The following is a 115,343-nucleotide window of genomic DNA, read 5'->3' as shown; positions in this document are numbered from 1 at the left end:
AAAAGCAATATTTGAAAGAAAAGCAGCTGAAAAAATAAGGATTGAATTACGAATTAATTCAGATGACAAGCAAAAGAAAATAGTCCAAAAAATTGGAGAAGAATTATTTAATAGTCGTAATATAGTTGATGAGTCTAATGATGATATTACAAGAAACAAATTTAATGAGAAATCTAGAATACTTATTTCTGAGTTGAATACTTATGAAAGTGACAATGCAAGTAATTATCCGCAGTCAGAAATAATTACTGATGTTATTAGAGGGCTAGAATCTGTAATGAATCTTCGAGATACACATTTGTTTTTTGAAATGCTTGAAGATAAAGAAGATGATTTTCTTGACTGGGCAGAAGATTTAGTCGATATAAAGAACTTTCATACAAGTAATCAAAAGATAATATGGGATAAAACAAAAAATTATATTAATCGTATAGAAAGAAGCACTATTAAAGAATCAACTCAAGAAATTGATTTGTTAATTGATAAGATGAAAGAAATTTTAAAACAATCTGTCCCATATCGTGATATTCCTAATCTGAGTATACTAAATGCTGAGTTTGAGCAATCCTATATGGAGTTTATTGAGTCAAAATCAACAAAAGCAACTGAAAAAATTCAAATTATTTATGAGGAAATTATTCAGGATCTAAAAAATCGAGAATTTGAAGAAGTGTTTTCACTAGATGTCGCTGATAGTTTTAATCATTTAATTGATGATTTGAGTAGATATCAAAGTCTAGATGAAATAGAGCTAGCACCAGTCCAAGCAAAAGCGTTAAAAAATAGTTTTATTGAAAAATTTACAGATGAAGAGAATAAGCGTCGTCAACAAGCAGCTGAATATGTAGCGGAAGAATACACTTCTATTGATGAATCAAAGGTGACTGATAAAACAAGTGTAGAAGTAAGTAAACCTGTTATAAAAAAAATAGAATTAATACAAATTAATAAACTTATTAAATCTTCAACAAGAATTAGGACAGAATCTGATATCGAAGTATTTATTAATGACTTAAAAACAGAGCTGTTAACTAAATTAAATGATGACAACGAATTAGACATTCGGTTATAAATAGTGGGAGTGTAAACATGGATAAAAAAGCCATTAAAAATTTTGCCATAGAATCTCGACAATTATTACGTTTGGGAGTTATTAATAAATTAGCTAAGTTAGGTATTACAGACGAAAAAATAGAAGAAATAAATACTATTGATAAGCATCTAATAGAGATACCTTCGAACGGTGAAAGATTTGAAGGAAAAGATGTTATGAATAGAACAAAGTTAGTTAATGAGCTGAATTCTCGAGTTAAACAAACAGATCCAAATCAAACCAAAAGTTTCAAAATAGCTTTTGAAACTTTAGTAGAGGAAGTAGCGTATACTTGGTTTAACCGATTAATTGCAATTAGATTTATGGAAGTTAATAATTATCTACCTGAGCGTCAACGTGTTCTTTCAAGTGAGACTATTGGGAAAAAAGAACCAGATATTATTACGAATATTTTAAGAACGACATTATATCAGGAAATGGATGAGACGACTCAAAATAAAGTTATCAATTTATTATCTGATAGTAGAGCTGACGCTGTAGATGAACTCTATCAACTTGTTTTTATCAGGCAATGTAATAGTTTAAATAGAGAACTTCCTGATCTTTTCGAAACAATTGATGACTATTCAGAACTTTTAATTTCGATTTCATACATTGATGATAATGGCGTGATTGCAAGTCTATTAACTATACCAGAATCAGATTTTGATGTGACAAAAGAAGGACAAGTAGAAATTATTGGATGGATGTATCAGTATTATAATACTGAACCAAAAGATAAAGTGTTTGCACGAGGAAATCGAAAAATTCGCGCTGATGAAATTCCAGCAGCTACACAATTATTCACCCCAGATTGGATCGTTCGTTATATGGTTGAGAATTCGTTAGGGCGTTATTACATCGATCAAAAATTAGCAAATCCAAATGAGACCAGAACTGAAAAAGAGATTGCCGAGAGCTTTGATTGGAAGTATTATTTAGAATCAGCAGAGCAGCCAGAAGAAGTAAAACTACAAATAATAAACGAGAGACAAGAAAAAAATGTTTTCGATCTACAAGAGCTAAAACTTTTAGACAATGCAATGGGGTCAGGGCATATACTTGTTTACGCATTTGATGTATTTTTACAACTTTATGTAGCAGAGGGCTTTAGAGAAAGAGATGCTGCTGAATTGATTATGAAACATAATTTATTCGGTTTAGAAATTGACAAAAGAGCTTATCAACTTGCGTACTTTGCAATCATGATGAAAGGAAGACAATATAGTCGTAGGATTTTGAGTAAAGGAATTAAACTGAACGTACACTATTTTATTGATCTTGATGAAATTCCAGAAGAATATTTTTCAAGATTAGAGCAAGTTTCACTGTTGTCTGAAAAAGAGTTTTTAATTTGGAAGGATGAATTGAAATGCTTGTTAAATTCATTTAAGAATGCCACAGAAATTGGGTCTGTTCTTAACTTAAAAAATACTAATTTAGAGGACATAATAAATATTAAGGAATCTATCCTATTATTAGATAATTTTACAAGCATGGACATTCTTTATACGATTCCTGAAATCCATGAGAAAGTTATTAAAATACTAAATATTATGATTATTTTACTAACAAAGTATTCTACTGTAATTACTAACCCTCCTTACTTAAATAAAATGAGTTTGTCTTTAGATAAATATGTAAAATCCAATTATCCTTCTGTAAAAACAGATCTATTCTCTGTCTTTATAAAAATGAATAGTCAGATGCTCATTCAGGATGGTTACGCCGGTTTTATGACACCTTTTGTCTGGATGTTTATCAAATCCTATGAAGAGTTACGTAAATTTTTAATTAATAATAAAACTATTTCTAGTTTAATTCAGATGGAATATTCAGCCTTTGAAGAAGCAACAGTACCTGTTTGTTGTTTTACTATCAAAAATACTAAGAAAGAACCTATTGGAAACTACTTAAAACTATCAGATTTTCGAGGGGGAATGCATGTACAAAAAAATAAAGTATTGGAAGCTATCATAGATCCTTCAAAGTATTATTTTTATCAAACAAATCAAAAGAATTTTGAGAAGATACCAGGAAATCCTATTTCGTTTTGGGTAAGCGAAAATCTTATAAATACTTTTTCAGTAGCAAAACGAATGGATGAGATAGTATCTCCTAAACAAGGTTTGGCAACTGCGAACAATGACCGATTTCTTCGTCAATGGTGGGAAGTTGATATTAATAAGATAAAATTTGATGCTGCTTCTATTAAAGAATCGGTTGAATCTGGGAAAAAATGGTTTCCATACAATAAGGGGGGGGCATTTAGGCGTTGGTATGGAAATTATGATTACGTTGTTAACTGGGAAAATGATGGGCAAGAAATCAGAAATTTTGTTGACAGTAAGGGAAAACAGAGATCGAGGCCTCAAAATACTGATTTTTACTTTAAAGAAGCGATTACTTGGTCAGATATAACAAGTTCTAAATTTTCCCTCAGGTATCGTGAGGCTGGAAGTATACACGATGTTAAAGGCATGGAGGCTTTTGAATTTCCAAATGAGCATCTTTTCTATATTTTGGGTGTACTTAATACTGGTGTTGGAAACTATATTTTTAAACTATTGAATCCGACGATTAGTCTTCAAATAGGAAACTTTCAATCATTCCCTATTTTAATAAATGAAAAAGAAAAAACAGAACAGCTTTCTATTGAAAATTTAGAAACTTCAAAAATAGACTGGAACGCGTTAGAAACAGCATGGGGATTTAAAAAAAACTCTTTAATCTAATATACAAGACAAGAAATTAATAACGAATTTCTTGTGCTATATAATTTTTGATGTGGATGAAGAAATTCATTCACATCTATTTTTTTACAAAAAAATAGAAACATACGAACTTTCTCATTAAAATTAAAGTGACCAAACCAAATTTTAGAAAGAAAGATTCGTATGTCTCATAACCATTGTATTCGACTATCGCTAGATTTAAAAGATAAAAATATTTATTTCGACTCTATTTTTTGTGAGGAACAACTTATAAAAGGTGTGAGATCGAAGGTTTATAAAGGTAGCCTTACTTACAATCCTTCGGCTTGCCCTTGCTGTGGCATTAAAAATGACCGATTTTCTATTGTGAAAAACGGATTTATTTCTTCTCGAATAAAGTGGCTAAGTGTAGCTCATTACCCAACTTATCTTTTATTAAAGAAACAAAGATTTCTTTGTCGTCACTGTGACTCCTTTTTTCTAGCTGAAACTTCTGAAATTGAGAACCATTATTTTATCGCTAGAAGAGTGAAGCAATCAATTCTTGTTGAGCTAGGTGATGCCATCTCGTTTAAGGATTTAGCTAAAAGACATTTTGTTTCACCAACAACTATTAATAGAATTTTACTAACAGGTGGAAAAGAGTTATCTAATCGATTTTTACAATTACCTCAAAACCTTTGTTTTGATGAATTTACCTCTGTTAAAAATAATAGCGGAAAGTACAGTTTTGTTTACTCTGATTCTTCTACACATAAAATCATCGATATTCTCATTGATAATAAGAAACTAACACTAGAAAAACACTTTCTAAAGTACTCTCTAAAGGTTCGGTGCCAAGTAAAAACAATCGTCGTTGATATGAATGCTGCCTATTTTAAATTAGCCAAAAGACTATTCCCTAATGCTACAGTAATTATTGATCGTTTTCACTTAGTTCAACTTATCAGTCGTTCTTTAAACATAACTAGAATCAAGACAATGAATCGCTATCGAACATCCCATTTAACTGACATGAAAAATTATCGAAAATTAAAAAAATATTGGAAGCTCTTTTTAAAAGATTCTAATGAATTGAACTATAAAGACTATCGTTATCAACGTTTATTTAAGAGTATTTTACCTGAAACAGATGTAATGGATTATTTACTTAGCTTGAACAAAGAGTTATCAGAAACTTATAAACTTTACCAAGAGTTATTATACTGTAGTAAAAACAATGATTTTGAAACTTTTTCTGATCTTCTATTATTAACCAATGAAGATATCTCAGACTCTATGAAAGTCTCTATTCGAACGTTGAAAAAGCACTTACCAAGGATTGAAAACACCTTTAAATACACTTATTCTAACGGTTCATTAGAAGGTTCCATAAATAAAATAAAACTAATTAAACGAATAGCCTACGGCTACAGAAATTTTCAAAATTATAAATATAGAATTTTACTTATCTTTAAAGACAAACAAAAAAACAACGAAAACCAATCAGTTTTCGTTGCCTAAACTCACTAAATTTTACTCATCCACATCATTTTATACGAAAGCTTCACTAATACTATATATCAAACCATAGCTAAAAAAAGCAAAAAAATACCTTCCTCTCTTTTATAGAACAAAAAAAAAAATTTTCAAAGAGCATTATCATCTATTCATGATAAACTTCGTTTCTTGATATCATATAATAAATGATTCTGGTAATAAGGTGAGCAACTGCTATGGTAGCTCTTTTTCCTCCTCGATTCTGACTAATTCTTTGATAATAATTTTTAAATCTAAGATGATTAGATCTACAAGCTGAATAAGCACACTGGCATAAAATCTTCTTCGCATAAGAGTTTCCTTTAGAAATTCTTGTGGATCGTCTTTTTCCTGCACTTTCATTATTCCCAGGACATAACCCTACCCATGATGCTAATTTTTCTGCAGAAGAAAATTGATTCATATTAATACCAAACTCAGAAATGATTACAGCGGCTGAATCTTCACTAATACCTGGAATAGTTACTAAGTTATCGACATATTCTTGGTACGGCTCTAAACACTCTGCTATTTTAATTTCTAATTCTTTGATTTTATCATTGTACATATCAATGACATCTAAAACTTGTTTTAATAAGAACCTGTGATGACTTCTGAAAAAACCAGTCAATCCCTCAAGTAATTCTGGTACTTTAAATTTTAAAGAAGTGTAAACAGCCTTTTCAACTTTTTCTTCAGTAATCTCTTCCTCATTGATTAATAGATTCAATAAATTCCTTCCGGACATCCCAAAGATATCAGTCATATACGAAGTTATTTTGATTCCTGCAGTTTGTAAAATTTTATGAGCTCTATTTTTCTCTCGATTTCTAGATTCAATCCACATTTTTCTTAATCGAGTCAACTCGCGTAAATCCTGTATTGGTTCCTCTGGAACAAAACTTTTTGGAATCAAATCAATACGTAACAATTTTGCAATCCAACTAGCATCTTTTTTATCTGTTTTTTGTCCTGGTATATTTTTTATTTTGTATGGATTAGCTAATACCAAATCAAAACTCCCTTGAAGAATGTGCCAGATTGGTTTCCAATAAATTCCAGTGCTTTCCATAGCAACAATCTCACAATTAAATTCTGTAAGCCATTCATGTAAGCCAAGTAAACCTTTTGTAGTAGTATCAAATTTTTTCAAATGTTTTTTTGGTCTTGTAGAAGTAAGAGGTCCATCTAGAACACAAGCAACTACATTGTTTTGATGAACATCTAAACCAGCACAACACTCATAAATAATTTCCATAAAAAAACAGACTCCTTTCCAAAAACAAATTAGGAAAGGAGTACTTTATTTTATAAATAATCAAATTTTTATACACATGCTCATTGGCAATATTTCAAGGTTCTCGAAAAATAAAGTAAGCCAGTTTGACGTTCGACATAACTTTCTTTTCCAAAATAGTGGCGGCTTTTTTCCTTTCCACTACTATTATACCTTAAATCACTTTCGTACTTCAGGGTGAATGAGTTTACGAATTCATGGAAGTTTGACGTAGAGCCATTTCTTGTCTTTATCTCTTTTTATACTAAAGGATGATTAGTAAATGCCCATGAAGACTCAAAACAGTTCCAATCATTTTTAGATAATTCTATGAGCATATCTACTATTTCATAGACATTTTTTTCATTTCTAATGATTACAGGCATGTTCTTCATATCGTCAACTTGAAAATTCAAAGTTGGGTTGATAACATCAGCAAGATACAACATAACTTTTGAATTTGATAAACCTAAAATTTGAAATAGATGTTCATTAATAAACATCATTGGTCCAGCATCTCCAAATAAATTTCCTTCAGGACTTTTTCTAAATGAGATATCTCCAGAAGTAATACGCCCCCAAGTAATTCCAGGTTTGAAATAAAAATTGGTATTTCGTAAGCGATAGTTTGTATTAGAATGTTTTATTTCTTCTCCTTTATTCTTTAGGTTAATAATAGGAATATTATTACCAAACCATTTTCTTTTTCCTCCACCAGAATTAAGAGGAAACCATTTCCAATTCTCCATCTCCTTAATAGATCTACAACAAAAATTTATTTTTTTTTCATTTACTTCGTACCAACTAAGAATATAACGAGAATTAACCATAATACCAGATTTGATTATGCCGTATTCACTCATTTTTTTTTCGATAACGAAATTATTTATAGTGTTTTCGCTTACCCAATACGAAATTGGTTGTCCTGGAATTTTTTTATACTTTTCTTGACTAATTTCATTAAAGCGGTTTCCAGGAATAGGAATTATTTCTGGTGTAACACCATTTAAAACATTGTCAGTTTTAATTTGATGATAACTTCCCTTGAATCCATTTAATTGATTATTTCTAAAAATAGTAACAACAGTACCAAAAGCTATTCCCATTACCATATTTTCCATATGCATCATATTAGAAATAGTATAATTTTGAAGTATGTTTTTACGCATAGACTCATAACTAGATAAGAACATCCATGATTGCATTGTTACCATAGTGTTATATCCATCGGTTTTCACTGAGAGATTCCAACGTTCAATAAACATTGCGAATAAGTCATTCTTTGAATTTGGATAATTTTTTTTTGAAAACTTAGAGAGAGTCTGATTGAATCCAGAACTTCCCATATAAGGTGGATTAGTTATTGAAATATCGTATGTCTGTTGTAATATTTCACCAACATAAATCATTTCTCTGATACCTTGCTCTAACATAGAAATAGTATCAGCTTTTAATATTTCTTTTAAGTTATCGAAATCAATTCCATCAAATTTTATTAACGAACCTAATTCGTTTCCATTTTTAAATCCATTTATTAGTTTTAATAAATCTTCTTTTCCTTTGGAATCATCATGAAATGTCATATTGACTAATTGTAACTCAGTTTCACCAATCCCAAAATTATCTGGTACTGTATAAATATTTGGTTTAATACCTTTATTCAATAATCGTCTAGAATGTTGACGCCCTTTCATCATTAAGGCGAAATATGATAATTGAAAAGCACGTTTATCAATGTCTAAACCAAATAGATTATGTTGTAGAATTAGTTCCGCAGCGTCTCTTTCCCTATAACCTTCAGCTGAATACAGTTGAATCAACACATCAAAGGCATAAACTAGAATATGACCACTTCCCATTGATGGATCAATTAGCTTTAGCTCTTGTAGATCGAAATCATTCTGAAAGAACGTTTGTCATTATTTTCATGATTAGTTTTGTTTCACGTTCTTCCATTTCTTTAATAATATGAAGATAAACTGATTGTGTGGTAGTAATATCTTTATGACCTAATCTCTTACTTACACTTAGTATATTGACTCCTTTATATAATAGAATAGAAGCGTGAGTATGACGTAATCCATGAAAGGAAATCAAAGGAATTCCTAGTTCTTTACAAATTTTCTCTAGATGCCGATTGATGGTTGCACTAACTGGTAAATTCCCATTATCGTCAATACATATTCTTTGATTACTTTGTTTTAATTTTCTATAGCGAATAATCTCTTTGATAACTTTAATTGTTCGGTTGTCAATGTCAATTCTTCGAATTGAGCTATCATTTTTTGTAGGTTTAAAACCAGAGTGATATTTATAATCCCAAGATTTATTAATAGTAATTATTTTATTTTTTACATCCACATCTTCAAGTGTTAAGCCTAGTACTTCAGCAAATCTTAAACCTGTCATAGCAGATAAATAAACAATAAAATTTTGCGAATCTATTGAGTTTTTTTCAGTATATTGTATTAAAGATTTCCATTCTATATAGGAATGAAACTTAGCTTTTTGATTAGTTTTTTCTTTTCCAGTAATAATTACTTTTCTAGTAAAATCATAATCTATCAAGCCTTCTTCAACTGCATCTAGTATTGCGGCTCGAATCTGTTTATGAAATGTTGCAGTTGTGCGTTTTGCATGAGTTTTTGCAAAATTGTTAATTGCTCTTTGATAAGAAAGCCTGGTAAGTTTAGTGAGGTTAGCATTACCAAAATAGGTGACTGTATGCTGAAGTGTATTTTGATACTTAATATAAGTAACATGAGAAACAGCAGGCTTTTTATAGGTTTCTATCCATTGTTGAAAATAATTAGTTAATGATAAATCATTCGTCATAATATCTTCCTTTCGATCTAATGTAAAATAAAATACTATTTATTATATATGAATTATGGCTATTAATCAGAAAACAAGTATAATGAAAGATGATGAAAAATAGGAGGGATTGTGTTTTGGCAATACTTATAAAAGATAAATTTGAAGCCTGGGAGAAAGAGGCGCAAGAAAGATTTGATCAGTTAAAAGCAAATGAAGAAGAGTTGAATAAAATATTTATAGATTTGTATGGTTTAAATGATGAGCTTGATTATCATGTAGAAGATAAAGACGTCTCTGTTTCAAGAGCGGATCGAGAAAGAGATATTAAATCACTTATTAGCTATGCAGTTGGTTGTATGTTTGGTCGTTATTCATTAGATGAGGAGGGGCTCGTTTTTGCTGGAGGAGATTTTGATTTCTCTCGTTATTCAAAATTTATTCCTGATGCTGATAATATTATATTGATAACCGACGATGAATTTTTTCAAGATGATGAGAGTGATATTGTTATTAAATTTCAAAAATTTATAGAAGTAGTCTACGGAAAAGAAACTCTTGAAGAAAATTTAGATTATATTGCTGATACTTTGAAAGGCACTGGAACTAGTCGTGAAATAATACGTAAATATTTTGTTTCAAAATTTTTTACAGATCATCTTAAAACATATAAAAAAAGACCGATTTATTGGCAATTTGATTCTGGAAAAATTAATGGTGTAAAAGGTTTAATGTATTTACATCGTTATGATGAAAATTTACTTCCTCGTTTACGTACGGATTACCTATCAAAACTTAGCCAAGCATATAATTCTAGAATTGAATTACGTGAAACTCAGAAGTTATCTTCTTCTAGTGCAGGCGAATCAACTCGTTATGAAAAAGAGATAGTAAAAATAAAGAAACAATTAAAAGAACTTCGCGAGTTTGATGAGAAAATTAGCCATCTTGCACTGAAAAAAATTACTCTTGATTTAGATGATGGTGTAATTGTTAACTATGATAAATTACAACGTGATCCAGATACAAATGAAAAATACAACATCTTAACTAAAGGGGTTAAAGAGCCTTAAAGGAGAATAGTATGTCAGATTTAAATCTCAATCAGATAGAAAATAAATTGAATGAACTATTTTTAACTTATGGTGAGCGTAAGTTAATTTTTTGGTTTGATCCTAAAGGCGAGTTTGAAGATGATATTAACAATGAGTTAATCAAATTAGAAAATGCTCAAATCAAAAAAATAGGTTTTAACACACAGTTTATAACAAAGCGTTTCTTCGAAATAGAAGATACGACTAATAATTATTTAGTTTATGCGCCATTTGAAAGAATAGATGATGACGATGAGAACAACCATTTGTTAAGTATTGTTAAATATTCTGAGCTTTTCAATGCGGATAGGATCTCTTTGATTATGGAACAGTTGGATATTATACCAGAACTACATGAAATAATGACTGATTACAGTAAATTTTTTGGGGCTAAGTCACGGATTTCTTCTTTTGAAAAAATGACAACTACAAGTGTAAAAACAAAAGAAGTACTTGAATTGACAATAATGTCTGTATTAACAAAAGCTAATACTAATCAATTTTATAGTATTCTTCAATCGATATTGATTGAATTTTCAAAAGGTAGCAATATTTTATTTTCACAATTAAATGCTTATGAATTAGAGGAAGTCTTTTGGAAGTATGTCTATAAATATTATGGTTATAAATCAGAAGATCCAACTATTCAAAAATTAGTTATTTCTTTTTTCTTAAATACATATTTTGGACAATTGGGAATTCAAGAACTACCGAATAGTTTTAAAGAATATGAAGTTTTGGATCAAACAACTGCTATTGTTTCATTCATGGATGGGGTAATGAATGATACTCGTTACAAAGAACACTTTAATCAATTGAGCCATCAAATATATCAAGTGATTAATGGAGATAAATTACTAGATAAAGCTTCCGTAGAAGAATTAATTGAGGCAGATATATTTGAAAGTATCCATTTAAAAATACTATCCTATTATAGTAATCAGCTTATAAGTGGTGACACGACACCGATGGTTAGTAGTATGCCACTTGTTGATGTTGTAACTCGAAAAATGCGCTCTAACTTTGGAGATAAATATATAAGACAATATAATGCTTTAATTAATGCACAAAAATTATTGATGTTTACCTATTCAACTCACATGGACAAATTTAATCTGATTCTTAAAGACTATGAAGAAAACTCATATAAGGTAGATCAATATTACCGTAAATTTATATGGAATTTAGATCATTTTGAAATGGATGATGCTTTTTTTGAGTTGTATCAAATTGTAGAAAAAAAATATAAAGAATTTTTAGATGAAAGTAGTCATTTGTGGAATGATTATATAATGTTTGACAATCAGGAAACGTTGTTAGATTTTTATAATAATTACGCATGTCATAAAATGAAAACAGTTGTTATTATTTCAGATGCATTCCGTTATGAAGCAGCAAAAGAAATTCAAAAAGAAATTCAAAATGAAAAAAAATATTCTACAAAAATGGAAAGTATACTAACAGTATTACCCTCTGTTACAGAATTTGGAAAATCCGCTTCACTTTTAGGTAAAGGAGAAACTTTCGAATATGTAAATGGTGTGGATGTTGAAGTAAATAGTATGAAAACAAAAGGAACAGTTGCACGAGATAAAATTCTTAAGGCTAAAAACCCTAATTCTTTAGCTATTAGTTATGAGGATGTAGTTGAAAAGGACAATGCCAAAGAACTTCGTGAGTTATTCAATGGCCAAGATATGATTTATTTGTATCATGATCAAATTGATAAAACTGGTGATCATGGACAGGAAAGGCAAGTTTTTGAAGCGGTTGATAAAACAATCAAAGAATTAAAAACATTATTACCAAGAATTTCCAATGGAGCAAATATTTATCGTTTTATTATTACAAGTGATCATGGTTTTATATATACTCGCTCAAAAATAGAAGAATATGACAAAATTGATAACCCATCTATTAGTATTAGTGACAGAGTGGAAAGACGTTTTATTATTAGTGAAAATCAATATAAAAATATAGGGATATCAAGTATGAAACTAAGCGATGCATTACGTAATGATGATAAACGAATAATTCATTTTCCATCTACATCAGCTATATTTAAAAAATCTGGTGGGGGACAAAACTATGTCCATGGAGGTTCTTCTCCTCAAGAGATGATTGTGCCGGTATTAGAAATTATGGTTGGACGAGGTTCATCAGTAAAAGAACCTGCACAAGTTCAATTGATGAGTAACAATAAAAAAATTATAGGTCTCTCTAAATCGTTAGAATTTTATCAATTAGAAGCAGTTAATGATTCAGTAATAAAAGAAAATTACTCATTACATTTTGAAGATAAAAAAGGACGCTTAATTTCTAATGTTCACTCATATTATGCTGACTCTAAATCTACATCTGCTTCAGAAAGATTTACAAATTTTACTTTTGATTTTATAAATCGTAATTATGATACGAATGAAAAGGTATTTTTAATTTTAAAAAATGCAAATACTCAGATTGAGATAGAGAGGATTGAGTTTTTAATTGATAATCCATTCGCAGGTGATCATAATTTTGATATCTAGGAGGGAAGTTAATGGATCAGATTATTTTGGATAAATTGGTGACAAACTTTCCTGGGAAAATTGTCCGAAAAGATCTAACTAAAAAAATTAAAGAAGGTGCTAATGTACCTGTTTATGTATTAGAATATTTATTAGGAATGTATGCATCATCATTAGACGAAGAGTTAGTTGAAAAAGGTGTTGAAAATGTAAAAAATATTCTTGCACGTAATTATGTAAGACCAGATGAAGCAGAAAAGATAAAAGCTAAAATTAGAGAAAACGGAGGATACACTGTTATTGATAAGATAAGTGTGTCATTAAATGAGAGAAAGGATCGATATGAAGCTGATTTTTCTAATTTAGGGTTATCTGGTGTTCGAATAAGTGATGAGTATACTAAAAAATATGATCGTTTATTAGGTGGTGGTATTTGGTGTATTGTTCAGATGGAATATTGGTTTGACGAAAACGATCAAACTAACTCCCCTTTTATTGCTAAAAAAATAGATCCTATACAGATGCCGGGTCTTGATATTGAAGAAGTTAAACGTGGTAGGAAATCATTTACGGAAAAAGAGTGGATTGATGTTATTTTACGTTCTGTTGGGATGGAACCTACTCAATTTGATGAAAGAGTAAAATGGTTGCACTTAGCAAGGTTAGTACCCCTTATTGAAAATAATTTTAATTTTTGTGAACTTGGTCCTAGGGGAACTGGAAAGTCTCATGTATATAAAGAAATTTCACCGAATTCTATTTTAGTTTCAGGAGGACAAACGACTGTGGCGAATCTTTTCTACAATATGGCAAGTCGATCTATGGGACTTGTAGGAATGTGGGATACTGTTGCCTTTGATGAGGTTGCTGGAATTAATGTGAAAGACGGTGACCTTGTTCAAATAATGAAAGACTATATGGCATCAGGTTCTTTTGCAAGAGGTAAAGAGGAAAAAATTGCGTCTGCCTCAATGGTTTTTGTTGGTAATATAAATCAAACTGTAGATGTTATTTTAAAAACTTCCAATTTATTTGAGCCATTTCCTGAAAAAATGGGGACTGATTCTGCATTTTTAGATAGAATGCACTGTTACCTTCCTGGATGGGAGATTCCTAAATATAGACCAGATTTCTTTACAGATGATTATGGTTTTATAACTGATTACTATTCAGAAGTTATGCGTGAACTAAGAAAAGTAACTTATAGTGATGCTATTGATAAGTACTTTAAATTAGGATCCCAGTTAAATCAACGTGACACTATCGCTGTAAAAAAAACGGTCTCTGGATTGATAAAAATCGTTTACCCTCATGGGGAGTTTAACAAACAAGATGTTGAAAAAATATTAAGATTTTCGCTTGAAATGCGTAGAAGAGTTAAAGAGCAACTGAAAAAAATCGGTGGGATGGAATTTTTTGATGTAAATCTATCTTATATAGATTTAGAAGAAAATAGAGAAGAATATATTTCTGTACCTGAACAGGGAAGTGGTACTTTGATACCAGAGGGGGTTGAAAAACCAGGACATATTTATGGTGTTACTACTGGGAGTAGTGGTCGAATAGGTACTTTTAAATTTGAAACACAAATGGTTAGTGGCGGTGGTAAATTTAAGGCTACTGGTTTAGGTAGTGATTCAAAAGCCAAAGAAAAAGCTGATTCAGCGTATAAGTACTTAAATGCTAACGCTAAATCAATCAGTTCTTCAATTGGAACAACAACAAATGATTTCGTTTTTAATACTCAGGACTTGAATGGAGTAGGCAATCCTGAAGATTTATCACTTTCAGTTTTGATTGCATTGTGTTCTATTTCTCTTAAAAAACCTGTTTTATCAAGTATTGTCATACTAGGAGATATAACAATTGGTGGAACAATTATACGTGTAACTAATTTAGCTGATTTAATGCAAGTAGCTAGAGATTCTGGAGCAAAAAAAGTATTAGTACCAATGGCTAATGCAGCAGATCTAGCAACTGTACCACCAGAATTAATGTCTACTTTCAATATAATATTTTATCAAACGCCTGAAGATGCTGTATTTAAAGCTCTTGGTGTAGAATAGTTGTTAATAATTACTTGGTATTTTATCAGTTAATCATAAGTTACGATATTAAAATATGTAAAAAATTCTAAATCAGTAACCTAAGGAGTGTGTAAATGAGAAGATGATTAATAAAAAGAAAAAAATACTGAAAGAGCTATGGATTGGTTATAGTTATGGATGTGGATTTGATTGTCATGATGTAGAGTCAGAAAAATTATTTGCTCATTCAGTTGAGGAATTGGTTGCAGATATTGAATCTTATCAAAAAGTTGCTCAAGAAATGATGAAATCCTTATCTAGTTATGAAGAAGATTCTGACGAGTGCAGTTTTTTCTTACATTATGTGGATGAAAAAGGTGATGAAATATCTTATGGAGACATGTTGGTATTAGCTAATGGTGAAATAATAGATAAAAGTCATAAAAAATATGATCTAATTTTTGCTAATTAATATAGTTTTTGAGTGGAAAGAAGTAATAGTACTAAAGTGCCTAAAATTAATTGAGTATATAGAAAAAACCAGTACAAAGCCATCTACCGGCTCTGTACTGGTTTTCTTTTATTTTATATTTTTCTTTGTTAACACCATCATGACTATTCCTAATCCAATAAAGTACATTGGCATCATATAAAGTGTTCCGTTATGTAAGGTACTCATGCCTAATGTTATTAAGCTAACTAGTAGATAATACCCTAAACTAAAAATAGCACCTGCTGAACCAATAACATCTTGAAAATCAACTAAGGCTAAGCTTAGACAGTTAGGTAAGGCAGTTCCTGTTCCTAATAAGGTAACAAAAATACTGATTAATATGGCAGCAAATTGAATCCATTTTGGTAAGAATGTTGTGTAGCTACTTACAAGTAAAAGAAGAGAACCTACTAACATAATTCGTAAACCTAATGTTATAATCCATTCTGCTTGATGAGTACCTAATAATTTTTTAGAGAGTAAGGCTCCTAAAATTGAGGCTCCTGCAATAACGATTCCTAAAAAACCGTAAATAGAAGGAGATAAGCCAAATTTTTCTATAAAAATAAAAGGTGCTTCAGCATAGTAACTGAACAAAATACCATTAATAGTTCCAATTAAAAAGCCGTAAGTTAATACTTTTGGGTTTTTAAGGAAGCGAATAACGATTGGCCATAGAGCCACTTTTTTTCTTTCAGATACATCAAAGGTTTCTGGTAAAGAAGTCACAGTATAAGCAAAAATAGCTAAAGCCATTAACACTAAAGTTAAAAAGACAATTCTAAAACCAAAATAATTACCAACAAAACCACCGATTAGTGGGCCAACAGCTGGCGTAAATGCTAAAGCTGCTGAAATTTGAGCAAATAATTCATGACGCTTATTGCCTGTGAACGCTTCTCGTAAAATAGTTTGTGTCGTAACTGAACCAGTACTCGCACCAAATGCTTGAATGAACCGAGCGGCTAATAAAAATTCAATTGATTGAGATGTGTAACAAAGTAAACTTCCAATTCCGTACAAAACAATCCCATATATCATAGCAGGTCTTCTGCCGACTATATCTGATAACCAGCCCCAAAAGAATACACCAAAAGCAAAGGCTAAGAAGTAAATACTTAATGTTAACTGAGCAGAGCTCATGGATACTTGATAGCTACTAGCAATTTCTGGTAGAGAGGGTGTAAAGATAGTCTCACTTATTTGTGGGAATCCCACAAGACAAATTAATAATAATAAAGATGGTTGTTTTTTTACCGATGTTTTTTCCAATTTAATTCCTCCGTTATTGTTAAACTATAGGGAAAAAACATCTTTTGAAGGGAAATGGAGGGACCATGGTCTTGATTTGTTCTAATGTCGACATGGTAATCACCCTTTCTTATTTATTCATGTTAAAGATTAACAAAAATAGTTGAAGGTGTAAAGTAAAAATACTTTATATTAAATTAGTATTAAAAGCGTGATTTTTTAAGAAAAAATGTTTATAATGGAGGCACTGAAAATTTACGACCTTCAAATCGTATTAGATTTCAGAATCTAAGAAAATGATGGTGATTAAATGAACGATAACAGTAAAACTCGTGTTGTTGTTGGAATGAGTGGTGGCGTTGACTCTTCTGTAACGGCACTTTTACTAAAAGAGCAAGGGTATGACGTAGTAGGTGTCTTCATGAAAAACTGGGATGACACTGATGATAACGGCGTGTGTACTGCAACTGAAGATTATAAGGATGTAGCAAAAGTAGCTAACCAAATCGGTGTTCCTTATTATTCAGTGAACTTTGAAAAAGAATATTGGGACCGTGTATTTGAGTACTTTTTAGCAGAGTACCGTTTAGGAAGAACACCTAATCCTGATGTGATGTGTAATAAAGAAATTAAATTTAAAGCCTTTTTAGACTATGCTATGCAACTTGGAGCAGATTATGTCGCAACAGGTCATTACGCTCAAGTAAAACGTGATGAAGATGGAACAGTGCATATGTTAAGAGGCGTTGATAATAATAAAGATCAAACTTACTTTTTAAGTCAACTATCTCAAGAACAATTATCTAAAACGATGTTTCCTTTAGGCCATATGGAAAAAAGTGAGGTTCGTGAAATAGCTAAAAAAGCAAAACTTGCGACGGCTCAAAAGAAAGATTCTACAGGTGTTTGTTTTATTGGAGAGAAAAACTTTAAAGAATTCTTAGGAAAATACTTACCAGCACAACCTGGTAAAATGGTCACTTTAGATGGTCAAATTAAAGGAGATCATGCTGGTTTAATGTACTATACCATTGGTCAAAGACAAGGTCTTGGTATTGGTGGTGGACAAGGTGATAATAGTGAACCTTGGTTTGTTGTTGGAAAAGAACTTGAAACGAATACATTGCTTGTAGGTCAAGGATTCCACCATGAGCATTTATATGCGACAAGCCTAGAAGCAAGTGAAGTTCATTTTACAGTAGATACACCTATGCCAAAAGAATTTAAATGTACAGCCAAATTCCGGTATCGTCAACAAGATACAGGAGTTACTGTTATTTTAAATGACGATCAAACGACAGCTACAGTTATTTTTGATGAACCTGTTAGAGCGATTACACCAGGACAAGCAGTTGTTTTCTATGATGGAGACGAGTGTTTAGGCGGTGGGTTAATAGATAAAGCTATTAGCGAAGAAAAAGTGAGACAGTATATTTAATATTTTTAGTTTTCAGTTGACAGTTATTTAAAAATGATTTATAGTACTTGGTGTATTAACTAATTAAATAGATTTGTTAGGTGAGGCTCCTATACAAACACAGGCTACTGCCCAAAAACGTCGAGAGACACCAATGGGTATAACAGGAATTATCGACTTAAGGTTTTTCTTAACGTAGCTAAAGCTTTTGCTTTTACGTTGTATAGTGCTAAAACTCAACGATTGGATCTTTATATACGATGTCTTATTTAGTGATGACTTCAAACCTCTCGTCGAGTTTTTTGCGAGAGGTTTTTTATGTTGGTAAATCTATTTAACAAATAAAAAGGAGTGATGACAATGGTAAAACTGTAACACTAAAACTAACTTATTTCGGTAGTGTGGAGTATTGGATGGGAATTCATCTAAGAAATAACTTACTGAAAAAAACTTCGGGCAAGGAATTGATTCAAGAATTGCCTTTAGAAGAAAAAGACAATTGGCATATCGTTGTTTTAAACGATGAGCAAGTAGTTGGAACTTTGATGTTGTCAAAGAAAAGTAAGAAAACAGCTCAAATTGAGCAAGTGGCAATTTGCGAGAGTATGCAAGGACTTGGAGTAGGTAAACAATTAATTGATTTTGCAGAAGCTGTTGCAAGTGATTTAGGATTTAAGCAAACATATCTAACAGGTAGAGAATCTGCGTGGGCTTTTTATGAAAAACTAGGTTACACAACGAATCATAAGATTTCTAAAATAGGTCGAGTTAGAATTAAAGAATATACAAAAAAATTAGTAGCTCACGAAATGGTAAAGGAGATGGAAACAAATGGATGACAGTAGTCAGAGTCGACAGGGTTTATGTGAAGATAGCTGTTCAGTAGAAGAAGATCATTATTGTCTATTTGTTTCTAGACGCTAAGTATCAGCTCCTTTAAACAGTCTTCTTCCGTGGACCCAACAAAGTTAGGAGGAAACATTATGTCAGAAATAGTAGTTTTTCTATTATTTATTGGGATTGGTTGTTCTCTATGGGTAGTATTTTATGGGAAGAAGGTAAAGAAAAATGACACAAAACAAAGAAAAATTAGTTCAAAAAAATAAGATTAATTATGAAGAAATATCAAAAATGCCAGTAGATGGTTTATTAAAAAGTTTTAACAGTTCTCAAAAAGGTTTAACAAATCAAGAAGCAAGTGAATCAAGAGAAAAATACGGTGAAAATGTTATTTCTCATGGTAAAAAGACACCTCTAATTATTGAAGTGTTAAAAGCATACTTCACTCCATTTACAATTGTTTTAATCACATTAGCTATTATTTCATTTTTCACTGATTATGTGATTGTTCCAGTTGAAGATAGAGATTTAACAGGTGTTTTAATTATTACAGCGATGGTTTTATTGAGTGGAACAATGACGTTAATTCAATCAGTTCGCTCCAATAATGCGGCTGAAAAATTAGGGAACTTAGTAAAAGTTACAGCAACTATTCTTAGAAAAGGTAAAGAAGTTGAATTACCAATTGAAGAATTAGTATGTGGTGATATTGTTAAGTTAGCTGCAGGAGATATGATTCCTGCTGATATGCGATTGACACAAACAAAAGATTTATTTATTTCGCAAGCAGCAATGACTGGTGAAAGTTATCCGGTTGAAAAAACAGCTCATTTTCAAATGACTGAAGAATCAAGTGAAACAGATTTAGAAAACATCGCTTACATGGGAAGTAATGTTGTCAGTGGTAGTGCTCAAGGTGTAGTTGTTGCAGTTGGGAACAAAACCTTATTTGGTCAAATAGCAAAAGATGTTTCTGAAACAAAAAACTTAACAAGCTTTGATATTGGTATCAGTAAGACATCTTGGTTATTAATTCGTTTCATGTTAGTAATGGCTCCAGCCGTATTCTTAATCAATGGCTTAACTAAAGGTGATTGGTTAGAAGCTTTCCTATTTGGTTTATCAGTAGCAGTTGGTTTAACGCCTGAAATGTTACCGATGATTGTAACAACAAACCTTGTAAAAGGTGCATCAACAATGGCTAAAAAAGGAACAATCATTAAAAATCTAAACTCAATTCAAAATTTTGGTGCCATTGATATTCTGTGTACAGATAAAACAGGGACATTAACACAAGATAAAATTATTTTAGAGTACCATTTAGATTTAGATGGTAAGGAAGATGCACGTGTTTTAAGACATGCTTTCTTTAATAGCTACTATCAAACTGGTTTAAGAAACTTAATGGATAAAGCGATTATTGAATCAGCAGAAGAAGAATTAGATATTGACGTGTCGCATTATGATAAAGTGGATGAAATTCCTTTTGATTTCCAACGTCGTCGTATGAGTGTGGTAATTGAAGATAAAAGTGGTAAAACACAAATGATTACTAAAGGTGCCGTTGAAGAGATGCTTGAAATTTCAAGCTATGTAGATTATAAAGGTGAAATTTTAGAATTAACAGAAGAATTAAAACAAACGATTTTAAAAACAGTCGATGATTTGAATGAAGATGGTTTACGTGTTATTGCGGTGTCACAAAAAACAAATCCAAGTGTTGTTGGTGAGTTTTCAATAAAAGATGAGAGTGAAATGGTCTTAATTGGTTATCTAGCTTTCCTTGATCCACCAAAAGAAACAACAAAAGATGCTTTAGAAGCACTGAAAAAACATGGTGTTGGTGTTAAAGTTTTAACAGGGGACAATGCTTTAGTAACTAAATCAGTTTGTAAACAAGTTGGTTTAGAAGCAGAAGTACTTATTTCTGGAAGCGACATTAATAAAATGGATGATGATGAGTTAACACATGTAGCGCAAAATCATAATATTTTTGTTAAATTATCTCCTGCTCAAAAAACAAGATTAGTCTCAGTATTACGTAAAGCAGGTCACACTGTAGGATTTATGGGAGACGGAATTAATGATGCTCCTGCGATGAAAGAAGCAGATGTTGGTATCTCAGTAGATACAGCAGTAGATATTGCAAAAGAGTCAGCTGATGTTATTTTACTTGAAAAAGATTTAATGATTTTAGAACGTGGTATTCTTTCAGGACGTACGATTTTTGGAAATATTATGAAGTACGTTAAGATGACTGCAAGTTCTAACTTTGGGAATATGTTCTCAGTAGTAGTCGCAAGTATTTTCTTACCATTCTTACCAATGTTGCCTTTACAATTACTATTCTTAAACTTAATTTATGATATTTCATGTATGTCTATACCATGGGATAATATGGATAAAGAGTATTTAGAAGAGCCTAAAAAATGGGATTCAACAAGTATTGGTTCATTTATGAGATGGTTAGGACCAACAAGTTCAATTTTCGATATCACAACATATGCGTTAATGTACTTTGTTATTTGTCCAGCTGTTGCAGGTGGTTCTTACCATTCATTAAATGCTGAGCAACAAGTATTATTTGTAGCTGTTTTCCATGCAGGTTGGTTCGTTGAGTCATTATGGTCTCAAACATTAGTAATTCATACATTAAGAACACCGAAAATGCCGTTCTTACAAAGTAATGCGTCATTTATTTTAACTACTGTAACGACTTTAGGTATTGCAATTGGAACAATCTTACCATTCACCGCTTTTGGTGAAAGATTAGATTTAGCTCCACTTCCATCAGAATACTGGGGTTGGTTAGCAGTAACAATCGTAGCTTACTTAGTATTAGTTATGTTTGTTAAGAAAATCTATGTGAAACGCTTTGGTGAGTTACTATAATATATTTAGATAAGCAAAGGATGACTTTTTGAGTCATCCTTTTTGTGTCTATTGTAAGCAACTGATTAATAACAAGAAAACTCCTGATAGAATACGTTTCTTCACCTTGTTTTTAGTGTTCTTTTTTAGAAGATAATTATGAGATATGTTATAATATGAGAACGCATAAGGAGGCATAATATATGTATCAAGTAATAACGATGTATGGAGAAAATGAACCTTGGTGGTTTTTTGAAGACTGGCAAGAAGATATAATAGAAGAAAAAAGTTTTGAAAAATTTCATGCAGCTAAAGATTATTATGATGAATTAGTCAAAAAATATGTAGATTATTATGAAAAAGAACGTGAGAAAGAGCCTTTTATGGCAGCCTTTTGGAATGAAGAGGAATTAGTTTACTGTGAAGATTGTGACGAAGAGTTACAAGCATATAAGGGACTTATGATTTTAAAAAACTATGAAAAAATAGACTTAGATAATGGAGAATGTAAACGAGATGAAACAACTGATTATAGCGGAAAAGCCAAGTGTTGCGCGCGACATAGCTAAAGTACTTGGTGCTACTCAAAAGAGTAAAAATTATATTGAAGGAAAAAATGTTATTGTTACGTGGGCGTTAGGTCACTTGTTAGGATTAAAAATGCCTGAAGATTATAACAAAGAATGGGCTACATGGGATATGAAAACATTACCGATGATTCCAAAACATAGTGGTATTAAGCCGCTACCTAAAACAAGACCACAACTTAAAGCAATTAGTCATTTAGCTAATCGAGCTGATGTCTCAGAAGCAGTCATTGCCACAGATGCTGGACGAGAAGGTGAGTTAGTAGCTCGCTGGATTCTACAATATGTTAAATTTAAGAAACCGGTGAAGCGCCTTTGGATTTCATCTCAAACAGATAAAGCCATTAAAGATGGCTTTAAAAATCTAAAACCAAGTAAAATGTACGATGATTTGTATTATTCAGCGATTGCACGTGCTGAATCAGATTGGTTAGTTGGATTAAATGTGACGAGAGCTTTAACCGTTAAATACAAAGATAGTTTATCAGCAGGTCGAGTTCAAACGCCGACTTTAGCAATGGTAAGACGACAAGAAGAGAAGATTGAAACCTTTAAGCCTGAAACTTATTTTACGTTAGATCTGAAGCATCAAGATTTAATTGGTCGCCTGCAACTAAAAAATCCAAGACAGTATAAAGAACGAAATGATTTAGAAGAATTAGTTAAATCATTTAATTCAGCTACTGTTAAAGTGGTCGATATAAAAGACAAAACTAAGAAAGAATCGGCTCCTCTACCATATGATTTAACTGAGATGCAAAGAGAAGCAAACGCTCGTTATCAATACTCAGCTAAAAAAACATTAGGGATTATTCAACGCCTTTATGAAACTCATAAAATCGTCACTTATCCACGTACCGATTCTAAATACTTAACAAGTGATATGAAGCAAACGATGAAAGAACGCTTGCAAGCTGTAACAATAATGGATAGCGAACGTGTGAAGTCGATTATGAGAAATGGAGGAACAGTTCTTCAAAAGAGTGTCTTCCAAGATAATAAGGTAACGGATCATCATGGATTAATCCCAACAGAACAAGCACCTCGTTTAGAAAAATTAGATAACGAAGAACTGAAAATCTACCGATTAATTGTAGAGCGCTTTTTAGGTTTGTTCGAAGAGCCCTTTGTTTCAATCCAACAAACCATTACTGCAGAAGTAAAAGGTAATAGCTTTTTATTCAAACAACAAAAAGTAGAAAATTATGGTTGGAAAAAAGAAAAAGAAGTGGTAAAAAAAGCTGTTTCATTTTCAGTTGGACAAATTTTTCCGAATAATTTTATGATTAATAAAGAGTTAACGACTCCACCTAGTCCTCTCAATGAAGGAACACTACTTGGACAAATGGAAAAACACAATTTAGGAACACCGGCTACACGAGCTGAAATTATTGAGAAATTAATTAGTTCAGAATTAATGGAACGCTCAAATGGTAAATTATCTGTTTCGCCTAAAGGTAAGCAGTTATTAACTTTAGTTAATCCGTCACTTGTCACACCAGAATTAACTCAAAAGTGGGAGATTTCTCTTGAAAAAATTGCACAAGGTCATTTGAATTATCAAACCTTTATTAAAGAAATCGAAGAAGAGACAACTAAATTAGTTAAAGAGATTAAAATGAGTGAAGATAATTATGTAGATCATTCATTAACGACTAAAGATTGTCCTGATTGTGGTAGTAAGTTACGTGAAAAAAATACACGAGATGGTAAAATCTATGTATGTAGTAGCGAAAGTTGTTCTTATCGCCGTCGTAAAGACCCTAAAGTATCTAATAAACGCTGCTCTCAGTGTAAAAAGAAAATGGAAATTCTTGAAAATAAAAACGGTGCTTACTTTAAATGTAAGAACTGTAATATCACTGAGAAATTAGACGGTAAAGGTAAAAAGAATAAAAAAATGACGAAACATGAGACTGCTAAATTAATGAAGAAAGTCAATCAACAAGAAGAAGAAGAAAGTCCTTTAGCATTGGCATTAAAAGCTGCAATGAAAAATAAGTAAAGTAGAAAAAGACTAGGTTTTAGACTTAGTCTTTTTTCTTAGAAGCATGATATAATGTAGCAATAGGAGGTTGTTTTGTGGAAGACATTAAAAATATCATAGAAAAACAACGTCAGTTTTATGCAACTGGAAAAACGAAAGCTTTAGATTACCGTATAGAACAGTTAAAATTATTAAAAAAACAAGTTAGACGATATGAAGAAGAATTAATAGATGGATTATCTCAAGATTTAGGGAAACATCGAACAGAAAGTTTTATGACTGAAATCGGATTAGTTTACCGCCATTTAGATGAAATGATAAAAAAATTACCTAGATGGGGTGGGAAACAACGAGTTAAAACACCACTTTTTTTATGGCCTGCTAGAAGTTATACCATTCAGGCACCTTACGGAAATGTGTTGATACTGTCTCCTTTTAATTATCCCGTATTGTTAACTTTGGACCCGTTGATTGGTGCTATAGCAGGTGGGAATACTGCCATCGTAGGTATGTCTGAACACACACCTGCCACTAATTATGTGTTGAAAGTATTAATAGAAGAAGCTTTCTCAAAAGAGTATTTGTATTTTGTGACAAGTAGTAAAGAAACGAACACAGAACTACTAGATAATACTTTTAATAAAATATTTTTCACAGGAAGTACACGTGTCGGGAAAATTGTATTAAAAAAAGCAGCTGAACATTTAACGCCAGTTACACTAGAATTAGGTGGTAAAAGTCCAGTTATCGTTAGTAAATACGCTGATTTAGAAGTAGCAGTTGAAAGAATTATTTGGGGTAAATTTGTTAACGCTGGGCAAACTTGTGTAGCACCTGATTATTGTCTAATTGACGAGAGTGTAAAAGATGAGTTTATGCAATTACTGAAAAAAAGATTACTTACTTTCTATACAGATACTCCAGAAGATTCTAGAGATTATGGTCGCATCATTAATGAAAGTAGCATGTCTCGTTTAATCAAACAACTAAAATATGACCAACTATTTATTTACCAAGGTGGTCATTATAACTACGCAGAAAAATACATAGAACCAACAATCTTACTAGCTGAGTTGTCAGATGACTTGTTAAGTATGAAAGAGGAGATTTTCGGGCCTATCTTACCGATTTTAAGCTATCAAGAGCTAGAAGAAGCAATTCTCTTTATTGAACAAAAAGGAAAACCTTTAGCATTTTATCCTTTTTCAAGTAATAAAGAAGAGTTGGATATGCTACTAGACAGACTAGATTATGGAGGCGCGACTGTTAATGATACGCTACTGCATTTATCCAATGAGAACTTACCATTTGGTGGCGTAGGAGAATCAGGAATGGGAAGCTACCATGGAAAGAAAAGTCTAGAAAGTTTTACTTATACAAAATCAATCTTAAAACGTTCGACTATTTTTAGATTTCCAATTATGTTTCCACCATTTACGAAGGAAAAAGATAATACAATTCGATCTTTTTTCAACTAGATTCACAAAACACAACCTTATAGGTTATAATATTGAGTGATAAAAGTAAGGAGTTTGTGTATGGCAAAGAAAAAAACAGGGAAAGCAAAAGCTCCCACTAAAAAACAACAACTACAAAAGGAAAAAACAACCTATTTTCTAATTGGATTAGGTTTTATTACATTTGGCATTATAGGCGGTCTAAAATTAGGATTCTTAGGAATGTTGATGGCCAATGTATTTCGCTTTTTAGTTGGTAATACTTATGCGGCAATGGCAGTTTTACTAATCGTTTATGGCATACTATTATTATTTATGGGAAAAGATCCTAAATTCAAACGTAAAACGATTTGGATTGGTGGCTTAATTTTTTATTTTAGTTTGCTATTATTTATTGAAATTGGCCTATTTAAACAAATCAATCGGGATACAGCAATCATGTCAATGACATGGCAAAAAATCTATTCAGATATAAAAATTAACCAGATCACTCAATCAGTGGGTGGGGGTATGATAGGTGCGTCTCTTTATACAGTCACTTATTTCCTAGTTTCTAAATTTGGTTCTTACGTTATTTCCTTTATTGGGATGACTACAGGAGTATTATTATTCTTAAATATTGGCTTAACAGAAGTTATTGAGAAAGTGAGAACTTTTGGTGGTAACGCAGCTGAATCGATGGATGAAAAAAAGCAAAAAATGTCGGAACGCCAAGAGGAAAAAAAAAAACTGAAATTACAGAAAGAGAAGAAGAAAGTTTCTGAAAATACAGTTAGAGAGATGTCTCCAGGTGAAAAATTAGCTAAGGAAAGTCAAGATGTTGAGGTTACAGATGAGGAAGAACAATTAACCTTAGAGATAGATAGTTATCAAGATAACTATCAAAAACAAGCAAGTAAACCTAAGAAAAAAGAGAAAGTACAAACAGAAGAAAATCTTTCTGAAAAAGAACAGTTACTTGATTTTGATATTCCTGAAGAAATTGAAAATGTGGATTATATCTTACCAGATATTGATTTATTAAATGAAATACCTTTAACAGATCAAAGTAAAGAGTATAAACTTGTCGAAAAAAATGTCCAAGTTTTGGAAAGGACATTTGATAGTTTTGGGGTTGATGCCAAAGTTGTTAGAGCAAGTCTCGGACCATCTGTTACTAAATTTGAAATTCAACCAGCAGTTGGGGTGAAGGTTAGTAAAATTGTTGGTTTAACAGATGATTTAGCCTTGGCTTTAGCAGCCAAAGATATTCGTATGGAAGCTCCTATTCCAGGGAAATCATTAATTGGGATAGAAGTGCCTAACCAAACAACTAGTATGGTTTCATTTAGAGATGTCATTGAGTCACAGCATAGTAATCCTGATAACTTACTTGAAGTTCCTTTAGGCCGAAGTATTTCAGGTGATGTGATGTCTGCTGATTTAACTAAAATGCCCCATTTACTTATTGCTGGATCGACTGGTAGTGGGAAGTCAGTGTGTATTAACGGGATTATTTCATGTCTTTTAATGAAAGCTAAACCAAATCAAGTTAAACTAATGATGATTGATCCGAAAATGGTAGAATTAAATGTTTATAACGGTATCCCTCATCTGTTAACACCTGTTGTAACGAATCCGCGTAAAGCGGCCCAAGCCCTTCAAAAAGTAGTAGAAGAGATGGAGCGACGTTATGAGTTATTTGCAGGTTTTGGTGTGAGAAATATGAATGGTTACAATGATATGGTAAAGCGTCATAACCAAGAAACTGGCGAAAATAAATCGTTGTTACCTTATATAGTAGTAATTGTCGATGAGTTAGCCGATTTAATGATGGTCGCAAGTAACGAGGTTGAAGATGCCATTATCCGTTTGGCACAAATGGCTCGTGCTGCTGGAATCCATATGATTTTAGCAACACAAAGACCAAGTGTTGATGTTATTACAGGGATTATTAAAGCTAACGTTCCTTCTAGGATTGCTTTTGCGGTATCTAGTGGGATTGATTCAAGAACTATTATTGATGGAAATGGTGCTGAAAAGCTTCTTGGACGAGGAGATATGCTATTTGTTCCAATGGGTGAAAATAAACCTATCCGTATTCAAGGAGCGTTTATTTCTGATCAAGAAGTTGAAAATATTGTTGAGTTCGTAACGAGTCAACAAGAAGCAGACTATCAAGAACATATGATGCCTGATGAAGTTGAAACTTCAAATGGTGGCAGCAGTTCGTCAGTAGATGAGTATTTTGAAGAGGCAAAAGCCTTGATTGTTGAAATGCAAACAGCTAGTATTTCTCTTCTTCAACGCCGTTTTAGAATAGGGTATAACCGTGCAGCACGTTTAATCGATGAATTAGAAGAACATGGTGTTGTAGGACCTTCAGAAGGAAGTAAGCCACGTAAAGTATTACTAACTTATATTCCAGATGAAACTGATACAATTGAAGAGTAGCAAAAAAGAAGCAACCTTTCTAAAAAGGCTGCTTCTTTTTTTAATGTACATCTATCGATCCTTGAATAAAGGTAGTTTCATTATAGTTAACGCTTTGTCTTAGTTGATTTGCTAAGTCAGCTGAAATTTTACCTTGTTCTAGAAGTGATTGAATAACATTTCGTTCTTCATCAAGAGTTTTTAAGAAAAATTCTTGATAAGCTGTTTGGTATTCATCTTTTTGACGAATTTGATAATTTTTGATTCGGTCAATCTTGCTTTTATATTCTAACATGATTTGATGAATGATTGAATTTTTTAAAGCAAAATGCTCTTCTGTAGGGCTTAACTCACTTTGAGCTTCTTTCAGAGTAATAATTGCCTGTTGTGAACAGCCATTTTCAAGTAAGATAACGTCTTGTTGACTAACTTCTGGGTGGTAGTTTTGACGTAATAAGGTTTGAATAAATAATTTTTTGGCTTTTCTCTGAGCTTTATACAGTGATTGTCTCATCACTATGGTTACATTCGTATTATGTGCACGTTTTTTATATTTCAACATACGTAAATAATTTCGAATGAATTTTTTAGAGAACTCATTTTCATTAATGATGTCCATAGCAGCAATTAATTCAGATTGAACTGCCATACTGCGATAATTCATCTCTAATTCGTGATAGAGTTCGTTAGATGTGACAGAGTCATCTAAATATAAACTTTTAAGTTGTTGATCTAACTCATTTAATAAATCAGTTACAACTGTTCTATTTTCTTCTGTTAAATCATTTTGCAGAGAGCGAATTGCTTTTTTAGTCATTAGTTTTTTCGCTTCAATTTCTGATAAATCTGAATCTTCTTCAAGTTCATCCATGTCCATGAAGGCTTCGTCACCTGTTAAAATTAAACGCGTCTTTTTCTTAGTTAAGAAAGGTAGGGTGATGACAGCGACAATTAAACTCATCAAGATAACACCACTTGCTAAGAAGATAACTAAATAGCGTTCTTTAAAGATTTCACCGTTTGGTAAAAAGAAGGGGATGGATAGCACCATAGCCATTGTAATAGCACCACGAACACCAGTTAATCCGGTTAAAAGAGCAGTGTAGAATTTTGGCTTAGCGTTAATCATATTCCTAGATTTTGCATAACTCATCCACATGTAGCCATATGACCAAAAAGTTCTGATTAGGAGTAATATCAACCAAATAACAATGACATAGAAAATTAAAGTAAAGTTATTAATTGAAGGATCAATAATCGCTGATCTCATAGCCATTGGAAGAGAAGCTCCCAAGACTACAAATACAATCCCGTTAAGTTGGTAGATAATAATGTCCCATACTTTGTTGGTAACAAGTTTTATTTCAGAGTATTGACCTCGGTATAAAGGCTCTTGTTGAATGGCGACAACTCCTGCAACTACTACAGCAATAACACCTGACGCATGAACAAGCTCTGCTGCGATAAAGATAATAAAAGGAGTTAAAATTTGTGAAGAAGTATGTAAGATAACATCTTGAATCCCTTGTCTTAGTAGGGCAACTTCCAAGAAGTACATGAATTTAGAAAGAACATAACCAATAATGGCACCTACGATTGCCATGTAAATAAAATCAGTAGTTGCTTCTTTGATAGAAAAAGCTCCTGTTAAAAATGCCGCTAAAGCATATTTAAAAGCGATTAATCCACTAGCATCATTGATTAGACTCTCTCCACTAATTAAGCTTAAAATACGTTTTGGTAGCTTAACTTGTTCAGCAATCCCTTGAACAGCCACAGGATCTGTAGGGGATAGTACTGCTGCTAAAGCAAATGATAAAGGAAGAGAAATCTCAGCTACGAAAAAGTTAATGAGAAAGCCTCCTAATATAGTTGTTAAAAAAACCAACCAAATAGCATTAGCAAAAATTGGAGCTCTCATTTCCCACAGTTCTTTTTTGGGGAAATGTTTAGCATCACTATAAAGTAAAGGGGCTACAAAGAGTAACATAAACCAATCCGTTTCAAGTTCAATGGTTAAATTTAGTAACACAGCTGCAGCAACACCGATTGCAATTTCAATTAACGCAGTTGGAATAGATACTAAATAGTGGCTAATAATGTTAGAAATAATAACAAGTAAAACTAATAATATTGTTGTTTCTAATACTGCCATAAAACACCTCCATAAGTTATTTCTATATTAGTATAACAAAAAAGAGGGGTTTTTATTCATTTTTTTGTACATTTATTACGACAAAATTTCAAATCTTACAAATTTGTTCGTTCCTTGTTAGTTGATTAGATGTTGTTTTTTTCAATTTTTGGTTAAACTTAGGTCAAGATAATTTAATTGGAAAGAAGGAGTAATCATGTTAGAAATTAAAAATGTAACAAAAACATATGGTGATACAGTGAAGTATCAAGCGTTAAAAGGAATTGACCTAAGTGTACAAGAAGGTGAATTTGTAGGAGTTATGGGGCCTTCGGGAAGTGGTAAATCAACACTATTAAACTTAATTGGAACAATTGACAAACCAACTTCAGGAAGCATTGTATTAGATGGATCTGAACCAGCTAAATTAAACCAAGAGCAATTAGCGAAATTCAGAAGAAATCAATTAGGATTTGTTTTCCAAAACTTTAACTTAATGCCAACTTTAACTGTGGAAGAAAATATTGTTTTACCCTTAACTTTAGATGGTGAAAAAGTAAGTGTGATGAAAAAAGCTTTATATGAAGTAGCTCAAACTTTAGGCATTGAAAGTTTATTAAAGAAACGTATTGCAACTATTTCAGGTGGACAAGCGCAACGTGTGGCAATTGCCAGAGCGATGATTCATCAACCGAAATTAGTATTAGCAGATGAGCCAACAGGAAATTTAGATACTAAATCTTCAAAAGATGTAATGGGATTATTATCTCGTTTGAATCAAGAAGAAAAATCAACTATTTTAATGGTAACTCATGATCCGTTTGCAGCAAGTTACTGTGAAAAAATTATTTTTATTAAAGATGGTGAGTTAGTATCACAAATTAAAAATAATGGGAGTCATTCAGAGTTTTATGATCAAATCTTATTCAGTTTAAGAGAGTTAGAAGGTGCTGTTGATGAGATTTAAGGAGTTTGTTTTTAAAAATACGATTCGTAATAAGAATCTCTATATGGCGTACTTTTTTAGTACATTAACGACTGTTATGACTTTTTTCACATTTGCTGTGTTTGTTTTTCACCCATCTTTAAATGGTGATTTACATATGGCTGTTAAAACTGGGATGACAGTCTCAGCTGCTATTATTTACTTGTTTTCATTCTTTTATGTGTTGTATTCAATGGATATTTTCTTACAGTCACGGAAAAAAGAATTTGGTTTGTTATTGATTCAAGGTATGTCGCCAAAACAATTAAGAAAAATGGTTTTCCAAGAAAATACGATTATCGGTTTTTTAGCAACAGTAGTGGGAAGCATCGTTGGAATTTTCTTTTCTCAGTTAATTCTTTGGTTAAGTAAAGTGACTATGCATGTTGACTTAGGTTTTTATTTCCCAACAAAAGCTATTGCTGTTACGTTTGTGTCGTTTATTTTATTATTTGTGTTAATCTCATTCTTTATTCAATTTAAAATACCTAAAATGGATGTACAAGAATTATTGAAAAGTGAAGATTTAGGAAAAGGAGCAGTAGATGCCTCAATTTTCAAATCAATCGCAGGTGTTTTATTAATTGCAGTAGGATATGGTGTTGCCTTAACAGTTGAGGGCATGGGTGTTGTTATGGCCATGATTCCTGTTATTATTATGGTTATTTTAGGAACTAAGTTATTGTTTAATCAAGTGAGTGTGTTTATTGTTAATTTACTAAAACGCAATGAAAATCGTTTTTGGAAAAAAACAAATATGTTAGTTTTTTCAGATTTAGCCTTTAGAATGAAAGACAATGCTCGTTCATTTTTCTTAGTAGCTGTTATTACAACAGTGGCTTTCTCAGCTATTGGAACTTTAACAGGATTTAAAGAGATGTCACTAAAAGGAGTCAATTCTGATCCATATGATTTTTCTTACCAAGTTAACGAAGAGGATGAAACAAAAGGACAAAATGAAATAGCTGCTCTTAAAGAGTCATTTAATAAACATGAGATTCAAGCAGATGAATACGTATTGAATGCTATTACCTTATCTGGGGTTGATGGTAGAAGTGATATGAATGTTAAGATTTTGTCAGTTGAAGATTACAATAAAGTCGCTAAAAAAATTGGTGAGGATGAATTATCAGTTGATTCATCTAAAGCAATATCTGTAAAAGATAAAAATGTACCAGACTTTACTCAAGGAATGGGTGGAGAAAAAGCGGTAAACTTATCAATTAATAATCAAGAATTACCTATAGAAGAATTGGAAGTGGACCGAGTTGCTTATCCATCATTTGGAAACTTATATGTTGTTTCTAATGACCAATTCGAGCAATTAAAAGGGGACAATCAAGTATCACCTTTCTATGCTTGGTTAGTAACAGAAGGTTCTTATGAGAAACAATTAGCTGTTGGAAAAGATTTTGAAGAAAATAATGGTATTCAGTTTAAAGTCTTTATGAAACAAATGATAACAGATGCTTATGCGCCTATTCTTTTCATTGGTTTCTTTATCGGTATTATTTTCTTTATCTCAGCAGGAAGTTTCTTATATTTCAGATTATATAGTGATATGAACGTAGACGTTGAGAAATTTAAAATGGTCCATAAACTAGGATTTAGTAAAAAAGAAATGAAAAAAGTGGTATATCAACAAGTAGGGATTCTTTTCTTTACACCAATTATTGTTTCTTGTATTCACGGTGCAGTTGCTTTAACAGCCATGTATGCTTTATTTGGACAAGGATTACAAATGACTGCTCTTTATGTATTAGGAGCCTTTATCGTGATTCAAATAATTTATTACTTAGTAGCTAGAGTCTTTTATTTCAAAAAATTATATCGTTCTGTTTTAAATTAATAACCCTTTAAACTCTTAAAGATAGTTTTCTTATCTTTAAGAGTTTTTTGTTATAATAAGCAATATAGAAGGAGTGGATAGAATGATTAAAGAGCGGATGAAGTTACTTCAAGAGTTTGGTGAAACTCTACCTCACGCCAAAGTTTATTACCGAGAAGATTGGGACTGTATCTATTTTGATTTACTTGGTAAGCAGTTTGGATTAATGTCAAAAGAAGCAACGGAAGAAAGTTTTATAACATTAAAAGGAAATCCTGAAACTAATGAAGTATTAAGAGAAACTTATGATGATATTATTCCAGGCTATTATGCTAATAAAAAGCATTGGAACTCCATTTATTTAAAAAATTTAGAGATATCAAATGAAGAAATATATCAAATGATAAAAACTTCCTATGACTTAGTCTGGAAAAACTTACCAGCAAAAATAAGAAAAGAACACCAATAAAAAAGCTAGAAAGTTTAACTTTCTAGCTTTTCATGATAGTATCTATTGCGTTAATTGTGGCATATCGGAAGCCTTCTTTTTCAAGAGCGGTAATGCCTTTAATAGTCGTGCCACCAGGAGAAGTAACACCATCTTTTAGTTCACCAGGATGCTTGCCTGTTTGTAATAAAAGATTAGCTGAACTACTAACCATTTTAGCAGCAACTTGATAAGCCATATCTCGGTCCATACCGTTTAGAACAGCTCCATCAGCTAAACTTTCCATAAAGACATCAACAAATGCAGGTCCGCAACCAGCTAATGTACCAAAAATAGCAATTTTATCTTCTGTAATTTCAACTAAATCGCCTAAAATCTCAAAAGCAGCCACCATAACGTGACGATGCGTTTCATCTAGTTGATTAGGATAAACAATTCCTGTGATGCCTTCATTGATTTGCGACGGTGTGTTAGGGATTGCTTGAGCGATTGGATAAGTCTCACCTGTGATAGTTTGCATTTCCTTAACTGAAACACCAGCTGAAACTGATACGATCGGTATAATTAAATCGCCTAGTTCCTGATGTAAGTCTTTTAAAATAGGCATAATAAGTGGTGTTCCTACTGCTAAAAAGATAATATCAACTGACTTAAAATCAGCCACATTATTTGTTAAAGTAAAATGAAGCTCTTGTTGAAGTTCTTGAGCTGTTCCACGTCGACCACCTTGTACTAAAATATCAGGTGGCGCAATTTCTCCAGATCGAATCCACCCTTTAATCATAGCACTACCCATGTGTCCAGCACCAAAGATACCAATTTTCATATTCATTCCTCCTAAATCATCTTTCTATTTTATTATAAAAGAATATTGCTAAAATAACAGGAGAAAGTTTTTTAGATTCAAATATCTAATTATTATCCCGTTTAATAGAGAGTTTTACGGTTTATATGGATAAAAGAAATAGTCTTGGGTATAATTAATGAAATTACATTTTTTGGAGGAATTAAATGAAATTAGTCATTGAAAATCTAGAAAAAGATTTTAAAGGAAAAAAAGTAATAAAAAATGCCTCTTTTGAGTTTCAAAAGGGAAAAATATATGGGTTATTAGGACGAAATGGAGCAGGGAAAACGACTCTATTTAATTGTATTTCAAAGGACATTCCCTTTGAGAACGGAAGTATCAAATTATGTGAAGATAACCAATTAACAGATTACAAAGAAACTGATATTGGATTAGTTCACGCTACACCTAATGTACCTGATTTTATGACAGGTTATGAATTTATTAAATTCTTTATTGATATGAATCAACACCAAATGAAAAATGTTAGAACACCTGACGCTTATCTTTCAAAAGTTGGTATAAAAAAAGAAGACCGTCATCGTTTGATGAAAGAATACTCTCATGGTATGCGTAATAAGGTTCAAATGATTGCGACGATGATGATTCAGCCACCTATTTTATTACTAGATGAGCCATTAACATCATTTGACGTGGTGGCAGCTCACGAAGTAAAAGAATTAATTTTATCGATGAAATCTGAATCAGTTGTCATTTTTTCAACACATATTTTACAACTTGCTCAAGATTTATGTGATGAAATTGTCTTACTACATAATGGTGAGTTAAGAGGGATTTCTACTAGAAGTATTCATGATCCTGATTTTGAAAATGAAATTGTTAGATTGTTATCTGAAGAAGATGGAGTAACACCAAATGAATGAATTTAAAGAGCTCTTTTATTTAGATTGGCGATTTAGAAAATTTAAAGCAAGTACGTTTGCTAATGGCTTGTTTTATTTTTTGGGACGTCTTCCTTTAATAGGGAACAGTGTCCCAACAACCATGCTTTACCGTGAATATGGTGTAAAAAAAGGAATCGCATTTATTAAACTTATTTTTAGTTTATTGCTACAAATTTTTTTACACAATTTACCATTTGTGATTAGTATGCTAATTGCTAAAGGAGTCAATAGCTTTGTTAGTCATGAAGTGAGTATCTTTTTAGTTTGGTTAATTGTTTTTAATGGGATATTTTTAATGATCGGCAAAACTTTTCCAGGGTTGAACAAACAAGAAATTCAGTTTATAACAAGCTTTAGAGTATCTAAAGAAAAATACATTAAGAGAACCTCACTGTTATCCATTTTACAAGAATTAGTGTTTATCATTCCAGGTTTATTGGTGATTGGTTTTAAAGAAAATAATGTCATTTTATATTTGCTAATTGGTTTATTTTCTAGTTTATCCCTATCACTTATCTGGTCAGTTGCTGAATTACATCTAACTCTAATGAATTACCGTTTAATAAAAAAAATAGCCTTAAATCTAGTAGTGGGTGTTGGGCTGCTTGGTTCTAGTTATGTATTGATTAAAACGAATGAACTTCACTTGTTAGAAAAAATAATGATTAATTGGATGACAGCGTTTATTTGGTTAATGATGTGGTTGCCTTTCCTTTATTTATTCGTTCACTTCAAACAGTATGACGCGTATGCTAGACAGATGTTTAAGTCTTCAGAAGTGATGATTAATTACGGTGGAGCAAATAAAAAAGAGCAACAACAAAAACAATATCTTGGTGAAGGTACTAAGATGAAATTAGAAAAATCAGATGATGACTCTAAGATTCAAGGTTTGAATGGAAGTCATTACTTAAATGCTCTTTTATTTAGTCGATTTAAAACAACCTTAAGAAAGCAATTACTGATTCGAGTAGGAATTATCAGTTTAGTTATGGTAGCAATTATTGTCACTTCTATTTTCGTGCCAATCAAAGTAAGCGCTGACCGTTTAGAGATGATTCTTTACAACTTAATTCCTATGATGTTTTTTATCCTTTATTTATTATCATTTGGAAAAAAAGTGGTTCAAACTGTTTTTGTTAATTGTGATTCGTCAATGTTATCCTATCCTTTCTACAGAGAACCAAAGGCCATTATTAAAGGATTCTTTTATCGTTTCTTGAAGATTTTTTATTACAATGGGTTGATTAGTTTGACTGTCTATTTTTGGGTTCATGTCTTTAATCAAGTGAACAATCGAGCTCTAGGGATAGAATTCTTGTTATTATTATTATTCGTGATGACAAGTTTATCGATTTTATTTTCGTTCCATGAGTTGTTTGTTTATTATATCTTGCAACCATTTACCAGTGATTTTCAAGTCAAAAATCCAGTTTATAAAATTGTAGACGGAGTATTTTATATGTTGGCATATATGAGTTTGCAAATTAAATCAGGTGGTATGCAGTATGGTATTATCATTTCTACAGTCTCTTTAGTTTATTTTGTAGTTGGAATCATGGTGATTTTCAAAGTGGCTCCAAAAACATTTAAATTGAAAAATTAGATGAAAGACTTGCTAAACTTAAAAAAAAGTGTTTAAATAACTGTACACAATAATATTTAGATTGTTGACAAAGACACCGATTATTGAAAACTGTTTTAAAGGGAAGAAAGCCTTGACTGAAAGCTTTCTAAATAAGCTCAGTAGTTGACCACTTTGGAAAGTTTCGTTGAAACGAAGCCGGTCGTACCGTTAAAACGCTAGAGATGATAGTTTATTTAACTATCAAAAAATTAGGTGGAACCACGATAATTTCGTCCTATTAAGTCATTACGACTTAATAGGACTTTTTTTATACATTTTTTTAGGAGGAGATAGAATGTCAGTTATTAATATTACATTCCCAGATGGCGCAGTAAAAGAGTTTCCTGCCAAAATAACTACTTTAGAAATTGCTAAAGGAATTAGTCCGGGACTTGCAAAAAAAGCCTTAGCAGGTAAATTAAATGGAGAGTTAATTGATTTAACTCGCGAAATTGAAGTGGATGGTAAACTTGAAATTGTGACACCAGGTCATGATGATTCATTACAAATTTTACGTCACTCAACTGCTCATTTAATGGCTAACGCTTTAAGAAGGTTATTCCCAGATATTCATTTTGGTGTAGGCCCAGCAATTGACAATGGTTTTTACTATGACACTGATAACGAAGGACATGCGGTATCAGAAGAAGATTTAGTTAAAATCGAAGAAGAAATGATGAAGATTGTTAAAGAAAACAATCCAATCGTTAGAAAAGAAGTGTCTAAAGAAGAAGCTCTAGAAATCTTCAAAGGCGATCCTTATAAAGAAGAGTTAATCAATGATTTACCAGCTGATGAAGTTATCACAGTTTATGATCAAGGTGATTTTGTAGACTTGTGTCGCGGGGTACATGTACCCTCAACAGGACGCATCCAAGTCTTCAAATTATTATCAGTAGCTGGTGCTTATTGGAGAGGTAACTCAAACAATAAAATGATGCAACGTGTTTACGGTACTGCTTTCTTTGATAAAAAAGAATTAAAAGAGTACTTAAAAATGCGTGAAGAAGCTAAAGAACGTGATCACCGTAAATTAGGGAAAGAGCTTGATTTATTCATGGTTAACCCTGATGTAGGTTCTGGCTTACCATTCTGGTTACCAAAAGGAGCTACAATTCGTCGCGTTATCGAAAGATACATTACTGATAAGGAAATTAGTTTAGGTTACCAACATGTTTATACACCAATCATGGCAAATGTTGATTTGTATAAAACATCTGGTCACTGGGATCATTATCATGAAGACATGTTCCCACCAATGGATATGGGTGACGGTGAAATGTTAGTTTTACGTCCGATGAACTGCCCACATCATATGATGGTTTATAAAAATGATATTCATAGCTACCGTGAATTACCAATTCGTATTGCTGAGTTAGGTATGATGCACCGTTATGAGAAATCAGGAGCTTTATCAGGATTAGCTCGTGTACGTGAAATGACTTTAAATGATGGTCATACATTTGTAAGACCAGATCAAATCAAAGATGAGTTTATGAGAACATTAGATTTAATGATTAATGTTTATAAAGACTTTAATATTGATGATTACCGTTTACGCTTAAGTTTACGTGATCCTAATAACACTGAGAAATACTTTGATGATGATGAGATGTGGGAAAAAGCAGAAAGCACTTTACGTGAAGCTTTACAAGAAGCTGGCGTTGAGTTCTTTGAAGCAGAAGGAGAAGCAGCATTCTACGGACCTAAGATGGATGTTCAAATTAAAACAGCCTTAGGAACAGAAGAAACTCTTTCTACAATTCAATTAGACTTCTTATTACCTGAGCGTTTTGATTTAACTTACGTTGGTGAAGACGGAGAAAATAGCCATCGCCCAGTTGTTATCCACCGTGGTATTGTTTCTACTATGGAACGTTTTGTGGCTCACTTAACAGAAGTTCACAAAGGAGCATTCCCAACTTGGTTAGCGCCAATTCAAGGAACAATCATTCCTGTAAACTTAGATTTACATAGTGATTACGCTTTTGAAATCAAAGAAAAATTAGACATGCAAGGCTTACGTTTTGATGTGGATATTCGTAATGAAAAAATGGGTTATAAAATCCGTGAATCTCAAACACAAAAAATCCCTTATCAAATCGTAGTAGGAGATAAAGAATTAGATAACGGTGAAGTAAATATTCGTCGTTACGGAAGCAAAGAAACTGAAACAATGAACGTTGATATGTTTATTGAATCAGTTGTAGCTGATGTAAAAAATTATAGCCGTAAATAATATTTTTTAAGGAAGAATGAAGAGAGTAACTACTCTTCATTCTTCTTTTTTATTTCCTAAAAAATTGTGAAAAGAGCGTGAATTTCATTGAAAATACAAGGAATACATGAGATACTCATTATTAGCGTTTTAAACTTAAAATTTTATTTAAAATATAAAAATCAAGCAAAAAAATAAATGAAACAAGTATATAATAATTTTAACCCTTGAACTGAAAGGAATCGTTGCTTTAATGAAAAACAAAAAAACATCTTGGCGCCCTTTTTCAAAAAAAACAAAATCAGGAACCTCAGCTAAAAAAGGTCATGTCCCTTTTAGATTAGACTTCCTATTTTTTATTGTCTTTATTCTTTTTACAGCATTAGTGGTCAGATTATCTTATTTACAAATCAATCAACACGATGAGTTTGTAAAAATTGTCGAGCAAGGTCAAAAGAATATTGTCGAAGAAAATGCCCCACGTGGCTATATATATGATTCAAAAGGAAAAGTGTTAGTTGGTAATAAAGCCAATCAAGCGATTCTCTTTACAAGAAGTACCGGTATGTCAGCTCAAGACATCAAAGAAACTAGTGCTCATATTGCAGAATTAGTAGACGTGAAACCTGAAAAATTATCAGATAGAGATAAAGCTGATTATCTTTTAGCAGATCCAGAAGAATTAAAGAAAGCAGAAGAAAAACTAACTGTTAGTGATAAATTAAACAGCAAGGGTGAGCAGCTTTCACAAGGTCAACTGTATTCAAAAATGACCGAAAAAGTAGATACAGAAAGTATTAATTTTTCGCCAGAAGAAGAAGAAATTGCCACTATCTTTAAAAAGATTAATGGTGGAACAGCTATGCAACCAGTGATGATCAAAAATAAAGATGTCACACCAGAAGAAATAGCTGTGGTTGGAGAAAATGCGGCAACTATCCCAGGACTTTCAGCAGGAATGGATTGGGAACGTGAATATCCAGAAGAAGATCAAATACGCTCAATTCTAGGAACTGTATCGACTGAAAAACAAGGGATTCCAGAAGAAAAAGCAGAAGAATATTTGAAAAAAGGTTATAAAATCAATGACCGTGTTGGTTTAAGTTATTTAGAAGAGTCATATGAAGATGCCTTACGTGGTAAAAAAGGTGAATCAGAAGTAGTGACAGATAAAAATCAAAAGATTGTCTCTAAAAAAGAAACCAAACAAAGCGAAAAAGGTGACAATGTTGTCTTAACTATCGACTTAGAATTCCAAAAACAAGTGGAAGAGATTTTAAAAAATAATTACAATACACTAATTCAAAATGGCAAGGCAGAATATTCTGAAGGTGCTTATGTTGTCGTGACTGAGCCTAAAACAGGTAATATTTTAGCTATGGTAGGTTTGTCTCATGATTTAGAGACAGGTGAATTAAAAGATGATGCTTTAGGAACTTACAATAAAGCTTTCGTTCCAGGGTCATCTATAAAAGCAGCCACTCTTATGGCAGGGTATCAAAACGGCATTATCAATGGTAATGAAACTATGGTGGATGAGCCTTTAGTATTTGATGGTGGTCAAGTTAAATCATCATTATTTAACCAGTACAGTTCAATTCCATTAACAGCTGCTCAGGCTCTAGAAGTATCTTCAAACGTTTATATGATGAAAATAGCAATGGGTATGATGGGAGCAACTTATGTTCCCAACATGAGTTTACCAATTGATACTAGCGTTTTTGAAACATTGCGTAAAACTTATGAGCAATTTGGTTTAGGTGTTTCCACAGGAATTGATTTACCACAAGAAGGAACTGGGATTGTTAATACTCAGTACTACGATAAAGATAAAAACTTAATTCAAGGAACTATGGGTAAAGCCCTCGACTTATCATTTGGTAACTACGATACTTATACACCAATGCAATTAAATCAATATGTTGCAACGGTTGCCAATAGAGGAACAAGAGTGGCGCCACATGTGGTTAAAGGAATTTATGGAAATGATGAAACAGGTGACTTAGGAGAGATGAAAGAAGCAATCAAACCTAAAACATTAAACATGATTGAAGGAATGGATAATGAATTCCAAATTATCCATGACGGTATGGTCCAAGTAGTCAACGGACCAATGGGAACAGGTCATGGCCTTCAAGGCGCAAACTTACCAATTGCTGCTAAAACAGGGACAGCGGAAACTTTTGCGGTGGATAAGAAAACTGAGAAAGTTCAAGAAGTGATTAACAGTACTATTGTTGGATTTGCGCCATATGATGATCCGCAAATTGCTGTGAGTGTTGTTATTCCACAAATTAAAGATGATAATGATGGAGCAAACGTCGCTATCTTACGCCAAGTAGTCAATGCCTATGCAGAATCTCTAAATAAACAATAAGTTATTTAATGACTAAAATTTGTAAAGTAAAACTACTTAACAAAAGCTTGCCAAGATAAAAAAATCATGGTATTATATTTGAGTGTCAAGTAGAACTACTTGAATTAAGAATCTTGGAGGGAAATCACATGCGCGTAAACATTACTTTAGAATGTACTGAATGTAAAGAAAGAAACTATCTTTCAAATAAAAACAAACGTAACAACCCAGATCGTTTAGAAGTTAAAAAATACTGTCCACGTGAGCGTAAAGTTACTTTACACCGTGAAACTAAATAATCTTTGTTGATTAGAAGCTAGAAGCCTTGTATAGTAAGGTTTCTAGCTCTTTTTTTATCTTCTTAATCTGAATTGAATACGCTTTTGAATACGGTTTGATTAAAAATCGACATAATTAGCAAATTTTTGGGCTGTTTCTTCTTGTACTTTCTTAGTGACATGAGTGTAAATATTCATGGTCATAGATATATCAGTATGGCCAAGTCGTTCTTGTACTTCTTTAAAATTTGCTCCACTTTCAAATAAAAGAGAAGCGTGAGTGTGTCTAAATCCATGACAGCCGATAGAATGTAAATTACAAACTTGAGCTATCCGAGTTGAACGCTGGTATATGTCATTTCTAGTGATAAACTGATTGTTTACATTAACAAATATCATCTTGTTATTGTTAAAGCCATTATGTAGTAACAATTTACGTTGTGTTAAATGCCATTTTTTAAGCGTTAGAAGTGTTCTATCATCAAGGGATATTGTTCTATTAGATTTCTTTGTCTTAGTCGTAGACACTACATAACCTTGCTTAGTTTGTGATAAATTCTTACTAATTGTTACAGCTTTATTCTCATAGTCTATATCAGACCAATTAAGAGCAAGAGCTTCACCAACACGAACACCACTAAAAGCCATGAGCCTAAATAATGCTAAGTCAAACTCAGAATAGTAGTGTTGAATGAGTGATCTCTTTTTAGCAACTTTAACTTTTTGTTCTAAGTGACTTAAAAATACTTCTAACTCTTTTAAGTCATAGAATTTAATCTTATCAACTTTTTTCTTTTCCTTTTTAGTTGGTCGGATAACCTTATCAAAAGGACTAGTCTTTAATACCTCAATATGTACTGCATACTCAAATACTTTTCTTGTGTAGCCAATCAATAAGCGATAAGAAGTATATTCCTCTGCCCACTTATTAACTATCTTCTGACAAAACTTCACATCTACTTTTTCCAATCTAATATCACCAAATGCTGGTAATATAACTTGATTAAAGAAACGTTCTGTAGTCATGCTGGTAGATTCTTTAACGGTGTTCTTATAGTTGTCATACCATATTAGATAAACTTCTTTAAAAGTAGTAGCGGATGCCTTCTGTAGTCCGTTACTTTCAAACTCTAATACAAGTTCATTAAGCTTTAATTGAGCTGCTTTCTTACTAGAAAAACCTCTCCTGGTCGTTCTGACCTCTTTTCCGGTTACTTCATCAACTCCTAAGTATGCTTGAAATAACCAAGCCTTAGAACCATCTTTCTTTTGATACTGTTTATATACTGCCATTTTAATTTCTCCTATCTAACCACGGGCGAGTAGTAGAAGGGGAGATGCTTATTCTAAAAACTTTAAACCTAACTCATTAAATAAAGCGGTAGTAACTTTAATTCGATAATTTTCTAATTGATTTTTATCCCTGATATTAACTTTATCTTTTAATAAGTCTATTGGAATTGACTTGATCACTTTAGAATCATAGTGCTCTTCATCTTCATAATTTAGTATAAAGTCTAGTTTTCTTGTAGGAGTCTCATCGCTATATTCATTTTTTAATTCAATTATTTTCTCATAAGCTTCCATCAGTATAGAATATGTTTTATTGACTAATTCATCATTTATACTACCTTCTACTTCTTGAACTGAGATAGCATATCTTTCATCATTGGCATAGTAAGTTTCTCCCCAGTCATATATTTTATAGATATACGGGTCTGTAATATCGAAAACTTGTTGAGCTGTATTTTTAATCAAATTAGTATTTGTTTTCACTTCTTTTTGATATTTATTAACAAATGTACGTTTCATGAATTCATAGTAGTCATCTTCAGCGTCGATATCTTCAATGGATAAGAAACGTTCAAATGATTTATTTTTGCCGATTTGAAAAGAAATTTCTAATTTTTTATTTGCTATGTCAAATAAAAGTTCGTTTAATACGGAATCAGGAAAATATCTAAGAGCTTTACCGACATCAGAATTTTCTGGATAGTCAGTTAAAAGATTACCATAAATATATTTTGCTGTTTGGATACGTAAATGATTATTATTATCAAGAAGATCATCAACCGTAGTATTTCCAAGTTCAGCAATTTTCTTTAAATTTTCTCTATTGGGATTATTTCTACCTTTTTCCCAATTATTTACAGTACCTTTACTTGTTTTTAAAAGTTTTCCGAAATCCTCCATTGTATATCCTTTTTCTAAGCGGATTGATTTAATACGGTCTCCCAAAGAATTTTTCATCTTAAACACCTCTTTGATGTAATAATAAAGCATATTGCATCAAAAGTAAATAAAAGTATTGACAAAGTAAATACAAAGATTTATTATTATGGTATGCAAAAGTAAAGGTGGTGCTGATATTGGATAAAAAAATTAATAAAGTAGCTGGGTATAGAGTTATGGCTGGACTAAATCAAACTGAGATGGGTAAAGTTTTAGGAATTACTAAGCAAAGTTATAGTAATAAAGAACGTGGAGTAAATCAGTTTAACGATTCTGAAAAGACAAAGTTTAAGGAATTTATCAATGATTTTTTCCCAGGAATCAGTATAGATGAAATTTTTTTTAGTTGAAAAGTATGCAAAAGTATTTTATGGTGAGGTGATCTAATGCAAGAGCCATTACAAGTAACGTTAACCAATGAAGAATCGTTCAGAAGTTATCTGTATTCAATCTTTATAGACGAGCTACAGAAGGCTAAAGAGGACGTAGGAGCTAATAAGAAGGTACTTAATACAACTGAAGCTAGTAAAGCGTTGGGTATCAGTCCTACAACATTAAGAGATTATACTGAAAATTATCAAATGCCGCACGGTTCAATTGGAAGTCGAAAATTTTATGATATTGATGTTTGTCGCAAATGGATTACACAACAACAAATAGATTAATACCACGGGCGAGGTAGAAAGATATTTTAAGGAGGTGAGGATATTGCAGAGAATACGTAGATTATGGCTATTACTAGCTATTTACTTGCTAGGAGCATTTACTTACTCAATTAGTATAGAACTACTATTAATTATTGTAGTGCCACTGAGTGTGTTGCTATTGATGAATTGGGATGAAGTCAGTTATCAAAAAAATATCAGAACGAAAGGGAGAAATTAACATGAGTAAAATTATCAATTTAGGAAATGAAGAAAATCCAACGTTTGAAGAATTACAGGAAAGAATTAATTCAGAAAGAAAAGCACTTCAAGAAAGAGCAAATAACAATGCTGAAATATTAAAAGTATTGTTTGATTACCAGTCTAAAGAAGCGAAAGTTGTAAATCACGAAGGTGTAGAAATGATTTTGCCAATCGATAAGTTAGAAATGATTATTAAGGATTTAAACGATTTAAAAGAATGGGTTAAAATGTATGACACGATTGAGGATTTTTTATACCAATAAAGAAAAGAGGAAATTAATATGATCGAATATGACAATTTAAAAGAAGCTTTAAAAGCATTATATGAATTAACTGAAATAAAAGAGTTAGCTACTGGAGAGAACGCAGCAACTTTTGAAGATTTACAAGAAGTTTACCAAGAAATAGTTATTAACGTGATTGATTTATTAGATCATTCGGAGATTTATCTTGATGGCAAATAAAAATACACTACTCAACGATTGCAGTCGTCGCGCAGTGTGGGATAAATAGATTAGAATGCCTATTTATCCCTTATTATAGCATGAATTTTAAATTATATGAAATGGGGAATTTATAATGAAATACAGAAAAAGTCAATTATTAAATGAAATAGAGAATCTTCACTCTGACTACTCACTAGAAGATATCGAGCAAGCTATTACTGAATTAGAAAGTAGTATCAGCAATAATTTTGGTACAGGATTTAGAAATAAGGCAACCAAAAAAGCAGAACAGGATTTAAAGCATCTGTATCCGTTAAAAGAAAGAGCTGTTGAACATGAGAAATTTAAAATGTTTAGCCAACTTAAAAAGAATTTAGAACCTAATGTAGCGATAAGCTTAATGAATAATGTCAAAGATATTGATGATCGATTATTTTTAACTTGTGCTTTATTAATTGGTTATGGTGGCCATAATCTTTTTGAATTAAAAGAGGTGACAGCATGAAACTATTAGAATTTAAAGACAATCATAATAACAACGTCACTATTCCATTGCTAAAGTCATTCTTTAAAAGTGTTTCTTATCCTTTGGCTGATGAATTGCCTTCAGCGCAATTAATTACTAATGACAATAAAATTATTCATGTACCTGGTACAGATTTTAGGTTATCAACTTATGGAGGTGCTGCTATTGACTAAAAAGGAATTATCAGTAATCGAAACATCTATTTTAGAGCTTATCCCTAGGGGAGAAAGTAAAAAGATTTCTTTAAAGAAAATAACCGATTCAATAGGAATTGATGAAAGAAGTGTTCAAGCTGTTATAAGCAGATTAATCATTATCTACGGTGTTCCTATATGTGCTTCAAGGGGATTAAATTCCGATAATGGGTTCTATATTCCTATTACAGAAAAAGAGCGTATAGAAGGGTTGCAGAGCATTAAAATGCAAACTATTAATATGACACAAAGAATAAAAAGCGTTGAATCCGCCAATCTAATTACCTGGAATGAGGGATTGATATATAACCACCAAGAGAAATTGGAGGTTTAACATGTCAGATAATAAAAAATATTACTATCTAAAATTAAAAGATAATTTCTTTGATGACGAAGCGATGATCTTACTTGAAAGTATGCCAGATGGATATAAATATAGTGCTATTTTATTAAAAATGTACCTTAGAAGTTTAAAGTATGATGGCAAACTTATGTTTAATGACGTGATTCCTTACACATCGAGTGTACTTGCTAAAATATTAAGGCATACACAAGATGATGTCGAGGGAGCAATTAAGACGTTTCAAAGTCTAGGGCTTGTGGAAGTTCTAGAAACTGGTGAAATCTATATGTTAGATATTCAAAATTTTATTGGTGCATCATCAACGGAAGCTGACAGAATAAGAGAATATCGTAGTAAGATTGCTGCAGAAAAAGAAAACGTACAAATGTCACAACAAAAGTCATTTGTTAAACCTATGAAAAATTATGTGGTAACTTCTGAATTCGGTTGGAGAGAATCTCCAATGGGCGGAGGTATGGAGTTCCACAATGCTATTGATTTAGCTAATGGTGGTAGTTCGCCTATCTACGCTAGCGGTAGAGGTAAAGTTGTAACTGCGGGAGCTAACTTCTTTGGTTGGTACGGTAATTATGTCGTTATAGAACACCCAGACGGTTTATATACTGGATATGCCCACTTATCTCAAATAGATGTTGTTGTAGGTCAAGAAGTTAATCAAGGTCAACAAATAGGATTAGAAGGGGCGACAGGACCTGTTACTGGTCCGCATTTACATTTTCAGTTTATGAAAAATTATTCACCGACTAATGGTTGGCCGACTGGTGGAGATGCTGATTTTATTAATCCGCGTGAAAAAGTAAAACTTTAGAAATGAGTTGAATTTAGTAAATATGTGTATATGAAAAGGAGGGATACTATGACAGAAGTACTTAACCAAAGGCAAGAGAAATTTTTAAGAGCTTTATTTGAAACAGATACGATTGAAAAAGCATGCGAATTAGCTGGAATTAATAAAAATACTGGATTCCGATACATGAAAGACGAATTATTTATTAAGGAATATAGAGCCGTTAGACGTGAGTCAATGCAACAAGTGACTAGTAAGCTACAAAAAGCTTCTGATGAAGCCGTAGAGGTACTAAAAGACGTTATGCACGATAAAGAAAACTCAACGCCTAGTTCACGAGTTCAGGCAGCTAAAAATATTTTAGATGTGGCATATCGTTCGATTGATTTAGATGATTTACAAGAACAAATGGAAATACTAAAAGTCGTAGTAGATAAAAACAATGTCTAATATTAGAGCAATGCGAAAACAAGTTGAGAGAATGATTCAACAACAGCAACCAGTTAAAGCAAAAGATTTAATCGTATTTGTAGGTAGTAAAGAAGTTATAGTAAATGGCGAATGGTTAACCTATCAGGAGTTCAAGAAACGCTATTCAGAATACATCAGTGATGATTGGGAAGTTAATATCATTGGTTGGAATAAACATGTTAAGTTTCCTAGTCATTGGCATGTCATTGTATTTTTAGATGATACGATGATTGAGGGATAAAATGTTGGCAATTGTGGGCATTATGAATCATATAAGTGTTGAAATATCGGAGTTTGTAGGTATAGAGGTCCAAAAGGAGTGAATAAAATGACTGAAGAAATAATTAAATTAACGGCAGAAGTTACTGGTATAGACGAAGCGACTAAACAGGCAGAAAGATTAGTAGAGATATTAGAAGAAGCCAAAACGTTGGCAGACGAATTGGCTCAAATTAAATTTGAATTAAAAAGCTAGACACTACCTTTAAATTCAATAGTTGTCTTACATTGTGGACAAACATTTTTACCAATTTTGATTACTATTTTTTTACCACACTTTGGACAAGTGTTATCAACTCCCTTTTTAAAAGCTTGGTTGGTTTGTTTACGAATTGATTTCTCAATGTCCTTTGAAGAAAAATTAACTTTGATTCCCATATTTTCACCACCTTGTCAGTTATTTCAGCAGACCACTTGCTGATAAGGATAGTATATCAATAAATAATAATAATTATATTAAAAGAAAGTAGGAAAAAGAATGACACAAGAAAACGTATATAAAGAAGCGTATAACGCTATTAGAGAAATGGCTAAAGAAGGTATGGAAGGCGATGGACGTATTAAGTCATATTTTGATGAAATGGACGAGATTATCCAAAAAGCAGAAACACTTGAGAAATCAGATAAAGCTGAAAATCAAGAAGAACATCCATTATCAAGAGGTGCAGAAATTGCTATGAAGCATAATGAACTATATAAAAAACCAGTATTTGACGAGTGGGATTAATAGGAGGTAGGATATGAAGAAAATTGAAAAAGAGCTTAACGATAATCTAAAAGTATTGGATGTTGAATTTGATCGTATCAATAAGCTACGCGCTGAATCAAATAAGATTAATGATAAAGTGGATGAACTTAACAAAAAAATGCGAGAATCTCCTTCTTACACACTAACAGAGCAACTAGGTAACTTAACAAGTGGACGTGAATCGTTTGACTGTAGTCTGAGACAACATGAAGCAGAGTTTGAGAGACTTGTAAGGAGTAAGTATAAAAAAATCAAACATTTGGCTGATAATTATATTAATTCTTCGTATAAGAATGTTGAAGAAATTGAAGCGGCCGAAAGTAAAATGAGAAAATTACAGAATGAATTACTTGAAACCAATAAGGAATTAGAAGAATTAGTTGAAAAGCATTGGACTGAAGCTACTGATGTCATTAGCGCAACGAATATAGATCGTTATGCTGATATTATTAATACTGGTTACATAAATCCTGCTTGGTGGGTACCTAGCCCGGGGATGGGTTATCAGTTGAAGAAAGAGTTAGAAAAAGAAATTAAACACCAAGAAGAATAACTAGAAGCTCACTTTAATTAGTGGGCTTTTTATATTAACTAGTTCGAAATTTTCGACTTGTTTTTTTAATGAGGTAAGCACACCTTACTTGGTTAGGGGGATCTGGATAATCGACAAGGGTCGTAATAATACGAGTCGATATTCTCCACTTGTGGCGAAAACCTAGAGTAAGAATTGTTTACTCCAGGTATTTAATCACTTAGACTATTTTGAAAGGTTTAGAAGATGTTTGTATGTAGTTACTATTTTATAAATTTTATCTAAGAATAGTATACTTTAATTAACATCCTTTTTTGGTATACTAATGAAAAAGGAGTAGATTAATAGTTATGAAATTTGAAGATTATAAATTGATGACACCTAAAGAACCTGTAGATGAAAAAAATTTTGATGTAAATAAATGGAAAAATGAAAATCCAGTAGATTATTTAAAAGTTATTCATATAATAGACAGAGCTCCGAATTTAGGTAAAAAAATTGCTTTCGATGTAGTTTATCGAGCACTACGTTTGTATGTACCGAATACACTATATAAATATTATTCTTTAACAAGTGATGAAAAAATGAATAAAAAAAAATTAGAGACATTAGCTTCTGAACAGATATACCTTAGTGACGCAAAGAGTTTGAATGATCCATTTGAGCTTAAAGCTTTTTTTTATGATAATAAAAGGTTAAGTCATTATGAATTTTTAAAGAAGTATGATGGCAAATTAATAGATGATTTTTCTACATTTGGACTTGTAACTTCTTTAACTGAAAACGAAGTAAACTCAATGCCTATGTGGGCACACTATTCTAACAATCATGAAGGATATTGTATTTCGTATGATATGACTCACGAACAAAATCTAAGCCTTACTTCTTGTACCTTCCCTGTTCAATATACAGATGAAAGGATTGATATAACAAGCCTGATGATTAAAGAAGTTGAGGGAATACTTGAAGCCATGAAATCTGCAGAAAAAAATGGGAAAAGGAAAGTATCATTGGCAGATTCATCTTTAGTAATATTATCCAGTTTTTTTTCCAATATAAAGCATTCTTCATGGAGCTATGAAAAAGAATTTAGATGTTGTGTAGGAAGTTACGGGAGAGAATTACCTTTTGTAGAAGCTATCCCTAAGGAGATTTTTATCGGTATGAATTGTTCTTCAGATAATAAAACAAAGTTGATTTCAATTGGAAGAAAATTAAATATACCGATTTTTCAAATGGTTTTTGATGAATTAGCTCCAAACTTTAATTTAGTTCCTAGTTTGTTGTCCTAATTGAGAAAGGAAGGATTGATTTGGTTCAGAATTTATCATTAGTATCTCTAGATGATCTACTTTGCTTTGTGGCAAAGCAATCAATAAAAAATGAAGTGTGGAATTCTAAACAGGCGGCTGATTATCTTGGATGTAGTGTAGCTCAAATAAAAAAACAAGCTGCTGAAGGGAAAATACCAGGAGTTAAGTTGGGGATTGAATGGCGTTTTAGTTCTATTGCGTTATTTGAATTTGTTTATGGCAAAGAGATAATCAAAACAATCAATAAATAAAAAAATTAAAAATATAATAAGTAAAAATTCGCCCGTGGTAATGAAGATTTTTGAATACGTGATTGAATGCGGTTAGGTTGTTAACTATGTTTAATATTGATTGAGATTCCTATTAAAATATGTTTATATAATAGTAGGAAATAGTTAACGGTGTTCTATGATTACTAAAATTCGACACACCGTGAAACTAAATAATCTTTGTTGATTAGAAGCTATATTCCTTTGGGATATAGCTTTTTTTATAAGGAGAAATGAATATGAATACTGAATTAATCAATCGAGTTTTTAAAGTGGCAGAAACAGAACCAAAATCAGTAGAGCATTTACTGTTAAAATTAATGGAAGAAGTTGGGGAAGCTTCACAAGCTTATTTATCAACTAGTCAGGCATCAGGGAGTAGCTACAAAGAATTATCACAACAAGATTTTCAAGAAGAGTTAGTCGACAGCTTGTTAGTGGTCCTGACTTTGATTAAACGAAGTGGTATTTCAGAAGCTGATTTAGAAGCATTAATGAATAAAAAAATGGATAAATGGGAAGCCAAACAAGCAAAGTAATAAACAATTTAGTGTTTCCAACAAAAAAGTGTGTCATAAGTAATCAAAACTTATGACACACTTTCTTTATATTCAATAGGAAACAAATCTATTTTTTTGGATAATTCTTTTTCATCAACGATAGTACAGTTAAAGGAAGTCCTAACACAACATAGCCGATAACAGTCATAGTAATAATAGCTAGAGCATGGTTTTGGATATTAAGTCCTGTAACAACGCCATATGAGATACTAATAGATAAGGCGTAAAAAATAAATAATTGAAAAAAACGTTTAAAGGTCATTCAAACTAACTCCTTTTTATGTATTTCTGATATTGATTATAACAAAGGACTTTGTGAAAGCAACAAAAGAATAAGTAGTTATAGGATAATGATTGGTTTTCTACTCATAAATTAGTATAATAGTACTGTTATTATTTAACGAGGAGGAGTTCTTCATGAAAGCAACAATCAGAAAAGAAACCTTAGCTTCATTAAAAGAGCTTAGTCAAAAGGAACAAGAAAAAAAGTTGTTAGAGGATAAAATCTTAGCTGACTTATTTCAGAGTTCTTTATGGTTAGAAAGCAGTGTTATTGCAACGACTCTTTCAATGCCTATTGAGTTTAATACAGAGAAGTTAATAGAGAAGGCTTTAGAAGAAAGCAAAACCATAGGCGTTCCTAAAACATTTGGTAAAGGACAAATGGCATTTTTTAATTATAAGACAGGCGATGAGCTTGAAAGAACTACTTTTGGTGTACTAGAGCCTGTTAAAGAGGAGCTAATTACTAAAGACAAGATAGATTTATTAATTGTTCCTGGAGTTGCTTTTAATGATTCAGGTTTTCGAGTTGGTTTTGGTGGAGGATTTTATGATCGTTATTTAGCTGATTATCGTGGGAAAACATGTAGCCTAGTGTTTCCACAGCAATTAAATAATGAGTTTGATCCAGAGAGTCATGATTTAGCTGTGGCTAAAATTTTTACAATTTAAAGAATAGAGGGGATAGAATGAGTCAAATCTCAAGAAAATGGAATCAAATTAATCGATCTCCTTATTTCACTTATTTGTTTTTAGGGATACAAGTGATTGTCTTTGTTATGATGGAGCTTTCAGGTAGAAAGTTTGGCCTTTTAAATGGGTCTCAAAATTCATCTGTTTTATTTTATTTTGGTGCTATGTCACCAGAAGCCATTATTATGAATCATGAATATTGGCGTTTTGTAACACCTATTTTTATTCATATAGGATTAACTCACTTAGCAATTAATTCCTTTAGTTTGTATTTTGCTGGTCGTTTATTAGAACCGATTATTGGGCATTTTAGATTTTTTGTTCTTTATATGGTTAGCGGTATTATGGGGAATGTTCTTAGTTTTGCTTTTGGTTCTCCGTATGGCTTATCAGCAGGAGCGAGTACATCGTTATTTGGTTTATTTGCAGCTTTTATTATTTTAGGAAAAATGTTTCCTTATCAGCCAATGATTCGTCAAATGTCACAAAATATGACGCTTTTAATTATTCTAAACTTAGTGATGAATTTATTTGATTCAGGAGTTGATATTTTAGGACATTTAGGAGGAGCTATTGGAGGGATTCTATTGATGATTGTTTTAGGAGTTCCTAATAAAAACTTAAATGTTAAGTTTAATCCACATCAAAGAATTGCTATGGGAATTTTCACCGTATTTTTATTAGGTTTTTGTGTTGTTTATGGTTTAAGTAGATTTTAATTAATTAAAAGAGATAAAAATGAAAAAGGCTCTATTATTTTATTTTTGTTATCTGTATAATGATAGAGGAGCGTTTCTATGAGGACGATGTATGATGTGCAACAGTTATTAAAAAAATTTGGAACTTTTATTTATTTAGGTAATCGATTGTATGATATTGAATTTATGATGATTGAAGTTCGCGAGCTATTTGATGCTGGTGTCATTGAAAGACAGGTCTTTCTAAATGCTATGGTAGTACTAAAAAAAGAGCATCGAGAAGAATTAGAATATCAGGAGGGTCTAAATTGAGCAAGAAATTAATTGGTATTGATTTAGGGGGAACAACGGCAAAATTTGCCATTCTAACAGAAGCAGGTGACATTCAACAAAAATGGAGTATTGAAACAAATATTAGTGACGAAGGATCACATATTGTTCCAGATATTATTGCTTCAATTCAACATAAACTTGAATTATTTAATATGACTTCAGAAGATTTTATTGGTATTGGAATGGGAACACCAGGAACAGTTAACCGTGAAAATGGAACCGTTATTGGAGCGTATAACTTAAACTGGAAAATATTACAAGAGATTAAAAAACCAATTGAAGCAGCATTAAATATTCCATTTACTTTAGATAATGATGCAAACGTTGCAGCATTAGGCGAGAGATGGAAAGGTGCTGGAGAAAACTCTGCAGATGTGACTTTCATTACACTAGGAACTGGTGTTGGTGGAGGGATTATTGCTGAGGGTAATCTAATTCATGGTGTTAATGGTGCTGGTGGAGAAATTGGGCATATTACAGTTGAACCACAAGGGTTTGATTGTACATGTGGTAAAAAGGGCTGTTTAGAAACAGTGGCAAGTGCTACTGGAGTTGTCCGTTTAGCTAGAACGATGTCTGAAGAGTTTTCAGGCGATTCTTCACTTAAATATAAAATTGATGACGGGCAAGAAGTTACGAGTAAAGATGTTTTTGATGCAGCTAAAGCAGGAGATGACTTTGCTTTAATCGTTGTTGATAAAGTATGTTTCTATTTAGGATTAGCTTGTGGTAATATTGGTAATCTTTTAAACCCAAGTGATATTGTTATTGGTGGTGGCGTTTCAGCTGCTGGTGATTTCTTATTAGAACGTATTCAAACATATTTTGAAACATTTACTTTCCCTCAAGTAAGAGAAAGTACTAAAATTAAATTAGCTTTATTAGGTAATGAAGCTGGTGTAATTGGTGCAGCAAGCTTAGCTCGCGAATTAAGTAAATAGATTAGATGATTGAAAGAGGTATTAAATTATGGGTTTTTTAATGACACTAAGTATTTTTATTTTAACAATTGGAGTTCTTTACGGACTTAACAAATTGTATTTATTCTTACTTAGAAAAAGTGCGGCTGAGATTGCGACTCAAGAAGAGTTTCAAGAAAACATGCGCAGTGCTCAAGTAATTGATGTACGTGAAAAAGAAGATTATAACCGTGGACACATTTTAGGTGCTAGAAGTGTTCCTTACACTATTTCTAAAGCTCATAAAGAGTATTTAACAGCAATTCGTAAAGATAAACCAATTTATCTTTATGATAACAAACAAACAATGGCTATTTACATGGCTCGTATGTTGAAAAAAGAAGGTTTCACTAATATCTACATCTTAAAAGAAGGATATAGTGGCTGGACAGGAAAAACGAAGAAAAAATAATAAAAAAGAAGTTATCCAAGATAAACGGATAACTTCTTTTTAATATCTCTTAGCGAGCACGACTTTTTCTCATCGCTTTTTTGCGACTGTCGTCAATCATCATTTCTTTTTCTTCAACAGGTTCGATTACTAATTTTTTAAATCCAATAGCAACTCCTGCAAGAGCAGCTAAAGTAACTGTAGTACCTGTTAGAAATCCTGAAGTAAATTTTTTCATTAGGTTCACATCCTCTGTTTTTTGTACAATTCTATTATCCACCATTTACTGAAAAAAATCTAGTAATATCCTAAATGAAAGATGTTAAAATACACATGAAGTGGTAAACTAATAGTCGGAAAGGCAAGTGATAACAAATGACATTAATATTTGCTCATAGAGGAAGCAAGGGAACTCGCCCAGAAAATACATTAAGTGCATTTAAAGAAGCAATCGACGTCAAAGCAGATGGGATTGAATTAGATGTACAATTTAGTTTAGATGAAGAGTTAGTCGTTATCCATGATGGTGACGTTAATAGAACAACTAATGGAGCTGGCTTGGTGAAAGAATTAACCTTAGAAGAGTTAAAAACCTTAGACGCTGGTAGTTGGTTTGCACCTGAATATAAAAAAGAACAAATTCCAACCTTTGATGAAGTGTTAGAATTATTGAGAGAAAACAACTATCAAGGCGTTTTAAATGTTGAAATCAAAACAGATGAGTATGACTATGAAGGCATTGAAGCAAGTGTTCTTAATTCACTAGAAAAGTACCCATTAACAGGTGATATTTTATTATCGAGTTTTAATACGGAAACAATGACTCGTGTGATTGGTTTAAATAATACGTATGAAAAAGCAATTATTTTAGATAAATCCAAACGCAAAATTGCTTATTGTTTGGATACTCCTGAGATAGGTGGAATGCACTCGTCTATTGAATGGATTAAAGAAAATCAAGTACAAGCCGAAATGTTCAAAAAACATTTAAGACCGTGGACAGTTAATACAGACGCTGATATGGATTTATGTTTTGATTTAGAATTAACTGCGTTTCATACTGATTTCCCTAAAAAAGCAATGACGTTAAAGGAAGAAAGATATGGAAAAAAATAAACTCTTAGTGATTGTTGGACCGACTGGAGTTGGGAAAACAGCCTTAAGTATTGAATTAAGTAAAAAATTTGCAGGTGAAGTGATTAGTGGTGATTCTTTGCAAGTTTACCGAAAACTAAATATTGGAACAGCAAAAATAACTGAAAAAGAAAAAGAGGGTATTCCTCATTTTTTAATTGATGTGAAAGAACCCACTGAAACCTATTCAGCTTTTGAATTTAAAAAGGAAGCAGAAGACAAGATTGAAGAAATCACTTCTCGTAATAAATTACCAATGATTGTTGGTGGAACGGGAATGTATATTCAGTCGCTACTTTTTGATTTTCAGTTAGGTGCTGAAGAAAAAGCTGAATTAGCTAATAAGAGGCGATTATTTTGGGAGAATTTTGCTAATGAAAATGGTAAAGAAGAACTATGGTCTCATTTGGAATCTTTAGATCCAAAAGCTGCCAAAAATATTCATTCAAATAATGAAAAACGAGTTATTCGTGCTATTGAAGTCTTTGAAAAAACAGGTGTAAGCATCTTGGATCAAGAAGGTATAGATTTGAAAGATTTATCTAATTCACCTTTTGACGTTAAATTAATAGGTTTAGAAACGAATCGTGAATTGCTTTATGAGCGGATTAATTACCGAGTTGATTTAATGATGGAGCAAGGTTTACTAAAAGAAGCTGAATATGTCTTTTCTTTAGGTGATACGCAAGGAAGTCAAGGGATTGGTTACAAAGAATTTTTCCCTTACTTTAGGGGAGACATGCCCTTAGAAACATGTGTAGAAAAAGTGAAACAAAATTCGCGAAAATATGCAAAAAGACAATTAACTTGGTTTAAAAATCGAATGGATGTTGAATGGTTTGATTTAGTACAGGAGCCGAGTGTGATAGAAGAAATAGAAACCTCAGTTAGAGAATGGTTAACTGAGTGAAAGAAGGTGTCTTATGGAGAAAGTTATTTTAGTTGGTGTTGAGAACCAAGAGAATTTCAAAAATTTTATGGAATCAATGGAAGAATTAGGTAATTTAACTGAAACTGCAGAAGGACTTGTAGTAGGAGAGTTAATTCAAAAAAGACAAGCGATTGATCGCAGAACGATTGTTGGAAAAGGTAAATTAGAAGAGTTATCAGCGTTAGTAGCTTCAAAAGATGCGGATACGGTTATCTTTAACCATGAGCTGACAGCAAGACAAGCTCGTTTAATTGAAGAAGCAGTAGATGTTAAAGTGATTGACCGAGTGCAATTAATTTTAGATATTTTTGCGATGCGTGCTAAATCAAAAGAAGGACAACTTCAAGTGGAGCTTGCACAGTTAAACTATTTATTACCTAGGCTAGTTGGCCAAGGAAGTTCACTTTCACGTTTAGGAGGGGGAATTGGAACAAGAGGACCTGGAGAAACGAAATTAGAAACAGATCGACGTCACATTCGTTACAAGATTACACTAATCAAAAGAGAGTTAAAAGAAACAGAAGAACATCGTGAAAGAAGTCGTCAAAAACGAAAAGAATCCTCTGTCTTTCAGATTGGTTTGATTGGTTATACAAATGCTGGTAAATCAACGATTATGAATTTGTTAACAGATACTAAAACCTATGCTGAAGACCAATTGTTTGCTACACTTGATCCTCTGACTAAAAAGTGGCAATTACCAGAAGGATTAGAAACGACATTAACAGATACGGTTGGGTTTATTCAAGATTTACCAACTCAGTTAATTGAAGCCTTCCAATCTACTTTAGAAGAAAGTCGAAGTGTGGATCTATTACTTCATGTGGTTGATTCAACCTCTGATAATCGAGGTCAACAAGAACAAACTGTTGTCGACCTCTTAGATGAGTTGAAAATGGCGCATATACCAGTCTTAACAGTTTATAATAAGGCAGATAAATTAGATGATAGAGGGCAATTTGTACCAACACTCTATCCTAATTGTTTGATTTCAGCTTATGAAGAAGCAAGCAAAGATATTCTTGTGGATGCCATAACTAAGCAAATGAAAACACTGTTTATTCCTTTTGAGATGGTATTAGAAGCAAAAGACGCTTATCAATTAACACAAATGCAACAAGAGGTCTTAATTGATTTTTATGAGTACCAAGAAGAGAATAATACTTATTTTGTAAAAGGTTATGCTCCAGAAAAATCAAAATGGATTAGAGGAGAAAAAGAAGATGAGTTGGAATTCTAGTTTTAATGCTGATTTAATTGAAAAAATAAGAACAGTTGATAAAAAAATCATGGAAGTTCGTTTGGACCTTCAAGAGATTGCTTTAACTAATCAAGGGAAAGTATTAGCGGCTTTTCGAGAAAACAAATTATCTGAAAGTCACTTTGCTCCCTCTACTGGTTATGGCTATGATGATATTGGAAGAGATGCTTTAGAAGCAATTTACGCCGATGTTTTTAAAACAGAAGCAGCTCTTGTAAGACCTCAAATTGTTTCAGGAACTCATGCTATTTCAACAGCACTTTTTGGTGTATTAAGACCAGGGGACGAGTTGATGTATATAACAGGAACTCCTTATGATACGCTTCATGAAGTTATTGGAACGGCAGGAAACGGTATAGGTTCTCTTAAAGAATTTGGCATCTTGTACCAAGAAGTTCTGCTAAAAGAAAATGGCACGGTTGATTTTGAAGCCGTTGAAAGTCGAATAACTGAAAAAACAAAAGTAATTGGTATTCAACGCTCGCGTGGTTATGATTCAAGACCATCGTTTACTGTGAGTCAAATTGAAGAAATGATTCGTTTTGTTAAAGAAATTAATCCTAATTTGATTGTGTTTGTAGATAATTGCTACGGCGAATTTGCAGAAATCATCGAACCAACAGAGGTTGGAGCTGATTTAATGGCTGGATCGCTAATTAAAAATCCTGGTGGTGGTATTGCCAAAACTGGTGGTTATATTGTAGGTCGTAAAGAATTAGTTGAAAAAGCAGGCTACCGCTTAACAACACCTGGAGTTGGTGGAGAAGGTGGGGCGATGATTTATAGTACGCATGAAATGATTCAAGGCTTTTTCTTAGCGCCTCATGTGGTGTCTCAAGCCATTCAAGGAGCAGTATTTACTGCAGCTTTACTTGAAGAGTTTAATATTGCTTCAACACCAAAATGGAATGACCCAAGAACTGATTTGATTCAGTTGATTTCACTTCAAGATAAAGAGAAGATGATTGCCTTTTGTCAGGCTGTTCAAAAATATTCACCAGTTGATGCTTATGTGGCTCCAATACCTTCTTATATGCCAGGATATGAAGATGATGTCATCATGGCAGCAGGAACTTTTGTTCAAGGAGCAAGTTTAGAATTAACAGCAGATGGACCATTGAGAGCACCTTATGAATTATATGTTCAAGGTGGTCTAACATTTGAGCATGTTAAAATTGCTGTGTGCCAAGCGGTTAATCAAATATTTTATTAATTTTTATTAAAGTTGTCTACCTATGTTAGATTATCTAACATAGGTCGTTGACTTTTTTTTTTTAGCCTGTTATTCTACCTTTAACCTTTAAGAAAAGAGGCGAGAAAATGAGTGAAAAAGAATTACGTCGTACCTTGGCTGTGTTTCCAATGAGTTCAGTTATGAAGTTAACGGACTTAACAGCTAGAAAAATTAGATATTACGAAGAACAGGAACTAATTTTTCCAGAACGAAATGCAGGTAACAATCGGTTATTTTCTTTAAACGATATTGATCGCTTACTAGACATAAAGGAGATGCTTAATGACGATTACTCCATTAAAGAGATTAGAAAGCAATTTATCAAACAGGACAAACGACAAGAAGAATTGTCAGAAGAAAAAATCCGAATTGCTTTGTATAATGATTTAATGAACGAAAGTGGATTAAGGTAAAATAAAAAGAAGAGGCGTGAAGATAGGAATGTATACAACGAAAGAACAGATCAAAGAAGCAGCAGAAAAAGAAAACGTAAGATTTTTACGATTAATGTTTACTGATATTTTAGGTAGACTAAAAAATGTTGAGGTTCCTATTAGCCAAATAGATAAAGTATTAGATAATAAAATGATGTTTGACGGCTCATCTATTGAAGGATTTGTCCGTATAGAAGAAAGTGATATGTATTTACGTCCCGACTTAACAACGTGGATGATCTTCCCTTGGGAAAGTGAAAAAGGAAAAGTGGCTCGTTTAATTTGTGATGTTTATAATACTGAAGGAAAACCATTTGAAGGAGATCCTCGTGGTAATCTAAAACGCGTATTAAAAGAGATGACTGATTTAGGTTTTACTGGGTTTAACATTGGACCAGAGCCAGAGTTTTTCTTATTTAAATTAGATGAAAAAGGACATCCAACACAAGAATTGAATGACCAAGGTGGTTATTTTGACTTTGCTCCTACTGATTTAGGTGAAAACTGTCGTCGTGATATCGTATTAGAATTAGAAAGTTTAGGATTTGAAGTGGAAGCTTCTCATCATGAATGTGCTCCAGGACAACATGAGATTGACTTTAAATATGCAAATGCTATTGAAGCGTGTGATAATATTCAAACATTTGAATTAGTAGTTCGCACAATCGCTAGAAAACACGGCTTACACGCAACATTTATGCCAAAACCATTACATGGTATTGCTGGAAGTGGGATGCACATTAACATGTCTTTATTTAATGAAGAAGGAAATGTGTTCTACGATGAAAATGGTAAAGATGGTTTAAGTGAAACTGCTTATCATTTCTTAGGTGGATTATTAAAACATGCTAGAGGGTACACAGCGGTATGTAACCCAATCGTTAACTCATACAAACGTTTAGTACCAGGTTACGAAGCACCTGTTTATGTAGCATGGAGTGGGAAAAACCGTTCACCATTAGTTCGTGTACCAAGTTCTCGTGGACTTTCAACACGTTTAGAGTTACGTTCTGTAGATCCAACAGCCAATCCTTACTTAGCGATGGCAGTTTTATTACAAGCTGGTTTAGATGGGATTAAAAATCAAATTACGCCACCAGCTGCTGTTGACAGAAATATTTATGTGATGACAGAAGAAGAAAGAAAAGAAGCTGAAATTACTGATTTACCATCAACGTTACATAATGCTATTAAGTATATGAGAAAAGATGAAATCGTAAAAGAAGCTTTAGGTAATCATATTTACAATAACTTCATTGAAGCGAAAAAAATGGAGTGGTCAGCTTACCGTCAGCAAGTTTCTGAGTGGGAAAGAGAGCAATATTTAGAAATGTATTAAAAAATTGACCTTTGTTAATAAAAAAATTAACAAAGGTTTTTTTATTTGGCTCATTTTATGTTAAAATGTGTCTAGTTGATTATAAAGGAGATAATAATAAATGATTTCAGTTGGAGATTTAAGAGGCGGAATGACCTTTGAAAAAGATGGTAAACTAATTAAGGTATTAGATGCAAGCCATCATAAACCAGGTAAAGGTAACACTGTAATGCGTCTAAAATTAAGAGACGTAAGAACAGGTTCAACAACAGATACAACTATGCGTCCTGAAGAGAAAGTAAAAAAAGCTCATATTGATAGTAAATCAGTTCAATACTTATATTTACAAGATGATATGGCTGTATTTATGGACTTAGAAACTTATGAGCAATATGAAATTCCATCAAGTATTATTGAAGCAGAATTATTATATTTGTTAGATAATATGGAAGTAACTATTCAATTCTACGGAGACGAAGTAATAGGAGTAGCATTACCTACAACTGTTGTTTTACGAGTTGAAGATACACCACCATCAATTAAAGGTGCAACAGTTTCTGGTTCTGGTAAACCAGCTACAATGCAAACTGGTCTAGTTGTAAACGTTCCTGATTTTATCGAAGCAGGCGAATTATTAGAAGTTAACACACAAGACGGTTCTTACATTAAGAGAGCTAAATAATATAAGAAAAAAACAAGAAAACAAATTGAAGTTTTCTTGTTTTTTTTTAATAATTTTTGAAAATAATAGATAAATTTAGATAAAAGGTAAACATGTGATACCTCTTATGCTATACTTGAGTGCATAACTATAAAAAGAAAGTGGGAGGACAAGAGATGTTGCATTTGTTAGACTTGTTCAAACCTAGTACATGGCAGTCTTTTTTTACTGCACATTTTTCAGCTGACGTTGTGATTCATCTCATTGATATTTTAGTTGTTTGGTTTGTTATATACAAACTAATCATGCTTCTAAATGGGACTAAGGCGATTCAAGTTTTTAAAGGGATTGCTGTGATTATCATGATAAGAATTGTAAGTGATGTGATAGGATTAACTACTGTTTCTTGGTTAATGAATCAGGTAATTACTTATGGCGCTATAGCGGCAATCGTTATTTTCCAACCAGAAGTAAGACGTGGTTTGGAACATCTCGGAAGAGGTTCAATTCTAAAATCAAATAAAAAAAGAGAAAATGATAAAGAATACTTGATTACACAGTTAGATGAAGCTATTCAGTACATGTCTAAAAGGAAAATTGGCGCACTTATCTCTATTGAAAAAAGAGATAGCTTAGTTGACTTTGTAGAAACAGGTATTTCTTTAGATTCCGACATAACTAGTCAATTATTAATTAATATTTTTATACCGAATACACCGCTTCATGATGGAGCTGTTATTATTCGTGATGGTAAAATAGCTTCGGCTTGTTCTTATTTACCTTTATCAGAAAATTCATTGATTCCAAAAGAATATGGAACAAGACACCGAGCAGCGATAGGTTTAAGCGAGGTAAGTGATTCGTTAACGATTATTGTTTCAGAAGAAACTGGTGATGTAAGTATTGCTTATAGTAATAAGTTTTCACCTCATTTGAATAAAGAGGAATACATTGATATTTTAAATCGCGAGTTAATTCAAAAAGAAGCAGAAACAAAATCAAGTGCTATCAATCAATTTTTTGAAGATTTTGTAAGTGGATTTAAAGGAGGTAAAAAATAATGAGAAGAAAAGGAAAAACCCCTTGGCTCATTAGGATTCTTTCTTTATTTTTTGCCATTTTATTTTTCTATAATGCCAATTTAACTAAATTTAGTAAAGAGGATACAGGCTTTACTCAGTTATCAGCTATAGCTGAAAAGGTGCCTGTAAATATTACCTATAATCAGGATAAATATTTTATTTCTGGTTATGATCAAACTGTGGACGTTGAGTTAAGTTCTGCTAATAAAATCTTATTAGATAAGGAATCGAATGCTGAAACAAGAAGTTTTTCGGTGGTGATGGATTTAACCAAATACCAAGAAGGAACTCATGAAGTACCATTAGAATTGGTTGGCCTCCCTAGTGCCGTAAAAGGTAAAATAAGCCCAAGTAAATTAACGGTAACCGTTGATAAGAAAACGAGTAATAAGTTTAAGGTTGAACCAGTAGTTGATCCAACTATTTTTGCAAATGGCTATGAAATGGATAGAGCAGAAGTATCCCCTGATAGCGTTACTTTAGTTGGTGGAGAAGAGGCTATTGGAAAAGTAGCACGAGTTGTGGCAAGCGTTAGTGAGAAATCAAATGTTTCTGATGATTTCTTTGAAAAAGTAAAACCATACGCTATGGATGCTAACAATGAACCTTTAGACGTACGGGTTGAACCAGATTCTGTTCGAGTAGATGTCTATTTAAAATTACCAACGAAAAAAGTAAAGATAAAACCAGTCCAAACAGGAAGTATACCTCAAGGGATTAAGGATTTTGCTTTTTCAGCAAAACAGGATGAGGTAGAGATTACCGGACCTAAAGATGTTTTAGATGAAATTAATCTGATTGAAGTTAAAGTAGATACAAGTGGTATTAAAGAAACAGTCACAAATGATTATCCAATAGTTGCGCCAAAAGAAGTCACAGTGGAACCAGGAAGTGTTTCTATAACGGTTAAACCTGAAAAGGAATCAGAAAAGACAGTTAAACTTAATAACAAATTATCGACAGCAAGAAAAAATTCTGATAGAATTCCTCTCAGTGATAAAAAAACAAAAGATAGTAAATAAAGATAAATATATGTATAGTTAGGAGATTTTTAAAAATGGGTAAGTATTTTGGAACAGATGGTGTTAGAGGCGTAGCAAATCAAGAATTAACACCTGAATTAGCGTTTAAATTAGGTCGTTGTGGAGGCTATGTTTTATGTCAACATAATGAAACAACTGATAAAAAACCTCAAGTATTAGTGGGAAGAGACACACGTATTTCTGGTCAATTATTAGAGCAAGCTTTAATCGCTGGTTTATTATCTGTTGGAATCGAAGTATTACAATTAGGAGTTATCTCAACACCAGGTGTTTCTTACTTAACAAGAACACAAAAAGCAGCTGCAGGTGTTATGATTTCTGCTTCTCATAATCCAGCTGAAGATAATGGCATTAAATTCTTTGGTCCAGACGGTTTTAAATTAGTAGACGAAGAAGAAGCTGAAATTGAGGCTTTACTTGATGCAACAGAAGATACTTTACCTAGACCATCAGCAGACGGATTAGGAACATTAGATGTTTATCCTGAAGGGTTACAAAAATACATGGAATTTTTAAAACAAACGATTCCAAATCCTTTAACAGGATTAACTGTCTGCTTAGATGGAGCACATGGTGCAACTTCTCCAATCGTTAACCATTTATTTGCTGATTTAGATACAGACTTCTATACAATGGGCGTGAAACCAGATGGTATCAATATTAACGCTGGTGTTGGATCAACTCATCCAGAAGCTTTAGCTGAATTTGTTGTTGAAAAGGGTGCTGATTTAGGACTTGCTTTTGATGGCGATGGCGACCGTGTGATTGCTGTAGATGAAAAAGGAAACATTGTTGATGGTGATAAAATTCTTTACATTTGTGGTAAACATTTAAAAGGTAAAGGATTATTAAAAGAAGAAACAATTGTTGCGACAGTTATGAGTAACTTAGGGTTCCATAAAGCGGTTGAAGAAGCTGAAATGAAAGCTGTATGTACACAAGTTGGAGACCGTTATGTAGTTGAAGAAATGCGTAAATCTGGCTATAACTTAGGTGGGGAACAATCAGGACATATTGTTTTCTTAGATTACAATACAACAGGGGACGGTTTATTATCTGGTATCCAATTAATGAGTGTTATGAAAGAAACTGGTAAAACATTATCTGAATTAACTGCTGAAATTGAAGAGTTTCCACAAAAGTTAGTTAACATTAAAGTAAGTGACAAACATGGGGCTATGGATGTCACTGCTATTAAAGCAGTCATTGATGAAGTCGAAACTGAAATGAATGGTGACGGTCGTATTTTAGTAAGACCTTCTGGAACAGAGCCTTTATTAAGAGTTATGGCAGAAGCACCAACAAAAGAAAAAGTTGACTACTATGTTGATAAAATAGCAGCGATTGTTATCCAAGAAATCGGCTTAGATTAAATAAAACAAAACCTAGAGAATACAACTCTCTAGGTTTTTTTATTTAGAAAATTTGATATAATAGAACACATAAAAGTGATGAAGGAGTAGTATATGCGAGTAATAGCAGGTGACTTTAAAGGCAGAAGATTAACCTCTCTGTCAGGAGATAATACAAGACCGACAAGTGATAAGATAAAGGGCTCGATATTTAATATGATTGGGCCGTACTTTGATGAGGAAAAAGTTCTTGATTTATATAGTGGTAGTGGCAATTTAGCGATTGAAGCTGTTTCAAGGGGATGTAGTAAAGCTTATTGTTTTGATAATCATTTTAAAGCAATTCAAGTCATTCAAGAAAATATCAAATTAACAAAAAGTGACTCCTCTTTTGTTGTTAAAAAAATGGATGCTGATAGAGGATTAGAATGGTTACATGATAATGGACAAACCTTTGACTTAATCTTTTTAGATCCTCCCTATGCAAAACAAATCATTGAAACACAACTTGAAAAAATGCAGGAATTAAAACTAATTGCTCCTTTTGGACGAGTGATATGCGAGACAGATAAACAAGTTGATTTACCAGATACAGTTGGAAAACTAGTAGCATTGAAACAACAATCATATGGCGCTACAAAAGTGACGATTTATCGATTGGAAGAGGAGGAAGTTGAAAATGACTAGTAAACGAGTAGCATTGTTTCCTGGAAGTTTTGACCCATTCACAAATGGTCATTTAAATACAGTTGAACGAGCAAGTATTTTATTTGATGAAGTCATCATAGGGATTTTTACAAATACAACAAAAAAACCTTTATTTTCAGCAGAAGAGAAAAAAATGTTAACGGTAGAAGCAACCAAACATTTGAGTAATGTAAAAGTATTGAGTCAATCTGAAGGATTAACTATTAACATTGCAAAAGAATTAGGTGCTAATTTTTTAATTCGAGGCGTTAGAAATAGTCAAGATTATGAATACGAAAAAAATATCGCTTCAATGAACCGCCAAATGGACTCAGAGATTGATACTGTTTTCTTACTATCTGACGAAGCCTATAGTAATATCAGCTCTAGTATGATAAAAGAAATAGCTCGTTTTCAAGGAGATGTTTCTTCATTTGTTCCAGAGTGTGTTTATGAAGCGTTAAAAGTAAAATTAGGATAGGAATTAACTGAATGAAACAAATTAATTTTAAAATAATAATAGTCACCATGATTGTATCCATTGTCCTCTTTGTTATGCCTTTACCTTACTATATTGAGATGCCAGGAACGGCAGAGGATTTAAAAGAACATGTTGAAGTAAATGGTGAAAAAGACCCAAATAAAGGTTCTTATATGTTGACGACAGTAGGCATTCAAAGAGCCACGCCATTTTCATTTATGTTAAGTTATTTCAATCCACTACATGAAATTGTGAGTAAAAAAGAGATGATGGGGTCAAGTAGCTCTAAAGAATATGACCAAATGCAAGATTATTACATGAAAACCTCGCAAAACTTAGCTAGTAAAGTAGCTTTAGATTTAGTTGATAAACCTTATGAGATAGATTATCAAGGTATTTATGTGATGTCAGTTAATGAAAAATCAGATTTTTATGGGAAATTAGAAGTTGGCGACACGGTTTCTAAGTTAGATGGTAAAAAAATTACTTCTTCTCAAGAATTAATCGATACAATCAAAAGTAAACAAGTTGGAGATAAAGTAACCTTGACCGTTTTAGATGATAACAAAACAAAAGACATAACAGGTACGTTAATTGAAATGGAGGAAACAAAACTTCCAGGAATAGGTATCTCTCTTGTTGATCATACTGAGTTAGTGTCAGATGATACGATTACATTTAAAACAGATGGAATCGGTGGTCCTTCTGCCGGGCTAATGTTTACCTTAGAATTATACACTCTTTTAAGTGGTAAGGATTTGAGACAAAATCTGAACATCGCTGGCACGGGTACAATTAACGCAGATGGCCAAGTTGGAAGAATCGGTGGCATTGATAAAAAAGTTGTGGCAGCAGAAAATGCTGGTGCAGATATCTTTTTTGCCCCGAATGATGAAATTTCAGAAGAAATGAAAGAAAAATACCCTGATATAAAAACAAATTATGAAGAAGCGCTTGAATCAGCTAAGAAAAATAAGCTAGATTTAAAGATAGTTCCAGTTAAAACCGTTAAAGATGCAGTTGAATATTTAGAAAAAAGAAAGTAGAGATGTGACGCATCTTCTGCTTTCTTTTTCTTATCTTCTTAATAGAAGGGAGAAATGAGATGGAGGAAATAAAAGATGTCATAAAAAAGAAATGGTATGTCGGTGTCATTCTATTGTTAGCAATTTTGATAGGATTTTTTTATTATTCTAGTGATACGAAAGGACAACCCAGAGATACAGTAGTAGAAATTAGTGATTTTGAAGATGAGGAAAAGACAGTAGAAGAAACACAAGAGGTGTTAATGTATGTTGATATCAAGGGAGCAGTTAAAATGCCTGGAATGTATGAAGTTAGTTCAGATATGAGGCTGTTAAATGTCATTGATCTAGCAGGAGGATTACAGGAAGAAGCTGATAGTCAGCGCGTTAATTTTGCTCAAAAGGTAGAAGATCAGATGGTGATCTATATCCCGAAAGTAGGAGAGGAGTTAGATGAGAGAGTAGCTGTTTCAAATCAAGGGAATTCAACAGAAGAAGCAACAAGTAAAGTTAACATTAACCAAGCGACTAAAGAAGAATTAATGACACTAAATGGCGTTGGAGAAAAGAAGGCAGAGAAAATTATAGACTATCGTGAGGAGCATGGTTCTTTTCAAACGATTGAAGAATTAAAAAAGGTAAACGGTTTTGGCGAAAAATCATTTGACAGTTTGGCTGAATATATTACTATATAGTATAAGAACAAAAAAGAAAGTAGTGACATCATGGAATATGAAAGAATACCCTGGGATCAATATTTTATGGGACAAAGTTTATTATTATCTTTAAGAAGTACTTGTACAAGATTAGCTGTAGGAGCAACTATTGTGCGAGATAAACGAATTATTGCTGGAGGTTACAACGGATCTGTTAGTGGTGATGTTCATTGTATCGATGAGGGTTGTTATCTAGTAGATAATCACTGTGTAAGAACGATTCATGCGGAAATGAATGCGATTTTACAATGTGCTAAATTTGGTGTTGGTACAGATGAAGCAGAAATTTATGTCACTCATTTTCCTTGTCTTCAATGTACTAAAATGATATTACAAGCAGGAATTAAAAAAATACACTACTTAACAGATTACCGTAATGATGATTATGCCATTCGTTTGATAAAGGATGCTGGCGCATCTGTTCATCAAGTGAAACTGTCAAAAAAATATTTTTCAAGTTTACCTTTTGGAGACGATTCTGATTACATGTTTGAAGAGTAATCAAGGTTTCTTATGTTTTCCGGTTAGTTTATATGTTTTAATGTTATTATTTTGGAAAGAGTCTAACCTATTCATAGTGTTATGTCTCTTTTTTGTTATATGCCGAGTGTTAACTTTAAAAAGAAAATCAGTTTTGTTGTTTTCTATGGCAAGTATATTACTGGCGACGTCAGTTCATTTTATGTGGTTAAAGCAAACGGATATAACAAGGCTAGATAATGATGAAATATCAGTGAGACTAATGCCTGATACGATTAAAATTGATGGCTCTTTACTAAGGTTTGAGGGAGTAGATGAGAGCGATAACTCCAAAGTATTAGTGACCTATGTTTTAAAAGAAGAATCAGAAAAACAATACTTTAGCAAGTTGTCATCGTGTGTTCTGATTACAGGAAAAGGGACTACTCAGGAAATCGCGTCGAAACGAAACTTAAATGGATTTGATTATCAACGCTATTTAGACATAATAGGCATTCGTCAAAAAATTAAGTTAGAAGAAGTAGACTCTGTGACACCAGTTAGTCCAACTTGGATTCATCCAATTATCCGATTAAAGGAAATAAGACGCAAAGGAATTGTTTATACTGAGAAGCAATTTGAACCGCTAACGGCTCTTTACATCAAAGCTTTATTATTTGGTTATAAAGAAAATAACCCAGAAGGATTTCAAAATACTTGGCGAGACCTAGGTATTGCTCATTTATTTAGTTTATCTGGTATGCATATCTATTTTTTTATTTTTTTATTTGAATTTATTTGTTTAAGTTTTGGGATGACACGAGAGAAATTATTTTCTTGCTCCTTTTTATTTGTTTTATGTTTGGTTGTCTTAACAGGAACGGGTACGGGAATGGTTAGAGCGGGGATTCAGTGGCTAATCAAACAAATCAATCAGAAATTTGGTATAGGGTTTAGCCAGTTAGATTGTTGGTCAATAGCTTTGTTTTTGAATTGCTTGATAACGCCTTATGTGTTGTTAACAGTTGGAGGGCAATTAACTTATTATTTAACTTTTCTAATTATTATGATTTATCCACTGTTTTCTAAAACAAAAAATAATCATTTAAAAAACTGGTTATTTAGTATGGTGCTTTCTTGGTTATCCTTACCTTTGATTTGGTTTCACTTTTATGAGTGGAATCTATTAACGTTTGTATTAAACACAATAATCGGCTCTTTGTTATTTCTTTTTGTATTACCTTTGTTGCTAATTTGTTTTGTGCTGTCTTTTTTGTGGGAGAGCCGCACTTTTATCATTGTTGAAAGAATACTAATAGCTATCCAACAAGTAGGGATTACATTAAGTGATTTAAGTTTTTTTAGAATAGTGACTGGTAAAATACCTTTAATTCTCTTAGTTTTAGTTATTGGTTGCCAGTTTTATTGGCTAATAAATTGGGAGTCAGGAAATAAGGTTTTTGGGCGACTGAGCTTAAGCTTACTATTACTAACAGGTTTAGTTCCTTTTTGGAAATATATTAATCCTCAAGGAATGATTGCTTTTATTGATGTTGGTCAAGGAGATGCTATTTTTGTGCAACTTCCTTTTCACCAAGGGAATTATTTATTAGATACTGGTGGTGTCTTAGGTTATGAAAAAGAAGAGTGGCAACAAGGAAGTGATAAAAGGGGTGCTGACTATACAGTGATACCTTTTTTAAAAAGAAAAGGGGTTAAGTCTTTGGATGGCGTTTTTATTTCCCATGCCCATGAAGATCATTTTGGTGACTTAGATAGAATTAGTGAAGAGATAGATATTAAGTGTGTTTTATTCGGTCCAGGAAGCTATCAACAAACTAATTTTAAAAAAGCACTCGAAAAAGAATCATTAGTGAAAAGTCAGAAAAAAGTTATAACCAATAAAAATTATTGGCAGCAAGGGGGAATGACCTTAGATTGTCTTTATCCAATTCATAAAGGAGATGGCCAAAATAACGATTCACTTGTTATGAAACTTAATCTTAAACAAACTAGTATTTTATTGACTGGTGATTTAGAAAAAGAAGGAGAAGACGAACTACTAAGAAACCAAGACTTAGATTTATCTGCTGACATTTTGAAATTAGGTCATCACGGTAGTAAAACCTCAAGCCACCCCTTATTTATAGAAGCAGTTAATCCTGAAGTAGGGATTATTTCATGTGGGCTACATAATCGTTATCAACACCCGTCTGAAAGTACACTTGAAAATTTAGAGGATAGAGGTATTAATTATTTTCGAACTGACCAAAATGGAATGATTTATAGTACTTGGTGGTATTGGGGGAAGGGCTTGTCTCATGTTAAAACGTTAAAATAATAGAAGTAACTTTTTTCTAAATATGTTAGGATATAGAAAGAAGTAGGATGGTGGGAGAATGACGTTGCAAACAGAATTAGCAAAAATTAGAAAAAAAGACTTTAGTCATGTGTACACTTTGCTGGGGACAGAAAGTTATCTAATAGAAACCTTTAAAAAGGAATTAAAGGAAAATGTTTCTTTAGATGAGGCAGATGATTTAAATATAATCACTTTTGATATGAATGAAATAGAACTAAGTGAAGTAATCCATGAAGCTGAAACAATTCCTTTTTTTGGTGATTACAAAGTTATTTTTGTAGAAAATCCTTATTTTTTAACGGCAGAGAAAAAAAAGTCGGACTTAACACATGATACAGTTGCTTTAGAAGCTTATTTGAAAAATCCATTAGAGACAACTATATTAGTTTTTGTTGTAAGTGTTGAAAAAATGGATGAACGAAAAAAAGTTGTAAAGCTTTTGAAAAAAGAAAGTCTTGTTGTAGATGTTAGTCCAATGACTGAAAAAACAATTATTCCATATGTTGGAAGCTACATAGAAAATGAAGGATACTCTATGGACAAACAGGCTTTTGAGCGCATGATGTATTTGACGAATATGAATCTTAGCCAAATGATGAATGAATTAAATAAGCTGTTTCTTTATAAAGTGGAATCTAAACAAATTACTAAAAATGATATAGAAGAACTAATACCTAAATCTTTAGAGCATAATATTTTTGATTTAAACCAATATGTTTTAGGGAGTAAACCAGAGAAATCTTTGTTGTTATACCAAGATTTATTGGTAGGAGGGGAAGAAACAATTAAAATTCTATCTATTTTAATTGGGCAAATACGCTTACTCCTTCAAGTGAAAATACTTGTTGAAATGAACTATCAACAAAGTAATATAACGGATACACTTAAAATCCATCCTTATAGAATTAAGTTAGCGGTACAACAATCAAGACCGATGGAATCTAAAAAACTTGGTGAAATGATGAATGAGTTGATAGAATTAGATTATCAAATAAAAACAGGTCAGATAGATAAAGAGTTGGGATTTGAATTGTTTTTACTCAAACCGAGGTAAATAAAAAACTTGCGAAGCAACTAGCTAAAAGCGTAGTTAATTTGCAAGTTTTTTTATTATGCTAATTTTTTAGCTAAACGAGATTTTTCGCGGTTAGCTTTGTTTTGATGGATAAGTCCTTTTGCAGAGACTACATCAATTTCTCTAGTAGCAGCAACTAATAATTCTTGTTGGTTATCAGCGTTAGCTTCTACAGCTTTTTCAAATTTTTTCACAGCAGTACGCATTTTGCTTAATTTAGCTGAGTTAGCTTCATTAGATTTCTCGCTAGTACGTACGCGTTTGATAGCAGATTCGATGTTTGGCATTTAAGTTCACCTCCGGCATAGAGTTTATATTTGTAAAACAAATATAATCAACATTCTCATTATACAGAATGACTATTGAGTTTGCAATAATTAATCGAAAAAGTTGTGATTAAATTGGAATAATTCCAATACCGATAATTCCAGGACCTGAATGGACACCTAAAACAGGGCTAGCATCACCAAAATAAAAATGACGGTAGTTTGTTAACGTCTCTTTAAGCTTGTCAGCTAGTTTATGGGCTTCTTCTTTATCTACTCCAAAAGAAATAGCTAAATCGTAAGAATTAAAACCAGCAGCAGCTTTTTCAATTTGCTCAATAATTTTATTTAAACTCTTGTTTCGACCACGAGCTTTAGTAACGGTGTAATAAACGCCCTCATCATTACAAGAAATAACAGGGTTTAGGTTAAGAGCGGTTCCTAAAAAGGATGATACTAACCCAATACGACCACCTTTTTTTAGATATTCTAATGTTGGAATACTAAAAAAGATTTTACTTTTATCAGCAACATCAAGACCAATTGCTTTTAATTGATTAAAAGGAGTACCAGCATCAATTTCTAATTTCATGTAAGCCCCTTGAACGCCAGCACCCATTCCGATATTTTTAGTATCAACAATAAAGCTTTCGATTTCAGGATGATCTTCTAAAATCAAACGAAGAGCATTATGAGTACCGCTTAAACCACTTGAGATAGTTAAACAAGCAATTTTGTTATAACCTTCATTTTTAATTTGTTCAACTAAATCTTCTACATATGAAATAGTTGGAAGGGAAGTTGAAGGGATTTCTTCATCTAGGCGATCATATACTTCTTTTGAACTAATTTCTATTTTATCTAAATAAGTTCTATCTTTGTAAATGATATTAAGGGGAGCAACAAAAACGCCACCTCTTTCAATAATTTCAACTGGTGTATCCATGGCTGAATCTACAAGTAATGCGATTTTTTCAGTCAATTTATTTTTCCTCCGTCTGTTGTTGAGATAATAAGTAGTTTAAATTTCTCTCAGTCATTAGTTTTGCTACAAAAGTTGTACAGGCCATTTGAACAGGAGCGTAGTCATCTTTAATTTGTTCAATGGTAATATCTTGTTTGTCTTCATTGATAAAATAAGTAATCGTATTTTCTAAATGTTGACAAAAGAAGTCGTAAGCATCTTTTGGGCTTGTCAAAGCGATTTGGAACTCAATCCCATTTTTTATGTCGGGTATTTCAAAAGCTTGTTTTAATATGGTGAAAATAATAATTCGTGCCAAATGATTTTTAGAATATTTTTTTTTGTAAGGCTTAGGAACTAATTTTAACTTCACATAATTATTAATCATGGAAGGGGTGATTGGTTTAGTATGTTCCAAACGAATATCATGAGTGTATTTTTCAACATATTTAACTAATTGATCCATATAGATATCAATTTCTGGTAATTCATCCCATCTTGGAAGCGAGACCTTAAGTAAGTTTTTTTGCCACGTTTCAGGGGTTTTTGATTTCTCCATAAATAAACTCCTTTTGATTCATCTAGTCATGAGAACTATATCATAAGATTATGGAGATTACAATGAATGACAATTAAAAAAACCACTAGAAAGCCTAGTGGTTTAACAATCTATTTTTCTATTGGAAGTTTACCGAGCATTCTTAGTCCATTTAAAATAACTAAAATCGTACTGCCTTCGTGTCCGATAACACCTAGTGGTAGGTTAATGACTTGGAAAAAGTTTGATACGATAAGAATAGCAATAACAGATAAAGAGAAAACAATGTTTTGAGTGACGATTCTTTTTAATTTTAATGAAAGTTGATGACTCATAGCGAGTTTTTCTAAATTGTCTTTCATCAAAACGATATCAGCAACATCAATCGCGATATCTGTCCCTTGTCCCATGGCAATACCAATAGAGGCGTTTGCTAAAGCAGGGGCATCGTTGACACCGTCACCAATCATTGCATTTGTTCCAACTCTTTCTTTTTGTTCTTTGATAAAGATGGTTTTGTCCTCTGGTAAACAATCAGCTAAAACATGGTCAATCCCAATCATTTTAGCAACGGCTTCTGCGGTTTGATGATGATCACCTGTTAACATAGTGGTGTCAATGCCTTGTTTTTTAAAGTATTGAATGGTTTTAATAGCATCTTCTTTAGGAACATCTAACAAACCAAAGAAGGCAATAACTTCATCATTTTTAGAGAGATAAATAACTGTTTTACCTTGATCTTGTAAGGCTGCTGTTTGAGAAGCTACATTACTATTTAATGGAGATGAAGAAACAAATTCAGCATTTCCAATTTTCCATGAGTTATGATTTTCTGTTGCTAACATACCAGAGCCAGTAACATCTTGAATATCTAGACTTACTTTTTCAGTTACATCCGCTGAAAATTTAGTTGTGATAGCATTTGCTAGTGGATGTGTTGATTCTGTTTCTATAGCAACCAGGGTATTAATTACCTTTTCTTTATTATCAACTAAGAAGAATTCATCTGTTACAACTGGAAATCCTTTTGTTAAAGTTCCTGTTTTGTCAAAAGTAATGGCTTTTAAGTCCGCTAATGCTTCTAAATAGATACCACCTTTAAAAAGAACACCATTTTTTGCTCCATGAGAAATAGCAGCAAGTGTAGCAGGTGTTGCTGAAGCTACTAGGGCACAAGGTGAAGCAACTACTAATAGAACCATTCCGCGATAAAAACTTTCATTAAAAGTCCATCCTAATAGGAGATAAGGAATCAGAATCGCTAAGGGAACAATGATTAAAACAGCTTTAACATAAATATTTTCAAAATTACTTAAAAAACTAGCTGTTTTAGAAGGTGTATTTTGGGCTTCATCAACTAATTGGATGATCTTACTAAACAAAGTATCTTTTGATTCTTTTGATACTTGCATTTTTAGGGAGTTACCAATGTTAATGGTTCCAGCAAATAAATTATCTTGTTTACGTTTTTCATTTGGAATGGATTCGCCAGTGATAGCAGCTTCATCAATTGAAGCGTGATCGGTTAGCAGTGTGCCGTCAATTGGAACACTAGCTCCTTTAGGAACGATTAAAAAATCACCAATTTTTAATTCTTTAACAGGTACTTCAGTTGTTTGTCCATTCTCATTTAGTAAAAAGGCATTCTCAGGCTGAATCTCCATTAAACTTTCAATTTCTTTTTTACTTTTATTAGTTGTAAATTCTTCTAGAGACCCACTTAATGAGAAAATAAACGTTAACATAATCCCTTCAAAATAGTATGAAATTGTACAAGCTCCGATAGCAGCAAGTGCCATAAGTAAATCGACATTTAAGTGACGTTCTTCGATAGTGTCAATAATACCGTCCTTTGTTTGATGAAAACCGCCGATAATCATTCCAATTACAAAAATATAAGGGTATAGGGTTCCACCAGTGTTTTGATTAATTAATCCGGCAACCATTAAAACACCACAAACAACAGTTGCTACCATACTACTTCTTTCTTTTATATAAGTCATGTTCATTCCTCCTACGATTTAAGTGTAACATAGATAATTCTAGATTGGAATCATTATAATGTAGATAGGAATGATAGTCATTATCATTGAGAATGACTATAAATAAGTAACAAAAAAACTCTCCTTTTGATAAAGGAGAGTTTGATTCTTATGTGAAAAGTAGCCAATAGGCGATAATGATTGTTCCAAGTCCGATTCGGTACCAACCGAATACTTTGAAATCATGTTTTTTGATATAACTCATTAAGAATTTGATAACAATAATTGAGACAACAAAAGCCACAATTGAACCAACTAATAAAAGAGTTGTTTGAGTGACATCAAAACTATTACCAGCTTTTAAAAACTTGATAATTTTTAGTGCACTCGCACCAAACATAACAGGAATTCCTAAAAAGAAAGTGAATTCTGCTGCGACATAACGAGAACAACCAAAAATCATAGCTCCAATGATAGTAGCGCCAGAACGAGAAGTACCAGGAACCATTGCTAGAACTTGAAAAAGTCCAATGATGATTGCTGTTTGATAACTTAGACTACCTAAAGTTGAGGTAGTAGGTATTTTATCTTTATTTTTGTTTTCAATAACGATAAAGAGAACCCCATAAACGATTAACATGATAGCAACAGGTAAGAAGTCATGAAAGTTATCTTCTAAGAAATCGTCAATGAAGGGACCAATCAATGCGGCAGGTACTGAAGCTGCTGCTACTTTAAACCATAAAGTCCATGTCGCTTTCTTTTGTCCTTCTGTTTTTGAAGGAGAGAAGGGGTTTAGTTTGCTGAAGTATATAACAACTACGGCTAAAATAGCTCCGAGTTGAATAACTACATTAAACATTTTCATAAAATCTGCTGAAGCATCTAACTTAATGAATTCATCGAATAGAATCAGATGTCCAGTACTACTGATAGGAAGCCATTCAGTAATCCCTTCGACTATCCCTAAAAAGATTACTTTAAGTATATTAATAAAATCCATTTTTCCAATCCCTTCTAAAATAAATGTAACTAATGATTATAGTTTAGTTGAAAAATGAAAAGAAAACCAGTCATTTTTTCTAACAATTTTGTTAGATGAAAAAACTGACCTGTGAATAGGTCAGTTTCAATATTAATTAAAAAAAGGATTTGTTTCTTTTTCACGACGAATCGTCGTTTGTGGGCCGTGACCTGGATAGGCACGATAACTTTCTGGTAAGGTAAATAGTTCTTTTCTAATAGCGTCTAGTAACTGTTGACCGTTTCCCATAGGTAAATCAGAACGACCGACACTACCTCTAAATAACGCGTCTCCAGTTACAACAAAATCATCAAAGATAAAACTAACACTACCAGGAGAATGGCCAGGAGTTGGTACTACTTTGAAAGTCATATCACCAAGTGTATATGTTTCGTAATTAGTAAATTCAAATTCAGAAGGACGACAAACCACATCTGGAATATCATCATGTCTAACAAGACCAGATAAATTTAAATTAGGATCTGTTAACCAATCTTGTTCAATTGGACTAATGTAAACCGGAATGTTGTAGTGAGAACGAATCTCTTCTAATGCACCAATATGGTCATAATGAGCATGAGTTATTAATACTGCTACAGGTGAGACTTCGCGGGCAGTAATTTCATCAATAATTTTATGTGAATCATTTCCTGGATCAACAATTAAAGCGTGCTTGTCATTATGGATAACATAACAGTTTTCTTCAATTGGACCAGTCGGTATTTGTTTAACAGTAATCATTTCGAGTACCTCCTTAGTTATAAGAGGTATTATAACTGAAAGTAGGGGACTTTTTCAAAAAATCAATCTGCACTTGAATAATATTGAATGCTATCATGAAGTTTTTGTGTAGCTTCAGCACCTGCTTTGTTATCGTAATAAGCTTTAAAACGTTCATCAAAAAGATACATTTCAGCTAAAGAAATGTGTATTTCAGGAGTTAAATCTAGTGTATAAGATAACCATTTTTGATGAAGTTGATAGATTGAAAATGCTGTATCTGAAGGGATAACAACTTCTTCTTTCAATAGATTTATTAGTTTTTCTTCGATTAAAACTTGTTCTTCTAATAATTCTTCTTTGCTAAGTTTTAAAAATTTTTCTTCAGATTGATTAAGTGATTCCTCACCGTATTTGCTAATCACTTCTTTTCCATATTTTGATCTGTTTTTTTGGATTTCTTTTTCTTTAAAAGCTTTGAAACGTTCTGAGTCAGTCATTTTCAATTCTCCTTTGGCTTCTTTTATTGTTTTTTCCATTAAGGTAATAACATGATTTAAGTGTTTTTTCTTCTCTAATAAAGCTTGATGTTGAGCCGTAAAAAAGGTCAGTTGATCCACTTCTTTGTTTAAAAGAATTTCTTTTATCTCTTCAAGTGAGAAATCTAGTTCTTTTAAAAAGAGGATTTCTTGTAATAATTTAGTTTCCTCTTCACCGTATAAGCGATAACCAGAATCAGTGATTTTAGCAGGTTTAAGTAAGTCGATTTTGTCGTAGTATCTAAGGGTTCGTGTTGTAACACCTGATAAATTAGCTAAGTCTTTAATTTTGTACATCTTATTCACCTCTTAGATTGATTATAAAACTTGACGTAAGGTTAATGTCAAGTTTAAAAAAGAGTTTTTATTTTAGATAAAATCAGTATAATGAATATATAACTAAATAAGGAGGGCCTTATGGAGAATAAAAACCAGCAATTATTACTTTCCCTTCGTTTTATTCCTTTTGTGTTAACTAATGGAATGAATTTATTTCCAGTGCTGATTTTAGCTCAATTATTTTTGAAGCATCGAGATATAGATAAATATGTATTGCCTTTAATATTATATTTTAGTTTTAAAACAACGGTGTTATTTTTGGTTAGACTAAAACCGGTTACAGTGAATCATTTGTTACAATTTGCCATTATTATAGGGATCATTGGATCTTTTTTAGGTAGCCTATATGAATTAAATTTATATTTTGGTTTAATAGCCGGATCCTTAATTGGAATTTGTTCGGGATTATTATACCCAAGTTTTTTAACGGTACAGTTTCATGAAAAAACATATAATAATTTTTCAACCGGAAAAAAAGATCAGTTATACTCGATTGGATTTGCATTTGTTTATTCTTTAGTTCTATTTTTATTATTAAAAAATTCATTGCCGCTGACATTTTTCTTTTTAGGTTGTTCTCTTATTTTATTACTTTTTATTTTGAGAGCTTACCCGGCTTATGAAATCGAAGAGGAGATGGAAGAGCCTAGTTATCCTGTTTTTGAAACTTTGTTTTTCTTTATCACTGGCTTTTTTGTGATATTTATTATCAAAGCTGATAAAAAACTTGGTATAGCGGAATCTTTACCTATTTTCTTTGTTTTTTTAGGAACTTTACTTATTTTATATTTATTTTTTGTGAAACGGACTAAACCAGAAAGGCGTTTAACATCACTTCAAACACGAATGATCATATATAAAGGAATGTTAACTAATTACATTTTAGTTTTCTGTACTTTTTATCAACTGATTAAAGAAGGTGGAATGGCGATTAATAAAATTTACATTATTTATTTAATCGCAATAACTTTAGCTCCGATGATTTATGCATGTCTACTTAAAAAGTTTTTAGAGAATAAAGTGACGGATGTTATCGCAATAGGAATAGCGTTAGGTTTTATATTGATGTTGTGGTCTTATACATTTTATTTTGGGGTCTTAGTATTAACCATTTTTACGTCACAGTTAAATTTAAGGTTAAATCAATTAGTTTATACAGAAGCCAATTTGCCGAAGGATTACCGATTATTGGCTAAGTACCGATTAACTAATGTAGGGAGTATTTTGCATCAATTAATTATGATGTTCGTGATGTATGTGGGGACGTTACTATTTAAAAATGTGACAATTGATGAAATTTTGCAGTCTTATACATACAAAAATGTAGATGAATCAACTTTTCAAACAATGGATATGACTAAATTTGTGTTAATAGCAGGATTTTTAATAGCCTTGTTTATTTTGCAAAAAGCCTATAACAAAGAAAAAACAGTCTAGACTAAGTAGACTGTTTTTTTTCTCTTATAAGTAACCATAAATTTAAACTTGAAAGCATTAAGAAAAGTGCTGTTGTTTTTTCAGGACCAAACCAATGTACTGCACTAGTGGCAAGGTGGGCTACTATAGTTAACAAAATAATACTAAAAGTAGCAATAAAATAATTTTTAGCATTTTTAAATTGTACATGGTGTTTAATAGTATAGAGTACATAAGGAATAGTATCTAAAAACATCCAAATAGCTGAAAGAACTAGTAATATTACTGGATTTGTAATGATGTTTAATATTAGAAGAACACCAATTCCTATGTTTACCATTGCTGTATAGACAAAAGAAATAGGTCCTTTTTTATTATTTCGATCAGCAGAATCTAAACAAAGAAAAATATTAAAATTCAAGAAGCCCTTTAATATTGCAATTAATCCAATAATAATCATTAACTCAACAGAACTCGCTGTATGGCTGATAAAGAGATAGAGACTTACTATTGTCATTATTAAAACACTTACTATATTGATCCATTCGTAATTATCTAAAAAATAAATTAGCGTTTTTATTTTTTTGGTCATATTAATCACTCCTTATCGCAAAACGAACTTTATCATTTTAGCATGAAAAGAAGGATTTTGAAATATCAAAAAGGTTACATTAAATGAGTAGTATTATTCCAGTCGACAATTTCATAATCAGTTGTATTTTCTTTTGATTTAATAACAGTAATACTTGTATTGTCTAGTAAACGTCCACTTCTTATGTCTTCGATAGAAGAACCATCTAAATGTTTTAATAAGCTTTGTAAGGTTAAACCATGAGAGACAACTAAGATGTTTCCATCAGGATAATCATTAGAAATTTGATTAAAAACTGACTTACTTCTATTAATTAATTCTTCAAAAGATTCTCCTCCGCATATACTAGGGTCATATAAATGAGGACGATGAACCAGATTTTGAAATTCTTCCAAGTGATGATAGTCTTCTTCGGGCTTCCCGTCCCAAATACCAAATTCCATTTCTCTTAAATCATTAATAGTAGTAATCTCTAATTTATTATTAAGCCCAAGTAGAATATTTTTGGCTGTGTCTTGTGCTCTTTTTTGAGGGCTAACAAAACAAGCATTAAAATCTACATCAGAGAGATAAGTTCCGACTTTTTTGGCATTTTCAATCCCTTCAGGCAATAGGGGAGAATCAGCTAGGCCACCTTGAAATACTCGGTTTAAGTTGAATTCTGTTTTTCCGTGTCTGACACAATAGAAAGTTGTCAAAAAATCACTCCTTAATTAATTTTTAATATATTTATATTATAGTAGAAACTTTCTTTAAAGTAAAAATATGTATTTATAAACTTTATGGTTGTAAAATGTTGGTAATTAGGTTATATTTATAAAGGTGTTAAAAACACTAATCCACATCAACTGTGATTTTAATAGTGGTGCTAAATTACTTTTAGTTCTATTAAGAGAAGATGCAGCTTGAGAGGGAAATACAAAAAACCAATTGGAGGAAACACAACATGGCAGTAATTTCAATGAAACAGTTACTAGAAGCTGGTGTACATTTCGGTCACCAAACTCGTCGCTGGAACCCAAAAATGAAGAGATACATCTTCACAGAAAGAAACGGAATCTACATTATCGACTTACAAAAAACAGTTCGTTTAGTAGATGACGCTTATAACTACATGAGAAATGTAGCTGAAGAAGGCGGAATCGCTTTATTCGTAGGTACTAAAAAACAAGCTCAAGAAGCTATTAAAGATGAAGCTATCCGCTCTGGTCAATACTATGTAAACCACAGATGGTTAGGTGGAACTTTAACTAACTGGGATACTATCCAAAAACGTATCGCTCGCTTAAAACAAATCAACAAAATGGAAGAAGATGGAACTTTTGAAGTTCTACCTAAAAAAGAAGTTGTTGGTTTAAACAAAGAACGTGAACGTCTTGAAAAATTCTTAGGCGGTATCGCTGATATGCCAAGAATTCCTGATGTAATGTTCATCGTTGACCCTCGTAAAGAGCGTATTGCTGTTCAAGAGGCTCATAAATTAAATATTCCAATCGTGGCTATGGTTGATACTAACTGTGACCCTGATGAAATCGACGTAGTTATCCCATCTAACGATGACGCTATCCGCGCGGTTAAATTAATCTCAGCTAAAATGGCAGATGCATTCATCGAAGGCCGTCAAGGTGAAGATGAAGTAAGTGAAGAAACTTTCGCTGCTGAAGAAACAACTGAAGCATCTTCAATCGAAGAAATCGTTGAAGCTGTTGAAGGAAGCAACGCTGAATAATCTTAAAAAATAAAATTGGCTGTCTTAGGCTACGGGTCAAGGTGAACAAAGTAGCCGTTTGTCTCTATGCTTAAGGCAGTTTTTTGTTAATTAATTAAAACAATCGGAGGAATAATACATGTCTACTAAAATTACAGCCGCTATGGTAAAAGAATTACGTGACTTAACTGGTGTTGGTATGATGGATGCTAAACGTGCGTTAGTTGAAGTTGAAGGACACTTAGAAAATGCTATTGATTTATTAAGAGAAAAAGGAATGGCTAAAGCTGGTAAGAAAAACGACCGTATCGCTGCTGAAGGTTTAGCTAACGTAGCAGTAAACGGAAACGTTGCTGCAATCGTTGAAATTAACTCAGAAACTGACTTCGTTGCTAAAAACGAATTATTCCAAAACTTAGTTAAAGAAGTTGCAGAATTAATCGCTGCTAACAAACCAGCTGATATGGATGCTGCAATGGCTATTAAAACTGAAAAAGGAACAATTGAAACTGATTTAATCGAAGCTCAAACAGTTATCGGTGAAAAAATTAGCTTCCGTCGTTTTGAAATCGTTGAAAAAGGTGACAACGATGCATTTGGTGGTTACTTACATATGGGCGGAAAAATCGCTGTATTAACTACTTTAGAAGGAACAACTGACGAAGAAGCAGCTAAAGACGTTGCTATGCACGTTGCAGCTATCAACCCTCGCTACGTTACTAAAGACGAAGTTTCTGCTGAAGAGTTAGAACATGAGAAAAAAGTTTTAACTGAACAAGCATTAAACGAAGGTAAACCAGCTAACATCGTAGAAAAAATGGTAATGGGAAGAATGAGCAAATTCTTAGCGGAAGTTTGTTTAGTTGACCAACCATTCGTTAAAGATCCAGACATGACTGTTGAAAAATTCGTAGCTTCTAAAGGTGGAACTGTTAAAGGTTTCGTACGTTTTGAAGTTGGTGAAGGAATCGAGAAACGTGAAGAAGATTTCGCAGCTGAAGTTGCAAGCCAAATGAAATAACAACAAGTTGATGGGAACGCATTTATTATCAATATGATATTTGCGCTCCTTTTTTTTAGGGAAAAATGACTAATTTTGTTTATAATATGATAAAATTATGATGGATATTAAACGGAGGGAATTATAATGACAGAACCAAAGTATCGCAGAATATTACTAAAAGTTAGTGGAGAGGCCTTAGCTGGAGAGCAAGGTTTTGGTATTAACCCACCAGTCGTGAATGAATTAATGAAAGAAATTAAGGAAGTTCATGGATTAGGTGTAGAAGTAGCTATCGTTGTAGGTGGTGGTAATATTTGGCGTGGTAATATTGGCGCTGAAATGGGTATGGAAAGAGCGCAAGCTGATTACATGGGTATGTTAGCAACTGTAATGAACGGTTTAGCGTTACAAGATACACTTGAAAATCATGGCGTTCCGACTCGTGTCCAAACATCGATCGAAATGCGTCAAATTGCAGAACCATACATCAGACGTCGCGCTGTTCGCCATTTAGAAAAAGGCCGTGTGGTTATTTTTGCAGGTGGTACTGGTAATCCGTACTTCACAACAGATACTACAGCAGCCTTAAGAGCTGTAGAAATCAATGCAGATGTTATTTTAATGGCTAAAAATAATGTAGATGGTGTTTATTCAGCTGATCCTAAATTAGATGCGTCAGCAACTAAATTTGAAGAATTAACTCATTTAGACGTTATATCAAAAGGTTTATCAGTAATGGATTCAACAGCAAGTAGTTTAAGTATGGACAATGACATTCCGTTAGTTGTGTTTAATATCAATGAACCAGGTAATATCAAACGAGTTTGTTTAGGTGAACAAATCGGAACAACTGTAAGGGGGAAATAATATGGCAAACGCAGTATTAAATGAAGCTAAAGACAAAATGACAAAATCTGAAGAGAGTTTATCTCGTGAGTTAGGTCAAATTAGAGCAGGTAGAGCTAATGCTAGTCTTCTAGACCGCATTCAAGTTGATTATTACGGAGCACCAACTCCACTTAATCAAATCGCTGGAATTTCTATTCCAGAAGCACGTGTATTAATGATTACACCATTTGATAAAAGTGCTTTAGAAAATATCGAAAAAGCAATTTTAGCAAGTGATATCGGAATTAGCCCAACTAATGATGGTTCAATTATCCGTTTAGTGATTCCTCAGTTAACAGAAGAACGTCGTAAAGAGTTAGCTAAAGAAGTAGGTAAATACGGTGAGAATGCGAAAGTTGCTGTAAGAAACATTCGTCGTGATGCTTTAGATGAATTGAAAAAAATGGAAAAAGCAAAAGAAATTTCTGAAGATGAATTACGTACTTTAGAAAAAGATGTTCAAACTTTAACTGATGCTAGTACAAAAAATATTGATGGCATTGTAGCAACAAAAGAAGAAGAACTTTTAGAAGTATAAATAATCAAAGTCGTGGAATAAAGTCTCTTTTTCCACGATTTTTATTTTTTATAATTATGTTTTTCTTAAATAATCTGATATTTTTCTTTTTATATAGGCTTTTTAAGGAGCATTTGCTACAATAGTAAAGATAGTTTAAGTAATTTAGTCTTTTAGGGGGCTTTTTAATGTTTAATTTGTTTAAAAATAGTCAAAAAAATGAAGGTGTATCTGACACCTTTGATAAGAGTAAACCAGTGCCGCGACATATCGCTGTTATTATGGATGGCAATGGCAGATGGGCACAAAAAAGAATGATGCCACGCATTGCTGGACATAAAGAAGGAATGAACAACGTTAAGGTTATTACGAAACATGCAAGTCGTATGGGGGTAAAGGTGTTAACATTGTATGCTTTTTCAACAGAAAACTGGAAAAGACCAACTGAAGAAGTGGATTTTCTAATGAAGTTACCAGTTGATTTCTTTGATGTGTTTGTACCTGAATTAATCGAAGAAAATGTGAGAGTTCAAGTTATGGGATATCAAGAGTACTTACCGTCTCATACTCAGAAAGCAGTTCAAAATGCGATTGAGCAAACGAAAGATAATACAGGTATGATTTTAAACTTTGCGCTTAATTATGGAAGCCGCGCTGAAATTTTAACCGCAGTTAATGAACTGGTTGAATTAGCTAAATCAGGAGAACTTGATGGTGAGGTAACTGAAGAAGATTTATCTAATCACTTAATGACTGCAGATTTAGGACCTGAGTTGAGAGATCCAGATTTAATGATTCGCACAAGTGGAGAAGAAAGAATTAGTAATTTCTTATTATGGCAAATTGCGTATAGTGAACTCTTTTTTACGGAAAAATATTGGCCTGATTTTTCGACAGCTGATTTTGATGAAGCCATCGGGTCATTCCAGGCAAGAAATCGTCGATTTGGAGACGTAAAAGCAAAATAATGAAGGAGATTTTACAATGAAACAACGTATTATTACAGCAGTTGTGGCTTTAATATTCTTTATTCCGTTAGTCGCAATTGGAGGAATGCCGCTTCAAGTTTTAGCAGCAGCTATGGCTGGAGTAGGTGTTTATGAATTATTTAATATGAAAGGCTTAGAGATTAAGAGCTTAGAAGGAGTTCTAGCTATTTTAGCAGCAGTTGCTTTAGTATTACCTCGAGCAACTTGGTTTAATTTTTTACCAGAAACAGTGACTAATATGACCTTATTTTATACCATTATTATGTTAATTTTAATGGTCCCTGTTTTTTCAAAAAATACTTACACATTTGATGATGCTGCTTTTCCTGTGATTGTCAGCTTATATGTAGGGTTTGGTTTTCAAAATTTCACATTAGCTAGAGAATCTGGTGTTCCGGTGTTAATGTTTGCTTTATTAGTTGTTTGGTCAACTGATATTGGTGCTTATTTCTGTGGAATGAAGTTTGGAAAAAATAAATTAGCGCCACATATTTCACCTAATAAAACCATTGAAGGCGCATTAGGTGGAGTCCTATGTGCTGTCATTGTTGCCGTTATTTACCTATCGTTTTGGCCAATGGCATATAGCTTATGGATTATGTTACCATTAACAGCTCTATTTTCAGTTGTCGGGCAAATGGGAGATTTGGTACAATCTGCTTATAAACGCCATTATGGTGTGAAAGATTCAGGTAATATTTTACCAGGACATGGTGGAATATTAGACCGTTTTGATAGTTTACTATTTGTTTTTCCTTTAATGCATTTAGTTGGACTATTTTAGAACTAAGTTTAGGAAGGAATTAATTTAATGATCGGAACTATAATTACATTTATATTTGTTTTTGGATTGATTGTCCTTGTTCATGAATTTGGTCACTTTATTTTTGCCAAACGAGGTGGCATTTTAGTTAGAGAATTTGCTATTGGAATGGGACCGAAATTGTTTTACCATCGTAAAAATGGAACAACTTATACGATAAGAATGTTACCAATTGGTGGGTACGTCAGAATGGCTGGTGAAGGAGAAGAGGAAGTAGAACTTGCTCCAGGAATGCCTGTTTCTCTTGTGTTGAATGAGGAAGGGATTGTCACGAAGATTAATCCGAATAAAAAAATTCAGTTACCTAATAGTATTCCAGTCGAATTAATTAAACATGATTTAGTGGATGACTTGTATATTATTGGATATGAAAATGGGGATGAATCTGCTGAGAAAAGATTTACAGTAGCTCATGACGCAACTATCATTGAAGAGGATGGAATTGAAACGCAAATTGCACCAAGAGACGTTCAATTTCAATCAGCTTCATTAGGTCGTAGAATGATGACTAACTTCGCTGGTCCAATGAATAACTTTATTTTATCTTTTGTTTTATTTACAATTGTTGCTTTTATGCTAGGCGGTGTCTACACTAATTCAAATGTTGTTGGTAAAGTCGTTGAAAATAGTGTAGCTGAAAAAGCAGGTATAAAAGCAGGAGATAAAATAGTTGAAGTTAACGGAAAAGAAACAGCTACTTTTGAAGCTGTTTCAACTGAAATAGCTCCAAATCCAAATAAAGAAGTCAAACTTGTAATTGAAGATAAAGCAGGTAAAAAGACAGAAATGACTGTTGTACCGACTGCTTCAAAAGAAGACCCTAAACAAGGTGTCTTAGGATTTGGTAGAGAATTCAAAGAGTTATCGTTATTAGAGAAGTTTAAATATGGAGTAACAGAAACCTTAGCTAATTCATTAATGATTTTTAAAGCCTTAGGAAATTTAATAGCTGATTTTAGTTTAGATAAATTAGGCGGACCAGTTATGATTTTTAAAGCTTCTGAGCAAGTTTCAAATAGTGGTTTAATAGCTATTTTATCATTTACAGCGATGTTATCAGTTAATTTAGGAATTATGAATTTAGTTCCGATTCCAGGATTAGATGGCGGAAAGTTAACGTTAAATATCTATGAAGGACTAAGAGGGAAACCTTTAAGTCAAGAAAAAGAAGTGATGATTACAATGATTGGTGTTGGTATCCTATTGTTGTTAATGATTGCTGTAACGTGGAATGATATTCAACGGTTTTTTATTAGATAATTAGTTAGGGGAAAGGGAGTTTGTTAAAATGAAACAATCAACATTTTTTATGCCGACACTAAGAGAAATTCCAAGTGACGCAGAAGTTATTAGTCATCAGATGTTATTACGTGGAGGGTATATTCGTCAGGTGTCTAGTGGTTATTATAGCTATTTACCATTAGCATTTCGTGTTATTAAGAAATTAGAAAGTATTATGCGCGAAGAATTTGATAAAATTGGTGCTAATGAGATGTTATTACCTGCAGTTGTACCAGCTGAGTTATGGAAAGAGTCAGGTCGTTATGAAACTTATGGTGATGCTCTATTGAAACTAAATGATTCAAATGGCAAAGATTTTTTATTAGGTCCTACCCACGAAGAAACATTTACAGATTTAATTCGAAATGAAATTAGTTCATACAAAAAGTTACCAATTTCACTTTATCAAATTCAACCCAAATATCGAGATGAAAAACGTCCTCGATTTGGTTTGCTTCGTGGCCGTGAATTTATCATGAAAGATGCCTATTCTTTCCATAGTTCTAAAGAAAGTCTAGACGAAGGATTTAGAGATTTCGAACAGGCTTATATGAATATTTTTGAAAAATGTGGTCTTGATTACCGAGTGATTATTGGTGATGGTGGGGCAATGGGAAGTAATGATTCTAAAGAATTTATGGGAATTTCTGAAATTGGTGAAGATACTGTCGTTTATTCAGATGGTAGTGATTATTCTGCTAACTTAGAAATGGCTACTAGTCTATACACAGGTAAAAAATCTCATGAACCTCTTTTAGAACAAGAGAAGATTGCAACTCCTAATATTGGAACTATCCAAGAATTAGCAGAGCATCTAGATATGCCTACAGAAAAAACAATCAAATCACTACTATTAATGGCAGATGGCACTCCTGTGATGGTTTTATTACGTGGAGACCATGAACTAAATGAAGTGAAACTAAAAAATTATTTAAATGCAGACTTTTTAGAAGTAGCAACAGAAGAAGAAGCACAAAAATACTTAGGAGCTAACTTTGGTTCTTTAGGTCCTGTTGGCTTATCAGAAGATATCAAATTAGTAGCAGACTATTATGTGGAAGATTTAGCTAATAGTGTAGTTGGAGCTAATGAGGATGGTTTTCATATAATGAATGTGACAGCTGGTCGTGATTTTACAGTTGAAGCATTTGAGGATTTCAGATTAGTACAAGAAGGAGAACCTTCACCAGATGGACAAGGCTCTTTAAAATTTGCTCGTGGGATCGAATTAGGTCATATATTTAAATTGGGCACATTTTACAGTGAAAAAATGGGCGCAACTGTTTTAGATGAAAACGGTCGCGAAATTCCAGTTCAAATGGGATGTTACGGAATTGGTGTCAGTCGTTTACTTGCAGCTATAGCTGAACAATATGCAGACGAATCAGGTATTAATTGGCCAAAAGGGATTGCTCCTTTTGATGCTCATATTATTCCGATTAATCCCAAAGATGAGATTCAGTGGGCTTTAGCATTAGAGATTGAAGCTGAGATGGCGTTACAAGGTTTAGATACTTTATTGGATGATCGAAAAGAACGTCCTGGCGTTAAATTCAAAGATGCTGATTTAGTGGGAGCACCATTTAGAATTACGATTGGTAAAAAAGCTGAAGAAGGTATTGTTGAAGTTAAAATCAAAAAAACCGATGAAATGTTAGAAGTTAGAAGAGAAGAACTATTCCAAACATTAAGCATTTTAAATAATTAAATAAAAGGATCTTTAGCAACCCTTTTGCTAAGGTCCTTTTTCATGTAAACTAGATGAGAAAGTGAGGCATAATTGAATGGCAATGAATTCTAAAGAATTATTTTCTCAATTATTAAATCAGATTGGCGTTGAAAAGACAGAAAGCACCTCTAGATTTTTAGATGAGGCTGAAATAAAAGAAGTAACTGTTCACAAAAAGAGTAAGTTGTGGGAATTTCATTTAATATTTCCTGAAATTTTACCTTTTACTTTTTATCAAGAATTTATGAATCGGTTAGTAATGGCTTTTCAATCGATTGCAAATGTCAAAGTAACTATTATGACAACTAATCCTCAAATGACTGACCAATTGTTACAAGACTATTGGTTAGAAGTTTTGAAAGACGAAAACTGTGTGACACCAGTTGTTAGACAAAGATTGGCAACTCAAGCTCCTTTTTTAGAAGGAAAAGATGTGGTTCTCTTAGTAGAGAATCAAGGGATGAGTGATTATATCTCACAACAATATGCATCATTTATTGTTGATAGTTATCAAAAATTTGGCTTTCCTAAATTTAAGTTCCAACCTAAAATGGATGAAGCTAAAGCGATTGAAATCAAAAAAGCCTTTGATGCAAGACAAGAAGAACAAACTAAACAAATGATGGCTCAGGCAGCTCAAGCGATTGAAAAAAATGAGCAACAGCAAAAACAGAAAGCTGAAGTTGCTCCTCTATCAGGTCCAATTCAGTTAGGTCGTTCGATTCCAGCAGATGAGATGATCACACCTATGGGAAATATTTTTGAAGAAGAGCGCCGTGTCACTTTAGAGGGCTATGTATTCTCTAAAGAAGTTCGTGATTTACGTTCAGGAAGAAAAATCTTAATAATTAAAATGACCGATTATACATCTTCTTTCTCTGTTAAAAAGTTTTCTAATAACGAAAAAGATGTGGCTGTTTTTGAGGCCATTAAAGAAGGATCATGGCTTAAAGTGAGAGGTAGTATTCAGGAAGATACTTTCATGCGGGATTTAGTCATGAACTGTCAAGATTTAATAGAAGTAAAGCACGCAACAAGACAAGATACAGAACCAGAAAATAATAAAAGGGTTGAGCTTCATGCCCATACTAATATGAGTACAATGGATGCTGTAAATGGTGCGACTAAACTGGTAGCTCAAGCTGGAAAATGGGGCATGCCCGCCATAGCAATTACCGATCATGCCGGTGCTCAAGCTTTCCCTGATGCGTATCACGCAGGCCAAAAACATGGCGTCAAAGTCATATTTGGTTTAGAGGCTAATGTGGTGGATGACGGTGTTCCTATTGCATATAATCCAAAACATATCGAATTAACTGATGCTAACTATATTGTATTTGACGTTGAGACAACTGGTTTGTCAGCTGTTTACGATACGATTATTGAGTTAGCTGCTGTAAAGATGCATAAAGGTAACGTTATTGAAACCTTTGAAGAGTTCATTGACCCTGGTCACCCTCTTTCTCAAACAACGATTAATTTAACAGGTATTACAGACGAAATGGTCAGAGGTTCTAAGTCAGAAAAAGAAGTGTTACAACTCTTTAAAGAATTTTGTGGAGATGACATTTTAGTAGCCCATAATGCTAGTTTTGATATGGGGTTCTTAAATACAAGTTATGAAAAGTATGAAATGCCAGAAGCACCAAATCCAGTTATTGATACATTAGAACTTTCAAGATTATTACATCCAGAAATGAAGTCTCATAGATTAAATACTTTATCTAAAAAGTACAACATTAATTTAGAACAGCATCACCGTGCCGTTTATGATTCAGAAGCAACGGGGCATCTATGTTGGCTATTTGTAAAAAAAGCTAAAGAGGACTTTGGTGTTGAGTATCATGATGAATTCAATCAACACATTGGAGAGGGAGATGCTTACAAACGAGCACGTCCGTTCCATGTAACTATTTTAGCAAAAACACAAGATGGTTTAAAAAATCTGTTTAAACTTATTTCCATGTCGAATGTGGATTATTATTACCGTGTCCCAAGAATTCCACGCTCAAAATTATCTGAACTAAGAGAAGGACTAATAATAGGATCTGCTTGTAGTAAAGGTGAAATTTTTGAAGCGATGATGCAAAAAGGTGTGGAAGAAGCTAAAAAAAGAGCGAAGTTTTATGATTATATTGAAATCATGCCTAAACCTGTCTATGCCCCATTAATTGAAGCAGAATTAGTTAAAAACAATGAAGATATGGAAGACATTATTCAAAACTTAGTTAAAATTGGTGACGAGTTAAATAAACCAGTCGTAGCAACAGGAAATGTTCATTATATTGACGAAGAAGAAGCGATTTACCGTAAAATTTTAATTAATTCTATGGGGGGAGCGAATCCTTTAAATCGTTATTCACTTCCAGATGTACAATTTAGAACGACAAATGAGATGTTAGAAGAGTTTGCTTTCTTAGGTAAAGACGTGGCTCAAAAAGTAGTCGTGGATAATACTAATCTAATTGCTGATATGATTGAGGAAGTTGTTCCAGTGAAAAAAGATTTGTATACACCTAAAATTGAGGGTTCTGAAGATGAGATAACCAATCTAAGTTATACAGAAGCCCATCGTTTATATGGTGAGGAACTACCTGAAATTGTAGTGAAACGAATTGAAAAAGAACTGAAAAGTATTAATGGGAATGGGTTCTCTGTAATTTACTTGATTTCTCAAAAATTGGTGCATAAAAGTCTTCAAGATGGTTACTTAGTAGGTTCTCGTGGGTCAGTAGGTTCTAGTTTTGTAGCGACAATGACTGGGATTACAGAAGTTAATCCTTTACCACCTCATTACCGCTGTCCTGAATGTCAATATTCAGAGTTTTTCGAAGATGGATCTTATGGTTCTGGTTTTGACTTACCTGAAAAAGAATGTCCAACATGTGGTGCGCGTCTATTTAAAGATGGTCACGATATTCCTTTTGAGACGTTCCTTGGATTCCACGGAGATAAAGTACCTGATATTGATTTAAACTTCTCAGGTGTTTATCAGTCAACAGCTCATAACTACACGAAAGTATTGTTTGGTGAGGACTATGTTTATAAAGCAGGAACAATTGGTACAGTAGCTGATAAAACAGCTTATGGTTTTGTTAAAGGATATGAACGAGACAATAACTTTAACTTTAGAGCTGCTGAAATAGATCGTTTAGCTAAAGGCTCAACCGGTGTTAAAAGAACTACCGGTCAGCATCCGGGGGGAATTATTGTTATCCCAGATTACATGGATGTCTATGACTTTACGCCCATTCAATACCCAGCTGATGATCAAAATGCTGAATGGCGCACAACTCACTTTGATTTCCATTCGATTCATGATAATGTGTTGAAATTAGATATCTTAGGACATGATGATCCGACCGTTATTAGGATGTTACAAGACTTGTCAGGAATTGATCCAAAGACGATTCCAACAGATGATCCAGAAGTCATGAAGATCTTTGCAGGACCTGATGTTTTAGGTGTGAAGCCAGAACAAATTTATTCTAAAACTGGAACTTTAGGAATTCCTGAGTTTGGAACAAAATTTGTACGTGGGATGTTAGAACAAACACACCCCACAACGTTCTCTGAGTTACTACAAATTTCAGGATTATCTCACGGAACCGATGTATGGTTAGGAAATGCGGATGAGTTAATCAAACGCGGTGAAGCAACTTTAGCCAAAGTAATTGGTTGTCGTGATGATATTATGGTTTATTTAATGCATGCAGGTCTTGAAGATGGGATTGCCTTTAAAATCATGGAGAGCGTTCGTAAAGGTAAAGGAATCCCTGATGATTGGCAGAAGGAAATGCGAGATAATAATGTTCCTGAGTGGTATATTGATTCTTGTCTAAAAATCAAGTACATGTTCCCTAAAGCTCATGCGGCAGCCTATGTATTAATGGCTTTACGCGTTGCTTACTTCAAGGTTCATTTTCCAATTCTTTATTATGCAGCTTATTTTAGTGTTCGTGCTGATGATTTTGACATTGCTGCAATGGCAAAAGGAAAAGATGCAACAAAAGCTGCGATTAAGGAAATTACGGATAAAGGAATGGATGCTTCAACAAAAGAGAAGAACTTATTAACGGTTCTTGAGCTTGCGAATGAGATGCTTGAGCGTGGCCTAAAAATAGGAATGGTTGATTTGTATAAATCTGATGCAGAAAACTTTATTATTGAAGGGGATACATTAATTGCACCTTTCCGTTCAGTACCTAGTTTAGGAGCCAACGTGGCCAAACAAATTGTTATTGCCCGTGAGGAAAGTAAGTTTCTATCTAAAGAAGATTTAGCGACTCGTGGAAAAGTATCCAAGACTATTATTGAATATTTAACAGAGCAAGGTGTTCTAAAAGATTTACCAGATGAAAACCAATTATCATTATTTGATATGTTATAAGAAAAAGGATGAGTGAACTCATCCTTTTTTCTTTATATAGGTGGTAAAAATTAAGTGCGGATAATTATTAATACGAGTTGGAAAACTACTATTAGCTAAACCACGACTAACAATTAGATGATTGTCATTTAAATCATAAAGTCCATCAGTATACTCAGGTAAAAAGCCTTGATTAGGTGAGAATAAACCACCGACTCCAGGAATCTGTATTTGCCCACCATGAGCATGTCCGCTAAAAGTCGTTATCGAAGTAGGCGATAAATAATGAATGTATTCTTCTATTTTTTCTGGGTGGTGAGCCAATACGAGCGTCTCAAGAGAGCTATCAATTTTTTGTTTCTCATCAGCAGGAAGCTTAGTAGAGGATTCACTAAAACCTACAAGCTGAATCTGTTCATTTTTAATAGTAAGGTGCACTACTTCATTTTCTAGCAGCTTAGCGTCACTATTTATTACAATATCATGCCACTCATTGTAATTAGGATGAGATGTTTCGTGATTGCCTGATACTATATATGTTGGAGCAATTTTTGTCACCTTTTTTAGAAAATAAGTTAACTCTGTGGTTTTAATATTTTCAGTTCTATCAATAGTATCTCCAGTATAGAGTATTAAATCAGGTTGCTCATTTTCAAGGCAACTTAACAGTTTAGACATTGGTACTCGTAATCTTGGAAATTGAGTATCTGAAAGATGTGCTATTTTTATATGACTCTTTTCTTTTTTTAGTTTAGAGCTTTCAATGGTATAAAAACTCTTTTCAAGCTGTCTATTTTCTCGGTATCCTTCTAGAAAAAAGGCTGTACCTAGTAGAAGACTAGCTAAAGTGATTGTTTTAAATCGTTTCATAAAGTCACTCCTTTAACTTGAAAATTCATCTTATCAGAAAAAGATTAAATAAGTTTTAAAAATAACAGTCTTAATAAAACTTTAATCAAGAGTCAGTAGTATTTGTTTTTTAAGTTTAAACATGTTAGAATAACTTTGTAAGATATTTGTGAGGAGTGAGCGTGCAGACGCTCACTCTTTTTGATGAATTGCATAAAAACTTTAAAGGAGGCGACGAAAAATTGGCAAACGTTGTTGAAATCGTGACAGATTTGGTAACTCCAGTTTTGGATGAACTAACATTTGAGTTAGTCGATGTAGAGTACGTAAAAGAAGGGAAAAATTGGTTTTTACGAGTATTTATTGATAAAACAGGTGGTATTGATATCAATGAGTGTGCTCTTGTAAGTGAAAAGTTAGGTGAAAAATTAGATACGATTGAACCTGACCCAATTCCCCAAGCGTACTTCTTAGAAGTGTCTTCTCCAGGAGCAGAGCGCCCTTTAAAGAAAGAAGACGACTATAGTAAAGCTATCGGCGAGTATATAAATATATCATTTTACCAAGCAGTTGAAGGTGAAAAACAATTTCAAGGTTTCTTAGAAAGCTTTGATGAGGCTGAATTAACGTTGCGCGTGAAAATAAAGACTCAAGAAAAAACAATGGTCTTTGATCGTAAAAACATTGCAAAAGCAAGACTTGCAATTCAATTTTAATAATGGAGGTTAAGAAAGAATCATGAACAAGGAAATGTTAGGCGCACTAGACGCTTTAGAAACTGAAAAAGGTATCTCAAAAGCAATTGTTATTGAAGCCTTAGAAGCAGCAATGATTTCTGCATACAAACGTCACTACGGACAAGCTCAAAACGTTGAAGTTGAGTTCGATGAGAAGAAAGGTGACGTTCATATTTTTTCAGTTAAAGAAGTAACTGAAGAAGTAATGGATTCTCAATTAGAAGTAAGCTTAGAAGAAGCAGTAAAAGTAAACCCAGCTTATGAAATTGGTGATACGATTCGTTTTGAAGTAACACCTAAAGATTTTGGACGTATTGCTGCTCAAACAGCTAAACAAGTTATTTTACAACGCGTTAGAGAAGCAGAACGTTCAATTATTTATAATGAATTCAGTGAATACGAGAATGAAATTATGCAAGGAATTGTTGAAAGACAAGATAGCCGTTACATCTATGTTAACTTAGGTAAAATTGAAGCGGTACTTTCAAAACATGATCAAATTCCAAATGAAGTGTATCAACCATTTGACCGTATCAAAGTGTACATTCATAAAGTTGAAAACACATCTAAAGGACCTCAAGTTTATGTGAGTCGTAGCCATCCAGATCTATTAAAACGTTTGTTTGAACAAGAAATTCCAGAAGTATATGATGGAGATGTTGAAATCGTAAGTATCGCTCGTGAAGCTGGGGACCGTGCTAAGGTTGCTGTTAAATCAGAAAACCCTGATATCGATCCAGTAGGAACTTGTGTTGGACCTAAAGGACAACGTGTTCAAGCGATTGTTAATGAATTAAAAGGTGAAAACATGGATATCGTTGAGTGGAACGAAGATCCAGCAGTATTTATTGCTAATGCACTAAATCCAGCCCAAGTAGTAGATGTTGTTTTCGATGAAACTCAAAGAGCTTGTACCGTTGTTGTACCTGACTTCCAATTATCATTAGCGATTGGTAAACGTGGACAAAATGCTCGTTTAGCAGCTAAATTAACTGGATTCAAAATCGACATCAAACCTGAATCTGAGTGGAATGAAAGACAAGTAGAACAGGATGTACAAGAATCAGAAATCGTTGACGTTGAAGACGCAATGACTTTTGTTGCCGTAGAAGAAGTAGAAAATACAGAAGAGTAGGATTAGGAGGCGAAATAGATGAAACCTAGAAAAATTCCAATGAGAAAATGTGTGGCGTCTAATGAAATGAAACCGAAAAAAGAAATGATTCGTATCGTTCGTTCTAAAGAAGGAGACGTTGCTATAGACCCGACAGGTAAATTATCTGGAAGAGGTGCTTATCTTTCTATGGAGCCTGAAATTGTTCAGCTCAGCTGGGATAATAAAGTTTTAGACCGAGTTCTAGAAACAAAGTTAGACGATAGTTTTTATCAAGAACTTTTAGATTACGTTACTCGTCAAAAAGCAAGAAGAGAGCTGTTTGGCCATGACAAATAAAGATAAGTTTTTAAATCTTTTAGGATTAGCTACTAAAGCGGGTAAGCTAATTTCTGGAGATGAGACCACACTTAAAACTGTTAAAAAACAACAAGTTAGATTAGTAATTGTTGCAAGTGATGCAAGTGAAGGAACGATAAAAAAGTTTAGCGATAAATGCGCTTATTATGAGACCCCTATGATGGTCGCTTGTACGAAAGCTGAATTAAGTTACGCTATTGGAAAAAGTCGTGCCATTTTAGGTGTTGTTGACAATGGATTTGCTAGAAAGATGCGTGAATTAATGACAGAAGAATAGGATGGTGATGATATGAGTAAACAACGTGTATACGAACTAGCCAAAGAATTGGATATATCAAGTAAACATATTGTAGAAAAAGCTCAATCAATAGGAATCAATGTGAAAAATCATATGAGTACCTTAGCTGATTCTGATATTGTGAAAATTAAGAACACCCTAGTAAACAAAGAAACTAAAAAAGTAACAAAAAAAGAAACAACTCATTCTACACCAGTAGAAAATAAATCAACTAGTAAGGAAATGCCTGTGAATAAACAAGAACAAAATCGACCAAGTAATACAAATAAACCGAGTAATACAAGTAAACCAAAAACAAGTAACACAAACTCTCAACCACACTCTAACCAAAAGAGTGACCAAAACAAACCTCAAGGAAATAGTAACTTTAAAGGGAACAGCAACAATAAAGGACGTGGAACTGGTTTCCAAAATCCTAATAACCGTTTCAATAAAAAGAATCGAAAAGGTAAGAAAAAATACCCAGCATCTAATAAACCAGCTGTACCAGCACGTAAGTTTAAAGAGTTGCCTGAAGTATTAGTTTATACAGAAGGTATGAACGTAGCTGATATTGCTAAAAAAATCTACCGTGAGCCTGCAGAGATTATCAAAAAGTTATTTATGTTAGGTGTTATGGTTAACCAAAACCAACCTTTAGATAAAGATACAATTGAAATTTTAGCAGCTGACTATGGTATTAATGCTGAAGAAAAAATACAAGAAGATGTAGCTGATATTGATAAATTCTTCGAAGGTGAAGCTATTAACGAAGATAACTTAGTTAACCGCCCGCCAGTTGTAACTATCATGGGACACGTTGACCACGGTAAAACAACACTTTTAGATACATTAAGAAACACAAAAGTATCATTAGGTGAAGCTGGAGGAATTACTCAGCATATTGGTGCTTATCAAATTGAAGCTAGTGGCAAAACAATTACTTTCTTAGATACACCAGGACATGCGGCGTTTACAAGTATGCGTGCTCGTGGAGCAAGTATCACTGATATTACAATCTTAGTTGTAGCAGCTGATGATGGGGTTATGCCTCAAACAGTTGAAGCGATTAACCATGCTAAAGCAGCAGGTGTACCAATTATTGTTGCTGTAAACAAAATTGATAAACCAACAGCTAATCCAGATCGCGTGATGCAAGAATTATCTGAACATGGATTAATTCCAGAAGCTTGGGGTGGAGATACAATCTTTGTACCAATCTCAGCTAAATTCGGTGAAAATATTGAAGAATTATTAGAAATGGTTTTACTTGTTTCTGAAGTAGAAGATTTAAAAGCAGATCCAACTCAAAGAGCAATTGGTACTGTTATTGAAGCTCGTTTAGATAAGAGTAAAGGACCTATTGTTACTTTACTTGTTCAACAAGGAACACTACACGTTGGTGATCCGATTGTTGTAGGTAACACTCATGGACGTGTTCGTGTGATGACGAATGATATTGGTCGTCGTGACAAAGAAGCTGGTCCAGCAGCTCCAGTTGAAATCACTGGATTAAATGATGTGCCTCAAGCTGGAGATCGTTTTGTAACATTTGAAGACGAAAAAACAGCTCGTTCAGCTGGTGAAGAAAGAGCAAAACGTGCTTTATTAGAGCAACGTTCTGTTTCTCAACGTGTGACTTTAGACAATTTATTTGAAAGTCTAAAAGACGGTGAAATGAAAGAAGTTAACGTTATTATTAAAGCTGACGTTCAAGGTTCAGCTGAAGCCTTAGGTGCAAGTTTAAATAAAATCGACGTTGAAGGCGTACGTGTCAAAATCGTTCACTCTGCTGTAGGAGCAATTAACGAAAGTGATATTACTTTAGCATCAGCAAGTAACGCAATTATTGTAGGATTTAACGTAAGACCTACACCTCAAGCTAGACAACAAGCTGAGCAAGAAAGCGTTGATATTCGTCTACACAGAATCATTTATAAAGTAATTGAAGAAATTGAAACAGCAATGCAAGGTATGTTAGATCCTGAATTTGTTGAAAAAATTACTGGGCAAATGGTTATTCGTGAAACATACTCTGTTTCTAAAGTCGGAACAATCGCTGGTTGTTACGTAACTGAAGGATTTATTCGTCGTGAAAGTGGCGTTCGTTTAATCCGTGATGGTATTGTTATTCATGAAGGTGAATTAGCAAGCTTGAAACGATTCAAAGACGATGCAAAAGAAGTTAAACTTGGTTTCGAATGTGGTGCAATGATCGATAAATATAACGATGTTAAAGTTGATGATATTATCGAAGGTTTCATCATGGAAGAAGTTAAAAGAAAATAAAGGTAACATAAAGGAGGAACTACGATGGCAAACTATCGTGACCGCCGAGTAGCTCAAGAAATTTTAAGAGAAGTTAATGATATCTTAAAGAAAAAAGTAAGAGATCCTCGAGTAGCAGAAATTACTATTACTGAAGTAAGAGTTACTGGAGACTTACAACAAGCAACTATTTATTATAGTTCTTTAGGAGACAAAGCGTCTGAAAGAGAAAAAATTCAAAAAGGGTTAGAAAAAGCAAGTGGCTTGATTCGTCGTGAATTAGGACATCGTTTAAGTATCTATAAAACACCTGAATTGATTTTTGAATTAGATAGCTCAGTTCAATATGGAAATCATATTGATGACTTACTTAGAAATCTTAACAAAAGCGAATATTAATCAATCAAACAAGAGGTTAACTTGAATTAGTTAACCTCTTGTTTTTTTATTAGTCATTCTATGTTAAAATGAGAAAACAATGAGGAGGTAGGAAATGGTACAAGGTATTGGCATTATAGGAACTGGAGATATTGCATCACAATTTGCTAGTCAAATTGATCAATCAAAATATAAAGTGGTTTCAGTATTTAATCACAAAGAGGCAAGCTTAGAAAGGTTTTTAAAAACGCAAAATATTGCACATGGAACAACTAACTTGGATGAGTTTTTAGCATTAGATGAGGTTGAAGTCGTTTATATTGCGACGCCAAATCAAACTCATTATGAGTATGCTTTAAAAGCCTTAAAAGCTAAAAAGCATGTTTTATGTGAAAAAGTTATGGTTATGGAAGGAAAAGAAGCACAAGCATTATTTGCTACTGCTGCTGAAAATAATGTAATTCTACTAGAAGGAGTTACCCTTTTCTACATGCCGATGTTTGAGAAGGTGAGGAATGAACTCCAAGGAAATAAAATAGGTCATATTAGTGGTATGAATGTCTTATTTGGTAGTTGTAAAGAGTTTGACCCGACCAATAGATTTTTTTCAAAAGAATTAGGTGGGGGAGCTTTATTTGATATTGGGACGTATGCTTTGTCAGCGGCTGTTTATTTTTTAGGGACAGATCTAAAGGTTCTTGCATCTGATGTTGAATTAGCTTCAACAGGAGTGGATGAAAAATCAATGACTCTTTTAAAAAATGACAAAGGCCAACAAGCAAGCGTGATGATTTCATTTAGAGGAAGAATGCCAAAGCAAATTGTTATTACGGGAGATAAGGGATTTGTGGTAATAGATGATTTTCCTCGTGCAGAAAAAGCTGTTTATCAAATGAATGATGGGAGTGTGGAAGTCGTTGATTTAGGAGAAGGCAAAGATGTCTTCACTTATGAGCTTGATACACTTAACCAGTATATAAAAGAAGCACCAAAAACGAATGATTTAAGAGAAACAACAGAGCATGTGATTCTTGTTATGGATGAGATGCGCAAACGTTGGGAAAATAACTAAAATTAGAAGAGGTTGTTACGTATGAAAAAAAATGAAGCGATTAATAATATTAAAGCATTGTCAAATTTACCAGGTATTTCTGGTTTTGAGGATGAAGTAGTTAAGTATGTTAGAAATGAATGGGATAAAATAGGTGAAACAGATACAGATGGGATAAAAAATTTATATTTAGAAAATTTTTCAGGGAGTCAAACAGGATTAACAGTACAGTTAGATGCTCATAGTGATGAGGTAGGTTTTATTGTTCAAGCGATTAAACCAAATGGCTTGCTCCAGTTTCTAACAGTGGGCGGCTGGGTTCCGAGTAATATTGCTGCTCAAAAAGTAAAAGTCCGTACAACCAATGGCAATTACATTCAAGGAATTGTGACAAGTAAACCACCGCATTTTATGAGTGAAGAAGAGCGTGCTAAAGGTTTAACGATTGCTTCTCTTTCAATTGATATTGGTGCAAAATCAAAAGAGGAGGCAGAAAATCGTTTTGGAGTTAGAATTGGTGCTCCAGTTGTTCCTGATGTTGCTTGTGACTTTAATGAAGAAACCAATCTTTTCTTAGGGAAAGGTTTTGATTGTCGTATAGGAGTCGCTTGTATGATGGATGTTTTCGATGAATTGAAGGAATCAAGTTTACCTTATAACTTAGTAGGAACACTATCAGCTCAAGAAGAAGTTGGCTTAAGAGGAGCTCAAGTTGGGGCTAAACGTGTTCAAGCAGATTTAGCCATTGTATTTGAAGGCTGTCCGGCTGATGATACATCTTCAGAAGAATACATGATTCAATCAGCATTAGGAAAAGGACCAATGTTACGTTATTTCGATGTCTCAATGATTACTAATCCAGAGTTTCAAAATCGCGTCGTTGACTTAGCAAATAAAAAAGGAATCCCTGTTCAAGTGTCAGTTAGAAGTGGTGGTGGGACAAATGGAGCACCAATCAATCTTTATAACGGGGCACCAGCAATCGTAGTTGGTATTCCAGTAAGATATGCCCATACCCATCATTGTTACGTTGATTTAGATGATTATCAAGCAGCTAAAGAATTAGTTACTACCTTTTTAAAAGATCTATCAGAATCAGATTTAGCTGAATTAGCTAAACCACTTGGTTAATAACCGGAGAGTTTGTCAATTAAAAGACAAACTCTTCTTTTTTGTTGGAAGTCGCTAATTTAGAAGGTTAAATATGTTATAATATCAAGGTATATTCTAGGCTAAGGAGCGAGATAATGGAAGGAATTATTCCGGTATGGAAACCACGTGGAATGACAAGTCATGACGTGGTATTTAAATTAAGAAAAATATTAAGAACTAAAAAAGTAGGACACAGTGGAACACTTGATCCAGATGTGGATGGTGTGCTACCAATTTGTGTTGGAAAAGCAACAAAAGTAATTGAATATATTCAAGATTCCAATAAAGTCTATGAAGGTGAAGTGACTTTAGGTTTTTCAACGGAAACAGAAGATGCTAGTGGTGAGATTGTTTCAGAATCAAGATTGTCAGAAGCAATTTCCATTGAGAAAATAGATGAGGTAATGGCTTTATTCACAGGTGAAATCACTCAAATTCCACCTATGTATTCTGCTGTAAAAGTAAATGGTCGAAGACTTTACGATTATGCTCGTAAAGGAGAAAGTGTTGAACGCCCAATAAGAAAAGCAATGATTTATAGCTTTGAACGTACAAGTGAACCTGTCTTTAGTGAAGGATTACAAAAATGGACGTTTAAAGTAGATTGCGGTAAAGGAACCTATGTTAGAACGTTAGCTGTTGATACAGGTGAAAAATTAGGTGTTCCTGCACATATGTCTGATTTAACAAGAATTAAAAGTGGTGGTTTTTCTAAAGAGGATAGTTTTACTTTGGAAGAAATTGCTTTATTAATGGATTTAGAAAGAGAACAGGAATTTCTGTTACCATTAGAAACTGGTGTTGAAGATTTTCCTAGAATTGATTTAACAAGTGACATGTATCAAGTCATTCGAAATGGTTCAGTTATTCCAAAGAATTTTTTCCAAAATATGACGATTACTGAGCCAATTGCTTTGTTTTATCAAGAAAAAGTTGTTAGTATTTATGGGGAACATCCTTCTAAGAAGGGGTTATTAAAACCAATTAAAGTAATTAGAAACGATTAAAGGGGACATTTCATGGAAGTAATAAATATTCACCATCCATATAAAGAATCACAAATACCGAAAGAGGATGTCGTTTTAGTTTTAGGTTTTTTCGATGGCGTTCATCGTGGCCATCAAAAAGTGATTGAAACGGCTAAAAATGAAGCCAATAAACGCGGGGTTAAGTTAGCGTTAATGACATTCAATCACCATCCTTCAGTTGTCTTTCAAAAAGTTGACCATAAAACAATGAAATACATTACAACTATTGAACAAAAGATAACACGTATGGAACAAGAAGGTATTGATATATTATACGTTGTTGAATTTACATCAGCGTTTGCAGGTTTAAAACCACAAGATTTTGTAGATGAATATATTGTAGGGTTAAATGCTGTGGTTGCAGTAGCAGGATTTGATTATACATATGGTAAAAAAGAAATTGCTGGTATGAGTCACTTACCAACCTATGCAAAAGACAGATTTGAGATTATTGAAGTACCTGAGCAGACACAAGGGGAAGACAAAATTAGCTCAACAAATATTCGTAAAATGATGGCAGAAGGCAACATGGAAGGTGCTAATAACTTTTTAGGTTACACGTATCAACTTTCTGGTATGGTTGTTCATGGTGATAAACGTGGTCGTTTGTTAGGATTCCCAACAGCCAACATCAAAATACCTCAAAAATCATTACTACCAACTGGAGGAGTTTATGCCGTTAAAATCAATGTAGCGAATCAATGGTACATGGGAATGGCTCAAATTGGTTATAATATTACCTTTGAAAAAGACCGTCCGATGACAATCGAAGTGAATATTTTAGATTTTGATGAAGATATTTACGGTGAACAAGTATCTGTCGAGTGGTGTCATTTTTTACGTAAAGAAATGAAGTTTGATGGTATGGAAGGCTTAATTGAGCAACTGAAACAAGATGAAGAAGATACACGTGAGTATTTTACTTATAAAGGAGTTTTATAATGACATCAGCATATATTCATATTCCATTTTGTGAACATATTTGTTTTTATTGTGACTTTAATAAAGTATTTATTGAAGGTCAGCCAGTGGATGAATATATCGAGAGTTTGATTAAAGAAATTAGATTAACAAAAGAAAAATACCCAAGTGATAAAACAGAAACGATTTATATAGGTGGTGGAACTCCCACTTCTTTATCTGCTCAACAGCTAGATGCGCTTTTAAAAGGTATTAGAGAAGAGTTACCTTTTGTTGATGGAGATGAATTTACTGTTGAAGCTAACCCTGGAGACTTAACTTTAGAGAAATTACAAGTTCTTCAAAACTATGGTGTGAATCGTTTATCAATGGGCGTTCAGTCTTTTAATGACCGTCTTTTGAAAAAAATTGGTCGTAAACACACAGCTCAAGATGTCTATGACACAATGAAGATTTTTGAAGCAGCTGATTTTAAAAATGTTAGCATTGACTTGATTTTTGCTTTACCAAATCAAACGATTGAGGATTTTGAAGATACATTGAACCAAGCTTTATCCTTAGACTTACCTCATTACTCAATGTATTCATTGATTTTAGAAAATAAAACGATGTTCTATAACTGGGCAAGACAAGGAAGACTTCATTTACCAGGGATTGATGTCGAAGGAGATATGTTTGAATTAGCCATAGAAAAAATGACTAAAGCAGGTCGCCATCAATATGAAGTAAGTAACTTTTGTATACCTGGAAAAGAAAGTCAACATAATCTTGTTTATTGGAATAATGAACATTATTACGGCCTTGGAGCAGGTGCCAGCGGTTATCTTGGAAATATTCGTTATAAAAATCATGGCCCAATTCAACATTATTTAAAACCATTACGTGAAAATGAGTTGCCGACTATTAATGTTGAGACTCTAACTGTAGATAACCAAATGGAAGAAGAAATGTTTTTAGGGTTACGAAAAATTAACGGGGTTTCTGTTAATCATTTCGAAGAAAAATTCAAACGACCATTAGATTCTGTTTACGGTGAAACTATTCTAAGATTAAAGAATGACGGTATGCTAAAACAACAAGGTGATCTTTTATCCTTAACAGATAAAGGATTAATTCTTGGAAATGAAGTATTTAAGGAATTCTTATTAAAATAAAAAGAGACTTAATCCCTTGCTATATAGGGGTTAAGTCTCTTTTTTAGCACTCGTATGAATAGAGTGCTAAAATTTAGAGGTTTATTGTTGACAATAAATTAAGAACTTGATATATTAGTAAATGTAGTTAGCACTTAATAAATAAGAGTGCTAAAAAAAAGAAGGTGATGACAATTTTAAGTGAGAGGCAATTAAATATTTTACATCTATTAGTAAAAATTTATACAGAAACTAGTGTGCCAGTTGGTTCTAAAACCTTGATGAATCAGGGGATAAAAGCGAGTTCTGCTACTATCAGAAATGACTTAGCTAAACTAGAAGAACTTGAACTTATTGAAAAAACCCATTCATCTTCAGGAAGAATTCCTTCCATGAAAGGCTATCGATTTTACGTTGATCATCTGATGCAGCCAGCTGAAGTTTCAACAAGAGATTTAGCCATGATTCGTCAACATCTAAATAGACGATTTCATGCAACGAATCAAATTATTGAACAATCAGCTAAAATTTTATCAGAATTAACAAGTTATACGGCCTTTTCACTAGGTCCAGAAGTTAAAGAAAGACGTTTAACCGGCTTTCGAATTGTTCCACTAAACAGAAGTCAATTAATTGCCATTATCGTAACAGACCAAGGTTATGTAGAGAGTCAAGTCTTTACAATTCCTGAAAGTGTCACTTCAGAAGACCTTGAAAAGATGATTTCAATTATTAATGACAGATTAGTGGGAGAAAGTCTTTTGACTGTTTATCATAAGCTAAGGACTGAGATACCTTTAGTCCTACAGAAGTATTTCACTAACTCAACAAATGTATTATATTTATTTGAGGAAGTATTTAATCAAGCTTTTGATGATCAAGTTTACATTAGTGGAGGCATGAATTTACTAAATTCAGAAAGTTTAACAGATATTTCCGAGTTTAAATCTATTTATTCATTGATTAGTGACACAGATCAATTAACGGAAATCTTATTACCAGATTCAACTGGTGTTGAGATAAAAATCGGAAATGAGATTGACAATGAATTACTACTCAATATGAGTTTAATTACAGCAACTTATGAAGTTCCAGAGCACGGTAAAGGTGTCTTAGCATTATTAGGACCAACCAATATGTCGTATTCAAAGCTTCATAGTTTAGTAAAAGTAATGACAACTGAGCTTTCAGGACACTTAGATTCCTATTATCGAGGTTTAGATGATTCATTTGGTTAGTAGTAAATGTGTAAAGGAGAGAAACATTAATTGAAGAAAAATAAAAAAGAAGATATCCCAAACGAAGAACTTGAGGCAACGACTGAAGAAGAAGTTGTAGAAGTTTCTGTAGAGGATACATTAAAAAAAGAATTAGATGAGATGGAAGATAAATTCTTACGTGCACAAGCGGAAATTGCTAATATGAGAAATCGTCATAACAAAGAACGTGAAGATGCAGCTAAATATCGTGTTCAAGATTTAGCAAAAGGTTTATTAACATCATTAGATAACTTAGACCGTGCTCTTGAAGCTGAAACAACTGATGAGCAAAGCGAATCAATGAAAAAAGGTGTTGAAATGGTTCGTGAAGGGATGTTACATGCTCTTAAAGAATCAGGCGTTGAAGAAATTGCAAGTCTAGGTGAAGTTTTCGATCCTAATAAACATCAAGCAATTCAAACTGTACCTGTACAAGAAGGACAAAAAGAGGATGAAATCGTCCAAGTTCTTCAAAAAGGTTACATTTTACATGAACGTGTATTACGTCCAGCAATGGTTATCGTTGCTCAAAAATAAAAATAAAAATAAAAAAATTAGATAAAGGGAGACTTTTAATATGAGTAAAATTATCGGTATTGACTTAGGAACAACAAACTCTGCAGTTTCAGTTTTAGAAGGCGGAGAAGCAAAAATTATTACAAACCCAGAAGGTAACAGAACAACTCCATCTGTTGTATCATTTAAAAATGGAGAAATTCAAGTAGGGGAAGTTGCTAAACGTCAAGCAGTAACTAACCCAAATACAATCGGTTCAATTAAACGCCATATTGGTGAAGTTGGATTTAAAGAAGAAGTAGAAGGGAAAACTTACACACCACAAGAAATTTCAGCTATGATTTTACAATACTTAAAAGGTTTTGCTGAAGATTACTTAGGTGAGAAAGTAGAAAAAGCTGTTATTACAGTTCCTGCTTACTTTAACGATGCACAACGTCAAGCAACAAAAGACGCTGGTAAAATCGCTGGTTTAGAAGTAGAACGTATTGTTAATGAGCCAACAGCTGCAGCTTTAGCATATGGTTTAGACAAAACTGATAAAGAAGAAAAAGTATTAGTATTTGACCTTGGTGGTGGTACATTTGACGTTTCTATCCTTGAATTAGGTGATGGCGTATTTGATGTATTATCAACAGCAGGAGACAACAACTTAGGTGGGGATGACTTTGACGAAAAAATCATCGCTTACTTAGTTGAAGAATTCAAAAAAGAAAATGGTATTGACTTATCTCAAGATAAAATGGCAGTTCAACGTCTAAAAGACGCTGCTGAAAAAGCTAAAAAAGATTTATCAGGTGTAACAAGCACTCAAATTAGCTTACCATTTATTACAGCTGGTGAAGCTGGACCTCTTCACTTAGAAATGAACTTATCTCGTGCTAAATTTGATGAATTAACTTCAGATTTAGTAGACAGAACTAAAATCCCAGTGCGTCAAGCAATCAAAGATGCTGGTATTTCAATTTCTGAAATTGACGAAGTTATCTTAGTGGGTGGATCTACTCGTATTCCTGCAGTAGTTGATGCTGTTCGTAAAGAAACTAGTAAAGAACCAAATAAATCAGTTAACCCTGATGAAGTAGTAGCGATGGGTGCTGCGATTCAAGGTGGAGTTATTACTGGAGACGTTAAAGACGTTGTTCTTTTAGACGTAACACCTTTATCATTAGGTATTGAAACAATGGGATCAGTATTTACTAAATTAATTGATCGTAACACAACAATTCCTACATCTAAATCACAAGTCTTCTCAACAGCAGCAGACAACCAACCAGCAGTAGACATTCACGTATTACAAGGTGAACGTCCAATGGCAAGTGATAACAAAACATTAGGAAGATTCCAATTAACAGACATTCCTGCAGCACCACGTGGTATCCCTCAAATCGAAGTAACATTTGATATTGATAAAAATGGTATCGTAAACGTAAGTGCTAAAGATTTAGGAACTCAAAAAGAACAAACTATTACAATTAAATCATCATCAGGTTTAACAGATGAAGAAATTGAAAAAATGGTGAAAGATGCTGAAGCTAATGCTGAAGCTGACAAAGCTCGTAAAGAAGAAGTTGACTTAAGAAACGACATCGATGCTTTATTATTCTCAGTTGATAAAACATTAGGAGAATTAGAAGGTAAAGTTGACGCTGACGAAGTGAAAAAAGCAGAAGTAGCTCGTGATGACTTAAAAGCCGCTGTTGAAGCAAACAACTTAGAAGACATGAAAGCTAAACGTGATGAATTAAACGAAATCGTTCAAGCTTTAACTGTTAAATTATACGAACAAGCAGCTCAACAAGCACAAGCTGAAGATCCAGAAGCAGCTCAAGGTGGAGCAGATGACATCGTTGATGCGGACTTTGAAGAAATTAACGACGACAAATAATTAATAAATTCTTGAAAAAGCCAAAGCACTGCGCTTTTGGCTTTTTCTCTTCATGACAAAATTAAGTATCAGTAAAAATTAATTTATGTTATGATTTAATGGATAATTAACTAGAAAAATGGAGGATTACGTAATATGGCCAAAAGAGATTACTATGAAGCCTTAGGTGTTGCTAAAACAGCTACAGACGATGAAATAAAAAAAGCCTATCGTAAATTATCTAAAAAATACCATCCAGATATTAACAAAGAAGCGGATGCTGAAGATAAGTTTAAAGAAATTACTGAAGCTTTTGAAGTTTTAAGCGATTCTCAAAAACGTGCAGCATATGATCAATATGGTCATGCTAGTACAGATCCTAACTTTGGCGCAGGTGGTTTCGGCGACTTTGGTGGCGGCGGTTTTGGTGGTTTTGAAGATATATTCGAGTCATTCTTTGGTGGCGGTGGTGGAAGAGCAAGCAATCCAAACGCTCCAAGACAAGGTTCTGATTTACAATACACACTAGATTTAACTTTTAACGAAGCAATTTTTGGTTTAGAGAAAAATATTCGCTATAACCGAGAAGATGATTGTACAACATGTGGTGGTTCTGGTGCTAAACCTGGAACTCAACCAGAAACATGTAGCAAGTGTCACGGAGCAGGTCGAGTAAACGTCGAACGTCAAACACCACTAGGTCGTATGATGAGTCAACAAACCTGTGATGAGTGTCACGGTACAGGTAAAACAATTAAAGATAAATGTTCAACATGTAATGGTGCAGGACGTATGGTGAAATCTCATTCTGTTAAAGTTAATGTACCAGCAGGTGTTGAAGATGGTCAGCAAATGCGTTTATCAGGTCAAGGGGAAGCAGGATTTAACGGCGGACCTTATGGTGACTTATATGTTGTCTTTAGAGTTGAAGAAAGTCCTATCTTTGAACGTGAAGGCTCAGAAATCTATTATGAACAAAAGATTTCATTTGCTCAAGCCGCTTTAGGTGATGAGATTGAAGTGCCAACCGTTCACGGACGTGTAAAATTAAAAATTCCAGCAGGAACACAAACAGGTACTTCTTTCCGCTTGAAAGGAAAAGGAGCACCAAAATTACGTGGAAGTGGTAATGGTGACCAACGTGTAACAGTTCTTGTTACAACACCAACCGACTTAAATGAAGCTCAGAAAAAAGCACTAAGAGAATTTTTAGTGGCTAGTGGAGATAAAGCGGTTGTTGAGCAAGAAGAAGGATTTTTTGATAAAATGAAAGATGCTTTTTCAGCTGGTGGCAAAAAAAAACGTAAATAGAAACTAGAAGAGATTGATTTTTTTTATCAATCTCTTTTTTTGATGAAAAAATCTTGCTTTTTTTCATGTTAACATATAAAATCTAAATAGTAATAATTACGTTTAAGGAGATGGGTATGAAAAATATATTTAAAATAATGGCCATGATGCTTGTTTTAATCGGTGTATCAGCATGTGGCAAGCAAGAAGCTGAATCAAATGATGGGAAATTAGAAATTGTGACAAGTTTTTATCCGATGTACGAGTTCACAAAACAAGTGACAAAAGATAAAGCAAATGTGTCAATGCTAATCGATGGTGGTGTTGAAACCCATGATTATGAACCAAGTGCTAAAGATATGGCTAAAATTCAAAATGCAGATGTGTTTATCTATAATTCTAACGAAATGGAAACATGGGTAGAAGCAGTATTAAAAAATATTGATACGAGTAAAGTAAAAGTGATTGAAGCCAGTAAAGGAATTGAGTTACTTGGTGGAGAAGAAGAACAGGCAGACCACGATGATCATGATCACGAAGATGGACATTCTCACGTTTATGATCCTCATGTTTGGTTAGATCCAGTATTAGCTAAAAAGGAAGTAGAAACTATTTCAGAAGGCATTATGAGTGTTGATAAAGAAAACAGTGACTACTACAAGAAAAATACTGAAGACTACGGTAATCAATTAACTGAATTACATGAGTCTTATGTTTCTACTTTAAAGGATGCTAAAAACAGAAAATTTGTAACACAACATACAGCCTTTTCTTATTTAGCTCATGAATATGATTTAGAGCAAGTAGCAATTTCAGGTCTTTCTCCAGATCAAGAACCAACACCTAAAGAATTAAAAGGTATTCAAGATTTAGTAAAAGATGAAAACATTCAAGTCATCTATACGGAAAGTTCAGCATCAGAAAAAATTGCCAAAACTATTTCTGATGCAACAGGAGCTAAATTAGCCGTTCTTAATCCAATGGAGAGTGTGTCAAAAGAAAATCGCCAAAAAGGTGAAGATTATATTTCTATTATGAAAGCTAACTTAGAAGCGTTAAGTTTATCAATCAATTAAAAGAAGAGGGTGGGTCAAAAGTCGTTTTGCTCTGAGCAACTGGAACAAAAAGCGAACAATCGTGATTTTTGATTGCTCGCTTTTTGTGAAGTTGTCGTGAGAGCAGACTTTTTATCCCCCGACTATTAAAAATTATTCGTATAAATAACAAAGAGGCTGACATTTAAGTCAGCCTCTTTGTTTCGTTTTTAAAGAGAATCATTAATCTTCTCTAAAGTCTAAATAGTATTTGTACTTACTGCCAATATAAAAACATTCAGTGTATTCGTTAAAATTAAGTTGGCTGTCAGTTGTAAATCTAACTCGTTTTAAAATAGGTTCGCTTTTTTTCAATTTTAAAACATGTTGTAAATGAGTGTTGGCTATTATGGCTTCGACATACTCACTTTGTTTTGTTGGAAAAATATTAAACGCAGCTAAATAATCATAAAATGACCCATAGTAGTCTTTTGAATCGAGAGAAAATGGAAACTGATAAGGGATATAGGTAACAAAATAAGCGAGAAATTCTCCATCAGACCCTCGTGTTCTCTTAAGACATAACACATCATCCCCAACAGATATTTTTAATTGTGTGGCAATATTATGGTCAGCAATCATTTTAGTAACATTTGCATTGATGGTTGAAGCAATCTTACCCTGTTCTTTCATTTCTTGAGTAAAACTTTTGATAAATGTTAAATGATTTGTTTTTTCAGGTGAATAGTGATTAACAAATGTTCCTTTTGCTTTTTCTCGAACCAGTAGATTCTCTTGAGTTAATTCTTCAATGGCTTTTCGAATCGTGATACGGCTGACATGGTAAATATCACACAGTTCCATTTCAGTTGGAATACGTTGTCCTTCGACCCAGTCGCCATTACGAATATTTTCCCTTAATTCACGAGCTATTTGGGAGTAAAGTGGGATGTTACTAGATGTCATAAAAAATCTCCTTTGTTTAATTGATATAACAATAGGCTATAAAGCTTGATTTAATAAGGTTTAAAATAGACAAATGAGTTGTTAAAAACATGTTATAGTTAAGAAAATAAAGAAAGGGAGCGCTATCATGAAATACAATTTACGACCTTCCACAAAGATAACAAAACAATCAAATACCTATACTAATTATAGTGACATTACTAGTCGATTAAAACAAGAGATAGATGAAAAAAAAGCTCATGTTTTAACCATTGAAACATATCCAACAATCGACGAAGAAGAGTTAATGACCTCTTTAGTCGCTCAATTAAATCCAGATAAAATCATTCATTCATCAGAAGTCCTCGTTGACCCAGATAAAATGGAGGAAATGATTGCTTACAATTTAACAGGTGACCGCGTATTTGGTGTCATGAGTCATCATTCAATAGCAGATTTCTTAGATTCAGTTAAATTGAAACAAGCGCAAGCAACTATTAAGCAAGCTATTTCAAAAGGTGAGTTAGTTATTTGTTTAGGAGTTGGAGCGAGTCTGATTACACCACCAGATGTGTTAGTTTATGCTGATTTATCACGTTGGGAGATTCAAACGCGCTTAAAGTCAGGTAAGTTTAGTAACTGGCATACTAATAATGCGGGAGAAGATGTTAACCGTATGCTTAAAAGAGGCTACTTTTTTGAATGGAAAGTAGCAGACAAAGAGAAAAAGAAACGTTTACCACAAGCTGATTTTATTTTAGATACTCATAAAAAAAATCAACCAGTGATGATTTCAGGTAAGGATTATTTAGAAGGCTTAAAAGAAATAGCGTATCAACCCTTCTCTCTAGTACCATTCTTTGACCCGGGTGTTTGGGGTGGTCATTGGATGCAAGAAACTTTTGATATGAGAAAAGATGAAGTTAACTTGGCATGGAGCTTTAACGGAGTTCCTGAAGAAAATAGTTTGTTGATGGCATTTGGTGATGTTCAATTTGAAACGCCAGGGAATAACTTATTATTCTTTTATGGCCAAGAAACACTAGGTAATCGTGTTTTTGGTCAGTTTGGAAATGAATTTCCAATTCGATTTAATTTCTTAGATACAGTTGGTGGTCAGAACTTGAGTTTACAAGTCCATCCGCAGTTATCATACATTCAAGAAACCTTTGGCGCTCACTACACTCAAGATGAGAGTTATTATATTCTTCATGCAGAAGAGGAAGCAAACGTATACTTGGGGTTCAAAAATGGAACAACTAAAGAAGCAGTGATGACTGACTTGAAAAAAGCCGAATCAGGTGACATTGTTTTTGATGATGAAAAATATATCTATCAACAACCAGTTAAAAAACACGATCATTACCTTATTCCAGCGGGAACTATTCATTCCAGTGGAGCAGGGAGTGTTGTTTTAGAAATTAGTTCAACACCTAATCGCTTCACCTTTAAACTTTGGGACTGGGAACGAGTTGATTTAGACGGTAAACCACGTTCGGTTCATTTGAATCACGGTGAACCAAACTTAGTGATGACAAGAGATGAGGATTGGGTTAAAAGTGAGTTAATCAATCAATTTGAAGTAGTTGCTAAAGGTAATAACTGGGTAGAAGAAAAGACAGGTCTTCATGAAATGGAATTTATTGAAACAAGAAGACATACGTTTACCGATACAGTCATCCATGACAATTTTAATAGTGTGAATGTCTTTAACCTGGTTGAGGGTGAGGAAGTGACTGTTGAAAGTCTTAATAATGAGTTTGAACCTTTTGTTGTCCACTATGCTCAAACTTTTATTATTCCTGAAACAATCGGTAGCTATAAGATAACGCCAACAGGTAAAAGTAAAGGGAAACAATGTATCACCATGAAAGCATTCATCCGTTAAGAAAAGAGGGTTAGAATGAAAAAGTATGTATTGTTATTAGATATGGGTGGAACGGAAATAAAAGTAAATGCTTTAACAGAAGATAATACTTTTTTATCGGCTAAAGCAAAACATTATCCGTCATTTTCTAATCAATCTAAATCAGTTATCATATCCCATATCGCAAAAATTATAAAAGAAACAACTTTAGATTATGAAGAGAAATTTGTCTTACAAGCAATTGGTTTTTCATTTCCAGGCCCATTTGATTATCAACATGGCATTAGCTTAATGCAAGATTTAAGAAAGTATGACTCTTTGTATCAAGTTAATTTGAAAGAAGCTTTAGAAAATGAACTAGTTGAAGAACGGTTTGTAAATGTCCCCTTTGTTTTTGAAAATGATGCAACTTGTTTTGCCTTAGGAGAATATATTCAAAGTGAAAATGTGACAAGAGGAATTTACTTAACCCTAGGAACAGGATGTGGTTCAACTTTTATCGAGGATGGAAAAGTTGTTAAAGAAGGCTATGGCTTAAATGAAATGGGAATGATTTATGACACACCTTATCTGGACGGGCAAATTGATGATTATTTATCTATAGCAGGATTAAAACAAATAGCAGTGGAACGTCATTACCCTTATATCAATGGTCTAGCTCTTTTTGAAGAAGCAGAAAAAGGGAACAAGCAAGCGCAAGATATATTGGTAACATTCGGTAAATTAATCAGTCATGCTTTAACAGAGTTTATTGACTTATTTGAACCGAATGAAGTGGTATTTGGAGGACAAGTGAGTAAGAGTTTTAAGTATTTTAAAGAAGGTCTTATTCAAAAGGGACATACGAAATACAAAGAGAGTAAAGACACATCAGAATCAACCTTTTACGGATTAGCTTATACAATAAAAAAAGAAATTGGAGCGAAATAATATGACTCAAAAAACACTTTATTTAATTCATCATTCTCATACTGATATTGGTTATACCGACCGACAAGAAAAAATTAGTCGCTATCATGTTAACTTTATTAAACAAGCTATTAAGACTTTAGATAAAATAGCTGCAGGAGAAGCGCCCCAGTGGGAAGGCTACAATTATGTTTGTGAGAACTACTGGCAAGTAGAACAATTCTTACAAAAAGCGACAGCAGAAGAAAAAGAAAAATTTGAATATTATGTAGAAAAAGGATTAATTGATATTTCCTTAACGTATTTAAACTTTACTGAATTAGTTGATGCAGATATTTTATCGAAAAAATTTGCTGATGCTAAACAATATACGAATCAATTTAGTGGTCAATTTGATTCTGCTATGACAGCTGATATTAACGGGTTTGCTTGGGGTTATGTTGATTTGATGCATCAAAACGGAATTAATAACTTTTT

General features: G+C 33.0%; 112 protein-coding genes, 2 pseudogenes and 1 riboswitch (2 of these 115 cut by a window edge). Of the genes and pseudogenes, 92 read left to right on the top strand and 22 right to left on the bottom strand.

From position 1 onward, the window contains the following. From brxC to ACODH8_RS00790, 3 genes are all read left to right on the top strand, one after another. A protein-coding gene (brxC, locus tag ACODH8_RS00800) for a BREX system P-loop protein BrxC (RefSeq protein ID WP_332464946.1) crosses the window boundary here: on the top strand, window positions 1–1,072 show its 3' portion. Its footprint begins 2,585 nt before the window's first position; the window shows 1,072 of its 3,657 coding nt (coding positions 2,586–3,657); its start codon lies off the left edge, out of view; the stop codon is at window positions 1,070–1,072. Window positions 1,073–1,089: 17 nt separating this feature from the next. Beyond that, on the top strand, window positions 1,090–3,828 hold the full coding sequence (pglX, locus tag ACODH8_RS00795; protein WP_420517440.1) for a BREX-1 system adenine-specific DNA-methyltransferase PglX: 2,739 nt from the start codon (window positions 1,090–1,092) through the stop codon (window positions 3,826–3,828). Window positions 3,829–3,990: 162 nt separating this feature from the next. Next, window positions 3,991–5,310, top strand: coding sequence for an ISL3 family transposase (locus ACODH8_RS00790; RefSeq protein WP_420517439.1), 1,320 nt, complete (start codon window positions 3,991–3,993; stop codon window positions 5,308–5,310). 142 nt (window positions 5,311–5,452) lie between these two features. Here the strand turns inward: ACODH8_RS00790 and ACODH8_RS00785 are convergent, their stop codons facing one another. The 3 genes from ACODH8_RS00785 to ACODH8_RS00775 all read right to left on the bottom strand — a co-directional run bounded on the left by ACODH8_RS00785 (window position 5,453) and on the right by ACODH8_RS00775 (window position 9,436). After that, window positions 5,453–6,583, bottom strand: coding sequence for an IS110 family transposase (locus ACODH8_RS00785; RefSeq protein ID WP_420517438.1), 1,131 nt, complete (start codon window positions 6,581–6,583; stop codon window positions 5,453–5,455). A 278-nt stretch (window positions 6,584–6,861) separates the two neighbouring features. Then, window positions 6,862–8,460, bottom strand: a complete 1,599-nt coding sequence (gene pglX, locus ACODH8_RS00780; protein WP_420517437.1) for a BREX-1 system adenine-specific DNA-methyltransferase PglX — start codon at window positions 8,458–8,460, stop codon at window positions 6,862–6,864. Between the two features lie 37 nt (window positions 8,461–8,497). Continuing rightward, the gene (locus tag ACODH8_RS00775) at window positions 8,498–9,436 is read right to left on the bottom strand and encodes a tyrosine-type recombinase/integrase (protein ID WP_420517436.1); all 939 of its coding nucleotides are present in this window, start codon (window positions 9,434–9,436) and stop codon (window positions 8,498–8,500) included. A 116-nt stretch (window positions 9,437–9,552) separates the two neighbouring features. Here ACODH8_RS00775 and ACODH8_RS00770 point away from each other — a divergent pair, with 116 nt between their 5' ends. The 4 genes from ACODH8_RS00770 (at window position 9,553) to ACODH8_RS00755 (ending at window position 15,515) form a co-directional block, all read left to right on the top strand. Next, the gene (locus ACODH8_RS00770) at window positions 9,553–10,488 is read left to right on the top strand and encodes a hypothetical protein (protein WP_332464942.1); all 936 of its coding nucleotides are present in this window, start codon (window positions 9,553–9,555) and stop codon (window positions 10,486–10,488) included. A gap of 11 nt (window positions 10,489–10,499) precedes the next feature. After that, window positions 10,500–13,037 carry a BREX-1 system phosphatase PglZ type A gene (pglZ, locus tag ACODH8_RS00765; RefSeq protein WP_332464941.1) on the top strand — a complete coding sequence of 846 codons (2,538 nt, stop codon included), beginning with the start codon at window positions 10,500–10,502 and terminating at the stop codon, window positions 13,035–13,037. An 11-nt stretch (window positions 13,038–13,048) separates the two neighbouring features. Beyond that, window positions 13,049–15,082: a protease Lon-related BREX system protein BrxL gene (gene brxL, locus ACODH8_RS00760; RefSeq protein WP_332464940.1), complete on the top strand. Its 2,034-nt coding sequence runs from the start codon at window positions 13,049–13,051 to the stop codon at window positions 15,080–15,082. A gap of 103 nt (window positions 15,083–15,185) precedes the next feature. Next, on the top strand, window positions 15,186–15,515 hold the full coding sequence (locus ACODH8_RS00755; protein ID WP_332464939.1) for a hypothetical protein: 330 nt from the start codon (window positions 15,186–15,188) through the stop codon (window positions 15,513–15,515). A gap of 108 nt (window positions 15,516–15,623) precedes the next feature. Here the strand turns inward: ACODH8_RS00755 and ACODH8_RS00750 are convergent, their stop codons facing one another. Further along, the gene (locus tag ACODH8_RS00750; RefSeq protein WP_332464938.1) at window positions 15,624–16,808 is read right to left on the bottom strand and encodes a multidrug effflux MFS transporter; all 1,185 of its coding nucleotides are present in this window, start codon (window positions 16,806–16,808) and stop codon (window positions 15,624–15,626) included. A gap of 289 nt (window positions 16,809–17,097) precedes the next feature. Between ACODH8_RS00750 and mnmA the strand changes: the two genes are divergently transcribed. The 8 genes from mnmA (at window position 17,098) to ACODH8_RS00710 (ending at window position 28,379) form a co-directional block, all read left to right on the top strand. Further along, complete coding sequence (gene mnmA, locus ACODH8_RS00745; RefSeq protein ID WP_332464937.1) at window positions 17,098–18,225, top strand: tRNA 2-thiouridine(34) synthase MnmA; 1,128 nt, start codon at window positions 17,098–17,100, stop codon at window positions 18,223–18,225. 65 nt (window positions 18,226–18,290) lie between these two features. Further along, a riboswitch (M-box (ykoK) riboswitch) is annotated at window positions 18,291–18,459 on the top strand. Window positions 18,460–18,617: 158 nt separating this feature from the next. Next, the gene (locus ACODH8_RS00740) at window positions 18,618–19,043 is read left to right on the top strand and encodes a GNAT family N-acetyltransferase (protein ID WP_332464936.1); all 426 of its coding nucleotides are present in this window, start codon (window positions 18,618–18,620) and stop codon (window positions 19,041–19,043) included. A 144-nt stretch (window positions 19,044–19,187) separates the two neighbouring features. Then, window positions 19,188–19,310 (top strand): hypothetical protein, encoded by a 123-nt coding sequence (locus ACODH8_RS00735; protein ID WP_332464935.1) that lies wholly within the window; start codon window positions 19,188–19,190, stop codon window positions 19,308–19,310. A 25-nt stretch (window positions 19,311–19,335) separates the two neighbouring features. Continuing rightward, on the top strand, window positions 19,336–21,936 hold the full coding sequence (mgtA, locus tag ACODH8_RS00730; RefSeq protein ID WP_332465024.1) for a magnesium-translocating P-type ATPase: 2,601 nt from the start codon (window positions 19,336–19,338) through the stop codon (window positions 21,934–21,936). Window positions 21,937–22,118: 182 nt separating this feature from the next. Then, window positions 22,119–22,484 (top strand): DUF1033 family protein, encoded by a 366-nt coding sequence (locus ACODH8_RS00725; protein ID WP_420517435.1) that lies wholly within the window; start codon window positions 22,119–22,121, stop codon window positions 22,482–22,484. Then, entirely contained in the window at window positions 22,432–24,507 is a 2,076-nt protein-coding gene (locus ACODH8_RS00720; RefSeq protein ID WP_332464933.1) for a DNA topoisomerase 3, read from the top strand. Before ACODH8_RS00725 ends, ACODH8_RS00720 begins: the two co-directional genes overlap by 53 nt. Window positions 24,508–24,584: 77 nt before the next feature. Further along, window positions 24,585–25,967, top strand: coding sequence for an aldehyde dehydrogenase family protein (locus ACODH8_RS00715; protein ID WP_332464932.1), 1,383 nt, complete (start codon window positions 24,585–24,587; stop codon window positions 25,965–25,967). Between the two features lie 60 nt (window positions 25,968–26,027). Then, the gene (locus ACODH8_RS00710; RefSeq protein ID WP_332464931.1) at window positions 26,028–28,379 is read left to right on the top strand and encodes a DNA translocase FtsK; all 2,352 of its coding nucleotides are present in this window, start codon (window positions 26,028–26,030) and stop codon (window positions 28,377–28,379) included. Between the two features lie 40 nt (window positions 28,380–28,419). On the opposite strand, the gene ACODH8_RS00705 is transcribed toward ACODH8_RS00710, so the two are convergent. Beyond that, complete coding sequence (locus ACODH8_RS00705) at window positions 28,420–30,513, bottom strand: Na+/H+ antiporter (protein WP_332464930.1); 2,094 nt, start codon at window positions 30,511–30,513, stop codon at window positions 28,420–28,422. Window positions 30,514–30,709: 196 nt separating this feature from the next. Here ACODH8_RS00705 and ACODH8_RS00700 point away from each other — a divergent pair, with 196 nt between their 5' ends. From ACODH8_RS00700 to ACODH8_RS00690, 3 genes are all read left to right on the top strand, one after another. Next, complete coding sequence (locus ACODH8_RS00700) at window positions 30,710–31,459, top strand: ABC transporter ATP-binding protein (RefSeq protein ID WP_420517434.1); 750 nt, start codon at window positions 30,710–30,712, stop codon at window positions 31,457–31,459. Next, on the top strand, window positions 31,449–33,326 hold the full coding sequence (locus ACODH8_RS00695; protein ID WP_332464928.1) for an ABC transporter permease: 1,878 nt from the start codon (window positions 31,449–31,451) through the stop codon (window positions 33,324–33,326). The genes ACODH8_RS00700 and ACODH8_RS00695 overlap by 11 nt, the downstream gene beginning before the upstream one ends. Before the next feature lie 82 nt (window positions 33,327–33,408). Next, window positions 33,409–33,774, top strand: coding sequence for an MmcQ/YjbR family DNA-binding protein (locus tag ACODH8_RS00690; protein ID WP_332464927.1), 366 nt, complete (start codon window positions 33,409–33,411; stop codon window positions 33,772–33,774). A 22-nt stretch (window positions 33,775–33,796) separates the two neighbouring features. On the opposite strand, the gene proC is transcribed toward ACODH8_RS00690, so the two are convergent. After that, a complete protein-coding gene (gene proC / locus ACODH8_RS00685; protein WP_332464926.1) occupies window positions 33,797–34,579 on the bottom strand; it encodes a pyrroline-5-carboxylate reductase in 783 nt (260 codons plus the stop codon). A 185-nt stretch (window positions 34,580–34,764) separates the two neighbouring features. Between proC and ACODH8_RS00680 the strand changes: the two genes are divergently transcribed. The 5 genes from ACODH8_RS00680 (at window position 34,765) to rpmG (ending at window position 42,005) form a co-directional block, all read left to right on the top strand. Further along, window positions 34,765–35,484: an ABC transporter ATP-binding protein gene (locus ACODH8_RS00680; RefSeq protein WP_332464925.1), complete on the top strand. Its 720-nt coding sequence runs from the start codon at window positions 34,765–34,767 to the stop codon at window positions 35,482–35,484. Next, a complete protein-coding gene (locus ACODH8_RS00675) occupies window positions 35,477–37,111 on the top strand; it encodes a hypothetical protein (RefSeq protein WP_332464924.1) in 1,635 nt (544 codons plus the stop codon). The genes ACODH8_RS00680 and ACODH8_RS00675 overlap by 8 nt, the downstream gene beginning before the upstream one ends. Before the next feature lie 316 nt (window positions 37,112–37,427). Then, window positions 37,428–39,371 (top strand): threonine--tRNA ligase, encoded by a 1,944-nt coding sequence (thrS, locus tag ACODH8_RS00670; RefSeq protein WP_332464923.1) that lies wholly within the window; start codon window positions 37,428–37,430, stop codon window positions 39,369–39,371. Window positions 39,372–39,603: 232 nt separating this feature from the next. After that, entirely contained in the window at window positions 39,604–41,727 is a 2,124-nt protein-coding gene (locus ACODH8_RS00665; protein WP_332464922.1) for a penicillin-binding transpeptidase domain-containing protein, read from the top strand. 128 nt (window positions 41,728–41,855) lie between these two features. Next, window positions 41,856–42,005, top strand: coding sequence for a 50S ribosomal protein L33 (gene rpmG, locus ACODH8_RS00660; protein ID WP_077275288.1), 150 nt, complete (start codon window positions 41,856–41,858; stop codon window positions 42,003–42,005). A gap of 99 nt (window positions 42,006–42,104) precedes the next feature. Here rpmG and ACODH8_RS00655 read toward each other — a convergent pair whose 3' ends face one another. Further along, on the bottom strand, window positions 42,105–43,277 hold the full coding sequence (locus tag ACODH8_RS00655) for a tyrosine-type recombinase/integrase (protein ID WP_420517432.1): 1,173 nt from the start codon (window positions 43,275–43,277) through the stop codon (window positions 42,105–42,107). 48 nt (window positions 43,278–43,325) lie between these two features. Further along, a complete protein-coding gene (locus tag ACODH8_RS00650) occupies window positions 43,326–44,234 on the bottom strand; it encodes a helix-turn-helix domain-containing protein (RefSeq protein WP_420517430.1) in 909 nt (302 codons plus the stop codon). Between the two features lie 119 nt (window positions 44,235–44,353). Between ACODH8_RS00650 and ACODH8_RS00645 the strand changes: the two genes are divergently transcribed. The 12 genes from ACODH8_RS00645 to ACODH8_RS00590 all read left to right on the top strand — a co-directional run bounded on the left by ACODH8_RS00645 (window position 44,354) and on the right by ACODH8_RS00590 (window position 48,387). Next, window positions 44,354–44,566, top strand: a complete 213-nt coding sequence (locus tag ACODH8_RS00645; protein ID WP_420517428.1) for a helix-turn-helix transcriptional regulator — start codon at window positions 44,354–44,356, stop codon at window positions 44,564–44,566. A gap of 36 nt (window positions 44,567–44,602) precedes the next feature. Further along, window positions 44,603–44,881 (top strand): hypothetical protein, encoded by a 279-nt coding sequence (locus ACODH8_RS00640; protein WP_420517426.1) that lies wholly within the window; start codon window positions 44,603–44,605, stop codon window positions 44,879–44,881. A gap of 43 nt (window positions 44,882–44,924) precedes the next feature. After that, on the top strand, window positions 44,925–45,101 hold the full coding sequence (locus ACODH8_RS00635; RefSeq protein ID WP_420517424.1) for a hypothetical protein: 177 nt from the start codon (window positions 44,925–44,927) through the stop codon (window positions 45,099–45,101). A 1-nt stretch (window position 45,102) separates the two neighbouring features. Next, on the top strand, window positions 45,103–45,387 hold the full coding sequence (locus ACODH8_RS00630) for a hypothetical protein (protein ID WP_420517422.1): 285 nt from the start codon (window positions 45,103–45,105) through the stop codon (window positions 45,385–45,387). 18 nt (window positions 45,388–45,405) lie between these two features. After that, window positions 45,406–45,588: a hypothetical protein gene (locus tag ACODH8_RS00625; RefSeq protein WP_420517420.1), complete on the top strand. Its 183-nt coding sequence runs from the start codon at window positions 45,406–45,408 to the stop codon at window positions 45,586–45,588. Window positions 45,589–45,703: 115 nt separating this feature from the next. Further along, the gene (locus tag ACODH8_RS00620; protein ID WP_420517418.1) at window positions 45,704–46,075 is read left to right on the top strand and encodes a hypothetical protein; all 372 of its coding nucleotides are present in this window, start codon (window positions 45,704–45,706) and stop codon (window positions 46,073–46,075) included. Continuing rightward, window positions 46,072–46,269, top strand: a complete 198-nt coding sequence (locus ACODH8_RS00615; RefSeq protein ID WP_420517416.1) for a hypothetical protein — start codon at window positions 46,072–46,074, stop codon at window positions 46,267–46,269. Before ACODH8_RS00620 ends, ACODH8_RS00615 begins: the two co-directional genes overlap by 4 nt. Beyond that, window positions 46,262–46,624, top strand: coding sequence for a hypothetical protein (locus ACODH8_RS00610; protein ID WP_420517414.1), 363 nt, complete (start codon window positions 46,262–46,264; stop codon window positions 46,622–46,624). Before ACODH8_RS00615 ends, ACODH8_RS00610 begins: the two co-directional genes overlap by 8 nt. A 1-nt stretch (window position 46,625) precedes the next feature. Further along, on the top strand, window positions 46,626–47,462 hold the full coding sequence (locus ACODH8_RS00605) for a phage replisome organizer N-terminal domain-containing protein (RefSeq protein ID WP_420517412.1): 837 nt from the start codon (window positions 46,626–46,628) through the stop codon (window positions 47,460–47,462). 48 nt (window positions 47,463–47,510) lie between these two features. Continuing rightward, the gene (locus ACODH8_RS00600; protein ID WP_420517411.1) at window positions 47,511–47,891 is read left to right on the top strand and encodes a phage replication protein; all 381 of its coding nucleotides are present in this window, start codon (window positions 47,511–47,513) and stop codon (window positions 47,889–47,891) included. Continuing rightward, on the top strand, window positions 47,884–48,153 hold the full coding sequence (locus ACODH8_RS00595; RefSeq protein ID WP_420517409.1) for a hypothetical protein: 270 nt from the start codon (window positions 47,884–47,886) through the stop codon (window positions 48,151–48,153). Before ACODH8_RS00600 ends, ACODH8_RS00595 begins: the two co-directional genes overlap by 8 nt. An 87-nt stretch (window positions 48,154–48,240) precedes the next feature. Beyond that, a complete protein-coding gene (locus ACODH8_RS00590; RefSeq protein ID WP_420517407.1) occupies window positions 48,241–48,387 on the top strand; it encodes a hypothetical protein in 147 nt (48 codons plus the stop codon). Here the strand turns inward: ACODH8_RS00590 and ACODH8_RS00585 are convergent. Continuing rightward, window positions 48,384–48,569: a hypothetical protein gene (locus ACODH8_RS00585; protein WP_420517405.1), complete on the bottom strand. Its 186-nt coding sequence runs from the start codon at window positions 48,567–48,569 to the stop codon at window positions 48,384–48,386. The genes ACODH8_RS00590 and ACODH8_RS00585 overlap by 4 nt on opposite strands. A 100-nt stretch (window positions 48,570–48,669) precedes the next feature. Between ACODH8_RS00585 and ACODH8_RS00580 the strand changes: the two genes are divergently transcribed. The 5 genes from ACODH8_RS00580 (at window position 48,670) to ACODH8_RS00560 (ending at window position 51,592) form a co-directional block, all read left to right on the top strand. Then, window positions 48,670–48,918, top strand: coding sequence for a hypothetical protein (locus tag ACODH8_RS00580; protein ID WP_420517403.1), 249 nt, complete (start codon window positions 48,670–48,672; stop codon window positions 48,916–48,918). Between the two features lie 13 nt (window positions 48,919–48,931). Next, window positions 48,932–49,492, top strand: a complete 561-nt coding sequence (locus ACODH8_RS00575; protein ID WP_420517401.1) for a hypothetical protein — start codon at window positions 48,932–48,934, stop codon at window positions 49,490–49,492. 329 nt (window positions 49,493–49,821) lie between these two features. Then, entirely contained in the window at window positions 49,822–50,763 is a 942-nt protein-coding gene (locus ACODH8_RS00570) for a DUF2971 domain-containing protein (protein ID WP_420517399.1), read from the top strand. A gap of 20 nt (window positions 50,764–50,783) precedes the next feature. Further along, window positions 50,784–51,035, top strand: a complete 252-nt coding sequence (locus ACODH8_RS00565; protein WP_420517397.1) for a helix-turn-helix domain-containing protein — start codon at window positions 50,784–50,786, stop codon at window positions 51,033–51,035. A gap of 257 nt (window positions 51,036–51,292) precedes the next feature. Next, entirely contained in the window at window positions 51,293–51,592 is a 300-nt protein-coding gene (locus tag ACODH8_RS00560) for a hypothetical protein (RefSeq protein WP_332464921.1), read from the top strand. Window positions 51,593–51,680: 88 nt separating this feature from the next. Here the strand turns inward: ACODH8_RS00560 and ACODH8_RS00555 are convergent, their stop codons facing one another. Beyond that, a complete protein-coding gene (locus tag ACODH8_RS00555) occupies window positions 51,681–51,875 on the bottom strand; it encodes a hypothetical protein (RefSeq protein WP_332464920.1) in 195 nt (64 codons plus the stop codon). A 155-nt stretch (window positions 51,876–52,030) separates the two neighbouring features. Here ACODH8_RS00555 and ACODH8_RS00550 point away from each other — a divergent pair, with 155 nt between their 5' ends. The 5 genes from ACODH8_RS00550 (at window position 52,031) to ACODH8_RS00530 (ending at window position 54,990) form a co-directional block, all read left to right on the top strand. Continuing rightward, window positions 52,031–52,567 (top strand): 5-formyltetrahydrofolate cyclo-ligase, encoded by a 537-nt coding sequence (locus tag ACODH8_RS00550; protein WP_332464919.1) that lies wholly within the window; start codon window positions 52,031–52,033, stop codon window positions 52,565–52,567. A gap of 17 nt (window positions 52,568–52,584) precedes the next feature. Further along, window positions 52,585–53,307, top strand: a complete 723-nt coding sequence (locus ACODH8_RS00545) for a rhomboid family intramembrane serine protease (protein ID WP_332464918.1) — start codon at window positions 52,585–52,587, stop codon at window positions 53,305–53,307. A gap of 78 nt (window positions 53,308–53,385) precedes the next feature. Beyond that, window positions 53,386–53,598, top strand: coding sequence for a YqgQ family protein (locus ACODH8_RS00540; protein ID WP_332464917.1), 213 nt, complete (start codon window positions 53,386–53,388; stop codon window positions 53,596–53,598). After that, entirely contained in the window at window positions 53,595–54,560 is a 966-nt protein-coding gene (locus ACODH8_RS00535) for an ROK family glucokinase (protein WP_332464916.1), read from the top strand. The genes ACODH8_RS00540 and ACODH8_RS00535 overlap by 4 nt, the downstream gene beginning before the upstream one ends. A gap of 28 nt (window positions 54,561–54,588) precedes the next feature. Next, window positions 54,589–54,990: a rhodanese-like domain-containing protein gene (locus ACODH8_RS00530; protein WP_332464915.1), complete on the top strand. Its 402-nt coding sequence runs from the start codon at window positions 54,589–54,591 to the stop codon at window positions 54,988–54,990. A gap of 49 nt (window positions 54,991–55,039) precedes the next feature. On the opposite strand, the gene ACODH8_RS00525 is transcribed toward ACODH8_RS00530, so the two are convergent. Then, window positions 55,040–55,207, bottom strand: a complete 168-nt coding sequence (locus tag ACODH8_RS00525; protein WP_332464914.1) for a DUF3042 family protein — start codon at window positions 55,205–55,207, stop codon at window positions 55,040–55,042. Window positions 55,208–55,344: 137 nt separating this feature from the next. Here ACODH8_RS00525 and ACODH8_RS00520 point away from each other — a divergent pair, with 137 nt between their 5' ends. From ACODH8_RS00520 to holA, 17 genes are all read left to right on the top strand, one after another. Further along, complete coding sequence (locus ACODH8_RS00520; protein WP_332464913.1) at window positions 55,345–56,085, top strand: glycerophosphodiester phosphodiesterase family protein; 741 nt, start codon at window positions 55,345–55,347, stop codon at window positions 56,083–56,085. Further along, entirely contained in the window at window positions 56,072–57,013 is a 942-nt protein-coding gene (miaA, locus tag ACODH8_RS00515) for a tRNA (adenosine(37)-N6)-dimethylallyltransferase MiaA (protein ID WP_332464912.1), read from the top strand. The genes ACODH8_RS00520 and miaA overlap by 14 nt, the downstream gene beginning before the upstream one ends. 13 nt (window positions 57,014–57,026) lie before the next feature. Next, window positions 57,027–58,274 (top strand): GTPase HflX, encoded by a 1,248-nt coding sequence (gene hflX, locus ACODH8_RS00510; protein WP_332464911.1) that lies wholly within the window; start codon window positions 57,027–57,029, stop codon window positions 58,272–58,274. Further along, window positions 58,258–59,508 (top strand): methionine gamma-lyase family protein, encoded by a 1,251-nt coding sequence (locus tag ACODH8_RS00505; protein ID WP_332464910.1) that lies wholly within the window; start codon window positions 58,258–58,260, stop codon window positions 59,506–59,508. Before hflX ends, ACODH8_RS00505 begins: the two co-directional genes overlap by 17 nt. Window positions 59,509–59,615: 107 nt before the next feature. Further along, complete coding sequence (locus ACODH8_RS00500) at window positions 59,616–59,942, top strand: MerR family transcriptional regulator (RefSeq protein ID WP_332464909.1); 327 nt, start codon at window positions 59,616–59,618, stop codon at window positions 59,940–59,942. A 28-nt stretch (window positions 59,943–59,970) separates the two neighbouring features. Further along, on the top strand, window positions 59,971–61,302 hold the full coding sequence (gene glnA, locus ACODH8_RS00495; protein ID WP_332464908.1) for a type I glutamate--ammonia ligase: 1,332 nt from the start codon (window positions 59,971–59,973) through the stop codon (window positions 61,300–61,302). A gap of 100 nt (window positions 61,303–61,402) precedes the next feature. Then, window positions 61,403–61,963, top strand: a complete 561-nt coding sequence (gene efp, locus ACODH8_RS00490) for an elongation factor P (RefSeq protein ID WP_332464907.1) — start codon at window positions 61,403–61,405, stop codon at window positions 61,961–61,963. Between the two features lie 155 nt (window positions 61,964–62,118). Further along, a complete protein-coding gene (gene cdaA, locus ACODH8_RS00485; RefSeq protein WP_332464906.1) occupies window positions 62,119–63,003 on the top strand; it encodes a diadenylate cyclase CdaA in 885 nt (294 codons plus the stop codon). Then, window positions 63,003–64,046 carry a YbbR-like domain-containing protein gene (locus tag ACODH8_RS00480; RefSeq protein ID WP_332464905.1) on the top strand — a complete coding sequence of 348 codons (1,044 nt, stop codon included), beginning with the start codon at window positions 63,003–63,005 and terminating at the stop codon, window positions 64,044–64,046. The genes cdaA and ACODH8_RS00480 overlap by 1 nt, the downstream gene beginning before the upstream one ends. Window positions 64,047–64,081: 35 nt before the next feature. After that, window positions 64,082–65,440, top strand: coding sequence for a phosphoglucosamine mutase (gene glmM / locus ACODH8_RS00475; RefSeq protein ID WP_332464904.1), 1,359 nt, complete (start codon window positions 64,082–64,084; stop codon window positions 65,438–65,440). Window positions 65,441–65,533: 93 nt separating this feature from the next. Further along, on the top strand, window positions 65,534–66,106 hold the full coding sequence (gene rsmD, locus ACODH8_RS00470; RefSeq protein ID WP_332464903.1) for a 16S rRNA (guanine(966)-N(2))-methyltransferase RsmD: 573 nt from the start codon (window positions 65,534–65,536) through the stop codon (window positions 66,104–66,106). Further along, window positions 66,099–66,587, top strand: coding sequence for a pantetheine-phosphate adenylyltransferase (gene coaD / locus ACODH8_RS00465; protein ID WP_420517391.1), 489 nt, complete (start codon window positions 66,099–66,101; stop codon window positions 66,585–66,587). The genes rsmD and coaD overlap by 8 nt, the downstream gene beginning before the upstream one ends. An 11-nt stretch (window positions 66,588–66,598) precedes the next feature. Continuing rightward, complete coding sequence (locus tag ACODH8_RS00460) at window positions 66,599–67,633, top strand: SepM family pheromone-processing serine protease (protein WP_332464901.1); 1,035 nt, start codon at window positions 66,599–66,601, stop codon at window positions 67,631–67,633. 59 nt (window positions 67,634–67,692) lie between these two features. After that, on the top strand, window positions 67,693–68,307 hold the full coding sequence (locus ACODH8_RS00455; RefSeq protein ID WP_332464900.1) for a helix-hairpin-helix domain-containing protein: 615 nt from the start codon (window positions 67,693–67,695) through the stop codon (window positions 68,305–68,307). A gap of 30 nt (window positions 68,308–68,337) precedes the next feature. Then, window positions 68,338–68,829: a ComE operon protein 2 gene (locus ACODH8_RS00450; protein WP_332464899.1), complete on the top strand. Its 492-nt coding sequence runs from the start codon at window positions 68,338–68,340 to the stop codon at window positions 68,827–68,829. A gap of 145 nt (window positions 68,830–68,974) precedes the next feature. Further along, window positions 68,975–71,128, top strand: coding sequence for a DNA internalization-related competence protein ComEC/Rec2 (locus ACODH8_RS00445; RefSeq protein ID WP_420517388.1), 2,154 nt, complete (start codon window positions 68,975–68,977; stop codon window positions 71,126–71,128). 58 nt (window positions 71,129–71,186) lie between these two features. Continuing rightward, the gene (gene holA / locus ACODH8_RS00440) at window positions 71,187–72,203 is read left to right on the top strand and encodes a DNA polymerase III subunit delta (protein WP_332464897.1); all 1,017 of its coding nucleotides are present in this window, start codon (window positions 71,187–71,189) and stop codon (window positions 72,201–72,203) included. 56 nt (window positions 72,204–72,259) lie between these two features. Here holA and rpsT read toward each other — a convergent pair whose 3' ends face one another. From rpsT to ACODH8_RS00405, 7 genes are all read right to left on the bottom strand, one after another. Then, window positions 72,260–72,511 carry a 30S ribosomal protein S20 gene (gene rpsT / locus ACODH8_RS00435; protein WP_206966732.1) on the bottom strand — a complete coding sequence of 84 codons (252 nt, stop codon included), beginning with the start codon at window positions 72,509–72,511 and terminating at the stop codon, window positions 72,260–72,262. Window positions 72,512–72,620: 109 nt separating this feature from the next. Then, window positions 72,621–73,472 (bottom strand): DegV family protein, encoded by an 852-nt coding sequence (locus ACODH8_RS00430; RefSeq protein ID WP_332464896.1) that lies wholly within the window; start codon window positions 73,470–73,472, stop codon window positions 72,621–72,623. 1 nt (window position 73,473) lies between these two features. Next, window positions 73,474–74,013: a DUF1836 domain-containing protein gene (locus ACODH8_RS00425; RefSeq protein ID WP_332464895.1), complete on the bottom strand. Its 540-nt coding sequence runs from the start codon at window positions 74,011–74,013 to the stop codon at window positions 73,474–73,476. A gap of 110 nt (window positions 74,014–74,123) precedes the next feature. Beyond that, window positions 74,124–75,995 (bottom strand): heavy metal translocating P-type ATPase, encoded by a 1,872-nt coding sequence (locus ACODH8_RS00420; protein ID WP_332464894.1) that lies wholly within the window; start codon window positions 75,993–75,995, stop codon window positions 74,124–74,126. Between the two features lie 148 nt (window positions 75,996–76,143). Next, window positions 76,144–76,977, bottom strand: a complete 834-nt coding sequence (locus ACODH8_RS00415) for an undecaprenyl-diphosphate phosphatase (protein WP_332464893.1) — start codon at window positions 76,975–76,977, stop codon at window positions 76,144–76,146. A gap of 132 nt (window positions 76,978–77,109) precedes the next feature. Next, window positions 77,110–77,736 (bottom strand): MBL fold metallo-hydrolase, encoded by a 627-nt coding sequence (locus ACODH8_RS00410; RefSeq protein ID WP_332465023.1) that lies wholly within the window; start codon window positions 77,734–77,736, stop codon window positions 77,110–77,112. 65 nt (window positions 77,737–77,801) lie between these two features. Then, window positions 77,802–78,554 carry a MerR family transcriptional regulator gene (locus ACODH8_RS00405; RefSeq protein ID WP_332464892.1) on the bottom strand — a complete coding sequence of 251 codons (753 nt, stop codon included), beginning with the start codon at window positions 78,552–78,554 and terminating at the stop codon, window positions 77,802–77,804. Between the two features lie 120 nt (window positions 78,555–78,674). Between ACODH8_RS00405 and ACODH8_RS00400 the strand changes: the two genes are divergently transcribed. Further along, the gene (locus ACODH8_RS00400) at window positions 78,675–80,033 is read left to right on the top strand and encodes a hypothetical protein (protein WP_332464891.1); all 1,359 of its coding nucleotides are present in this window, start codon (window positions 78,675–78,677) and stop codon (window positions 80,031–80,033) included. Between the two features lies 1 nt (window position 80,034). Here the strand turns inward: ACODH8_RS00400 and ACODH8_RS00395 are convergent, their stop codons facing one another. Then, a complete protein-coding gene (locus ACODH8_RS00395; RefSeq protein ID WP_332464890.1) occupies window positions 80,035–80,604 on the bottom strand; it encodes a hypothetical protein in 570 nt (189 codons plus the stop codon). Between the two features lie 74 nt (window positions 80,605–80,678). Continuing rightward, window positions 80,679–81,302 carry a histidine phosphatase family protein gene (locus tag ACODH8_RS00390; RefSeq protein WP_332464889.1) on the bottom strand — a complete coding sequence of 208 codons (624 nt, stop codon included), beginning with the start codon at window positions 81,300–81,302 and terminating at the stop codon, window positions 80,679–80,681. Between the two features lie 248 nt (window positions 81,303–81,550). Between ACODH8_RS00390 and rpsB the strand changes: the two genes are divergently transcribed. From rpsB to ACODH8_RS00345, 9 genes are all read left to right on the top strand, one after another. Beyond that, complete coding sequence (gene rpsB / locus ACODH8_RS00385) at window positions 81,551–82,333, top strand: 30S ribosomal protein S2 (RefSeq protein ID WP_332464888.1); 783 nt, start codon at window positions 81,551–81,553, stop codon at window positions 82,331–82,333. A gap of 118 nt (window positions 82,334–82,451) precedes the next feature. After that, on the top strand, window positions 82,452–83,333 hold the full coding sequence (tsf, locus tag ACODH8_RS00380) for a translation elongation factor Ts (protein WP_332464887.1): 882 nt from the start codon (window positions 82,452–82,454) through the stop codon (window positions 83,331–83,333). A 126-nt stretch (window positions 83,334–83,459) separates the two neighbouring features. Next, on the top strand, window positions 83,460–84,182 hold the full coding sequence (gene pyrH / locus ACODH8_RS00375; protein ID WP_332464886.1) for a UMP kinase: 723 nt from the start codon (window positions 83,460–83,462) through the stop codon (window positions 84,180–84,182). 1 nt (window position 84,183) lies between these two features. Then, window positions 84,184–84,741 (top strand): ribosome recycling factor, encoded by a 558-nt coding sequence (gene frr, locus ACODH8_RS00370; protein ID WP_332464885.1) that lies wholly within the window; start codon window positions 84,184–84,186, stop codon window positions 84,739–84,741. Window positions 84,742–84,908: 167 nt separating this feature from the next. After that, window positions 84,909–85,688 (top strand): isoprenyl transferase, encoded by a 780-nt coding sequence (locus tag ACODH8_RS00365; RefSeq protein ID WP_332464884.1) that lies wholly within the window; start codon window positions 84,909–84,911, stop codon window positions 85,686–85,688. A gap of 16 nt (window positions 85,689–85,704) precedes the next feature. Continuing rightward, complete coding sequence (locus ACODH8_RS00360; protein WP_332464883.1) at window positions 85,705–86,493, top strand: phosphatidate cytidylyltransferase; 789 nt, start codon at window positions 85,705–85,707, stop codon at window positions 86,491–86,493. Window positions 86,494–86,523: 30 nt separating this feature from the next. Then, window positions 86,524–87,792 (top strand): RIP metalloprotease RseP, encoded by a 1,269-nt coding sequence (gene rseP, locus ACODH8_RS00355; protein ID WP_332465022.1) that lies wholly within the window; start codon window positions 86,524–86,526, stop codon window positions 87,790–87,792. Between the two features lie 28 nt (window positions 87,793–87,820). Then, window positions 87,821–89,521 (top strand): proline--tRNA ligase, encoded by a 1,701-nt coding sequence (locus tag ACODH8_RS00350; RefSeq protein ID WP_332464882.1) that lies wholly within the window; start codon window positions 87,821–87,823, stop codon window positions 89,519–89,521. Between the two features lie 76 nt (window positions 89,522–89,597). After that, entirely contained in the window at window positions 89,598–93,932 is a 4,335-nt protein-coding gene (locus ACODH8_RS00345) for a PolC-type DNA polymerase III (RefSeq protein ID WP_332464881.1), read from the top strand. 18 nt (window positions 93,933–93,950) lie between these two features. On the opposite strand, the gene ACODH8_RS00340 is transcribed toward ACODH8_RS00345, so the two are convergent. Next, entirely contained in the window at window positions 93,951–94,781 is an 831-nt protein-coding gene (locus ACODH8_RS00340; RefSeq protein WP_332464880.1) for a metallophosphoesterase, read from the bottom strand. Between the two features lie 221 nt (window positions 94,782–95,002). Between ACODH8_RS00340 and rimP the strand changes: the two genes are divergently transcribed. From rimP to ACODH8_RS00255, 17 genes and pseudogenes are all read left to right on the top strand, one after another. Next, on the top strand, window positions 95,003–95,476 hold the full coding sequence (rimP, locus tag ACODH8_RS00335; RefSeq protein WP_332464879.1) for a ribosome maturation factor RimP: 474 nt from the start codon (window positions 95,003–95,005) through the stop codon (window positions 95,474–95,476). A gap of 22 nt (window positions 95,477–95,498) precedes the next feature. After that, entirely contained in the window at window positions 95,499–96,632 is a 1,134-nt protein-coding gene (gene nusA, locus ACODH8_RS00330) for a transcription termination factor NusA (RefSeq protein WP_332464878.1), read from the top strand. An 18-nt stretch (window positions 96,633–96,650) separates the two neighbouring features. Next, window positions 96,651–96,950, top strand: a complete 300-nt coding sequence (gene rnpM, locus ACODH8_RS00325; protein WP_332464877.1) for an RNase P modulator RnpM — start codon at window positions 96,651–96,653, stop codon at window positions 96,948–96,950. Beyond that, window positions 96,940–97,248, top strand: a complete 309-nt coding sequence (locus ACODH8_RS00320; protein ID WP_332464876.1) for a YlxQ-related RNA-binding protein — start codon at window positions 96,940–96,942, stop codon at window positions 97,246–97,248. The genes rnpM and ACODH8_RS00320 overlap by 11 nt, the downstream gene beginning before the upstream one ends. Window positions 97,249–97,260: 12 nt before the next feature. Further along, window positions 97,261–97,369: pseudogene (locus ACODH8_RS00315) on the top strand (translation initiation factor IF-2 N-terminal domain-containing protein); the annotation flags it as partial. Between the two features lie 194 nt (window positions 97,370–97,563). Then, window positions 97,564–99,537: pseudogene (gene infB / locus ACODH8_RS00310) on the top strand (translation initiation factor IF-2); the annotation flags it as partial. Between the two features lie 24 nt (window positions 99,538–99,561). Further along, window positions 99,562–99,915, top strand: coding sequence for a 30S ribosome-binding factor RbfA (rbfA, locus tag ACODH8_RS00305; RefSeq protein WP_332464874.1), 354 nt, complete (start codon window positions 99,562–99,564; stop codon window positions 99,913–99,915). Window positions 99,916–100,009: 94 nt separating this feature from the next. Beyond that, window positions 100,010–100,966 (top strand): Gfo/Idh/MocA family oxidoreductase, encoded by a 957-nt coding sequence (locus tag ACODH8_RS00300; RefSeq protein ID WP_332464873.1) that lies wholly within the window; start codon window positions 100,010–100,012, stop codon window positions 100,964–100,966. A 21-nt stretch (window positions 100,967–100,987) separates the two neighbouring features. Beyond that, window positions 100,988–102,076: a M42 family metallopeptidase gene (locus tag ACODH8_RS00295; RefSeq protein WP_332464872.1), complete on the top strand. Its 1,089-nt coding sequence runs from the start codon at window positions 100,988–100,990 to the stop codon at window positions 102,074–102,076. Between the two features lie 116 nt (window positions 102,077–102,192). Then, window positions 102,193–103,104 carry a tRNA pseudouridine(55) synthase TruB gene (gene truB, locus ACODH8_RS00290; protein WP_332464871.1) on the top strand — a complete coding sequence of 304 codons (912 nt, stop codon included), beginning with the start codon at window positions 102,193–102,195 and terminating at the stop codon, window positions 103,102–103,104. Between the two features lie 12 nt (window positions 103,105–103,116). Beyond that, entirely contained in the window at window positions 103,117–104,067 is a 951-nt protein-coding gene (ribF, locus tag ACODH8_RS00285) for a riboflavin biosynthesis protein RibF (RefSeq protein WP_332464870.1), read from the top strand. Next, window positions 104,067–105,200, top strand: coding sequence for a radical SAM family heme chaperone HemW (gene hemW, locus ACODH8_RS00280; RefSeq protein WP_332464869.1), 1,134 nt, complete (start codon window positions 104,067–104,069; stop codon window positions 105,198–105,200). Before ribF ends, hemW begins: the two co-directional genes overlap by 1 nt. 173 nt (window positions 105,201–105,373) lie before the next feature. Further along, on the top strand, window positions 105,374–106,417 hold the full coding sequence (hrcA, locus tag ACODH8_RS00275) for a heat-inducible transcriptional repressor HrcA (protein WP_332465021.1): 1,044 nt from the start codon (window positions 105,374–105,376) through the stop codon (window positions 106,415–106,417). Between the two features lie 30 nt (window positions 106,418–106,447). Further along, a complete protein-coding gene (grpE, locus tag ACODH8_RS00270) occupies window positions 106,448–106,975 on the top strand; it encodes a nucleotide exchange factor GrpE (protein WP_332464868.1) in 528 nt (175 codons plus the stop codon). Between the two features lie 40 nt (window positions 106,976–107,015). Beyond that, the gene (gene dnaK / locus ACODH8_RS00265; protein WP_332464867.1) at window positions 107,016–108,842 is read left to right on the top strand and encodes a molecular chaperone DnaK; all 1,827 of its coding nucleotides are present in this window, start codon (window positions 107,016–107,018) and stop codon (window positions 108,840–108,842) included. A 135-nt stretch (window positions 108,843–108,977) separates the two neighbouring features. Further along, complete coding sequence (dnaJ, locus tag ACODH8_RS00260) at window positions 108,978–110,132, top strand: molecular chaperone DnaJ (protein WP_332464866.1); 1,155 nt, start codon at window positions 108,978–108,980, stop codon at window positions 110,130–110,132. 116 nt (window positions 110,133–110,248) lie between these two features. After that, complete coding sequence (locus ACODH8_RS00255) at window positions 110,249–111,187, top strand: metal ABC transporter substrate-binding protein (RefSeq protein ID WP_332464865.1); 939 nt, start codon at window positions 110,249–110,251, stop codon at window positions 111,185–111,187. Between the two features lie 201 nt (window positions 111,188–111,388). Here the strand turns inward: ACODH8_RS00255 and ACODH8_RS00250 are convergent, their stop codons facing one another. Continuing rightward, window positions 111,389–112,111 (bottom strand): GntR family transcriptional regulator, encoded by a 723-nt coding sequence (locus ACODH8_RS00250; protein WP_332464864.1) that lies wholly within the window; start codon window positions 112,109–112,111, stop codon window positions 111,389–111,391. 127 nt (window positions 112,112–112,238) lie between these two features. On the opposite strand from ACODH8_RS00250, the gene ACODH8_RS00245 reads away from it, so the two are divergent. The 3 genes in view from ACODH8_RS00245 to ACODH8_RS00235 are tightly spaced (at most 15 nt apart) and all read left to right on the top strand, a layout consistent with a single transcriptional unit that may run on beyond the window. Next, a complete protein-coding gene (locus ACODH8_RS00245; protein ID WP_332464863.1) occupies window positions 112,239–113,978 on the top strand; it encodes a class I mannose-6-phosphate isomerase in 1,740 nt (579 codons plus the stop codon). Window positions 113,979–113,993: 15 nt separating this feature from the next. After that, window positions 113,994–114,887, top strand: a complete 894-nt coding sequence (locus ACODH8_RS00240; protein WP_420517381.1) for an ROK family protein — start codon at window positions 113,994–113,996, stop codon at window positions 114,885–114,887. 1 nt (window position 114,888) lies between these two features. Continuing rightward, window positions 114,889–115,343, top strand: partial view of a hypothetical protein gene (locus ACODH8_RS00235; RefSeq protein ID WP_332464861.1) — the start only. 2,044 nt of this gene lie beyond the right edge of the window; 455 of the gene's 2,499 nt are visible here — the first part of the coding sequence; it begins with the start codon at window positions 114,889–114,891; its stop codon lies beyond the right edge, outside the window.

The sequence above is a fragment of the Vagococcus fluvialis genome, assembly GCF_048815235.1.
In the GTDB taxonomy this organism is placed as follows: domain Bacteria; phylum Bacillota; class Bacilli; order Lactobacillales; family Vagococcaceae; genus Vagococcus.
The sequence above is the reverse complement of the archived record's forward strand: the minus strand, read 5'-3'. Positions and strand labels throughout refer to the sequence as shown.

Coding starts and splice junctions, on each gene's coding strand:
- ACODH8_RS00555 (WP_332464920.1), bottom strand. CDS start 51,875: ATGACCTTTAAACGTTTTTTTCAATTATTTATTTTTTACGCCTTATCT.
- rpmG (WP_077275288.1), top strand. CDS start 41,856: ATGCGCGTAAACATTACTTTAGAATGTACTGAATGTAAAGAAAGAAAC.
- holA (WP_332464897.1), top strand. CDS start 71,187: ATGACGTTGCAAACAGAATTAGCAAAAATTAGAAAAAAAGACTTTAGT.
- ACODH8_RS00455 (WP_332464900.1), top strand. CDS start 67,693: ATGGAGGAAATAAAAGATGTCATAAAAAAGAAATGGTATGTCGGTGTC.
- ACODH8_RS00585 (WP_420517405.1), bottom strand. CDS start 48,569: ATGGGAATCAAAGTTAATTTTTCTTCAAAGGACATTGAGAAATCAATT.
- ACODH8_RS00595 (WP_420517409.1), top strand. CDS start 47,884: ATGTCTAATATTAGAGCAATGCGAAAACAAGTTGAGAGAATGATTCAA.
- proC (WP_332464926.1), bottom strand. CDS start 34,579: ATGAAAATTGGTATCTTTGGTGCTGGACACATGGGTAGTGCTATGATT.
- ACODH8_RS00705 (WP_332464930.1), bottom strand. CDS start 30,513: ATGGCAGTATTAGAAACAACAATATTATTAGTTTTACTTGTTATTATT.
- pglX (WP_420517437.1), bottom strand. CDS start 8,460: ATGGGAAGTGGTCATATTCTAGTTTATGCCTTTGATGTGTTGATTCAA.
- ACODH8_RS00650 (WP_420517430.1), bottom strand. CDS start 44,234: ATGAAAAATTCTTTGGGAGACCGTATTAAATCAATCCGCTTAGAAAAA.
- pglZ (WP_332464941.1), top strand. CDS start 10,500: ATGTCAGATTTAAATCTCAATCAGATAGAAAATAAATTGAATGAACTA.
- tsf (WP_332464887.1), top strand. CDS start 82,452: ATGTCTACTAAAATTACAGCCGCTATGGTAAAAGAATTACGTGACTTA.
- ACODH8_RS00690 (WP_332464927.1), top strand. CDS start 33,409: ATGATTAAAGAGCGGATGAAGTTACTTCAAGAGTTTGGTGAAACTCTA.
- brxL (WP_332464940.1), top strand. CDS start 13,049: ATGGATCAGATTATTTTGGATAAATTGGTGACAAACTTTCCTGGGAAA.
- ACODH8_RS00700 (WP_420517434.1), top strand. CDS start 30,710: ATGTTAGAAATTAAAAATGTAACAAAAACATATGGTGATACAGTGAAG.
- ACODH8_RS00250 (WP_332464864.1), bottom strand. CDS start 112,111: ATGACATCTAGTAACATCCCACTTTACTCCCAAATAGCTCGTGAATTA.
- hemW (WP_332464869.1), top strand. CDS start 104,067: ATGACATCAGCATATATTCATATTCCATTTTGTGAACATATTTGTTTT.
- ACODH8_RS00360 (WP_332464883.1), top strand. CDS start 85,705: ATGAAACAACGTATTATTACAGCAGTTGTGGCTTTAATATTCTTTATT.
- ACODH8_RS00600 (WP_420517411.1), top strand. CDS start 47,511: ATGACAGAAGTACTTAACCAAAGGCAAGAGAAATTTTTAAGAGCTTTA.
- ACODH8_RS00240 (WP_420517381.1), top strand. CDS start 113,994: ATGAAAAAGTATGTATTGTTATTAGATATGGGTGGAACGGAAATAAAA.
- dnaJ (WP_332464866.1), top strand. CDS start 108,978: ATGGCCAAAAGAGATTACTATGAAGCCTTAGGTGTTGCTAAAACAGCT.
- nusA (WP_332464878.1), top strand. CDS start 95,499: ATGAACAAGGAAATGTTAGGCGCACTAGACGCTTTAGAAACTGAAAAA.
- ACODH8_RS00300 (WP_332464873.1), top strand. CDS start 100,010: ATGGTACAAGGTATTGGCATTATAGGAACTGGAGATATTGCATCACAA.
- ACODH8_RS00395 (WP_332464890.1), bottom strand. CDS start 80,604: ATGACCAAAAAAATAAAAACGCTAATTTATTTTTTAGATAATTACGAA.
- thrS (WP_332464923.1), top strand. CDS start 37,428: ATGTCAGTTATTAATATTACATTCCCAGATGGCGCAGTAAAAGAGTTT.
- ACODH8_RS00550 (WP_332464919.1), top strand. CDS start 52,031: ATGAAAGCAACAATCAGAAAAGAAACCTTAGCTTCATTAAAAGAGCTT.
- ACODH8_RS00680 (WP_332464925.1), top strand. CDS start 34,765: ATGAAATTAGTCATTGAAAATCTAGAAAAAGATTTTAAAGGAAAAAAA.
- rnpM (WP_332464877.1), top strand. CDS start 96,651: ATGAAACCTAGAAAAATTCCAATGAGAAAATGTGTGGCGTCTAATGAA.
- ACODH8_RS00640 (WP_420517426.1), top strand. CDS start 44,603: ATGCAAGAGCCATTACAAGTAACGTTAACCAATGAAGAATCGTTCAGA.
- ACODH8_RS00625 (WP_420517420.1), top strand. CDS start 45,406: ATGATCGAATATGACAATTTAAAAGAAGCTTTAAAAGCATTATATGAA.
- ACODH8_RS00755 (WP_332464939.1), top strand. CDS start 15,186: ATGATTAATAAAAAGAAAAAAATACTGAAAGAGCTATGGATTGGTTAT.
- ACODH8_RS00320 (WP_332464876.1), top strand. CDS start 96,940: ATGACAAATAAAGATAAGTTTTTAAATCTTTTAGGATTAGCTACTAAA.
- miaA (WP_332464912.1), top strand. CDS start 56,072: ATGGAAAAAAATAAACTCTTAGTGATTGTTGGACCGACTGGAGTTGGG.
- ACODH8_RS00500 (WP_332464909.1), top strand. CDS start 59,616: ATGAGTGAAAAAGAATTACGTCGTACCTTGGCTGTGTTTCCAATGAGT.
- cdaA (WP_332464906.1), top strand. CDS start 62,119: ATGTTGCATTTGTTAGACTTGTTCAAACCTAGTACATGGCAGTCTTTT.
- ACODH8_RS00545 (WP_332464918.1), top strand. CDS start 52,585: ATGAGTCAAATCTCAAGAAAATGGAATCAAATTAATCGATCTCCTTAT.
- glnA (WP_332464908.1), top strand. CDS start 59,971: ATGTATACAACGAAAGAACAGATCAAAGAAGCAGCAGAAAAAGAAAAC.
- ribF (WP_332464870.1), top strand. CDS start 103,117: ATGGAAGTAATAAATATTCACCATCCATATAAAGAATCACAAATACCG.
- ACODH8_RS00345 (WP_332464881.1), top strand. CDS start 89,598: ATGGCAATGAATTCTAAAGAATTATTTTCTCAATTATTAAATCAGATT.
- rsmD (WP_332464903.1), top strand. CDS start 65,534: ATGCGAGTAATAGCAGGTGACTTTAAAGGCAGAAGATTAACCTCTCTG.
- ACODH8_RS00605 (WP_420517412.1), top strand. CDS start 46,626: ATGTCAGATAATAAAAAATATTACTATCTAAAATTAAAAGATAATTTC.
- rpsB (WP_332464888.1), top strand. CDS start 81,551: ATGGCAGTAATTTCAATGAAACAGTTACTAGAAGCTGGTGTACATTTC.
- ACODH8_RS00530 (WP_332464915.1), top strand. CDS start 54,589: ATGGGTTTTTTAATGACACTAAGTATTTTTATTTTAACAATTGGAGTT.
- ACODH8_RS00295 (WP_332464872.1), top strand. CDS start 100,988: ATGAAAAAAAATGAAGCGATTAATAATATTAAAGCATTGTCAAATTTA.
- hflX (WP_332464911.1), top strand. CDS start 57,027: ATGGAGAAAGTTATTTTAGTTGGTGTTGAGAACCAAGAGAATTTCAAA.
- rbfA (WP_332464874.1), top strand. CDS start 99,562: ATGGCAAACTATCGTGACCGCCGAGTAGCTCAAGAAATTTTAAGAGAA.
- ACODH8_RS00710 (WP_332464931.1), top strand. CDS start 26,028: ATGGCAAAGAAAAAAACAGGGAAAGCAAAAGCTCCCACTAAAAAACAA.
- ACODH8_RS00790 (WP_420517439.1), top strand. CDS start 3,991: ATGTCTCATAACCATTGTATTCGACTATCGCTAGATTTAAAAGATAAA.
- coaD (WP_420517391.1), top strand. CDS start 66,099: ATGACTAGTAAACGAGTAGCATTGTTTCCTGGAAGTTTTGACCCATTC.
- ACODH8_RS00775 (WP_420517436.1), bottom strand. CDS start 9,436: ATGACGAATGATTTATCATTAACTAATTATTTTCAACAATGGATAGAA.
- ACODH8_RS00520 (WP_332464913.1), top strand. CDS start 55,345: ATGACATTAATATTTGCTCATAGAGGAAGCAAGGGAACTCGCCCAGAA.
- mgtA (WP_332465024.1), top strand. CDS start 19,336: ATGCCAGTAGATGGTTTATTAAAAAGTTTTAACAGTTCTCAAAAAGGT.
- ACODH8_RS00480 (WP_332464905.1), top strand. CDS start 63,003: ATGAGAAGAAAAGGAAAAACCCCTTGGCTCATTAGGATTCTTTCTTTA.
- ACODH8_RS00675 (WP_332464924.1), top strand. CDS start 35,477: ATGAATGAATTTAAAGAGCTCTTTTATTTAGATTGGCGATTTAGAAAA.
- pglX (WP_420517440.1), top strand. CDS start 1,090: ATGGATAAAAAAGCCATTAAAAATTTTGCCATAGAATCTCGACAATTA.
- ACODH8_RS00620 (WP_420517418.1), top strand. CDS start 45,704: ATGAAATACAGAAAAAGTCAATTATTAAATGAAATAGAGAATCTTCAC.
- ACODH8_RS00615 (WP_420517416.1), top strand. CDS start 46,072: ATGAAACTATTAGAATTTAAAGACAATCATAATAACAACGTCACTATT.
- ACODH8_RS00405 (WP_332464892.1), bottom strand. CDS start 78,554: ATGTACAAAATTAAAGACTTAGCTAATTTATCAGGTGTTACAACACGA.
- ACODH8_RS00540 (WP_332464917.1), top strand. CDS start 53,386: ATGAGGACGATGTATGATGTGCAACAGTTATTAAAAAAATTTGGAACT.
- ACODH8_RS00255 (WP_332464865.1), top strand. CDS start 110,249: ATGAAAAATATATTTAAAATAATGGCCATGATGCTTGTTTTAATCGGT.
- ACODH8_RS00350 (WP_332464882.1), top strand. CDS start 87,821: ATGAAACAATCAACATTTTTTATGCCGACACTAAGAGAAATTCCAAGT.
- ACODH8_RS00525 (WP_332464914.1), bottom strand. CDS start 55,207: ATGAAAAAATTTACTTCAGGATTTCTAACAGGTACTACAGTTACTTTA.
- truB (WP_332464871.1), top strand. CDS start 102,193: ATGGAAGGAATTATTCCGGTATGGAAACCACGTGGAATGACAAGTCAT.
- ACODH8_RS00340 (WP_332464880.1), bottom strand. CDS start 94,781: ATGAAACGATTTAAAACAATCACTTTAGCTAGTCTTCTACTAGGTACA.
- ACODH8_RS00785 (WP_420517438.1), bottom strand. CDS start 6,583: ATGGAAATTATTTATGAGTGTTGTGCTGGTTTAGATGTTCATCAAAAC.
- ACODH8_RS00420 (WP_332464894.1), bottom strand. CDS start 75,995: ATGACTTATATAAAAGAAAGAAGTAGTATGGTAGCAACTGTTGTTTGT.
- ACODH8_RS00415 (WP_332464893.1), bottom strand. CDS start 76,977: ATGGATTTTATTAATATACTTAAAGTAATCTTTTTAGGGATAGTCGAA.
- ACODH8_RS00580 (WP_420517403.1), top strand. CDS start 48,670: ATGACACAAGAAAACGTATATAAAGAAGCGTATAACGCTATTAGAGAA.
- ACODH8_RS00695 (WP_332464928.1), top strand. CDS start 31,449: ATGAGATTTAAGGAGTTTGTTTTTAAAAATACGATTCGTAATAAGAAT.
- ACODH8_RS00445 (WP_420517388.1), top strand. CDS start 68,975: ATGGCAAGTATATTACTGGCGACGTCAGTTCATTTTATGTGGTTAAAG.
- dnaK (WP_332464867.1), top strand. CDS start 107,016: ATGAGTAAAATTATCGGTATTGACTTAGGAACAACAAACTCTGCAGTT.
- ACODH8_RS00740 (WP_332464936.1), top strand. CDS start 18,618: ATGGGAATTCATCTAAGAAATAACTTACTGAAAAAAACTTCGGGCAAG.
- ACODH8_RS00505 (WP_332464910.1), top strand. CDS start 58,258: ATGAGTTGGAATTCTAGTTTTAATGCTGATTTAATTGAAAAAATAAGA.
- ACODH8_RS00665 (WP_332464922.1), top strand. CDS start 39,604: ATGAAAAACAAAAAAACATCTTGGCGCCCTTTTTCAAAAAAAACAAAA.
- ACODH8_RS00725 (WP_420517435.1), top strand. CDS start 22,119: ATGTATCAAGTAATAACGATGTATGGAGAAAATGAACCTTGGTGGTTT.
- glmM (WP_332464904.1), top strand. CDS start 64,082: ATGGGTAAGTATTTTGGAACAGATGGTGTTAGAGGCGTAGCAAATCAA.
- ACODH8_RS00400 (WP_332464891.1), top strand. CDS start 78,675: ATGGAGAATAAAAACCAGCAATTATTACTTTCCCTTCGTTTTATTCCT.
- ACODH8_RS00590 (WP_420517407.1), top strand. CDS start 48,241: ATGACTGAAGAAATAATTAAATTAACGGCAGAAGTTACTGGTATAGAC.
- ACODH8_RS00655 (WP_420517432.1), bottom strand. CDS start 43,277: ATGGCAGTATATAAACAGTATCAAAAGAAAGATGGTTCTAAGGCTTGG.
- pyrH (WP_332464886.1), top strand. CDS start 83,460: ATGACAGAACCAAAGTATCGCAGAATATTACTAAAAGTTAGTGGAGAG.
- rpsT (WP_206966732.1), bottom strand. CDS start 72,511: ATGCCAAACATCGAATCTGCTATCAAACGCGTACGTACTAGCGAGAAA.
- efp (WP_332464907.1), top strand. CDS start 61,403: ATGATTTCAGTTGGAGATTTAAGAGGCGGAATGACCTTTGAAAAAGAT.
- ACODH8_RS00570 (WP_420517399.1), top strand. CDS start 49,822: ATGAAATTTGAAGATTATAAATTGATGACACCTAAAGAACCTGTAGAT.
- ACODH8_RS00425 (WP_332464895.1), bottom strand. CDS start 74,013: ATGGAGAAATCAAAAACCCCTGAAACGTGGCAAAAAAACTTACTTAAG.
- ACODH8_RS00245 (WP_332464863.1), top strand. CDS start 112,239: ATGAAATACAATTTACGACCTTCCACAAAGATAACAAAACAATCAAAT.
- ACODH8_RS00720 (WP_332464933.1), top strand. CDS start 22,432: ATGAAACAACTGATTATAGCGGAAAAGCCAAGTGTTGCGCGCGACATA.
- mnmA (WP_332464937.1), top strand. CDS start 17,098: ATGAACGATAACAGTAAAACTCGTGTTGTTGTTGGAATGAGTGGTGGC.
- ACODH8_RS00365 (WP_332464884.1), top strand. CDS start 84,909: ATGTTTAATTTGTTTAAAAATAGTCAAAAAAATGAAGGTGTATCTGAC.
- ACODH8_RS00735 (WP_332464935.1), top strand. CDS start 19,188: ATGTCAGAAATAGTAGTTTTTCTATTATTTATTGGGATTGGTTGTTCT.
- ACODH8_RS00460 (WP_332464901.1), top strand. CDS start 66,599: ATGAAACAAATTAATTTTAAAATAATAATAGTCACCATGATTGTATCC.
- ACODH8_RS00450 (WP_332464899.1), top strand. CDS start 68,338: ATGGAATATGAAAGAATACCCTGGGATCAATATTTTATGGGACAAAGT.
- ACODH8_RS00630 (WP_420517422.1), top strand. CDS start 45,103: ATGAGTAAAATTATCAATTTAGGAAATGAAGAAAATCCAACGTTTGAA.
- frr (WP_332464885.1), top strand. CDS start 84,184: ATGGCAAACGCAGTATTAAATGAAGCTAAAGACAAAATGACAAAATCT.
- ACODH8_RS00575 (WP_420517401.1), top strand. CDS start 48,932: ATGAAGAAAATTGAAAAAGAGCTTAACGATAATCTAAAAGTATTGGAT.
- ACODH8_RS00560 (WP_332464921.1), top strand. CDS start 51,293: ATGAATACTGAATTAATCAATCGAGTTTTTAAAGTGGCAGAAACAGAA.